General features: G+C 70.4%; 98 protein-coding genes and 1 pseudogene. 51 read left to right on the top strand and 48 right to left on the bottom strand.

Annotation, left to right across the window (positions count from 1 at the left end):
- Window positions 1-148: 148 nt before the first annotated feature.
- Window positions 149-1,024, top strand: a complete 876-nt coding sequence (locus ABCR94_RS01120; protein WP_347117052.1) for an alpha/beta fold hydrolase — start codon at window positions 149-151, stop codon at window positions 1,022-1,024.
- 115 nt (window positions 1,025-1,139) lie between these two features.
- Here ABCR94_RS01120 and ABCR94_RS01115 read toward each other — a convergent pair whose 3' ends face one another.
- Genes ABCR94_RS01115 through ABCR94_RS01105 form a run of 3 tightly spaced genes read right to left on the bottom strand, consistent with a single transcriptional unit; the run spans window position 1,140 to window position 4,335 of the window.
- Window positions 1,140-2,780: a transporter gene (locus tag ABCR94_RS01115; protein ID WP_347117051.1), complete on the bottom strand. Its 1,641-nt coding sequence runs from the start codon at window positions 2,778-2,780 to the stop codon at window positions 1,140-1,142.
- Window positions 2,777-3,598, bottom strand: coding sequence for an ABC transporter ATP-binding protein (locus ABCR94_RS01110; protein ID WP_347117050.1), 822 nt, complete (start codon window positions 3,596-3,598; stop codon window positions 2,777-2,779). The genes ABCR94_RS01115 and ABCR94_RS01110 overlap by 4 nt, the downstream gene beginning before the upstream one ends.
- A 41-nt stretch (window positions 3,599-3,639) precedes the next feature.
- Window positions 3,640-4,335, bottom strand: a complete 696-nt coding sequence (locus ABCR94_RS01105) for a bifunctional DNA primase/polymerase (RefSeq protein WP_347117049.1) — start codon at window positions 4,333-4,335, stop codon at window positions 3,640-3,642.
- Window positions 4,336-4,608: 273 nt separating this feature from the next.
- Here ABCR94_RS01105 and ABCR94_RS01100 point away from each other — a divergent pair, with 273 nt between their 5' ends.
- On the top strand, window positions 4,609-6,000 hold the full coding sequence (locus ABCR94_RS01100) for an NsdA family TPR-like regulatory protein (protein WP_347117048.1): 1,392 nt from the start codon (window positions 4,609-4,611) through the stop codon (window positions 5,998-6,000).
- A 230-nt stretch (window positions 6,001-6,230) separates the two neighbouring features.
- Window positions 6,231-8,048, top strand: coding sequence for a hypothetical protein (locus ABCR94_RS01095; protein ID WP_347117047.1), 1,818 nt, complete (start codon window positions 6,231-6,233; stop codon window positions 8,046-8,048).
- A 187-nt stretch (window positions 8,049-8,235) separates the two neighbouring features.
- On the opposite strand, the gene ABCR94_RS01090 is transcribed toward ABCR94_RS01095, so the two are convergent.
- Window positions 8,236-9,561, bottom strand: a complete 1,326-nt coding sequence (locus ABCR94_RS01090) for an ABC transporter substrate-binding protein (protein WP_347117046.1) — start codon at window positions 9,559-9,561, stop codon at window positions 8,236-8,238.
- Between the two features lie 171 nt (window positions 9,562-9,732).
- On the opposite strand from ABCR94_RS01090, the gene ABCR94_RS01085 reads away from it, so the two are divergent.
- Both ABCR94_RS01085 and purU read left to right on the top strand, forming a co-directional pair.
- A complete protein-coding gene (locus ABCR94_RS01085) occupies window positions 9,733-10,179 on the top strand; it encodes an SCO4402 family protein (RefSeq protein ID WP_347118410.1) in 447 nt (148 codons plus the stop codon).
- A 166-nt stretch (window positions 10,180-10,345) separates the two neighbouring features.
- Window positions 10,346-11,251: a formyltetrahydrofolate deformylase gene (gene purU, locus ABCR94_RS01080; protein ID WP_347117045.1), complete on the top strand. Its 906-nt coding sequence runs from the start codon at window positions 10,346-10,348 to the stop codon at window positions 11,249-11,251.
- 342 nt (window positions 11,252-11,593) lie between these two features.
- Here the strand turns inward: purU and ABCR94_RS01075 are convergent, their stop codons facing one another.
- Both ABCR94_RS01075 and ABCR94_RS01070 read right to left on the bottom strand, forming a co-directional pair.
- Complete coding sequence (locus tag ABCR94_RS01075; RefSeq protein WP_521975922.1) at window positions 11,594-12,934, bottom strand: zf-HC2 domain-containing protein; 1,341 nt, start codon at window positions 12,932-12,934, stop codon at window positions 11,594-11,596.
- Window positions 12,931-13,503, bottom strand: coding sequence for a sigma-70 family RNA polymerase sigma factor (locus tag ABCR94_RS01070; protein WP_347117044.1), 573 nt, complete (start codon window positions 13,501-13,503; stop codon window positions 12,931-12,933). Before ABCR94_RS01070 ends, ABCR94_RS01075 begins: the two co-directional genes overlap by 4 nt.
- Window positions 13,504-13,800: 297 nt before the next feature.
- Here ABCR94_RS01070 and ABCR94_RS01065 point away from each other — a divergent pair, with 297 nt between their 5' ends.
- Both ABCR94_RS01065 and ABCR94_RS01060 read left to right on the top strand, forming a co-directional pair.
- Window positions 13,801-14,175 carry an STAS domain-containing protein gene (locus ABCR94_RS01065; protein ID WP_347117043.1) on the top strand — a complete coding sequence of 125 codons (375 nt, stop codon included), beginning with the start codon at window positions 13,801-13,803 and terminating at the stop codon, window positions 14,173-14,175.
- A 92-nt stretch (window positions 14,176-14,267) separates the two neighbouring features.
- Entirely contained in the window at window positions 14,268-14,792 is a 525-nt protein-coding gene (locus tag ABCR94_RS01060; protein WP_347117042.1) for an EF-hand domain-containing protein, read from the top strand.
- Window positions 14,793-14,848: 56 nt separating this feature from the next.
- Here the strand turns inward: ABCR94_RS01060 and ABCR94_RS01055 are convergent, their stop codons facing one another.
- Window positions 14,849-16,405 (bottom strand): class I adenylate-forming enzyme family protein, encoded by a 1,557-nt coding sequence (locus ABCR94_RS01055; protein WP_347117041.1) that lies wholly within the window; start codon window positions 16,403-16,405, stop codon window positions 14,849-14,851.
- 145 nt (window positions 16,406-16,550) lie between these two features.
- Between ABCR94_RS01055 and ABCR94_RS01050 the strand changes: the two genes are divergently transcribed.
- The 4 genes from ABCR94_RS01050 to ABCR94_RS01035 all read left to right on the top strand — a co-directional run bounded on the left by ABCR94_RS01050 (window position 16,551) and on the right by ABCR94_RS01035 (window position 20,878).
- Window positions 16,551-17,768: an amidohydrolase family protein gene (locus ABCR94_RS01050; protein ID WP_347117040.1), complete on the top strand. Its 1,218-nt coding sequence runs from the start codon at window positions 16,551-16,553 to the stop codon at window positions 17,766-17,768.
- Window positions 17,768-18,922 carry an acyl-CoA dehydrogenase gene (locus tag ABCR94_RS01045; protein ID WP_347117039.1) on the top strand — a complete coding sequence of 385 codons (1,155 nt, stop codon included), beginning with the start codon at window positions 17,768-17,770 and terminating at the stop codon, window positions 18,920-18,922. Before ABCR94_RS01050 ends, ABCR94_RS01045 begins: the two co-directional genes overlap by 1 nt.
- Window positions 18,922-19,818 carry an acyl-CoA dehydrogenase family protein gene (locus ABCR94_RS01040; protein ID WP_347117038.1) on the top strand — a complete coding sequence of 299 codons (897 nt, stop codon included), beginning with the start codon at window positions 18,922-18,924 and terminating at the stop codon, window positions 19,816-19,818. The genes ABCR94_RS01045 and ABCR94_RS01040 overlap by 1 nt, the downstream gene beginning before the upstream one ends.
- 520 nt (window positions 19,819-20,338) lie before the next feature.
- Complete coding sequence (locus ABCR94_RS01035) at window positions 20,339-20,878, top strand: ATP-binding protein (RefSeq protein ID WP_347117037.1); 540 nt, start codon at window positions 20,339-20,341, stop codon at window positions 20,876-20,878.
- 267 nt (window positions 20,879-21,145) lie between these two features.
- Here ABCR94_RS01035 and ABCR94_RS01030 read toward each other — a convergent pair whose 3' ends face one another.
- Complete coding sequence (locus ABCR94_RS01030; protein WP_347117036.1) at window positions 21,146-22,075, bottom strand: cyclase family protein; 930 nt, start codon at window positions 22,073-22,075, stop codon at window positions 21,146-21,148.
- Between the two features lie 84 nt (window positions 22,076-22,159).
- Between ABCR94_RS01030 and ABCR94_RS01025 the strand changes: the two genes are divergently transcribed.
- The 3 genes from ABCR94_RS01025 (at window position 22,160) to ABCR94_RS01015 (ending at window position 25,824) form a co-directional block, all read left to right on the top strand.
- Window positions 22,160-23,074 carry an SDR family oxidoreductase gene (locus tag ABCR94_RS01025; protein WP_347117035.1) on the top strand — a complete coding sequence of 305 codons (915 nt, stop codon included), beginning with the start codon at window positions 22,160-22,162 and terminating at the stop codon, window positions 23,072-23,074.
- A 374-nt stretch (window positions 23,075-23,448) separates the two neighbouring features.
- Window positions 23,449-24,768, top strand: a complete 1,320-nt coding sequence (locus ABCR94_RS01020; RefSeq protein ID WP_347117034.1) for an acyl-CoA dehydrogenase family protein — start codon at window positions 23,449-23,451, stop codon at window positions 24,766-24,768.
- Window positions 24,769-24,774: 6 nt separating this feature from the next.
- Window positions 24,775-25,824 carry a Zn-dependent alcohol dehydrogenase gene (locus tag ABCR94_RS01015; RefSeq protein ID WP_347117033.1) on the top strand — a complete coding sequence of 350 codons (1,050 nt, stop codon included), beginning with the start codon at window positions 24,775-24,777 and terminating at the stop codon, window positions 25,822-25,824.
- 52 nt (window positions 25,825-25,876) lie between these two features.
- On the opposite strand, the gene ABCR94_RS01010 is transcribed toward ABCR94_RS01015, so the two are convergent.
- The gene (locus ABCR94_RS01010) at window positions 25,877-26,905 is read right to left on the bottom strand and encodes a GlxA family transcriptional regulator (RefSeq protein WP_521976422.1); all 1,029 of its coding nucleotides are present in this window, start codon (window positions 26,903-26,905) and stop codon (window positions 25,877-25,879) included.
- 16 nt (window positions 26,906-26,921) lie between these two features.
- Window positions 26,922-27,107 (bottom strand): hypothetical protein, encoded by a 186-nt coding sequence (locus ABCR94_RS01005; protein WP_347117031.1) that lies wholly within the window; start codon window positions 27,105-27,107, stop codon window positions 26,922-26,924.
- 59 nt (window positions 27,108-27,166) lie between these two features.
- On the opposite strand from ABCR94_RS01005, the gene ABCR94_RS01000 reads away from it, so the two are divergent.
- Window positions 27,167-28,630 (top strand): MFS transporter, encoded by a 1,464-nt coding sequence (locus tag ABCR94_RS01000; protein WP_521975916.1) that lies wholly within the window; start codon window positions 27,167-27,169, stop codon window positions 28,628-28,630.
- A gap of 22 nt (window positions 28,631-28,652) precedes the next feature.
- Here ABCR94_RS01000 and ABCR94_RS00995 read toward each other — a convergent pair whose 3' ends face one another.
- The 4 genes from ABCR94_RS00995 to ABCR94_RS00980 form a co-directional block, all read right to left on the bottom strand.
- Entirely contained in the window at window positions 28,653-29,291 is a 639-nt protein-coding gene (locus tag ABCR94_RS00995) for a flavin reductase family protein (RefSeq protein ID WP_347118408.1), read from the bottom strand.
- Between the two features lie 69 nt (window positions 29,292-29,360).
- Window positions 29,361-30,206: an enoyl-CoA hydratase/isomerase family protein gene (locus ABCR94_RS00990; RefSeq protein ID WP_347117030.1), complete on the bottom strand. Its 846-nt coding sequence runs from the start codon at window positions 30,204-30,206 to the stop codon at window positions 29,361-29,363.
- 265 nt (window positions 30,207-30,471) lie between these two features.
- On the bottom strand, window positions 30,472-32,712 hold the full coding sequence (locus ABCR94_RS00985) for an acetate--CoA ligase family protein (protein ID WP_347117029.1): 2,241 nt from the start codon (window positions 32,710-32,712) through the stop codon (window positions 30,472-30,474).
- A gap of 349 nt (window positions 32,713-33,061) precedes the next feature.
- On the bottom strand, window positions 33,062-34,240 hold the full coding sequence (locus tag ABCR94_RS00980) for a flavin-containing monooxygenase (protein WP_521976420.1): 1,179 nt from the start codon (window positions 34,238-34,240) through the stop codon (window positions 33,062-33,064).
- A 230-nt stretch (window positions 34,241-34,470) separates the two neighbouring features.
- On the opposite strand from ABCR94_RS00980, the gene ABCR94_RS00975 reads away from it, so the two are divergent.
- Entirely contained in the window at window positions 34,471-34,920 is a 450-nt protein-coding gene (locus ABCR94_RS00975) for a DoxX family membrane protein (protein WP_347117027.1), read from the top strand.
- Window positions 34,920-35,372 (top strand): Zn-ribbon domain-containing OB-fold protein, encoded by a 453-nt coding sequence (locus ABCR94_RS00970; RefSeq protein ID WP_347117026.1) that lies wholly within the window; start codon window positions 34,920-34,922, stop codon window positions 35,370-35,372. The genes ABCR94_RS00975 and ABCR94_RS00970 overlap by 1 nt, the downstream gene beginning before the upstream one ends.
- A 71-nt stretch (window positions 35,373-35,443) precedes the next feature.
- Here the strand turns inward: ABCR94_RS00970 and ABCR94_RS00965 are convergent, their stop codons facing one another.
- A complete protein-coding gene (locus ABCR94_RS00965; protein ID WP_347117025.1) occupies window positions 35,444-36,145 on the bottom strand; it encodes a pyridoxine/pyridoxamine 5'-phosphate oxidase in 702 nt (233 codons plus the stop codon).
- Window positions 36,146-36,257: 112 nt separating this feature from the next.
- Window positions 36,258-37,436 (bottom strand): thiolase C-terminal domain-containing protein, encoded by a 1,179-nt coding sequence (locus ABCR94_RS00960; protein WP_347117024.1) that lies wholly within the window; start codon window positions 37,434-37,436, stop codon window positions 36,258-36,260.
- 419 nt (window positions 37,437-37,855) lie between these two features.
- On the opposite strand from ABCR94_RS00960, the gene ABCR94_RS00955 reads away from it, so the two are divergent.
- Together ABCR94_RS00955 and ABCR94_RS00950 are read left to right on the top strand one after the other, a co-directional pair.
- Window positions 37,856-39,043: an acyl-CoA dehydrogenase family protein gene (locus ABCR94_RS00955; protein ID WP_347117023.1), complete on the top strand. Its 1,188-nt coding sequence runs from the start codon at window positions 37,856-37,858 to the stop codon at window positions 39,041-39,043.
- The gene (locus ABCR94_RS00950; RefSeq protein WP_347117022.1) at window positions 39,043-39,540 is read left to right on the top strand and encodes a nitroreductase family deazaflavin-dependent oxidoreductase; all 498 of its coding nucleotides are present in this window, start codon (window positions 39,043-39,045) and stop codon (window positions 39,538-39,540) included. Before ABCR94_RS00955 ends, ABCR94_RS00950 begins: the two co-directional genes overlap by 1 nt.
- 215 nt (window positions 39,541-39,755) lie before the next feature.
- Here the strand turns inward: ABCR94_RS00950 and ABCR94_RS00945 are convergent, their stop codons facing one another.
- Window positions 39,756-40,403: a TetR family transcriptional regulator gene (locus ABCR94_RS00945; protein WP_347117021.1), complete on the bottom strand. Its 648-nt coding sequence runs from the start codon at window positions 40,401-40,403 to the stop codon at window positions 39,756-39,758.
- A 413-nt stretch (window positions 40,404-40,816) separates the two neighbouring features.
- Here ABCR94_RS00945 and ABCR94_RS00940 point away from each other — a divergent pair, with 413 nt between their 5' ends.
- Complete coding sequence (locus ABCR94_RS00940; RefSeq protein WP_347117020.1) at window positions 40,817-41,713, top strand: VOC family protein; 897 nt, start codon at window positions 40,817-40,819, stop codon at window positions 41,711-41,713.
- Window positions 41,714-42,026: 313 nt separating this feature from the next.
- Entirely contained in the window at window positions 42,027-44,519 is a 2,493-nt protein-coding gene (afsK, locus tag ABCR94_RS00935) for a protein serine/threonine kinase AfsK (RefSeq protein ID WP_347117019.1), read from the top strand.
- A gap of 16 nt (window positions 44,520-44,535) precedes the next feature.
- Here the strand turns inward: afsK and ABCR94_RS00930 are convergent, their stop codons facing one another.
- Window positions 44,536-45,102: a hypothetical protein gene (locus ABCR94_RS00930; RefSeq protein WP_347117018.1), complete on the bottom strand. Its 567-nt coding sequence runs from the start codon at window positions 45,100-45,102 to the stop codon at window positions 44,536-44,538.
- Window positions 45,103-45,298: 196 nt separating this feature from the next.
- Here ABCR94_RS00930 and ABCR94_RS00925 point away from each other — a divergent pair, with 196 nt between their 5' ends.
- Window positions 45,299-45,856, top strand: coding sequence for a hypothetical protein (locus tag ABCR94_RS00925; protein WP_347117017.1), 558 nt, complete (start codon window positions 45,299-45,301; stop codon window positions 45,854-45,856).
- 576 nt (window positions 45,857-46,432) lie between these two features.
- On the opposite strand, the gene ABCR94_RS00920 is transcribed toward ABCR94_RS00925, so the two are convergent.
- The 3 genes from ABCR94_RS00920 to ABCR94_RS00915 form a co-directional block, all read right to left on the bottom strand.
- Window positions 46,433-46,795, bottom strand: a complete 363-nt coding sequence (locus ABCR94_RS00920) for a cupin domain-containing protein (protein ID WP_347117016.1) — start codon at window positions 46,793-46,795, stop codon at window positions 46,433-46,435.
- 190 nt (window positions 46,796-46,985) lie between these two features.
- Window positions 46,986-47,216, bottom strand: coding sequence for a DUF7848 domain-containing protein (locus tag ABCR94_RS39010; protein ID WP_521975909.1), 231 nt, complete (start codon window positions 47,214-47,216; stop codon window positions 46,986-46,988).
- A gap of 409 nt (window positions 47,217-47,625) precedes the next feature.
- A protein-coding gene (locus ABCR94_RS00915; RefSeq protein ID WP_347117015.1) for an IS3 family transposase occupies window positions 47,626-48,863 on the bottom strand; the annotation gives its coding sequence in 2 pieces (ribosomal slippage) (window positions 47,626-48,590 and window positions 48,590-48,863; 1,239 coding nt in all).
- A gap of 223 nt (window positions 48,864-49,086) precedes the next feature.
- Between ABCR94_RS00915 and ABCR94_RS00910 the strand changes: the two genes are divergently transcribed.
- Genes ABCR94_RS00910 through ABCR94_RS00900 form a run of 3 tightly spaced genes read left to right on the top strand, consistent with a single transcriptional unit; the run spans window position 49,087 to window position 50,704 of the window.
- Complete coding sequence (locus tag ABCR94_RS00910) at window positions 49,087-49,347, top strand: hypothetical protein (RefSeq protein WP_347117014.1); 261 nt, start codon at window positions 49,087-49,089, stop codon at window positions 49,345-49,347.
- On the top strand, window positions 49,313-49,837 hold the full coding sequence (locus tag ABCR94_RS00905; protein WP_521975907.1) for a DUF6879 family protein: 525 nt from the start codon (window positions 49,313-49,315) through the stop codon (window positions 49,835-49,837). The genes ABCR94_RS00910 and ABCR94_RS00905 overlap by 35 nt, the downstream gene beginning before the upstream one ends.
- 18 nt (window positions 49,838-49,855) lie before the next feature.
- Window positions 49,856-50,704: a helix-turn-helix domain-containing protein gene (locus ABCR94_RS00900; protein WP_347117013.1), complete on the top strand. Its 849-nt coding sequence runs from the start codon at window positions 49,856-49,858 to the stop codon at window positions 50,702-50,704.
- A gap of 66 nt (window positions 50,705-50,770) precedes the next feature.
- Here ABCR94_RS00900 and ABCR94_RS00895 read toward each other — a convergent pair whose 3' ends face one another.
- From ABCR94_RS00895 to ABCR94_RS00885, 3 genes are read right to left on the bottom strand one after another with little or no spacing between them, the layout of a single operon-like run.
- Window positions 50,771-51,541, bottom strand: a complete 771-nt coding sequence (locus tag ABCR94_RS00895) for an enoyl-CoA hydratase/isomerase family protein (RefSeq protein WP_347117012.1) — start codon at window positions 51,539-51,541, stop codon at window positions 50,771-50,773.
- On the bottom strand, window positions 51,538-51,993 hold the full coding sequence (locus ABCR94_RS00890) for a Zn-ribbon domain-containing OB-fold protein (protein ID WP_347117011.1): 456 nt from the start codon (window positions 51,991-51,993) through the stop codon (window positions 51,538-51,540). The genes ABCR94_RS00895 and ABCR94_RS00890 overlap by 4 nt, the downstream gene beginning before the upstream one ends.
- A gap of 6 nt (window positions 51,994-51,999) precedes the next feature.
- Entirely contained in the window at window positions 52,000-53,148 is a 1,149-nt protein-coding gene (locus tag ABCR94_RS00885) for a lipid-transfer protein (protein WP_347117010.1), read from the bottom strand.
- Between the two features lie 91 nt (window positions 53,149-53,239).
- On the opposite strand from ABCR94_RS00885, the gene ABCR94_RS00880 reads away from it, so the two are divergent.
- Window positions 53,240-54,856, top strand: coding sequence for a FadD3 family acyl-CoA ligase (locus ABCR94_RS00880; RefSeq protein ID WP_347117009.1), 1,617 nt, complete (start codon window positions 53,240-53,242; stop codon window positions 54,854-54,856).
- A 107-nt stretch (window positions 54,857-54,963) separates the two neighbouring features.
- Window positions 54,964-55,161, top strand: a complete 198-nt coding sequence (locus tag ABCR94_RS00875) for a hypothetical protein (protein ID WP_347117008.1) — start codon at window positions 54,964-54,966, stop codon at window positions 55,159-55,161.
- Window positions 55,162-55,243: 82 nt separating this feature from the next.
- Here the strand turns inward: ABCR94_RS00875 and ABCR94_RS00870 are convergent, their stop codons facing one another.
- Together ABCR94_RS00870 and afsR are read right to left on the bottom strand one after the other, a co-directional pair.
- Entirely contained in the window at window positions 55,244-55,414 is a 171-nt protein-coding gene (locus ABCR94_RS00870; RefSeq protein ID WP_347117007.1) for a co-regulatory small protein AfsS, read from the bottom strand.
- A 202-nt stretch (window positions 55,415-55,616) separates the two neighbouring features.
- Window positions 55,617-58,586, bottom strand: coding sequence for an SARP-family global regulator AfsR (gene afsR / locus ABCR94_RS00865; protein ID WP_347117006.1), 2,970 nt, complete (start codon window positions 58,584-58,586; stop codon window positions 55,617-55,619).
- 135 nt (window positions 58,587-58,721) lie between these two features.
- Between afsR and ABCR94_RS00860 the strand changes: the two genes are divergently transcribed.
- The 7 genes from ABCR94_RS00860 to ABCR94_RS00830 all read left to right on the top strand — a co-directional run bounded on the left by ABCR94_RS00860 (window position 58,722) and on the right by ABCR94_RS00830 (window position 68,388).
- Window positions 58,722-59,948, top strand: coding sequence for an amidohydrolase family protein (locus tag ABCR94_RS00860; protein WP_347117005.1), 1,227 nt, complete (start codon window positions 58,722-58,724; stop codon window positions 59,946-59,948).
- A gap of 173 nt (window positions 59,949-60,121) precedes the next feature.
- On the top strand, window positions 60,122-61,030 hold the full coding sequence (locus tag ABCR94_RS00855) for a TIGR03619 family F420-dependent LLM class oxidoreductase (protein WP_347118406.1): 909 nt from the start codon (window positions 60,122-60,124) through the stop codon (window positions 61,028-61,030).
- A gap of 32 nt (window positions 61,031-61,062) precedes the next feature.
- On the top strand, window positions 61,063-61,848 hold the full coding sequence (locus ABCR94_RS00850; RefSeq protein WP_347117004.1) for an SDR family NAD(P)-dependent oxidoreductase: 786 nt from the start codon (window positions 61,063-61,065) through the stop codon (window positions 61,846-61,848).
- A gap of 113 nt (window positions 61,849-61,961) precedes the next feature.
- Entirely contained in the window at window positions 61,962-63,089 is a 1,128-nt protein-coding gene (locus tag ABCR94_RS00845; RefSeq protein WP_347117003.1) for an LLM class flavin-dependent oxidoreductase, read from the top strand.
- 305 nt (window positions 63,090-63,394) lie between these two features.
- Window positions 63,395-65,134: an N-acyl-D-amino-acid deacylase family protein gene (locus ABCR94_RS00840; RefSeq protein ID WP_347117002.1), complete on the top strand. Its 1,740-nt coding sequence runs from the start codon at window positions 63,395-63,397 to the stop codon at window positions 65,132-65,134.
- Entirely contained in the window at window positions 65,131-66,588 is a 1,458-nt protein-coding gene (locus ABCR94_RS00835; protein WP_347117001.1) for an aldehyde dehydrogenase family protein, read from the top strand. Before ABCR94_RS00840 ends, ABCR94_RS00835 begins: the two co-directional genes overlap by 4 nt.
- Window positions 66,589-66,813: 225 nt before the next feature.
- Window positions 66,814-68,388: an APC family permease gene (locus ABCR94_RS00830; RefSeq protein WP_347117000.1), complete on the top strand. Its 1,575-nt coding sequence runs from the start codon at window positions 66,814-66,816 to the stop codon at window positions 68,386-68,388.
- A gap of 21 nt (window positions 68,389-68,409) precedes the next feature.
- Here the strand turns inward: ABCR94_RS00830 and ABCR94_RS00825 are convergent, their stop codons facing one another.
- Entirely contained in the window at window positions 68,410-68,823 is a 414-nt protein-coding gene (locus ABCR94_RS00825; protein WP_347116999.1) for an ATP-binding protein, read from the bottom strand.
- An 876-nt stretch (window positions 68,824-69,699) separates the two neighbouring features.
- Here ABCR94_RS00825 and ABCR94_RS00820 point away from each other — a divergent pair.
- A complete protein-coding gene (locus ABCR94_RS00820; RefSeq protein ID WP_347118405.1) occupies window positions 69,700-70,011 on the top strand; it encodes a MerR family transcriptional regulator in 312 nt (103 codons plus the stop codon).
- Window positions 70,012-70,047: 36 nt separating this feature from the next.
- Here ABCR94_RS00820 and ABCR94_RS00815 read toward each other — a convergent pair.
- The 3 genes and pseudogenes from ABCR94_RS00815 to ABCR94_RS00805 form a co-directional block, all read right to left on the bottom strand.
- A pseudogene (locus tag ABCR94_RS00815) lies at window positions 70,048-70,316 on the bottom strand (putative quinol monooxygenase).
- A gap of 66 nt (window positions 70,317-70,382) precedes the next feature.
- Complete coding sequence (locus ABCR94_RS00810) at window positions 70,383-71,900, bottom strand: CehA/McbA family metallohydrolase (RefSeq protein WP_347116998.1); 1,518 nt, start codon at window positions 71,898-71,900, stop codon at window positions 70,383-70,385.
- Between the two features lie 106 nt (window positions 71,901-72,006).
- On the bottom strand, window positions 72,007-72,327 hold the full coding sequence (locus ABCR94_RS00805; protein ID WP_347116997.1) for a hypothetical protein: 321 nt from the start codon (window positions 72,325-72,327) through the stop codon (window positions 72,007-72,009).
- Window positions 72,328-72,433: 106 nt separating this feature from the next.
- On the opposite strand from ABCR94_RS00805, the gene ABCR94_RS00800 reads away from it, so the two are divergent.
- The 5 genes from ABCR94_RS00800 to ABCR94_RS00780 all read left to right on the top strand — a co-directional run bounded on the left by ABCR94_RS00800 (window position 72,434) and on the right by ABCR94_RS00780 (window position 79,721).
- Window positions 72,434-73,279: an LLM class F420-dependent oxidoreductase gene (locus tag ABCR94_RS00800; RefSeq protein WP_347116996.1), complete on the top strand. Its 846-nt coding sequence runs from the start codon at window positions 72,434-72,436 to the stop codon at window positions 73,277-73,279.
- A gap of 98 nt (window positions 73,280-73,377) precedes the next feature.
- Window positions 73,378-75,981, top strand: a complete 2,604-nt coding sequence (locus ABCR94_RS00795; protein WP_347116995.1) for a bifunctional FO biosynthesis protein CofGH — start codon at window positions 73,378-73,380, stop codon at window positions 75,979-75,981.
- Between the two features lie 160 nt (window positions 75,982-76,141).
- Window positions 76,142-76,651: an NfeD C-terminal domain-containing protein gene (locus tag ABCR94_RS00790; RefSeq protein WP_347116994.1), complete on the top strand. Its 510-nt coding sequence runs from the start codon at window positions 76,142-76,144 to the stop codon at window positions 76,649-76,651.
- A gap of 89 nt (window positions 76,652-76,740) precedes the next feature.
- Entirely contained in the window at window positions 76,741-78,180 is a 1,440-nt protein-coding gene (locus ABCR94_RS00785; protein WP_347116993.1) for a flotillin family protein, read from the top strand.
- A 425-nt stretch (window positions 78,181-78,605) separates the two neighbouring features.
- On the top strand, window positions 78,606-79,721 hold the full coding sequence (locus ABCR94_RS00780; protein WP_347116992.1) for an ADP-ribosylglycohydrolase family protein: 1,116 nt from the start codon (window positions 78,606-78,608) through the stop codon (window positions 79,719-79,721).
- A 105-nt stretch (window positions 79,722-79,826) separates the two neighbouring features.
- Here ABCR94_RS00780 and ABCR94_RS00775 read toward each other — a convergent pair whose 3' ends face one another.
- Window positions 79,827-81,404 carry a sodium:solute symporter family protein gene (locus tag ABCR94_RS00775; protein WP_347116991.1) on the bottom strand — a complete coding sequence of 526 codons (1,578 nt, stop codon included), beginning with the start codon at window positions 81,402-81,404 and terminating at the stop codon, window positions 79,827-79,829.
- 365 nt (window positions 81,405-81,769) lie between these two features.
- A complete protein-coding gene (locus ABCR94_RS00770; protein WP_347116990.1) occupies window positions 81,770-82,552 on the bottom strand; it encodes an SDR family oxidoreductase in 783 nt (260 codons plus the stop codon).
- A gap of 98 nt (window positions 82,553-82,650) precedes the next feature.
- Here ABCR94_RS00770 and ABCR94_RS00765 point away from each other — a divergent pair, with 98 nt between their 5' ends.
- Entirely contained in the window at window positions 82,651-83,490 is an 840-nt protein-coding gene (locus tag ABCR94_RS00765; protein WP_347116989.1) for a hypothetical protein, read from the top strand.
- Window positions 83,491-83,639: 149 nt separating this feature from the next.
- On the opposite strand, the gene ABCR94_RS00760 is transcribed toward ABCR94_RS00765, so the two are convergent.
- The 3 genes from ABCR94_RS00760 to ABCR94_RS00750 form a co-directional block, all read right to left on the bottom strand.
- Window positions 83,640-83,849, bottom strand: coding sequence for a DUF397 domain-containing protein (locus tag ABCR94_RS00760; RefSeq protein WP_347116988.1), 210 nt, complete (start codon window positions 83,847-83,849; stop codon window positions 83,640-83,642).
- Window positions 83,850-84,097: 248 nt separating this feature from the next.
- Entirely contained in the window at window positions 84,098-84,955 is an 858-nt protein-coding gene (relB, locus tag ABCR94_RS00755) for a type II toxin-antitoxin system RelB family anti-toxin (protein WP_347116987.1), read from the bottom strand.
- Window positions 84,956-85,240: 285 nt separating this feature from the next.
- Window positions 85,241-85,975: a GOLPH3/VPS74 family protein gene (locus tag ABCR94_RS00750; protein WP_347116986.1), complete on the bottom strand. Its 735-nt coding sequence runs from the start codon at window positions 85,973-85,975 to the stop codon at window positions 85,241-85,243.
- 346 nt (window positions 85,976-86,321) lie between these two features.
- Here ABCR94_RS00750 and ABCR94_RS00745 point away from each other — a divergent pair, with 346 nt between their 5' ends.
- Together ABCR94_RS00745 and ABCR94_RS00740 are read left to right on the top strand one after the other, a co-directional pair.
- Complete coding sequence (locus ABCR94_RS00745) at window positions 86,322-88,799, top strand: D-alanyl-D-alanine carboxypeptidase (RefSeq protein WP_347116985.1); 2,478 nt, start codon at window positions 86,322-86,324, stop codon at window positions 88,797-88,799.
- A gap of 193 nt (window positions 88,800-88,992) precedes the next feature.
- Window positions 88,993-90,465 carry a glycosyltransferase family 39 protein gene (locus ABCR94_RS00740; RefSeq protein ID WP_347116984.1) on the top strand — a complete coding sequence of 491 codons (1,473 nt, stop codon included), beginning with the start codon at window positions 88,993-88,995 and terminating at the stop codon, window positions 90,463-90,465.
- 290 nt (window positions 90,466-90,755) lie between these two features.
- Here ABCR94_RS00740 and ABCR94_RS00735 read toward each other — a convergent pair whose 3' ends face one another.
- The 5 genes from ABCR94_RS00735 to ABCR94_RS00715 form a co-directional block, all read right to left on the bottom strand.
- Window positions 90,756-91,838: a C40 family peptidase gene (locus ABCR94_RS00735; protein ID WP_347116983.1), complete on the bottom strand. Its 1,083-nt coding sequence runs from the start codon at window positions 91,836-91,838 to the stop codon at window positions 90,756-90,758.
- 19 nt (window positions 91,839-91,857) lie between these two features.
- Window positions 91,858-92,340 carry a poly-gamma-glutamate biosynthesis protein PgsC/CapC gene (locus ABCR94_RS00730; RefSeq protein ID WP_347116982.1) on the bottom strand — a complete coding sequence of 161 codons (483 nt, stop codon included), beginning with the start codon at window positions 92,338-92,340 and terminating at the stop codon, window positions 91,858-91,860.
- Entirely contained in the window at window positions 92,337-94,052 is a 1,716-nt protein-coding gene (pgsB, locus tag ABCR94_RS00725) for a poly-gamma-glutamate synthase PgsB (protein WP_347116981.1), read from the bottom strand. The genes ABCR94_RS00730 and pgsB overlap by 4 nt, the downstream gene beginning before the upstream one ends.
- A gap of 6 nt (window positions 94,053-94,058) precedes the next feature.
- Window positions 94,059-96,302 carry a HAMP domain-containing protein gene (locus tag ABCR94_RS00720; protein WP_347116980.1) on the bottom strand — a complete coding sequence of 748 codons (2,244 nt, stop codon included), beginning with the start codon at window positions 96,300-96,302 and terminating at the stop codon, window positions 94,059-94,061.
- A 199-nt stretch (window positions 96,303-96,501) separates the two neighbouring features.
- A complete protein-coding gene (locus tag ABCR94_RS00715) occupies window positions 96,502-97,716 on the bottom strand; it encodes a CapA family protein (protein WP_521976418.1) in 1,215 nt (404 codons plus the stop codon).
- A 49-nt stretch (window positions 97,717-97,765) separates the two neighbouring features.
- Between ABCR94_RS00715 and ABCR94_RS00710 the strand changes: the two genes are divergently transcribed.
- Window positions 97,766-98,689: a hypothetical protein gene (locus tag ABCR94_RS00710; RefSeq protein ID WP_347116978.1), complete on the top strand. Its 924-nt coding sequence runs from the start codon at window positions 97,766-97,768 to the stop codon at window positions 98,687-98,689.
- Between the two features lie 61 nt (window positions 98,690-98,750).
- Here the strand turns inward: ABCR94_RS00710 and ABCR94_RS00705 are convergent, their stop codons facing one another.
- The 5 genes from ABCR94_RS00705 to ABCR94_RS00685 are packed head-to-tail and all read right to left on the bottom strand — an operon-like array spanning window position 98,751 to window position 106,567.
- Window positions 98,751-100,046: a hypothetical protein gene (locus ABCR94_RS00705; RefSeq protein WP_347116977.1), complete on the bottom strand. Its 1,296-nt coding sequence runs from the start codon at window positions 100,044-100,046 to the stop codon at window positions 98,751-98,753.
- The gene (locus ABCR94_RS00700) at window positions 100,043-101,104 is read right to left on the bottom strand and encodes a GlnX family signal transduction membrane protein (protein WP_347116976.1); all 1,062 of its coding nucleotides are present in this window, start codon (window positions 101,102-101,104) and stop codon (window positions 100,043-100,045) included. Before ABCR94_RS00700 ends, ABCR94_RS00705 begins: the two co-directional genes overlap by 4 nt.
- Window positions 101,101-102,531, bottom strand: coding sequence for a vWA domain-containing protein (locus tag ABCR94_RS00695; protein ID WP_347116975.1), 1,431 nt, complete (start codon window positions 102,529-102,531; stop codon window positions 101,101-101,103). The genes ABCR94_RS00700 and ABCR94_RS00695 overlap by 4 nt, the downstream gene beginning before the upstream one ends.
- Window positions 102,480-104,801 carry a tetratricopeptide repeat protein gene (locus tag ABCR94_RS00690; RefSeq protein WP_347116974.1) on the bottom strand — a complete coding sequence of 774 codons (2,322 nt, stop codon included), beginning with the start codon at window positions 104,799-104,801 and terminating at the stop codon, window positions 102,480-102,482. Before ABCR94_RS00690 ends, ABCR94_RS00695 begins: the two co-directional genes overlap by 52 nt.
- Window positions 104,798-106,567, bottom strand: a complete 1,770-nt coding sequence (locus ABCR94_RS00685) for a trypsin-like peptidase domain-containing protein (RefSeq protein ID WP_347116973.1) — start codon at window positions 106,565-106,567, stop codon at window positions 104,798-104,800. The genes ABCR94_RS00690 and ABCR94_RS00685 overlap by 4 nt, the downstream gene beginning before the upstream one ends.
- Window positions 106,568-106,630: 63 nt before the next feature.
- Here ABCR94_RS00685 and ABCR94_RS00680 point away from each other — a divergent pair, with 63 nt between their 5' ends.
- The 7 genes from ABCR94_RS00680 (at window position 106,631) to ABCR94_RS00655 (ending at window position 111,747) form a co-directional block, all read left to right on the top strand.
- Window positions 106,631-106,978 (top strand): trypco2 family protein, encoded by a 348-nt coding sequence (locus tag ABCR94_RS00680; protein ID WP_347116972.1) that lies wholly within the window; start codon window positions 106,631-106,633, stop codon window positions 106,976-106,978.
- 189 nt (window positions 106,979-107,167) lie between these two features.
- Window positions 107,168-108,076, top strand: coding sequence for an adhesin (locus tag ABCR94_RS00675; protein ID WP_347116971.1), 909 nt, complete (start codon window positions 107,168-107,170; stop codon window positions 108,074-108,076).
- Window positions 108,064-108,405, top strand: a complete 342-nt coding sequence (locus tag ABCR94_RS39005; protein WP_521975891.1) for a transposase — start codon at window positions 108,064-108,066, stop codon at window positions 108,403-108,405. The genes ABCR94_RS00675 and ABCR94_RS39005 overlap by 13 nt, the downstream gene beginning before the upstream one ends.
- 16 nt (window positions 108,406-108,421) lie before the next feature.
- Window positions 108,422-108,610: a zinc ribbon domain-containing protein gene (locus ABCR94_RS39000; protein ID WP_521975889.1), complete on the top strand. Its 189-nt coding sequence runs from the start codon at window positions 108,422-108,424 to the stop codon at window positions 108,608-108,610.
- A gap of 215 nt (window positions 108,611-108,825) precedes the next feature.
- Complete coding sequence (locus ABCR94_RS00665; protein WP_347116970.1) at window positions 108,826-109,641, top strand: GAF and ANTAR domain-containing protein; 816 nt, start codon at window positions 108,826-108,828, stop codon at window positions 109,639-109,641.
- A 121-nt stretch (window positions 109,642-109,762) separates the two neighbouring features.
- On the top strand, window positions 109,763-110,881 hold the full coding sequence (locus tag ABCR94_RS00660; protein ID WP_347116969.1) for an IS630 family transposase: 1,119 nt from the start codon (window positions 109,763-109,765) through the stop codon (window positions 110,879-110,881).
- 128 nt (window positions 110,882-111,009) lie between these two features.
- The gene (locus tag ABCR94_RS00655; RefSeq protein ID WP_347116968.1) at window positions 111,010-111,747 is read left to right on the top strand and encodes a GAF and ANTAR domain-containing protein; all 738 of its coding nucleotides are present in this window, start codon (window positions 111,010-111,012) and stop codon (window positions 111,745-111,747) included.
- A 212-nt stretch (window positions 111,748-111,959) separates the two neighbouring features.
- Here the strand turns inward: ABCR94_RS00655 and ABCR94_RS00650 are convergent, their stop codons facing one another.
- The 3 genes from ABCR94_RS00650 to ABCR94_RS00640 all read right to left on the bottom strand — a co-directional run bounded on the left by ABCR94_RS00650 (window position 111,960) and on the right by ABCR94_RS00640 (window position 113,794).
- Complete coding sequence (locus ABCR94_RS00650) at window positions 111,960-112,193, bottom strand: hypothetical protein (protein ID WP_347118404.1); 234 nt, start codon at window positions 112,191-112,193, stop codon at window positions 111,960-111,962.
- 7 nt (window positions 112,194-112,200) lie between these two features.
- Window positions 112,201-112,701, bottom strand: a complete 501-nt coding sequence (locus tag ABCR94_RS00645) for a TNT domain-containing protein (RefSeq protein WP_521975886.1) — start codon at window positions 112,699-112,701, stop codon at window positions 112,201-112,203.
- 397 nt (window positions 112,702-113,098) lie between these two features.
- Window positions 113,099-113,794: a hypothetical protein gene (locus tag ABCR94_RS00640; RefSeq protein ID WP_347116967.1), complete on the bottom strand. Its 696-nt coding sequence runs from the start codon at window positions 113,792-113,794 to the stop codon at window positions 113,099-113,101.
- Window positions 113,795-114,080: the final 286 nt, after the last annotated feature.

Genomic DNA, 114,080 nt, shown 5'->3' with positions numbered 1-114,080 from the left:
GGCAGCGAGCGTCAATCCTTGAGCGCTGTCACACGAACGAGGGGTGTTGCGCGCGAGAACCCTGTTCTCGAATACAAGTTCGATAGTCTGACGTGACTCGACCACTCATGGATGGACCACCCGGGGGATGAAGGGGGTGCCAGGACAAATGGTGCGACGTATCGACGTGACCGGAGCCGACGGCGTACGCCTTGCGGCCTGGGAGTTCGCCGACCCGCCCAAGGTGGGCGGGGAGGCCGACCGGACCACCGGGGTATTACTGCTGCATGGGCTGATGGGCCGCGCCTCGCACTGGGCGAGCACCGCGCGCTGGCTGTCCGAGCGGCACCGGGCCGTCGCGCTCGACCAGCGCGGCCACGGGCGCAGCGACAAGCCGACCGAAGGGCCGTACACCCGGGACGCGTATGTCGCGGACGCCGAGGCCGCGGTCGAGCAGCTGGACCTCGGTCCCGTCACGCTCATCGGGCACTCCATGGGTGCCCTTACCGCCTGGCAGCTCGCCGCCAAGCGCCCGGATCTCGTCCGGTCAGTGATCATCTGCGACATGCGGGCCTCCGCGCTCGGTGCGGCCTCGCAGCGCGAGTGGGACGACTGGTTCGGGTCCTGGCCGGTGCCCTTCGCGACCCTGGCCGACGTCCGCAAGTGGTTCGGCGAGGACGACCCCTGGGTGGAGCGGCCGAGCCCGGCGCGCGGTGAGTTCTTCGCCGAGGTGATGGCGGAGCGCGCGGACGGCTGGCGCCCGGTCTTCTCGCGCCGCCAGATGCTCACGGCCCGTGAGACCTGGGTCCACGACGCGCACTGGGAGGAGCTGGCGCTGGTCCAGTGCCCCGCGCTGGTGGTCCGCGGCCTCGACGGCGAGCTGGGCCGCGCGGAGGCCCAGGAGATGGTCCGGGTGCTGCCGCGCGGGCAGTACGCGGAGGTCTTGGACGCGGGCCATCTGGTCCACTACGACCAGCCGGAGGGCTGGCGCGCCGCGATAGAGCCGTTCCTGGAGGAGACGGCGGACGAGTCCGTCCCGTCCTGAGTCGGCGGGTGCGCTTGTCCTGTCCTGAGGCAGCGGATGAGCCCGTCCTGTCCCGAGGCGGTGGACGAGCCCGTCCTGCCCCGATCCGGCGGATGAGCTTGTGCCGCCGTCGCGGTCAGCCCTTGCTGACCGCCGCCAGGATCTCCGGCAGCCGCGCCGCCGTCTGCGGGGCCGCGACGCGGATCCCCGCCCAGGAGATCAGCGCGCCGTACGCCGCACCCAGCGGCAGTACGATCCACGACCAGCCCTGCGCGCCCGCCACATGCAGCCAGATCGTCAGCGTGAGCAGCGGCGCGCACAGCAGGGCCGCCGCGATCATGCCGCCGAGGATGGAGATCCAGGCCAGGCCCGCCTGCCCCGGGGCGACGTTCTTGTGGGCGCTCTCCTGCGGGATCGAGTACGGGAAGCGCGCCGAGGCCACCGCGCCCGTCGCCAGCATCGCGCCAAGGAGTCCGAACGACAGACCCAGCGCCTCCGGCAGCGCCGCCCAGTTGTCCACCAGGGCCGCGGTGACCACGGTGACCAGCGCGCTGTACGGCAGCGTGATCACCAGCAGCGCCAGCGCCCGCGCACGCAGCTCGGCGTACGCGTCGCGCGTCGTGGAGATCGTCATCGCGACCATCCAGAAGGCCGAGGTGTCCTGGCCGAACTGGTTGTACATCTGGATGCCGAGCATCCCCGCCGCGAAGCACGCGAAGTAGATCGTGCCGGAGCCCTGGATCGCGTTGAACACCGGCACGATCAGCCCGATCGCCAGCGAAGTCACCCACGCAGCCTTGGTCTTCGGGTCCCGCCACACGTACCGCAGGCTGCGCAGGATCACCGTGCCCGTGCGCCCCTCGGGCAGGAACCGCCCGCCGAGCCCGGCCGAGGACTCCTTGCGGGCCGGCTCCGAGGCCTGGAGCGTCGAGCCGTCCGGGGACGTCATCAGCTTCACCAGGCTGCGCTCCCAGGACCACAGCAGCGCCACCAGGGCCGCGGCGGAGAGCAGCAGCTGGGCCGCGCCCCTGACGTACGCCCCGTCGCTCACCGCGTCCACCGCGCCGATCGCCGACGCGGGCGGCAGCCAGCTCAGCACGTCCGCGACCGGGTCGAGCCGGTCGAGGCCGCCCGCGCTGCTGAGCCGCTGCGCGCCGAAGTTCACCACCTGGATGCCGACCGCGATCACCAGGCCGCTCAGCACGGCCAGGTCGCGGCCCTTGCGGCTGGTCAGCAGCCGGACATTGGCGCTGGCGACGGCCCGCGCCAGCGCCACGCACAGCAGCAGCGTCAGTGCCACGGCGAAGACCCCGACGACGGCCGCCGCGGCTCCGTGCGCCACCGCGATCACCGAACCGAGCGCCAGACAGAACGTGAACAGCGGCCCGATCCCCACGAGCGAAGCCGCCAGCAGCGCCCGCACCAGCGGCCGGGGCCGCAGCGGCAGCATCACCAGCCTGGTCGGGTCGAGCGTCTCGTCGCCGCTGGGGAAGAACAGCGGCATCACGGCCCAGCCGAGCCCCAGCACCGCGGCAAGCACCACCACGACCGTCGCCGCGTGGTCATTGCCGCGCAGCGCGATCAGCCCGACCAGCTGGAGCGCCGCGAAGAGCAACGCGACCACACCGGAGGTGATGTACGCGGCCTTGCGCTTGGCGGACTGCCGCAGCCCGTTGCGCAGCAGGGCGAGTTTGAGCCGTACGAAAACCGAAGTGATCCCCGGGACCCGGACGGCGGCATCGGTGGCAGCGGTCGCGGGGGGCGCGTCCGCGGTCATCGGGCGCCGCCGCCCAGCCAGTGCAGGTTCTGCCCGGCCGCGCGTTCGTTCGCGCCGACCAGTTCGAGGAAGGCGCTCTGGAGGGTGGGCGCATCGCCCCGTACCTCCGCCAGCGTGCCCTGAGCGCGGATGCGGCCCGCGGCCATCACTGCGACCCAGTCGCACAGCGACTCGACGAGCTCCATCACATGGCTGGAGAAGACGACCGTCGCGCCCGAGCCCGTATAGCGCTCAAGCACACCGCGGATCGTCTGCGCCGAGACCGGGTCGACGCCCTCGAACGGCTCGTCCAGGAAAAGGATTTCGGGGTTGTGGAGCAGCGCCGTCGCCAAACCGATCTTTTTGCGCATGCCGGTCGAGTAGTCGACCACCAGCTTGTGCTGCGCGCCCGCCAGATCCAGGACGTCGAGGAGCTGCGTGGCCCGTTTGTCGACCTCGTCGCCCGGCATCCCGCGCAACCGCCCGGTGTAGGCGAGCAGCTCGCGCCCCGACAGCCGCTCGAAGAGCCGCAGCCCTTCAGGCAGTACGCCGATCCGTGCCTTGACCGCGACCGGGTCCCGCCACACGTCGTGCCCGCCGACCAGGACGGTCCCCTGGTCGGGGCGGAGCAGGCCGGTCACCATCGACAGGGTGGTGGTCTTGCCCGCACCGTTCGGCCCGACCAGGCCGATGAACTGGCCGGCGGGCAGCTCCAGATCGATGCCCGCGACGGCGACCTGCTCGCCGAAGCGTTTCCACAGGCCCTCCACACGTACAGCGGCGGGCGGCGCACCATGCGCTCCGCCCGCCTCTTGTGTCCCCGCTGCCTGGTCCGGCATGTCGCACAGCCTCTCGGTGTCCCCGTCCTACGGGGGACACCCTACGGTCGGCGTGCGCGCTCCGCGGCTGCCTCGCGTCCGCAGGCGTAGGCCAGCGGACTGATCAGCTCCTCCGCGTCCGGCAGCCACCGGTTGGCAGGCGTGGGGCGGCGCGCCCACTGCACCGCGCCCATGCCGCCGAGCCGGGTCGGCGGCGCCGCGACGTAGTCGCCCTCGCCCCGCGCGACCAGGTCGATCGAGGTCGGCGCCCAGCCCAGTTTCCGTACCAGATCAGGCACCTTGGCGCCCGCTCCGGGCAGCACGAAGAACACCATCCGGCGGTCGGGGGTGCAGGTGACCGGGCCGAGTGTCAGCTCCATGCGCTCCATCCTGGCCAGCGCCAAGAACCCGGCGGACTCGGGTACGTCGAGGGCGTCGAAAGTGCGCCCGGTGGGCAGCAGGATCGACGCCTTGGGCTGTTTCGACCACAGCCGACGCGCCACCGTGACGCTGCCTGTCGCCTGCTCCGCCCAGTCGGGGCGGGCATGGTGCGCGCCCGGCAAGTCGCAGGCGGCACCGCACGAGCAGCGTTCCACCCCCTCGTGCGCCTCCAGCCAGGTGCCGGGGAACACGTCCCAGTGCCGTTCTTCCGCGTAACGCACGGCGCTGTCGAGCAGTTGATCGCCGCGCTGCTTGGGGATCTGGGCGGCGTCCGTGACTCCGATGGTCTCTTCCACGGACAGCTCAACTCCCGGCATCACCTCGGGTTACGGGCGGGCCCGTACCGGCAGAGGAGCATCGATCCTGCACGCGGGGCGCATGGAGGCATGGGCGGGGGCGCGCATGAGGCTGCGGGGCGGTGCGCGGGTAGCAAGAGAGGGGAGCCCGGGAATGCCGGTCAAATTACCGTCAATCCCACTGTCTTCCGGCATATTCCGCATTCTCTGTATATCTGCCGGGCATTGATCAGCAGTGATCGGTGGTCGACTCGCTGATCACTTCACTGATCACTGCGGCACCAGGGGGTAGTCATGGCAGCCAGGCCTCTCGTCGCCCGCCAGCCGAACGAACGGTTGCAGGCGCTCATTCAGGAAGCCGGGTGCTCCAACGCGGGACTGGCCCGGCGCGTCAATATGTGCGGCGCCGAACACGGGTTCGACCTGCGGTACGACAAGACATCGGTGGCCCGTTGGCTGCGCGGTCAGCAGCCGCGCGGCAGGGCGCCCGGCATCATCGCGGAAGCGATCGGGCGCAAACTCGGCCGCACGGTGACGATCGACGAGATCGGCATGGCCAACGGCAAGAATCTGGCCTCCGGGATCGGTCTCCAGTTCTCGCCGACGGTGCTGGGCGCGATCGAGCAGGTCTGCGAGCTGTGGCGCAGCGACGTGGGCCGCCGCGACTTCCTGTCGGGCTCCACGGTCGCCGCCTCGGCGCTGGTCGAGCCGAGCCGCGACTGGCTGATCACGGGCGCGGACACCCAGGTGGCCAGGACCGCCGGCGGCGGCCGGGTCGGCGCGTCCGACGTGGAGGCGGTACGGGCGACCACCAGCGCCCTCGTGGAGCTGGACCACCGCTTCGGCAGTGGGCACGTACGGCCGATCGTCGTGCACTACCTCAACAGCGTGGTGTCCGGGCTGCTGTCCGGCTCGTACCGCGAATCCGTCGGGCGGTCGCTGTTCGCGGCGGTGGCGCGGCTCACCGAGCTCGCCGGGTACATGGCCGTCGACACCGGCCAGCCGGGGCTCGCCCAGCGCTACTACATCCAGGCGCTGCGGCTCGCCCAGGCGGCGGGGGACCGCGGCTACGGCGGGTACGTACTGGCCGCGTCCATGAGCCACCTGGCGGCGCAGCTCGGCACTCCGCGGGAGATCGCGCAGCTGGCGCGGGCCGCGCAGGAGGGCGCGCGGGGGCGGGTCACCCCGCGGGCGGAGGCCATGTTCTGGGCGGCGGAGGCGCGCGGGCACGCACTGCTCGGCGACGCGCAGTCCTGCAACATGGTGGCGGGCAAGGCGCTCGGCGCGATGGAGCGGGCGCAGGACGAGGGCGACACGGGCGACGACCCGGTGTGGATCCAGCACTTCGACCACGCGTACCTGGCCGACGAGTTGGCGCACTGCCACCGCGACCTCGGCCAGGCGGAGGCGGCGGGACGGCGGGCCCAGGAGGCGCTGGACGGCCACCCGGACTCGCGGGCGCGGCGCCGGGCGATCGGCCTGGTCCTGCTGGCCACGGCGCAGGTCCAGCAGCGCGAGGTCGAGCAGGCCTGCCACACGGGCACGCGCGCGGTGGAGCTCCTCGGCACGCTGCGGTCGAACCGGGGCGCGGAGTACCTGGAGGACTTCCAGCTCCGGCTGGATCCGTTCCGCGACGAGCCCTCGGTGCGGGAATTCGGTGCCCGGATGGAGATTCAGGCCGCGTAGGGACGGCGCCCGACCTGATACGAGCGACACCCCGGGGCACCTGACGTGCGGGTGGGCCACAACAGCGCCCCGGGGGCGCTGGGTGTTACTGGCCACCCGCGTGGATGTGTGGGGAGAGTGGGTACGTGGCAGAGGCGTGTTGTCACCCGGTAGCGTGAACCGACGGTGCCGTAGGTCCACACGTCAAACCCCAGCATTTCCACACGCACGTTCACACGTAGGAGTTCCCGGTGACACAGAGCGGACAGGGTGACGAGTCGCGGCTTCCCGCTGCGCAGCCGCCCGCGCACGAAGGTGTCGTGCTGCCCGCCGATGGCAGCGGGCCCTGGATCCCCGGGGCCGCGGCCTCCGGCGAGCAGGCCACTCCGACGGGTGGACAGCCGTGGGGACAGCCCTGGGGCCCCCAGTCCGAGCCGGCGCAGCAGCAGCCCCCGCAGGGGCAGCTACCGCAGCAGCCGGGCCGGCAGGCGCCGCGCCCCATGGAGCCGCTCCAGCAGGTGCCGCAGGTGCCGCAGGGGCAGTACGGACAGCAGACGCAGCAGGCGCAGTACGGGCAGCAGGGGCAGCACGGGCAGCATGAGGCGCAGGGGCAACTGCCGCCGCAGCAGCAGATGCCGCAGCAGGGTCAGGGGCCGATGCCCGGCCAGCAGGTGCCGCAGCATGCGCAGCACCAGATGCAGCCGTATCCGGGGCAGTCGCCGCCGCCGCAGGCACAACAGCCCTATCAGCAGCCGCAGTCACAGCAGCAGCCGCAGTACCCCGGGCAGGCCTGGGGGCAGCAGTACCCGCCCGCGCACGAGCAGCAGCCCCCGGCGTACTCCCAGGACCAGGGGCAGGACCAGGGTCAGGGCCGGCCGCAGGCGTACGCGCAGCCCCTGCCGCCGGAGAACGCCGGAGCGGGCGGCGATGCCGACGCCACGCAGTACATAGCGGCGTACGTCCCTCCGGTCGCCCCCGTCGGGCCCGGCGCGCTGCCGCCCGAGAACCCCGCGGAATCCACCCAGTTCCTGGGGTACAGGCAGGACATGCCCGCGACCCCCGCGCCCATGGCGGGCGCCGACGCGGAGTCCACGCAGTTCCTGCCGCCCGTGCCCGCCGGGCAGAGCCCGCCCACCCCGCCGCCCGGCGCCCCGTTCGGCATCAGGCCCGGCGCGCCCGAGGACCGGCAGCCGCCCGCCGAGTTCGACAGCCTCTTTCGGGCCGATGCCGCGCCCGAAGCTCCGGACTCCACGCAGCAGATGCCGCGCTTCGAGGCGCAGCAGCAGGCCGGGCAGGGTCAGCCCGGACACCAAGCGCCGGGGCAGCCGCAGTTCGGGCAGCCGCCGCAGGGGAGGGCCGCGCGCCGCAACGCAGCCGCGCACGGCGCGCCGGCCGCCCAAGCCGCCCCGACCGCCTATTCGGAGCCCGCGGCGCCGCGTCGGCGTTCCTCACCCGCGCCGCTGATCGCCGCCGTCGTCGTCGGCTGCGCGATCGTCGGGCTCGGGGCGGGGTGGCTGATGAGCGGGGGCGACGAGGAGAAGTCCAAGGGTGATCAGCCCGTCGCCGCGGCGAGTACCCCGGGGGACGCCAACTCGCCGAAGGCCGCCGAGGATCCGGCCAGGCCGCAGGCCGAGTCGCTCGACGCGCTACTCGCCGACAGCAACAACAGCCGTGAGTCCGTGATCAGCGCGGTCGCCGCGATCAGGACCTGCGAGAACCTGCCCAAGGCGGCGAGCGATCTGCGCGCCGCGGCGAAGCAGCGCAATGGGCTGGTGACCCGGCTCCAGGGTCTGACCATCGACAAGCTGCCGGACCACGGGCAGTTGTCGTCCTCCCTCACCACCGCGTGGAAGGCGTCGGCCGCGGCCGACAACCACTACGCGGTCTGGGCCAACCAGGTCGGGGGCAAGAAGGGCTGCAAGAAGGGCCACGCCCGGTCGACCCCGCAGCAGGCAGCGGGCAATCGGGAGAGCGGCAACGCGTCCCAGGCGAAGAAGGAAGCGGTCGGGATGTGGAACACGATCGCTGAGAAGCACGGGTTGACGAAGCGGGACGCGACGCAGCTTTAGGGAGTGGCGGGGTGGGGGCGCCTGCGGCGGGCTGTTCCCCTACCCGCCCCTTCCCAGAACTGGGGGCAAGCCCCCAGCCCCCAGCCCCCCCCGGACGCCCTTCGGGCGTGAGGCCCTGCGGCGGAGCCGCAAAATGTCACAGCGGGAAGGGGCGGGTAGGGGAACAGCGCCGCAGGCAACCCACCCCTCACCCCGCAGAAGGCGCCCGTACCAGCGTTTCGCTCACGTCGACGAAGTCCTTCTTCAGCTGCACCAGCCGCCCCTGCCGCACCGCCTGGAACGTCACGTCCCGGTTGACGATCCGCGGGAAGTCCCGCGAGGACAGCATGTCTTCGAAGCGCCAGCTGAGGCGGGGCGTGAGCCCGCCGGTCAGTACGCCATCGTCCTGGTTCAGGGTCCGGAAGACATCGGCCGCCGAGATGTCCCCCTCGTCGCCGCCCCCGATCGCCTCCACCGTCGCCTTCAGCACGGTGTAAGCGATCCACGTGGTCTGCACGCCCGGCTCGGCCGGATCGATCCGGTTGTCCGCGAACGCGTGCTCGCGGATCACCTTGCGCATCGGGTCCCACCGCGGGTCGCTCGACACCGGGTACCAGCCCGTGACGTACGCCCCCTCGAAGGGGCCGTTCCGGCCGCCCGTGCGGTCGACGAGGGGCTGCGCGACGCTGCCGAGCACCGACGCGACGCCGACCTTCCCGCCGGTCTCGGACTCCACTCGCCGGAACGAGTCGAAGAACGTCTCCGTGCGGTCGCCCAGCACCGCAGTGACGCAGCCCTTCCCGGCCCCGGTGAGGGAGGCCGACCGTGCGCTCTTCAGTGATTGGCGCGCCGCCGCCGTGTAGTCGCTCGCGTCCTCCGCCGCCCTGACGTCCGTGGCCGGGCGTCCGCCGCCCTCCGCGAGGCCCGAGCCGAGCAGCACGGGCAGGTCGTCGCCCGCGATGGTGTCGGGCCGTACCAGGGCGACACGGGAGCAGGCGCGGGCGAGCTGTCGGCCGTTGCCGGCCAGCAGGGCCGCCTGGCCGCCGTTGACGGGGTACGAGAACGGGCTGACGAACTCCTCGTCGGACGCGCCGAAGCCGCCGATGTACGGGATCCCCGCGACCTCCAGCGGTGCCATGAAGGCCCGGCCGTGCTGGCTGTACGAGCCGACGACCGCGATCGCGTCCGCCCGTACCGCCTGCCGCGCGCAGGCCGCCGCGCCGACTGTGGTGTTGCGCTCATTGCAGGTGATGACCTTGAGTTCGTGACCCGCCAGGCCACCCTTCTCGTTGACCCAGCGGGCGTACGCCTTCGCCATCGCGGGCATGCCGGGCATATTGGTCGCCTTGGTGCCCTCGGGCGCCCACGTCATCACGGTCACGGGCGCCCTGGAACCCCCCGAAGCCCCAGGGAGTGCTCCGCAACCGGCGAGCAGTGAGGCCGCTCCGACCGCCGCTGCTGTACACGCGGCGAAGAGCGTCGCGGTCCTGGTCGGGCGTGGGCGGGGGGAGGAGGGGCCTTGCCGTCCAGTCATGTGCACGCACACTTCCGCCCCCTGGGTAACAGCGGAGTGGGTACCGGACAACGTTCAGTGACATTGAGGTGAATTGCGGGGGGATGCAAGCCCGCCGCGCAAGGGAACGTACGATCTGTAATCGTGCAAGGTTCCGTGAACTCTTCCCGTCGCGGCCGTCGCTCCCCCACCATGGGCGGCATGCCGCTCAATGACATGCCGTGGTGGCGCTGGCGCACGAATGTGCGTTCCGCGCTGCACATGCTCTCCGACCCCGCCTTCCAGCAGCAGTGCTGGCTGGCCGGTCTTGAGGGCTATGGGGACGTGACCGACGCCGTGTACCGGCTGGTCGAAGACACCTGGCTGGACAACTGGTCGGCCGAGAAATACATCGGCACGATCTTCCGGGACGCCCAAGAGGCGTCGCTGGTCGATCTCGCCGTCCTGCGGGTGCTGAAGATCATGCACCAGGTGGGGGCGGACGCGCCGGTGTCGGCGTATCTGGAGCATCACGCCTGGCCGGAGGCGGTGCGGGCGGCGCGTGAGGCGCACGTACGCCTGGCGGCGAACGACGGGGAGGACCCGGACGTCGAGCCGCGCTCCCTGGACGTCATACGCATCCTGACTCGCGCATCCTGACTCGTGCGGCCTGACCCGCGCATCCTGGTCCGCGCATCCCGGTCCGCGCGGCTTGACCCGGTCGGCATGACTCGGTCCGGCTGAGCCTGCGGGTCCCCTGTCGGGTGCCATCCGCATGGTGACCGGGGCGGACCGGTCCGTGCCTGGTGTGGAATCCTCTGGGGTCATGAGCGCCACGCAGCCCGTCCCCGTTTTTGCCCCCGTTTCCGACGTGTCCGACCGGCCCGACGAGTACGTCCTGACGCTGTCCTGCCCGGACAAACAGGGCATTGTGCACGCCGTGTCGAGCTATCTCTTCATCACCGGATGCAATATCGAGGACAGCCAGCAGTTCGGCGATCACGACACGGGGCTCTTCTTCATGCGGGTCCACTTCTCGGCGAAGCCGCCGGTGACCGTGGAGAAGCTGCGGGCCAGCTTCGCGGCGGTGGGCGACTCCTTCGGGATGGACTGGCAGATCCACCGGCCCGAGGAGCGGATGCGGATCGTCCTGATGGTCAGCAAGTTCGGGCACTGCCTGAACGACCTGCTGTTCCGCTCGCGCAGTGGCGCCCTGCCGGTGGAGATCGCCGCGGTCGTCTCGAACCACACGGACTTCGCGGAACTGGTCGGCTCGTACGACGTCCCCTTCCACCACATCGCGGTGACGCGGGAGAACAAGGCGGCGGCCGAGGCGCAGCTGCTTGAGCTGATCCGCGCCGAGCACGTCGAGCTGGTCGTCCTCGCCCGCTACATGCAGGTCCTCTCCGACGACCTGTGCAAGCAGTTGAACGGCCGGATCATCAATATCCACCACTCGTTCCTGCCGAGCTTCAAGGGCGCGAAGCCCTACCACCAGGCGCACGCGCGCGGTGTGAAGCTGATCGGCGCGACCGCGCACTATGTGACGGCGGACCTCGACGAGGGCCCGATCATCGAGCAGGAGGTCGAGCGGGTGGGCCACGGCGTGACGCCGGAGCAGCTGGTGGCGATCGGCCGCGATGTGGAGTGCCAGGCGCTGGCGCGCGCGGTGAAGTGGCACAGCGAACACCGGGTCCTGCTGAACGGCCGCCGCACGGTCATCTTCGCGTAGCCCGCGCCTCATGGAGGCTGCCGCGCAGGCTTCGGCATGCTGTGCCGGGCACCTTCCCCGTGCGTGCCTCGCGCTGCTGCGCAGGCTTCGGCGCGCTGTGCCGGACTCCGTCCGGCCGGGTGTGCGGGGTCCGGCTGGTGTGCGGCGGGGTTGTTTTAGAGGCGGCTGAGGGAGGCTGCTGTGAAGAGGACGTCCCTGATCGCGTCCCGGTCCCCGCGCTGGCCCGCCGCCGCGGCTCCCCTTTTCGTGCGTGCCTCGCGCTGCTGCGCAGGCTTCGGCGCGCTGTGCCGGACTCCGTCCGGCCGGGTGTGCGGGGGCCGGCCGGTGTGCGGCGGGGTTGTTTTAGAGGCGGCTGAGGGAGGCTGCTGTGAAGAGGACGTCCCTGATCGCGTCCCGGTCCCCGCGCTGGCCCGCCGCCGCGTCCTGGGGTGGGACGTGGCCCGAGGTCAGTTGGCAGAACTCGACGCCGTCGAGGGCGACATGGGCCACCTGGTGGTCCGGGGAGCCGACTGCCGCCGGGGAGTCCAGGGCGATGTACCAGTCGCCGCCACCCGCGCCCTCGATCTCCAGGTGCAGGGAGCGGCCGGGTGAGCCCGCCTTCACCAGACGGCTCGACGGGGACGCCAGGCCCGCCCTGCGGCGGGCCGCGAGGGCCGCGGGCAGCAGGCGCGCCGCCAGGTCGATCATGCGGTTCAGATGGGCCGCGGCCGGGGGCTCGTAGGGGTAGTCCACCGCTTCCGCGATGTCCCCTGCGTGCACCCAGCACTCGAAGGCCCGGTCGAGCAGCGCGTCGCGCAGCGGCAGGCCGAAGGCGCCGTACGACACCGAGAGCTCGGATACGCCACGGCCCGCGAAGGACGCCGTGCGGATCAGGTCGTGGCTCTGCTCGCGCCACGGCTCGCGGACGCTGCGGGTGGGCGGCCGGGCATAGCTGCGCCAGTACCGCTCGGTGCGCGCGGTCGGAGAGGCCATGCCGGTGGCGACCCGGGCCGGCGGGTCCGCCAGTGGGTCGGTGAGGCCGAGAGCCGTCGCGACCAGGCCGTCGACGGTCATCAGGTGCCCGATGACCCCGGCGACGGTCGTCTTGCGGCTCACCGCCGCCTCGCCCTCGAACCACCGCAGCCGCACCGGCGCGTGCCACTCCGCGTCGCCGATGTCCCTGAGCAGGGCGTCGAGCCGCGCGGTTTCCGCGTCGTACGGCGTGACCCAGCTCGGGACAGGGACGCGCGCGGGGCGGCGGCCCAGGCAGCCGTCGAGCACCCGGTTGCGCAGGAGCGGGTCCAGGTCCAGGCTGCGCTCGATCTGGAGCAGGCCGACCGCGTCGCGCAGCCGCAGTGCCTCGTCCGCGCAGGGGGCGCACTCAGTCAGATGCTCCTCGACGGCCCTGGTCTCCTCCGGGGAGCACGCGGCCAACGCCCACGCGCCCAGCAGCGACTTGAGCACCTTGTGGGACGGCGGCGGCACGGGAGGCGGCGGTACGGGAGGCCTCGGTGGAGGTTGCGGTGCAGGCGGCGGCAGCGCGACGGCCGGGGGCGGCGGTCCCGGCGAGCCGTGGTCGTCCGCGGCCGCTCGCGGTCCCGGTATGCGCGGAGCCTGCCTGCCGAGCCACCCCTCGGGCCTGTCGGGGCCGTACCCGTCGTACTCCTGGCCGTCCTCGTCGCCGGGCCCGCGCGACCCGGTCACCGCGCCTGCCCGTAGTCGGACGCCCCTGGCGGGCGCGGGTTGGCGGTGGACAGAAGCTGGAGGCCCAGCCGTAGCCGGCGGCGTGCTTCGTCCTCGGTGACGCCCAGGTCGGCGGCCGTCTGCCGGTAGTCCCTGCGCTGGAAGTACGCGAGCTCCAGTGCGGCCCGCAGCGGCGCGGGCATCGACGTCACGATGTAGTCCGCGCGGGCTGCCGCCGAGGCTCTGCTGACCTGCTGCTCCAGCTCCTCGGTGGTGCTGTCGCTTCCCCCGGCTATGGCCGCCGCCCCGATCCGCCGCAGTCGGTCCACGGCCTCCCGGTGTGTGATCTTGGCCACCCAGGCCCGCATCGAGCCCTGCTTGGGGTCGTACCTGTCCGGGTGCTCCCAGACATGGCAGAAGACTTCACGCGTGACCTGGTCGGCCGCGTCGTCGTCGTTGAGCACCCGATGGGCCAGGCTGTGCACGAGCGAGGCGAACCGGTCGTAAAGCTCTCCGAGCGCCGCCGCCTCGCCGTGTGTCAGCCGCTGCTGCATCCTGCGGTCCCAGCGAGGTGGTGCGTCCTTCGCCATGTTGCCCCCAGCCCTCTGCCCCTGTGCGTGTACCCGTGGCGGCCCCTGTGCCCCGCGTCACTCCCTTCGAATGTAGTGCGGGCCACCGACAACGCACGCTCCTTTGGCGCAAGTGCGCCTCTGTCGGACCCAGGATGATAATGATCCAGTCCTTCTGAGGTAGTTGTGTTTCGGGGGAGAGACGTTGGGCAGCCGCGAGGTGGAAGGGCTACTTCCGCATCAGCACCCCGTGCCGGCAGAAGAGACCCGAAGCAGCAGCCGGCAGCCAGCAGCCAGTAGAACGAAAGGTCCAGTCGCGTGACGCTGAAGGTGATCGAGGCCGACGAGAACTCCTGGGCCGTGCTCCATGTCTCCGGGGAGCTGGACCTGGTGACGTCACCAGCGGTCCGCCAGCATGTCCACGATGCCGTCGCCCAGGGCCGCCACCGCGTGGTTCTCGATCTTTCCGAGGTCTTCTTCTGCGACTCCAGCGGCGTCGGCGTGCTCATCGCCGCCCGCCGGCTGATGCATTCCTGCGGCGGGTATCTGCGGCTGATCCTGCCCGCCCACGGCACGGAGGACGGCTCGCACGTCAACCGGGTGCTGGCCGCCCTGGGCGTACGCCGCCTGTTCGAGGTCTATCCGGATGTCGAGACGGCCGCCGACGACGAGGCGCAGGCGCTCTCCGCCTGAGCCGTCGCCCTCCGAGCCGCTCCGCTCCGTTCCGAGGAGGTTCGATGCGAGAACCGGTCACGGCCCACCCGCCCACGTCGTACGCTCCGCATATGGACAGCGCAGAGTACGAGCGCAAGACGGCCGCCCGTTTCGCCACCTTCGACCAGGACGGCAACGGCTACATCGACCGCGAGGACTTCAGTGCCGCGGCGGCGGCCCTGCTCGCAGAGTTCGGCACGAAGGCCCGTTCCGACAAGGGACAGGCGCTCTACATGGGGGCGGAGGCCTTCTGGCAGGGCATGGCCGGCATCGCCGACGTGGACGGCGACCAACGGGTCACCCGCGAGGAGTTCGTCACGGGCGCGGTGAAGCGTCTGCGGGACAACCCGAAGCGGTTCGCCGAGATCGCCCGCCCCTTCCTGCACGCCGTGATCGCCCTCGCCGCCGAGGGCAAGAGCGCCGGCGTCGCCCCGCAGGCCGCCGAACGCGTCCTGCGCGTGCTGGGTGTCGAGAGCGGGATCGCGGGCCGGGTCGCGGGCGCTCTGGAGACGGACGACGACGGGCTGATCAGTGAGGACCAGATCCTCGCCGGCTTCGCGGCCTACTACACGACGGCGGTCCCGGACACCCCGTAGTCCCGGGGACGCCTCAATCCCGGGGGCGGTGACGCCCCGGCGGCTGTTACGGGCCGTTACGGGCTGTCCGGCGCGTACCGCTCGCGCAGCTTGTACTTGAGGACCTTGCGCAGCGCCTCGTTGCGCGGCAGCGCGTCCACGATCTCAAGACGTTCGGGCAGCTTGTGCACGGACAGTCCCGCCGCCCGCAGTTGGGCGGTGATCCCCTCCAGGGTCAAAGGGCGGGCGCCCGGGGGCTGTTCGATCACGGCGCACACCAACTCGCCGCGCGCCGGGTCCGGCAGCCCGACGACCGCCGCGTCCCCGACGTCGGGGTGCTGGTGGAGGAGGTCCTCGATCTCCTTGGCCGAGATGTTCTCGCCCTTGCGGATGATGACGTCCTTGAGCCGCCCGGTGAGCACCAGATGGCCGCCGGCGGTGAGGTGCCCGAGGTCGCCGGTGATCAGGAAGCCGTCGGTGTCGAAGGCCTCGGCGTTCTGGGCCGGTTCCAGATAGCCGCGGCAGACCGCCTCGCCGCGCAGTCGCACCTCGCCGTCGTCCCCGGTCGGCAGTGGCTTGCCGTCGTCGGCGGTGATCCGTATCTCCATGCCGGGTGGCGGCCTGCCCTCGGTGGTGGCCAGGTTCTCCGCGGTGTCGTCGGGCGCCCCCATGGTGATCATCGGGACCTCGGTCATGCCGTAGCCGTGGGTCAGTTGGCAGCCGAGTTCGCGTACGACCGCGTGGTAGATCTCCGGCGGCTTGGGCGCTCCGCCGCCCGCCAGCAGTCGCAGGGTGGGGATGAGTTTCTCGGCGGGCCGCTCGCGCTGGGCGCTGAGGAACATGGAGTAGAACGCCGTTGATCCGCCCGCGACCGTGACGCCGTGCCTGCGGTACTCGTCCAGTGCGGCGGGCAGTGCGAAGTGCTCGAAGAGCACGGCGGGGAAGCCGTAAAGCAGCAGCATCACCAGGTAGTCGGGGCCGCCGATGTGCGCGTAGGGGAAGGCGATCGAGCCGATGTCGTCGGGTTCCAGGTGGAGCGCGTGCGCCAGGCAGGAGCCGCCCGCGAGCAGTGAACGGTCTGTGTGCTGGACGCCCTTGGGGTCCGATGTGGTGCCTGAGGTCCAGTAGATCCAGCGGACCGCGGTGCCGTCGGCGGGCGGCGGGGGCAGCACCGAGGGGTCGCCGTCCGGCAGGCTCTCGTACGCCTCGAAGACCAGGACCGGGTTCGGGAGTTGCAGTGCGATCCGGTGGGCCATCGCCGCGTGGTCGAAGCCGCGCCACCTGCCGGGTACGGCGAAGAACTCCGCCTTCGACGCGCGCAGCGCGAAGCCGACCTCGCGGTCGCGGTAGAACGGGATGACCGGCGACTGTACGGCGCCGAGCCTGGCCAGGGCCACCGAGAGCAGCACCGTCTCGATCCGGGTCGGCAGTTGCCAGGCGACGACGCTGCCGGGGCGCACCCCGAGCCCGTACAGCCCCGCCGCGACCCGTTCGGCGCGCTCGCGCAGTGCGCCGAAGGTGAGTGTGCGCTCGCCCTGGAGCAGCGCGGGCCGCTCCCCGGTGAGCGCGGCGCGTCGGGTGACGAGTTCCCACAGGGTGCGCGAGGCGCCCAGCTGATGTGGCGTATCGGTCATGGTCCCAAGCCCCCTGGTAACCGAGCACAACTGACGGACAGTCAGATCATGCCGAGAGCGTAGGGCTCAGCGCCTTGTCGGTCCAGGGGTGCAGGGCTAGCCTGGTTTCTGACGGGTCATCAGAAATGCCGAAGGGGACACGCCCATGGAACTGCCTCGGATCATCAGCGTCGACGACCATGTGATCGAACCGGCGCACCTCTTCGACCGCTGGCTGCCCGCGAAGTACCGCGACCGCGGGCCCCAGCCGCTGACCGCGGGAATCGGTGAACTCGCCTACATCGCGGGCAAGTACCAGATCACCATGGACCCGGACGGGCCGCCGACCGACTGGTGGATCTACGAGGACCTCAAGTTCCCGTACAAGCGCAACATCGCCGCCGTCGGCTTCGACCGCGACGACATGACCCTGGAGGGCATTACCCGCGCCGAGATGCGGCGCGGCTGCTGGGACCCCAAGGCCAGGCTCGCGGACATGGACATCAACCATGTCGAGGCCTCGCTCTGCTTCCCCACCTTCCCGCGCTTCTGCGGGCAGACCTTCGCCGAGGCGCGCGACAAGGAGGTCGCTCTGGCCTGTGTGCGTGCGTACAACGACTGGATGGTCGAGGAGTGGTGCGGCGACAGCGGTGGCCGGCTGATCCCGCTGTGCATCATTCCGCTGTGGGACATCGACCTCGCCGTCGCGGAGATCAAGCACAACGCGGCGCGTGGTGTGAAGGCCGTGACCTTCAGCGAGATCCCCACCCACCTCGGCCTGCCGTCCATCCACTCTGGCTACTGGGACCCCTTCTTCGCGATCTGCGAGGAGACCGGCACCGTCGTCAACATGCACATCGGCTCGTCGTCGCAGATGCCCGCAGCCTCGCCCGACGCCCCGCCCGCCGTGCAGGCCGCGCTCAGCTTTAACAACGCGATGGCCTCGATGATGGACTTCCTCTTCAGCGGTGTGCTGGTGAAGTTCCCCCGCCTCAAACTCGCCTACAGCGAGGGCCAGATGGGCTGGATCCCGTACGCCCTGGAGCGCGCCGACGACGTGTGGGAGGAGCACCGGGCGTGGGGCGGGGTCAAGGACATCGTTCCCGAGCCCCCGTCGACGTACTACTACCGGCAGATGTTCTGCTGCTTCTTCCGCGACAAGCACGGCGTCGCCTCGCTGGACGTCGTCGGCCGGGACAACGCGACCTTCGAGACCGACTATCCGCACGTCGACTCGACCTTCCCGCACACCAAGGAGGTCGCACTCGACCACATGATGGGCCTCGACGACGAGACCGTGTACAAGCTGATGCGCGGCAACGCGATCCGCATGCTCGACCTGGACGTCAGGCAGTTCGGCACGTTCGACAAGCCGGGTCGCTGATGGATCTCACCTACACCCGGGAGGAGCGGGACTTCGGGGACCGGCTGCGGGACTGGCTGGGCAAGACCCTGCCCGAGCTCGGTCCGCGCCCCGATCCCATGGACTGGCCGGGCAGACGCGCGTACGACACGGCGTGGCAGCGCAGGCTGTACGACGCCGGGTACGCGGGACTGCACTGGCCCGCCGACGCGGGCGGGCACGGTGCGACCCCCACCCAGCATCTGATCTTCCTGGAGGAGACCGAGCGGGCCGGGGCGCCCTACGTCGGCGCGAACTTCGTGGGGCTGCTGCACGCGGGCCCCACCGTCGCCGCCGAAGGGACCGCGGCGCAGCAGGCGCGCTGGCTGCCGCCGATCCTGCGCGGCGACGAGGTGTGGTGCCAGGGGTTCAGCGAGCCGGGCGCGGGCTCCGACCTGGCCTCGCTGCGGACCCGCGCGGTGTGCGACGGCGACCACTATGTGGTCAACGGGTCCAAGATCTGGACCTCGCACGCGGAGGTCGCCGACTGGTGCGAGCTCCTGGTGCGTACGGAGCCGAAGGCGCCCAAGCACCGGGGAATCTCCTGGCTCGCCATGCCGATGGACGCGCCGGGCGTCACCGTACGGCCGCTGCGCACCCTCGCCGGGTCGACGGAGTTCGCCGAGATGTTCCTCGACGACGTACGGATCCCGGTGGGCAACCGGGTCGGCGAGGAGAACGACGGCTGGCGCGTCACCATGGTCACGCTGTCCTTCGAACGCGGCACGGCCTTCGTCGGCGAGGTCGTCGCCTGCCGCCGCACTTTGGGCGAACTCGCCGCCGCGGCAAGGGCGAACGGCCGCTGGGACGACCTGGCGCTGCGCCGCGAACTCGGGCGGCTGAACGCCGAGTTCACCGCGCTGTGGCGGCTCACCCAGTGGAACGTGACCGAGGCCGAACGCACCGGCGGCGTCCCCGGCGCCGGCGGCTCGGTCTTCAAACTCCGCTACTCGCACGCCCGCCAGGAGCTGTACGACGCGGCGGCCGAAGTGCTGGGGCCCGACTCCCTCGACCTGTCGCACGACTGGACCCTGGACCGGCTCTCGTCCCTCTCGTACACGATCGCGGCCGGTACGTCCCAGATCCAGCAGAACATCGTCGCCGAGCGCATCCTCGGCCTCCCGAAGGGGCGTTGATGGATTTCCGGCCGACGGACGACCAGCGGGCATTGCAGGCGGGGATGCGGGAGCTGCTTGCGGGCCGCTTCGGGCGCGAGCGGCTGCGGGCCGCCGTCGACGAAGCGGGCGAGGCCCCGGCGGACGGTGGTTCCCCCTCGGTCGACCGGGCGCTGTGGCGCGAGCTGGGCGACGCCGGGTTCTTCGCGCTGCGGCTGCCCGAGAAGGACGGCGGGGTGGGGCTCGGGCTGCCTGAGGCGGTCCTCCTCTTCGAGGAGGCGGGGCGGGCGCTGCTGCCCGGCCCGCTCGTCACGACCCACCTGGCCGCCGGTGACGTGCCGGGCGCGGCCACCGGCGAGACGGTGGTGACCCGGGTCGACCACGGTCTGGTGGAGTGGCTGTCCGCCGCCGACCAGGTGCTTGGCGACGCCTCGGGGGCCGTGCCGGTGCGGTCGGTGGACCCGCTCACGCCCCTGCACCGGGTGCCGGTGGACTCCGGCGCGCGGGACCTCTGGCCGGAGGCGGCGTTGCTCACCGCGGCCGAGCAGGCGGGCAGCGCCTCGCGCACCACGGAGCTGGCTGTTGCGTATGCGCGCGAACGCGAGCAGTTCGGGCAGCCCATCGGCGCTTTCCAGGCGGTCAAGCATCTGTGCGCGCAGATGCTGGTACGAGCGGAGGTGTGCCGTATCGCCGTATACGCGGCAGCTGTGACGGGTGACCCGGTGGAGATCGCCGGCGCCAAGCTGCTGGCCGACGAGGCGGCGGTCCGTAACGCCCGGGACTGCCTTCAGGTGCACGGCGGAATGGGCTTCACCTGGGAGGCGGACGTCCATCTCCACCTCAAGCGGGCCTGGGTGCGGGCCCAACGGGGGCCGACGGCCGGGGAGGCGGCGGAGGTGCTGGCCGCCGCGTTGTGACCAGGTGTGGCTGTGTGTGTCCGCGTGTGCCCTTGTGTGGCTGTGTGTGACTGGATGTGACCGGGTGGGTTTGCGCGTGCAGGCTTTGGGGTCGGGATTTCGTCCGTACGTTCCGTACAGAGGCGCTCTGTAACGAACTTTGAGCGATTACCGAGCGTCGATACCGGGTTGTGTCCTATGCGTGACTCGTCACGGGGTGGAGTCGGCGCTGCGCTCCGGTACGCTCCGTGGGATGCGAGCGGTGGTGATTCACAGCTGTCCCGGTGTTGCCAGTACGGCGACTCCGGATGCCGGTGTGTGCGCCGTTCGCGCCGTGCGGTGGCGCCGTGTGCGCCCCTGTTCGACTCCCCGCAGCGCGCGTCGCACAGTATGCAGCACGCGTACTCCTTCGCGATGGAATATGCCCGAAGCGCTTGTTGCGGTGACTGTACGTCAACCATGCTGTCCCATAAGGGAATCACGTACCGTGACCCTGTGGAGACGCGAGGCGATGTGTCCGCCGGTTCGGATGGTGTGAGCGGTGCAGGTGCTTCAGGTGCAGTTGGAGGTTGGGCCCGATCCCGCGGAGGTGGGGCGGGCCCGGAGGTGGGCGCGCTCGCGGCTTGTCGGGTCCGGGATAAGGGCCGATGAGCCGCTTGCCGAGACGCTGATCCTGCTCATCTCGGAACTCGTCACCAACGCCGTGGTGCACACGGGCTGTCCTGCCGTGCTGCGCATGCTCTTCGGCACTGCTGAGGACGGCATGGTGCGGGTCGAGGTCGCGGACTCCAGTGCGCGGCCACCGCAGCAGCGGCACGCCGAGGGCGACGACTGCAACGGGCGCGGTCTTGAGCTCGTCGACGGGCTCGCCGACCGCTGGGGCTGGCAGTCCGAGGGCGCCGGCAAACGGATCTGGTGCGAGGTCGACCGGTGCGAGGCGACTGCCGCCGAGGAGGCGGACGCGGGCAACCGGGGGGCGCCCGAGGGCGCTTCGGCGGCGTGCGAAGCGGGAGCGCGCGAAGTGGGGGTGTACGAAGCGGGGGTGTACGAGCCGTCGTGCGCCGTCACTAATCGGGTCTGACACGCAAAACGCCGTCCTGGTGTTGACGGGCCGTGGTGGCCTGATCACCCTTGGGTGGGGCGATTCGTCGTGAGGGGACGCCGAGGGGCTGAGGCACCTCGGCGAGCGCGGGTCGCGGTTCGGCGCGCTGGCACGGGGCCCGTGCGCCGGAACCGGGTGGCGGCCGCCGTGCCGTGTTCGGGGCGTGCAGGAGCGGCCGCCACCCAGAAATCTCGCGCTGCTCCATGTTGCCCCCGGAGTGTGTCTGCTTCCCGGAGTGCCCCCGCTTCAGAAGATCGCCACCGGGGCGACGGGGGTGCCCGTGCCGCCGACGAACGGCTCCGGCATTGCGGCGAGCAGGAAGGCGTACCGCTTCTCTTCCGCACAGGCTGTGGACAACTCTTCGAGATTCCAGTTCTGGCCCTGGAGCATGCCCATCTCGACCAGGTCGAGCGCGTGCACCGGCAGCCACAGGTCCTCGACCTCCGGCGGGAAGATCTCGAAGGTCAGGGTGTCGTTCGCGACCGCCGCGACGTCCCGGGCGTGGAACCACTCGGGCGTACGCAGGGACAGGCCGGGGGACGGGTACGCGTAGCCGTGCTTGTCGCCCGCGAGGTAGGTCTGGATCTGCCCGGTCCGTACGAGCACGATGTCGCCGCCCCGGACCCGGGTGCCCGCCAGTTCCTCCGCGGCTTCGAGGTCCTCGGGCGTCACTGCGTGGTCGCCCGCCAGCCGGTCGACGCCCTTCGCGCGGGCCACATCGAGCAGCACCCCGCGCGAGACGATGTGGCGGGCCTTGTCTATGCCGCTGAACTGGGCGCGGCCGTGCGCGGTGATGGTGTCGGCAGGGCGGCCGTTGTAGATCTTTCCCGAGTGTGAGACATGGGTGAGGGCGTCCCAGTGGGTGGCGGCCTGGAGGCCCATCGTCACGGCGTCGTCGCTGGTGGCGACCGTTCCCGGGCCGAAGAGCTCCTGGTTGATCTGGATCATGGAGTGGAGTGGGTTGACCCGGCCGGGGATCATGCCCGCCTGTACGCCGTCCTGCTGGAGCGGGAGCGCGAGGGGGATGCGGCGGCCGGTGCGGACGGCGGTGGCCGCGGCGGTGCGTACGACCTCGTCGGTGATGAGGTTGAGGGTGCCGATCTCGTCGTTCGTGCCCCAACGCCCCCAATTGTTCACGCGCTTGGCGATGTCGTGGAACTCGGCCGGCAATGACATGGGGCTCCCTCGGGTCTTGTGTTCGGACTGCTGCGTACCCATAAAATCTAACGGTCCGTCAGAAACCGCGGGAAGGGGCCGGACATGGGGAACTTCTTGGCAGGCAAGGTCATTGCCGTCACAGGTGCCGGGCGAGGCATCGGACGGGCGGTGGCCCTGGCCTGTGCGGCCGAGGGCGCGCGGGTGGTCGTCAACGACTACGGCGTGTCCATGGAGGGTGCGAAGCCGACCAGCGAGGTCGCCGAGGCGGTGGTGAAGGAGATCGTGGCGGCCGGCGGCGAAGCGGTCGCGGTCGCGGACGACATCTCGACGATGGCGGGCGGGCAGCGGATCGTCGATGTCGCGCTGGCGCAGTTCGGCCGGGTGGACGGGGTGGTGTGCGTCGCCGGGATCCTGCGCGAGCGGATGCTGTTCAACATGACCGAGGAGGAGTGGGACCCGGTCATCGCCACCCACCTCAAGGGCACGTTCACCGTCTTCCGGGCGGCGTCCGCGGTCATGCGGCGACAGGGCACGGGGACGCTGATCGGCTTCACCAGCGGCAACCACCAGGGCAGCGTGGCGCAGGCCAACTACAGCGCGGCCAAGGGCGGAATCATCTCGCTGGTGCGGAGCGCCGCGCTCGGCCTCCACAAGTACGGCGTGACGGCCAACGCGGTGGCGCCGGTGGCGCGGACGCGGATGTCGGCGAACGTACCGATGGAGCTGAAGGAGATCGGCGAGCCCGAGGATGTGGCGGCGCTCGTCGTCTATCTGCTGAGCGAGCGCGCCCGGGAGGAGCGGATCACCGGGCAGGTCTACACGATCGCCGGCCCGAAGATCGCGGTCTGGGCCCAGCCGAGGGAGCTGCGGGCGGGATACGCGGAGGGCGGCGCGTGGACGCCGGAGCGGATCGCGGACTTCCTGCCGGGGACGGTGGGGGTGGACCCGATGCCGATGCTGGCGCGGGTGGAGGAGATGGCGGTGGCTGCGGCGGCTAAGGGGCGGCCCAATGCGTGAGGGGGGGCGGGGGGTTGGGTGCGGGCTTGGGGTGCGGGCCGGGTGGGTGCGGGTGCGGTGCGGGGTCCGGGTTGCCTGCGGCGCTGTTCCCCTACCCGCCCCTTCCCGCTGTGTCATTGTGCGGCTGCCGCCGCGTGGTGGGGCTCCGCCCCAGCCCCCGGTCCTAAAACGCCGGACGGGCTGAAGATGCGCAGCATCCGGGAAACTTTCAGCCCGTCCGGCGATTGAGGACACGCCCGAAGGGCGTCCCGGGGTCCGGGGCTTGCCCCGGTTTCGGGAAGGGGCGGGAACAGCCCGCCGCAGGCGCCCACCCGCACCCGCACCGCACCCGCACCCCCGCTCTCCCCCAATCGCAGCGACCCAGGAGGTGCATCGTGGACTTCGAGTTCGGCGCTCAGGACGAGGCATTCCGCGCGGAGGCCCGCGCCTGGCTCCATTCGCACCTCGTCGGGGACTTCGCCGCCGCCACCGGCCAGGGCGGCCCCGGCAGCGAGCACGAAGGCGGCGCGGTGCGACGCCGGTGGGAGCGCGAACTCGGCAGCGGCGGCTGGATCGGACTCGGCTGGGACGGGGCGTCCGGCGACGCCGAGCCCGTATCCGACGACAGGGCGTCCGGCGACGCGGGGCCGAAGCCCGACGGCCGCCTCCCCCCGGTTGCAGGCGGCAGCCCCCGCGCCGCGTACGGGAATCGGCATGCCACCCTCACCCAACAGGTCGTCTGGGCCGAGGAGTACGCCCGCGTCCAGGCCCCCGCCCGCGTCGGCCACATCGGTGAGAACCTCCTCGCCCCGACCCTCATCGCCTACGGCACCGACGCCCAACGGGCCCGTTTCCTGCCCCCCGTCGCCCGTGGCGACGAGCTCTGGTGTCAGGGGTACAGCGAGCCCGGCGCCGGGTCCGATCTGGCCGCGGTGCGTACCGTCGCCGTGCGGGAAGGGGGCGTGGGGCCGTACCGCGTCAGTGGGCAGAAGGTGTGGACCTCCCTTGCCCAGGAGGCCGATTGGTGCTTCGTGCTGGCGCGCACCGAAGCGGGGTCGGCGCGGCACCGCGGGCTGTCGTTCCTGCTGGTGCCGATGGACCAGCCGGGGCGTATCGACGTACGGCCCATTCAGCAGTTGTCGGGGACGAGCGAGTTCAACGAGGTCTTCTTCGACGGGGCCGAGGCCGCGGCCGAGCATGTCGTCGGGGGCGAGGGCAACGGATGGCGAGTCGCCATGGGGCTGCTCGCTCTGGAGCGCGGAGTGTCGACCCTGGTCCAACAAATTGGTTTTGAGGAGGAGTTGGGGAGAGTCATCTCGGTGGCCCGGAACGCGGGCGCCCTCGGGGAGCCTGTCCTGCGCGACCGCCTCGTACGGCAGTGGGCCGAGCTGCGCACCATGCGGTGGAACGCTCTGCGGACCCTGGGCCGTACCGACGACCCCGGCGCTCCCAGCGTCGCCAAGCTGCTGTGGGGCGGCTGGCACCAGCGGCTCGGCGAGCTGGCGATGCAGGTGCGGGGCGCGTCCGCCGCTATCGGGCCGAAGCCCTGGGACGAGGAGCGACCGTACGAACTCGACTCCCTGCAGCGGCTGTTTTTCTTCAGCCGCGCCGACACCATCTACGGCGGCTCGGACGAAATCCAGCGCAACATCATCGCCGAGCGTGTGCTCGGTCTCCCGAAAGACCCGAAAGACCCGAAAGACCCGAAGGAGTGAGTCGCTGTGAGAGGTGTCATTTTCGACGGCAAGCAGGCCCGGGTGGTCGACGACCTGGAGATCCGGGACCCCGGACCGGGCGAGGTCCTGGTGGACGTGGCCGCGGCCGGACTCTGCCACAGTGATCTGTCGGTCATCGACGGGACCATTCCGTTTCCGCTGCCCGCGGTCCTGGGGCACGAGGGCGCGGGCGTCGTCGCGGCCGTCGGCCCCGGCGTCACCCATGTGGTGCCCGGCGACCATGTGGCGCTGTCCACCCTCGCCAACTGCGGTACGTGCGACCAGTGCGACCGGGGGCGGCCGACCATGTGCCGCAAGGCGATCGGCATGCCGGGACAGCCCTTCTCACGCGCCGGTGAACCGCTCTACCAGTTCGCCTCCAACTCCTCCTTCGCGGAACGGACGGTCGTTAAGGCCGTGCAGGCCGTGAAGATCCCGTCCGACATCCCGCTGACCTCGGCCGCCCTGATCGGCTGCGGCGTACTGACGGGCATCGGGGCGGTGCTCAACCGCGCCAAGGTTGACCGCGGCGAGAGCGTCGTCGTCATCGGCACGGGCGGCATCGGGCTCAATGTCGTCCAGGGCGCGCGGATCGCGGGCGCGCTCACGATCATCGCCGTCGACGCGAACCCGGCCAAGGAGGATTTGGCCCGGCAGTTCGGTGCGACGCACTTCGTCGAGTCCACGGCGGCGGTGCGCGGGATCCTGCCCACCGGCGCCGACCACGCCTTCGAGTGCGTGGGGAATACGAGCCTCATCCGGCAGGCCGTCGACCTCCTCGACCGGCGCGGCCAGGCGATCCTCCTCGGCGTGCCCGCCGCGAGTGCCGAGGCGTCGTTCCTGGTCTCGTCGATGTATCTGGACAAGTCGATCCTGGGCTGCAGGTACGGGTCGTCACGGCCGCAGCGCGACATCGTGCTGTACGCCGAGCTGTACCGCCAAGGTCGGCTGCTGCTAGACGAGTTGGTGACGGAGACCTATCCGCTCGAGGACTTCGCCAAGGCCGCGGACGATGCGCTGCACGGGCGGGTGGCGCGGGGGGTGCTGACGTTCTGACGTTCTGACGTGAAGACCGACGGGCCGCGAGCCGTGGGGGTCGGCCTTGGGGTCAGGCCGGCGCGCCCGCACCCGCGCCCGTCCGGAACGTACGCCGGTAGACGGTCGGTGGCACGCCCAGTGCCGACTGCATGTGCTGGCGCATCGACTGGGCCGTGCCGAAGCCCGCCTGGCGCGCCACCTGGTCGACGGACAGGTCCGAGGACTCCAGCAGATACCGGGCCCGCTCCACGCGCTGCTGCGTCAGCCACTGGCCCGGACTGATGCCGACCTCCTCGCGGAAGCGGCGCGTGAAGGTCCGTACGGACATGGACTCCTGCTCGGCCATGTCCCGCAGCTGGATCGGGTTGTGCAGACGGCCGATGGCCCAGGCGCGAGCAGCGGTCGTGGTCGCCAACTGGGGCTCTGGCACGGGGCGTTGGATGTACTGGGCCTGTCCGCCGTCCCGGTGCGGTGGTACGACCGTACGGCGCGCCACGTCATTGGCGACGGCCGCGCCGTGGTCGCGCCGCACGATGTGCAGGCACAGGTCGAGCCCGGCGGCGACCCCCGCCGACGTCAGTACGTCGCCGTCGTCGATGAAGAGGACCTCGGCGTCGACCTTGATCAGCGGGAAGAGGCCCTGGAAGTGCTCGGCGGACGACCAGTGCGTGGTGGCGGGGCGGCCGTCGAGGTATCCGGCGGCGGCCAGGACGTATCCGCCGGTGCAGATGGCCACCAGGCGGGTGCCCGGCCTGATGTGCATGAAGGCGGCGGCGAGTTCGTCGGTGAGCCGGCCCTCGGTGTAGATGCTGCCCAATTCGTACGAGGCGGGGATGATGATCGTGTCGGCGGTGGCCAGCAGTTCGGCGCCGTGTTCCACCTGGATGGCGAAGTCCGCGTCGGTGCGGACGGGACCCGCTTCGATGCCGCAGGTCACGACCTCGTACAGCGGCCGTCCCGCGCTGTCCTTGGCGCGGCCGAAGATCCGGTGGGGGATGCCCAGCTCGAAGGGGAGGATCCCGGCGAGGGCGAGCACGACGATGCGGTGCGGCGCGGTGTACTCATCGTTCCCCTTGGTCACGGTCTGCTCCTCAACCATCGGTTCAGTCATCGGTTCAGTCATCGGTTCTGGCGGGGCCGGTCGCCGAACGGGTGGGGGTGCGCGAGGTCGTGTTCGCGGGGGTCGTGATGAATGTGCTGGTGTGCGGGGCGCTGCTCTCGGTGCGGGCGATACGGGGGCTGAGGCGGATCGGGTGAGGGGCGGGCTGGGTGCCGGGATCAGTGTCGGGCCTGCGTCCCATGGCCCGATCGTATCGAATGCTGACCTTCGGGCCACTCGTTCGGCGTGATCGCAGGTCGGATGCTTGGCCACGTGACGCAGACAACCGACGATTCAGCAGCCAGTACGACGCCGGACAGTGTTCCTGCGCCTGCGGCTTCGAGTGGGAATGGGCCGAGTGACGGGGCCGACCGGACGGGCGTGACGGGCGAGACGGGTCGGACCGGACCTGGCCCGACCGGTCCGCTCGGTCCGAGCGTTCGCCCGCGCCCGCGACTCCGACTCCGACTCCGACCGCGCAAGATCCACCGCGCCTGGCTCGTCGCCGCGGTCACCTTTGTGACGATCATCGGCGGGGCCGCCTTCAATTCCCTGCCCGGTCTGCTGATCAACCCGCTCCACCAGGAGTTCGGCTGGTCACGCGGCGAGATCGGCGTCGCCGTTTCCATCGACATGGCGCTGTACGGCCTCACCGCCCCGTTCGCCGCGGCCCTCATGGACCGCTTCGGTATCCGCCGGGTCGTGGTCGTGGCGCTGAGCATGGTCGCCGCGGGCGCACTGCTCAGCGTCTGGATGACGGCCAGCTGGCAGCTGATGCTCTACTGGGGCCTGCTCGTCGGCCTCGGCACAGGATCGATGGCGATGGCCTTCTCGGCGACGGTCACCAACCGTTGGTTCGTGGCGCACCGCGGCCTGGTCACCGGCGTCCTCACCGCGGCCGGCGCCTCCGGCCAGCTGGTGTTCCTCCCGCTCTGCGCCTGGATCGTGGAGAACCACGGCTGGCGCCCCGCCTCCATCACCGTCGCCCTCGCCGCACTGGCCGTTGTACCGTTCGTCTGGCTGCTGATGCGCGACCACCCTGCGGACGTCGGACTCGCGCCCTACGGCGGGGAGTTCGTCCCCAAGCCCGCGCCGCAGCGCGGTGCGGCGCGGCGCGCGGTGAAGGTGCTCTTCAAGGCCGCAAAGACGGGCCCGTTCTGGCTGCTGGCCGGCACCTTCGCCATCTGCGGCGCCTCGACGAACGGTCTGATCCGCACCCACTTCGTGCCCGCCGCCCACGATCACGGCATGCAGATCACGGCGGCGGCGGGACTGCTCGCGATGATCGGTGTCTTCGACATCATCGGCACGATCGCGTCCGGCTGGTTCACGGACCGCTTCGATTCGCGCCGCCTGCTCGCGGTCTACTACGCCCTGCGTGGCATCTCGTTGCTCTTCCTGCCGATGCTGCTTGGCCCGTCCGTGCAACCGCCGATGATCTTCTTCATAGTCTTCTACGGCTTGGACTGGGTCGCCACGGTCCCGCCGACCATCGCCCTGTGCCGCGAGCAGTTCGGCGAGGACAGCGCGATCGTCTTCGGCTGGGTCCTCGCGTCGCACCAGGTGGGGGCGGCGATCGTCGCCTTCGCGGGCGGTGTGGCGCGGGACGTCTTCGGCGAGTACGACATGGTCTGGTACGCCTCGGGCGCGCTGTGCGCGGTGGCGGCGCTGATGGCGCTGGTGATCCGGCGCAAGCCGGCGACGCGGGCCGCGGTCCCGGCATAGACGGTGCTGACGGTCCAGCCACTCAGGCGTCGAAGCGCCCGAACTTCCCTCGATGGAAGAGGAGTGGCTCGCTGTTGATGCCGTGGCTATTGCCGTCGCTGTTGCCGTTGCCGTCGGTCGCGTCGCCCAGCGCGTTGACACGGCCGACCACGATCAGATGATCACCGCCGGTGTGCACGGTCTGGATCGTGCAGTCGATCCAGGCCGGTACGCCGTCGAGGAGCGGCGACCCGGTCGCGGGAGCCTCGTCGTACGCTACACCGGCGAACTTGTCCGCCCCGCTCTTCGCGAAACCGAGGCACAGCGGGCCCTGGTCGGCGCCCAGGATGTTGACGCAGAAGACCCCGGCGCGGGCGATGCGCGGCCAAGTCGTGGACGTACGGGCGACCATGAAGGCCACCAGGGGCGGGTCGAGCGAGAGCGAGGCGAAGGACTGGCAGGCGAAACCAGCCGGGCCGGCCTCATCGTCCATGGCGGGCGCGGTGACCACGGTGACGCCACTCGCGAAGTTGGCGAGCACGCGCCGGAATTGGGCCGGATCGACCGGCAGTCGCTCGTCCTCGCCGACGGCCCGCAGATCGGGGCGCGGCAGCGCGTGGAAGGGCTCGGTGGCGGTGGCTGCCCCGACGGACCTGAGGTATCGGACGGCGGTGGCCGCCATCCCTGCGTGTCCCATCACATCAGCCATTGAAGCTGACGGTCCGTCAGAAGTGAAGGGGTGGCGAGGTGTTCAGAGCCCCCGGTATTTGGGCGTGCGCCGCTCGACGAAGCTCGCCACACCCTCGTTCGCGTCCGCCGTCGTCATATTGATCTCCTGCGCGGCGGCCTCGGCGGCGAAGGCGCCGGCGCGGTCGGAGTCGAGGGAGGCGTTGACCAGTTGCTTGGTGAGAGCCAGGGCCCGGGTGGGGCCACTGGCGAGCCGCTCGGCCCAGGCGCGGGCCGTGGCCGCGAGCTCCTCGGCGGGGACGACCCGGTTGACCAGCCCCATCCGGTGCGCCTCCGGGGCCGGGAGCGAGTCGCCGAAGAGCATCAGCTCCTTCGCGCGCTGCGGGCCGACCAGCCGGGGGAGGAGGTACGCCCCGCCGCCGTCGGGGACGAGTCCACGGCGTACGAAGACTTCGATGAACTTGGCCGATTCGGCGGCAAGTACAAGATCACAGGCGAGCGCGAGATGCGCGCCGAGCCCGGCGGCGGTGCCGTTGACGGCGGCGATCACCGGTTTCTCGCAGTCCAGGACGGCGCCGATGAGCCGCTGCGCGCCGAGCCGGATCGTACGGGCGACATCCCCGGCGACGCGCTCGGCGGACCTGGAGGACCCGGAGGACCCGCCCCGCAGGTCCGCCCCGGCGCAGAATCCCTTGCCGGTGGCGGTGATGACGACGGCGCGGACGGCGGGGTCGGCGGAGGCGTCGGCGAGCAGCGAGATGACGCGCTCGCGCTGGTCCCAGGTGACGGCGTTCATGGCTTCGGGCCGGTTGAGGGTGATCCATGAGACGCCGTTGTCAGTGGCGTGCAGTACCAATGAGTCAGGTGATTCTTCTGCTTCTTCGACGACTTCACGGGGGGAGTCGGTCATGATCATGCTCCTGTTCAGAAAATTTCAGCGTGTCCGATGCTTCCAGGGCGTCCGGTGGTTGCGGCTCATCGACTGCTTCCGGCACATCCAGCCCGTCCGGCGTTTGAGGACAAAGGGGGCCCGGGGGCTTGCCCCCGGTTTCGGGAAGGGGCGGGTAGGGGACAGCGCCGCAGGCAACCCGCACCGCACCCACCTCCGCACCCGCCCCGGCACCCACCTCCGCACCCGCCCCGGCACCCGCACCAAACCGACGACCGCCGTCACCTCACCGGCACACCGCCAGCGCGTCCAACGCCACCGCCCCCTGCCCCCGCGGCAGCACCATCAGCGGGTTGATGTCGAGCTCGGACAGGTCGTCGCCCAGCTCCAGCGCCATCCGCTGGACCCGCAGCACGACCTCGACCAGCGCGTCCACATCCGCCGGGGGCGCGCCCCTGATGCCGTCGAGGAGCGCGTGGCCGCGCAGTTCGCCGAGCATGGCCCGCGCCTGGTCCTCGCCGAACGGCGGCACTCGCACACTCGCGTCGCCGAGGACCTCGACCAGGACACCGCCGAGCCCCACGGTCACCGTCGGGCCGAACAGCGCGTCCTGGGTCACGCCGACGACCATTTCGACGCCGCGCTCGATCATCTGGCAGACCAGTACGCCGTCCAGCTCGACCCCCTCGTACCGGGCGATGTCCGTCAGCTCGCGATAAGCGTCGCGGATCTGGCTGGCGGAGGTCAGCGCGACCTTCACCAGGCCCAGTTCGGTCTTGTGGGCGAGCTGGGGCCCGGACGCCTTCATGACGACCGGGTAGCCGACGAGCCCCGCAGCCCGCACGGCCGCCGCCGCGCTGGTCACCAATTGCTCGCGCGGTACGCGGATTCCGTACGCCCGCAGCAGCTGCTTCGCCGCGTGCTCGCTCAGCTGCCGGCCCGGCCGCATCAAGGCCTGCGCCTTGCGGAAGGAAGGCGAGTGGGTGCGCGGTGCCTCGTCGAACGGGGAGCGGTAGGCGGCGGTGAAGCGGTGATGCCCGAGGTAGGCGCGTACGGCTGTGATGCAGTTGCCGAAGGTGCGGAAGGTGGCGACCCGGGAGGAGCCGAGGAGTGTCGTGCGGTAGGCGTCCTCGGTGCCGACGGGGGAGCCCCAGACGACGCACACCAGTTTGTCCGTGGCCTCCGCCGCGTCCACCAGATCCTGCGCCAGCTTGTCGCTCATCGGTGGGAACGGCCCGGTGATCGGGCAGATCAGCACGCCCACCGCCGGGTCCGCCAGGATCGCCTCGATGATCTTCGGCCCGCGCCAGTCGCCGACCGGGTGGCCGCCGTTGTCGATGGGGTTGGCGACGCTGAGATAGTCGGGTATCCACGTGTGCAGCTCGGCCTGTTTGGCGGCCGAGAGCTCCGGCAGGGGCAGTCCCGCCGCCGTGGCCAGGTCCGAGAAGTGCGCGCCCGTGCCGCCCGAGATCGAATAGACGACGACCCCGTCGGCCACCGGCTTCCTGGCGCGTGCCAATAGGGCCGCGGTGTCCTGGAGTTCGTCGAGCCCGTCCACCCGGATCACCCCGAACTGCCGCATCGCCGCGTCCACGACCTGGTCCGCGCCGGTCAGCTTGCCGGTGTGCGAGGCGGCCATCCGGGCGCCCGTCTCCGTGCGGCCCACCTTGACCGCGACGATCGGCACACCCGCCCGCGCGGCCCGGTCGGCGGCGAGCAGGAAGGAGCGGCCGTCCTTCAGGCCCTCGACGTAGCAGGCGATGGCCCCGACCTCGGGCTGCTGGGCGAAGTACGAGATGAAGTCGGCGGTTTCCAGGTCGGCCTCGTTGCCGGTCGGCGCCCAGTGGGAGAGCCGGATGCCCAGCTCCTGGAGGGCGTAGACGGGGCGGCCCTGATGGCCGGACTGGGTGATAAGGGCGATGGCGGGCCCGTCGAGGTCCTCGCGGAACGCCTCGAAGGCGTTGAGGTTGGTGTTGGGCCCGAGCAGTCGCAGCCCGGACCGTTCCACCGCGGCCGTCAGCCGCGCCTGTGCGGCGGCGCCCTCCTCGCCGGCCTCCGCGAAGCCGGACGCGAAGGCCACCGCGAACTTGACCTTGGCCTCGGCCAGTTCCTCGATGACCGGGAGGGGGTCACCGACGAGGAGTACGGCCAGATCGACTTGTTCGGGCAGGTCCCCGACGGAAGGGAGGCAGCGCAGCCCGAACACGGACGTACGGGTGGGGTGGACCGGATACAGCCGGGCGCCGACCCGCTCGGCCCAGGCGATGAGCTGCCGGGTGATGCCGGTGTTGGGCCTGCCTTCGGTGTCGGACGCGCCGATGACGGTCACCGATTCGGGCCGGAAGAAGCGGTCGAGGTCGGGGACGGGGGCGTGCAGCGGACGGCCGCTGACATCCAGGTCGCCCGCCGCAGCACCGGTTCCTGCGGAGGTGCTGCCGTGGACGGCATCGGGTCGGGGCTGCTCTCCGCAGGCCACAACGCGGGCGCGGAGATCTGTGGTGAGGGTGCCGTGGGTAGATCCAAGCATGGTTTCAGCCCGCTCCTGCTCGTCGGCCAACAGAACTGACGCATAGTCAGGTTACTGAACTGACGGCTCGTCAGGAATAGTTGGGCAGGCAAAGCCTGACGGGAGAGCTGCCAGCAGTTCCCGGGAAGGGCCCCTGGGAGGCCCTGCGGGCATTCGCTGTCCGCGCCGGAGTGCGGTGGTCCCATGGGTCGTAGGAGGCGGCCGCACGCGGCGCATCCGCGTCCTGGCGCGCTCCGGTCCCGCACGCTCTCACGCGCCCGGCCGCCGGACCAGAGGGCCCGACGGCATCCGGCCACCGGCCGCCGGGGCTTCGTTCTCGGCGGAGGCTCGACGGAGGCTCTGCGGCGGGTCAGCGGTGCTTCGTTGCCGCCGCCACCGCTCGGGCGATCTTCCGTGCGTCCAGCGCCATCTCGCGGAGCATCCCGCTGATCGGGTTCGTATACCCGACGAAGTAGAGCCCCGGCGCCTTCGCGGGCGTGCGGGCGCCGTGGGTGACCGGGCGCCCGCGGTCGTCGAGGACGTCCAGATGGCCGACCAGGTCCTCCAGGGCGCGGCGGTAGCCCGTCGCCGCGATCACCGTGTCCGGGCTGATTCGGGAGCCGTCCGCCAGGACCACCTTGCCGTCGTCGAAGGACTCGACGGCGGCGACCGGTTCGACCTTCCCGCGTCGTACGGCGTTGATCAGGCCCACGTCCTGGACCGGGATCGCCCCCTCGCGGACCCGGGAGTACAGGCCGCCTGTCGGGCGCGGCAGGCCGTGCGAGGACAGGTCGGGGACGGAGACGCGGCCCAGTACGTCGCCCGCCCGGTCCACCAGGCCCACCGGCAGCCGCCGGACCAGGATGCCGGTGCGCTGGGCGGGCCAGCCCGCGGTCGAGCGGCGCAGGATGTACGGAGACGTACGCACCGCGAGCCGCACCCGCGAGGCCCCGCCCTCGACCAGGTCCACGGCGATCTCCGCGCCGGTGTTGCCGGCTCCGACGACCAGGACGTCCTGGCCCGCGTAGGGCGCGGCGTTGCGGTAGCCGCCGGCGTGCAGCAGTTCGCCGCCGTAGGTGCCCCGGCCGGGCCAGTCGGGGACGTGCGGGGTGTGGTTGTAGCCGGTGGCGACCACCACGGCCGAGCCGGTCAGCTCCCGGCCGCCGGTGGCGTGCAGCACCCAGCCGGCGCCGTCGGGCGCGGCGGTGACGCGCGAGACCTCGACGCCCGTGACGATCTCCAACTGGTGGAATTCGACGTACTTGTCCAGATAGCGGACGACGTTGTCGCGGGAGACCCAGCGCCCGAAGGGGCGCGGTATCGGCAGCCCCGGCAGGGCGGACAGCCGTCGCGTGGTGTGCAGGCGCAGCTGGTCGTAGTGGCCGCGCCAGGAGGCGCCCACGGTGTCGGACTTTTCCAGTACGACGGCTCGTACGCCCTGCTGACGCAGAGCCGCAGCGGCGGCAAGTCCGCCCGGCCCGCCGCCGATGACGTAAACGGGTCGGTCGTTCGTGGTGTCGGCCATGAGTTGTGAGCGTAATGGCGGCATGTCTTGATAGGTCTCGCTCAAGACCGAAATCGGTTGCGAATCGATCACGGTCCGTCGCGAAGCCACACCCCACTGTCCCGACCGGCCGCCCTCCGACTGACCTCCGACCGCCGCAAATCACCCCCAACTACCCCCGACCGTCCTGCCTCTTGCGCACAGCGGCCCGATCAGTTGAACTGACGTACCGTCAGATTCGTGCAGGGCAGAGCAGGGCAGAGGGGTGGACCGGAATGCAGACCATCTGGCTCGGCGGCGCCGAGTGGCTCGCGGTGCTGCGCATAGGCCTGGGCCTGTGGTGGCTGGAGAGCTGGCGCCACAAGGACAAGAAGGGCTGGTTCGAGCGCGGCACGGGCATCGCCTGGGCGGCGGATGTCGCAGGCAAGCACAAATGGCCCGCGGTGAACACCGGCTTCCGGACGGTGGTCGCGCCGCGCCCCAAGACCATGGCGTACGTCGTCGTCTACGCCGAACTCGCCATCGGCCTTGGCCTGGTCGTCGGCTTCCTGACCCCGATCGCTCTCGTCGGCGCCCTGCTCCTCAATCTGCTCTACCTCATCCTCATGATCCACGACTGGGCCGAGCAGGGGCAGAACGCCATGATGGCGCTGGCCACCCTCGTCGCCCTCTTCGCCATGTCCTGGCAGAGCTGGTCCCTCGACAGCGCGATCGGACTTTTCTGATGGCCGAGGCAGTCGCAGCCGCGACCGCGGCGGCCCCCGACATCGACGCCTTCACCCGCCCCTACTGGGAGGCGGCGGCGCAGGGAGACCTGCTGCTGCGCCGCTGCCTGGCGTGCGCGAAGGCGCATCACTACCCGCGCGAGTTCTGCCCGTACTGCTGGAGCGAGGATGTCGGCTGGGAGCGGGCGAGCGGTCGCGCCACGCTCTACACCTGGTCCGTCGTGCACCGCAACGACCTGCCGCCCTTCGGTGAGCGCGTCCCGTACGTCGCCGCGGTGGTCGATCTCGCGGAGGGGCCGCGGATGATGACCGAGGTCGTCGACTGTGCGGAGGCGGATCTGCGGATCGGCATGGAGCTGGAGGTCGCGTTCCGGGAGGGGGAGGCGGCGGGGTACGCCTTCCCCGTCTTCCGGGCCTCCTCGGCCGTCCGGGCCGACCTGGGCGTGCAGTAGCGCCGCCGACGGGCCCACTGCCGGGCGCGCGAGCGCGACGGGGTCGGACGGGAGGGCCGGCGACACCGCCGTCACGGCCAGAGCAGTTCCCGGATCCAGCCGCCGCCGTCGTCGCCCCGGCGGTAGCGCAGGCGTACATGGCGGCGGTGTTCGTCCCCCTGGAAGAACTCCACCTCGGTGGGCTCGACGACGTACAGCGTCCAGGACGGTACGTCGGCCTCGGGGTCGGCCTGCGCTTGCTCCCACGCCGCCTGCGAGGCCCGTAGCAAGTGCCCGTACTGCGGCAGGACTTCACTCTGGTGACCGACGAGTGCGGAGGCGAGCGCGCCCGTCGACCGTGCGTGCAGATCGGCCCGGCTCTCGTCGGGCGTGCCGACGGTCACCGGCCCCCTGACCCGTACCTGGCGTCCCTGCGTCGCCCAGTAGAAGCCGAGCGCGGCCTGCGGCGCGGCGGCCAGCTGGCGGCCCTTGGCGCTGTTGGTGTGCGAAGCGAAGTGCCAGCCGCGCTCGTCGGCGTCGTGCAGCATCAACGTACGTACGTCGGGCAGCCCGGCCTCGTCCACGGTCGCCAGGGTCATCGTGTGCGGCTCGCTCTGACCGGCCTCGACCGCCTCGGCGAACCACCGGTGGAAGAGTGCGAGTGGCTCGCGGGGCGCGGCGGACGTGTCGAACGCGGGCAGCTTTGTGTCCCATACGCGCTGGGAGCGGAGCAGCTCGTGGAAGTCGTCGGCTTCCGGCTGTTGCGGATGCTGTTGCGGATGCGGATTGCTCATCCCGTCATCTCACACCATGGGCGTTACGGGATGAATATGGAGCCGGGGTGAACGGCGGGTCTCGGCCGCGGGGGAAAGCGGTAGGCCCCCGCCACGGCTGGGGCGGCCGGTGTCAGCCGCGCCCCAGCACCACCGTCCCCGACGAGCAGAACCAGCCGCCGGTCCCCGAGGCCACCGCCAGTTCGGGCAGCCGCCCGCCCGCCTTGCGCACCTGCCCGTCGCCCGCCTCGCCGCGGAGCTGTCGCACGGCCTCGACCAGCAGGAACAGGCCGCGCATCCCCGGATGGCAGGCGGACAGGCCGCCGCCGTCGGTATTGACCGGCAGTGCGCCGTCCCGCAGCAGGCGGCCCTTCTCGACAAACGCGCCGCCTTCGCCCTTCGCGCAGAAGCCGAGGTCCTCCAGCGTGACCAGCGTCATATAGGTGAAGGCATCGTAGATCTCGGCGAGGTCCATGTCGGCGGGTCCCACCCCGGCCCGCTCGAAGGCCAGGCGCCCGGAGACCGCGGCCGGGGAGACGGTGAAGTCCTCCCACTGGGACATGGCGGTGTGCGAGACGGACGTCCCGGATCCCAGTACCCACACCGGGGCCTTCGCCATGTCCGGTACGTAGTCCTCCGCGACCAGCAGTACCGCGCAGCCGCCGTCGCTGCGGATGCAGCAGTGCAGCTTGGTGAAGGGGTCGGCGATCATCGGGCCCGCGAGTACGTCGTCCACCGTCACCGGCGCGCGGAACATCGCGTCCGGGTTGGTCGCCGCGTTCGCCCTTGCCTGGACGGCGACTTCGGCGAGCTGCTCCAGGGTCGTGCCGTACTCGTGCATGTGACGCCGGGCGGCCATCGCGTACTTGGCGATCAGCGTGTGCCCGTACGGCACTTCGAACTGGAGCGGGCCGCGCGCTCCGAAGGAGAGGTTCGACGTCCTGCGGCCCGCCTTGATGTCGGCGCGGGCGGTCGATCCGTACACCAGGAGTACGGCGTTGGCGTGCCCGGCGGCGATGGCGTCCGCGGCGTGCGCGGCCATGACTTCCCAGGTGGAGCCACCGACGCCGGTGGAGTCGACCCAAGTGGGGCGCAGCCCGAGGTACTCGGCGACCTCAACGGGGGCGAGGGTGCCGAGGCCGGCTGACGCGAAGCCGTCGATGACGGACCGGTCGAGGCCGGAATCGGCGAGCGCGCGGCGGGCGGCCTGGGCGTGCAGGGCGTAGGGAGTGGCCTCGTCGACGCGCCCGCAGTCCGAGAGGGCTATGCCGGCGACGGCGACCTTGCGGGGGGAACGGGGGGAGGGGGGCATATTTCTGACGGTACATCAGATGCGGGGCGCGGAGGGGGGGGCGGAGGCGTGTGCGGGTGGATGGGTGGGTGGGTGGGTGGGTGCGGGTGCGTGGGCCGGGTGCGGGTTGCCTGCAGCGCTGTTCCCCTACCCGCCCCTTCCCGAAACCGGGGCAGGCCCCGGGCCCCTGGACGCCCTGCGGGCGTGTCCTCAAGCGCCGGACGGGCTGAGGATGCGCAGCATCCGGAACTTTTCAGCCCGTCCGGGGGTCGGGGCTGCCCCGCCACGCGGCGGCAGCCGCAAGATGTCACAGCGGGAAGGGGCGGGGAGGGAACAGCCCGCCACAGGCGCCCACCACCCCACACCCACCCACCCGCACCCCTGTCCATCTCCCCCGCCCACCTCTAACATGACGACCCGTCAGAGATGGAGGGGAGCCCATGGACGCCGCCTTCACCGCGGAACAGGACGAGATCCGCCGCACCCTGCGCGAACTGCTGGCCAAGCGATGCGGGCCCGACGAGGTGAAAGCCGCCGTCAGGACCGCCGTCGGGTACGACAGGGAACTCTGGAAGCAGCTCGCCGAACAGCTCGGGCTGCCCGGTCTCGCCCTGCCCGCCGCATACGGGGGAGTCGGCTGCGGCTCGGCCGAACTCGCCCTCGCCTGCGAGGAGACGGGCCGCACTCTGCTGCCCTCCCCGCTGTTCGCCACCGCCGCACTCGCCGCACCCCTGATCACCGCCCTGGGCACGGACGCCCAGCGCACCGCCCTGCTGCCGGCCATCGCCGGGGGCACCCTGACCGCCACCCTCGCCGTACCCGGCGGCAGCCTCAGCGCCGCACTCGCCCTGACCGGCGACAATGCGGGCGGCGAGTGGGCCGGGGGCGGCCGGGCCGGCGGGGTGCAGGCGCGACGTACCGACGACGGCTGGCGGCTCTACGGGGAGGCCGGGCAGGTCCTCGACGGGCACAGCGCGGGCCTGCTCCTGGTCGCGGCGCACACCGGCGGCTTCGCCCGCAGCCGCGTCCTGCTGTTCCTCGTCACCGCGGACGCCCCGGGGCTCTCGTGCGCCCGAGAGGTGGCGCTGGACGAGACCCGGCCGCAGGCCCGTATCGAACTGCGCGAGGTCGCGGCCCAGTTGCTCGGCGCGGAGGAGAGCGTCGAAGCGGCCGACGTGCCGGGTGCCCTCGCCGCCGTGGGGCGTACCGCCGCCGCGGTTCTCGCCGCCGAGGCGGTCGGCGCGGCCTCGCAGTCGCTGGAGCGGACCGTCGACTATGTGGGCGCCCGCGAGCAGTTCGGGCGGCCGATCGGCTCGTTCCAGGCGGTCAAGCACCGGCTGGCCGATCTGTACGTACAGGTCCAGGCGGCCCGTTCGGCGGCGTACTACGCGGCCTGGGACCCCTCGGCCGGTGCCCTGGCCCTCGCCCAGGCACTCGAAGCGCTCCGCACGACCGCGGGCGAGGCCGTCCAATTGCACGGCGGGATCGGTTTCACCTGGGAACACGATGCGCATCTCTACTTCAAGCGGGCCGCGTCGGACGAGCTGCTCTTCGGCCCGGTCCATCGGCTGCGGGCCCGCGCCGCCGAGGTCGCGGACCTCTTCGAACCGAAGGAGCTGGCCGTCTGATGCCGCCCGGAACCCGGCTGATCCAGAAGGTGTCGTCGACCCGCACCTTCGCCAGGATCGCGCCCCACTGCATCCCGGCCATGGACCGCGCGGTCCACCGGCTGACCCGCGGCAAGGTGCTGCTGAGCGCCCAGATGCTGCCGGGCGTCATCCTCGCCGCCAAGGGGGCCAAGAGCGGCCTGCTGCGCACCACACCTCTGGCGTGCATGCCGGAGGAGGGCGGCGGCTGGATCCTGATCGGCAGCAACTTCGGCCGGCCCGGACACCCCGCCTGGACGGCCAATCTGCTGGCCCATCCGGACGTGCTGATCAACTGGCGGGGCCGCGACATCCCCGTCAGGGCGCGACTGCTTGAGGGCGCCGAGCGGGACGCGGTGTGGCAGGCGGCGGTGAAGTTCTGGCCGCCGTACACGACGTATCAGACCAGGGTGGAGCGGCAGATCCGGCTGTTCCGGCTGGTGGAGCGAGAGGCGAAGGCGGAGGCGGAGGCGGTCTAGCCGGACGTGCGAGGCCGGACGTATTCATGCCTGCGGCGGACCACCCGGGTGAGGGGGGTCCGCCGCTGACGTGACAGGACCGGGGCCGGCGGCGACGCCGCCGGTGCACCTCGTTCGCTACTCGATACCCACTATTCGGTTGGTTGGTTGGTTGGTTGGTTGGTTGGTTGGTTGGTTGGTTGGTTCGGTCGGCTCGGCTGCTTCGGCCGCTCCGGCTACTTCGTCGGCTTCTTGCCGGTGATGCCGAGGTGGACCAACAGCGCCAGGTTCGGCTTGAGTTCGGACTGCTTCACACCCCAGGTCGTGAAGCCCTTCTGGTGCGAGGCGACCGCGGCCAGCATCGCGACCAGCGATCCGGCGATCGCCGCCGGGCTGACGTCCTTGTCGACCTTGCCCTTGGACTGGAGATCCTTCATCGAGTCCGTAAGGGAGTTGGTCACGGAGTTCAGGATCTTCATACGGATCTTGTAGAACCGTTTGTCGCCCTCGGCCGCGCCCAGGTCGACCACGCGCAGAATCGCGTCGTTCCTGCGCCAGAACTCGAGGAAACCGTCAACGAGTTCTTCCGCGGTGGCCCAGCCCGCTTTACCCACCCAGGAGCGGGCGGAGACGAGCTCGGTCAACCCGGCTCCCTCCTTGGCCATTTCCTCCGCGATTTCGAGGACAGCGCCCTCGACGTCGGGAAAGTACTGGTAGAACGTCGCGGGTGAAGTCCCCGCCTTACGGGCCACGTCGATGACTTTGACGTCCCGGTAGGGCGACGAGCTGAGCATTTCGCTGAGGCAGTCGAGCAGCTTCTGCCGCGTCGCCTGGCCGCGTCGTCCGGCTACGCGGCCGTCGACGGTGCGTACTTGTCCTGTCATGCCGTCAGCTTACCGAGGGGTGATCGGAGCGCGATTCGGCCGACTGCAAATGGGGAAGAGGGCGTGCGCCGGGCGGGGACCGGGCGTCACCCGGACGTACCGTCGGCCGGCCCCGGACGTCTCGGCGGCCTGATCCCGAACCTCCCGGTGGCGTGATCCCGGCCCTCCGGGCGGCCCGGGCCGCCCGGACAGCCCGGATACCCCCGGCGGACCGATTCGGAGGCCCCACGGGGGTCCTTCCCCAGGGTCCGCGGACCGTGTCCCGGCCGCTCCCGCCACGAATAGTCTTATCAACAGCCTGTGGATAACTTCGGTGGACAACCCATGGGGGGCAAGGGAAATGCGCCGATATTGGGCCAATTGTTCGAGTGTTTTCGGCTGCACAAGGTGGGTGCGCTGGCTACTTTGATCCCATGGCCGTATTCGCGGAAGGCACGCCGTGCTGGGTGGATGTGGCGCTCGACGACCTCGAAGCGGGCAAGCGCTTCTACGGTTCCCTCTTCGGGTGGACGTTCGCGGATGCGGGCACTGCGACACAGAGCGCGTTCGTGAACGCGCTCAGTGACGGCCTGAAGGTCGCCGCTCTGGCGCCCAAGCGCGACGGCCGCATGCCCACCGCCTGGGGTGTCTACTTCGCCACCGACGACATCGTCGCACTCGCCGCGAAGGTCCGGGCGGCGGGCGGCCAACTGCTGACCGACCCGGTGGCCGTCGAGCCACTCGGCGTGATGGCGGTGGCCGCCGACCCCGGTGGTGGTGTCTTCGGGCTCTGGCAGGCGGGCACGCACAGCGGCTTCGAGAAGAGGGACGAGCCGGGCTCCTTCTGCTGGACCGAGGTCTACACGCACGACAAGGAACTGATCGACCCGTTCTACGAGACGGTCTTCGGCTTCGAGGGGCGCAGTCGGTCCGAGGAACACGCCCGGTCCGAGGAACTCGCCCAGGACGAGGAGCTCGCCCGTTCCGAGGGGGACGCCCAGTCCGAGGAGCGTGCCCAAGGCGACGCGGGTGTCGATTTCCGCACCTGGTCCCTGGCCGGCACCGAGCCGGGGCCCGAGACCGCGATCGGCGGTCGCAGCGTCATGAGCGACGCCTTCCCCGTCGAGATGCCCGACCACTTCCTGGTCTATTTTGTCGTCGAGTCCTGCGACGGAGCCGTGGAGGCGACCAAGCGCCTCGGCGGGCGCGTCCAGCTGCCGCCGGTCGACACCCCGTTCGGGCGGATCGCGGTGCTTGTCGACAATCAGGGCGCCACTTTCGCCGTTCTGGCCGAGCCCGAGAAGACCCTGGACGGGTCCGAGAAGACTTGAGAACAGGTCCGAGGGGACTTGAGAACGGATCCCAGGAGGCTTGAGAACGGATCCGGCAGGCCCGATCATGTCCGACCGGCGGTGTCCGCGTCGGCCCGAGCCACGCCCATAACGCGCTTATCCGGGCAAAATTCGTATAACGCACCCGTGTGGTGTGTCCGAATCAGGGTGAGACACCTCGGTCCGGCCCTGGGTTCGCCTCCACCGCCTCCGACAGGAAGAATCAGGGTGCGCGCCGCTGGGTGGTGCCCAGTGGTGAGACGCTGCATGGGGCTGTGTTTGCGGCCTTGTACGGGGAGGTGGCAGGCAAGTGATGGAGCAGCTGACGCAGCACGACCCGCGACGGATCGGCCCGTTCGAGGTGCTGAGCCGGCTCGGGGCCGGCGGCATGGGGCTGGTCTATCTCGCGCGCTCGGCGTCGGGCCGGCGAGTGGCGATCAAGACGGTACGGACCGAGCTCGCCGAGGACCAACTGTTCCGCGTCCGCTTCACGCGTGAGGTGGAGGCGGCACGGGCCGTCAGCGGGTTCTACACGGCGGCCGTCGTGGACGCCGATCCGCGGGCGGCGGTGCCATGGCTGGCCACGGCGTACGTGCCCGCTCCCTCGCTTGAGGAAATAGTGAATGAGTGCGGGCCGATGCCCGCCCAGGCGGTGCGCTGGCTGGCCGCCGGTATCGCCGAGGCCCTGCAGTCGATCCACGGCGCGGGCCTGGTCCACCGCGACCTCAAGCCGTCGAACGTCCTGGTGGTCGAGGACGGCCCCCGGGTCATCGACTTCGGTATCGCGTCCGGGGTTTCCAACACCCGGCTGACCATGACCAACGTGGCCGTGGGCACCCCCGCGTACATGTCGCCCGAGCAAGCGCGGGACTCGCGCAGCGTGACGGGCGCCAGTGATGTCTTCTCGCTCGGGTCGACGCTGGTCTTCGCGGCGACCGGGCATGCGCCCTTCCACGGTGGCAACCCCGTCGAGACCGTGTTCATGCTGCTGCGGGAAGGCCCCGACCTGGCGGGTCTGCCTGATGAACTGCTACCGCTGATCAAGTCGTGCATGGGGAGGGAGGCGCCGCTGCGGCCCAGCCCGGCCGACCTCCAGTCGCAGCTCGCGCCGCACCTCTTCGCCTCCGGCCAGGACGACAGCGGTACGGCGTCGGCCTGGCTGCCGCCGCGCGCCACCGCGATGATCGAGCTGCGCCGTGGGGGCGGGCGCACGGCCGTGCCGAGCGCGCCCCCGGTGCGCGCCCAGGCGCCGACACCGCCACGCCCGCAGGGCCCGCCGCCGTCGGCGACCGCGCCGTCGTACGCGCAGGCGCAGGGCGGGGGCCAGGGCCAGCAGGGTCAGGGTGTCCAGCTGCGGTCCGCGCACGCCGCCCAGGGTGCGCCGGCCGCGCAGGGGGCCCGCGGCGCGGGCGCCCACGCGGCGCAGGCTCCGCAGCACGCCGTACGGCTGCCCGGGGTGACGGTGCCGATCGGGCCAGGACCGCGGGTCGCCGACGCGCACGCGGGGGCCGCGCCGGCCCAGGCGGGTCAGGCCACCGGCTGGATCAGGCCGCCCGCCGGGGTGACCGCAGCCGCGGTGAACGGGGCGGACGCGCCGACCGGTGTCATGCAGCCCCCGTCCGTACCGGCGCCCGCACCTGCGGCCGACGACGTGGGGCCGTCCGGGGCGTGGCGGCCCTGGCGGTTCCGGATGTCCAACGATGTGTGGGGCACCCCGGCCGTCGCGGACGGCCTCGTCTACGTCACCTCCTTCGAGGTGCACGCCCTCGACGTGGCCAGCGGCAGGCGGCGGTTCAAGACGCGTGACGTCGCCTGGGCGATGGCGGTCGCGGGCGGTCGTATACACGCCTCCGACGGCCCCACGCTGTACGCCCTCGACGCGACGGACGGCGCCGAGCGGTGGCGCCTCCAGACCGACGCCTGGGTGTACTCGCTCAAGGCGGACCGCGGCACGGTGGTCACCGGCACCCGCGGCGGCGGGGTCCAGGCGTGGGAGGCCGCGAACGGCCAGAAGCTGTGGGAACTCAGCGGCGCGCAGACCGACTTCGAGACCCCGGAGGCGGGGCCCGCGCTGCACGACGACGCGGTGTACGTGTGGCAGGACGCCCGGCTGCGCTCCCTCGACGCCCGCACGGGCACCGAGCGCTGGTCGTACCCGATCGGCGACGCGGCCTCCTGCGGCGGGGTGCCGGTGCGGGTGACGCCCGCGCCCGACGGCTATGTCTATGTCGCCGCCGGTACGCGCGTCCTCGCCGTCGACACCGTCAGCGGCCGGGTGCGCTGGCACTTCGAGGCCCCGGCGGTCTTCCTCAGCGCGCCCGCCTTCGCGCCGGGCCCGGCCGTCACCGGCGGCGGTGTCTACCTCGCCGACTACCTCGGCACGGTGTACGCCCTCGACGCGTCCACCGGCAAGGACCGCTGGCGGATCGCGACCGAGTCCCGCCAGTCGATCGAGCCGGTCCTGGTCGCCGCGGGCAACGTCCATGTGGGCAGCGGCAGCGCGCTCTACACCCTGGACGCGGTCACCGGCACGCCCAAGTGGCGCTTCGCGGCGGGCGGCGAGGTCGTCGGCGCGCCGGTGGTCTCCGACGGCCGGGTCCACTTCGGCTCCGCGGACCACTGCCTCTACACACTGGACGCGAGCGGCGGCCAGTTGCGCTGGAAGCTGGCGACGGGCGGCGAGATCACCGGTTCGTTGGTGGCGCAGGACGGCGTGATCTACGCATGCAGCAAGGACCGTTGTGTGTACGCGCTGGACGCGGTGAAGGGTACGGCGACGGGCCGTTCCGGGGGTGCGCAGGCCTGACGGGGACGGGCAGTCGCTATGCCTTGGGGTTCGGCGGGTTCGGCGGGTTCGGCTGCTGCGGCCCGTCCAGCGTCGGATGCCGGGGGCGGGGCTCCTCCTCCACCGGATACGCGGGGCCCGTCGGTTCTGCGGGGCCGGGCGCGTGGCTGTCGTACCGGTGGCGGCCGGGTCGGTGGCGGCCGTGCAGGGCGCCGGCGGCCAGCAGCAGGAGTACGCCGCCGCCGAGGGCGTACGCGACGCCGAGCTTCAGGCCCGTACCGTCGGAGTTCACCGCGAGGCTGCCCTCGGCCATGCCCACGCGGACCATCCACAGGATGGTGAAGCCGAGGACGACGATCCCCGCGAACGCGACCAGCAGCCGGGACCGCAGCAGCAGGCCGATCAGGGTCACCACGGCCGCGAAGACGAACGGCAGAATGATCGAGCCGACCAGCTCCGCCGAGGTGCCGGTGATCCCGCTGAACAGGTCCTGGATGCGGTAGTCACGGCCGTGCCGCCCGTCGTGCCAGGCGTGGAAAGGGCTCAGTACGGCCGCCGTCGCTCCCACGAGAGCGAGGATCCATCCGAGGACGTTACGGAGCATCACCGGCCTCCTTCGGACTTCGGACGGCTCTCGAAACTCTCGATCACGACGCTACGCCCACCGTGCAGGAGCTGCCAGTCGCGGACCGGCGGTGGCTGCGGCAAAGCACGTTTGCCAGTGTGTCCGGCGGCGATCTAATGTGACGTGCGCCCGTCAATCGGGCGCCAAACATTACGATTTCAACGGGGGTTGAAGCGTGAAGCTTCGTCATGTCCGCGCGGTCGCCATCTGCGGTATCGCTGTTGTCGCACTCACCGGAGCCCGTGGTTCCCACGGTGGCAGTTGCGACAACAGCAGCAGCAGCAGTGGCAGTAGCGGTGGTTCGAGCAGCAGTAGCAGCAGCAGTAGCAGCAGCGGCGGGTCGAGCTACGACGACGACGACTCGACGTCGGGCGGCTCCTCCACCACCGGCGACACCACCTCGTCGGGCACCACGGGTTCGGTCTCCGGCAGCAGTGGCAACAAGGGCGCCAACGACGTCCGGATCGACTCCTGCACATACGACTCGGCGCGGGGCATCGTGGCTGCGGTCAGCGCGAAGAACAGCAGCGCGTCGGAGACGTACTCGTACTCCTTCACCGTCTCCTTCACGGACCCGACCGGCACGACTCTCGGCGAGCGCAGCCCCAGCATTCCGATGGTGCTCGCGGGTCAGACGGACACGCTGGATGTCGCTACGCCGTACGTGCCTCAGGAGGGTGCGACGTCGGGTGGCAAGTGCACGCTGAAGAATGTGAAGCGGACGGTTTCCTGACGTTCCTGACGTCAGGGCTTGTTCCTGAAGCCAGGGTTTCGCGCATTCCCGCATTTCCGCAGGTCGCCACCGGGTCCCGGTAAACCGCGTCCCGGTCGGCCGCGCCCTTACCTAAAGAACTGGGCGAAAGAAACGACCTACCCACTCCTCCAACTCCCAACGTCACACGATCGGGTGAGGGAGCGTCCGGAATGCGGAGGGGTGCGGTACGGTCGGCGCGACAACCCAACAAAAAACGTCGACCCCCGGCGGGATTGCACTCCACACCGAGGGTCTGACCACCAAGGAAGAGACACCTTCCCGATGACTGCTCCCCAGTCTAGTGCCGCCCTGTGCGCGCTCCCCGAGGACGCTCCGCGTGCCGGAGTTCTTCACGTACGTCACCGCCACACCGACCGGTTCACGGTCGTCGGCAATCACCTCGCCCAGCACAGATCGCTCTCGGCGTCCGCGATCGGCCTGGCCGTGTACATCCAGTCGCTGCCGGACGGCGCATCCATCACGGCGAAGGCGCTGATCTCAGGACGGCCGTGCGTAGGCGGAGGGCCCAAGGCCCCGAGCGGCGCCGGGTTTCGCCTACCGCTTGGCGTACTCGCCGAACCCCGACCAGTCGATGACGACACACGCTTCGTCGCCGACGATCCAGGCATCGTGACCCGGCGGACAGATCATGAAGTCGCCCGGACCGAACTCGTCGGATTCGCCGTCATCCATGACGATCTTCATGCGGCCCGAGACCACGTAGCCCGTGTGCGCGGCTTGGCAGCTTTCGGTCTTGGCGATCGGCTTGACGTGCTTGGACCACTGCCAGCCCGGTTCGAAGGTCGCCCGTCCTACGGGGCCCTCTTCGGAGTTGACGAGTTCAAGTTTCCCCTTGTTCTCTTCGAAGGGGCGGGTTTCGTCGGGTGAGCTGAGGCTCTTGCGGACGAGGCCGGACATGGATTCCTCCAGGGGCGGAGTAGCGGTCACCTAGGAGCGCCTCGAGAATTTTGACGCTGAGGCGATACGGGCTAATTGTACCAATACCACGGCCTGTCGCGAGTCGGACCTGCGACTCACCCGGTCGGCCAGGAGGTGGTTGGCCGCTGGTGCGTCGCGGTCGCTGTAGCACCGGGAGTGGGTGGGGAGGTCAGGTACGGGGGGTTGCCCTGAGGGGGACCCGCATGGTCTCGCTGTACCCGGTGTGGCCGGTCCGGCCGGCGTGCCTCAGGGCCCATGAGTCCGGGCCGAGTTGGCCTTCGTCGGCGCCCGACATTTCCGGGCACGTGGTGCATTGGATTGCGCGGGTCGTCGGTGGTACGTCCTCGGACGTGTTCGCGCCGAGCGACCAGTCCGCTTTCCGGATCACTGAGCGGGGCATCGTTTCTCACCCGCCTTTCGCGGCCAGGACACGTCGGAGTACTCGTGGTGGTGGTCGCCGTCGTGCCCCGGCTCGCGGGTGCAGCACCGTACGGGGGTATCTGGCTTCGGCTCCCAGCAGATGCGGAGCCCCGTGGGCCGGAGGATCGTGGCCGCTGCGTTGTTCATGAGCGGCTCCTCGTCAATGTGGCGCGCTCGGCGGCGGGGACCAGGCCGCGCTGCTCGCGGCACGGCGCGCACGCGGACTGTGGATGGGGTGCGCCTGACGGCCGCTCGATTGACTGGATCACCTTGGCTGTACCGGAGGGCCCTTGATGCCAGTGGCACCAGGCGCCGGACAGTTCCGTGTCGGTCGCCGTCGAGGGGCGGGGTGCGAGGTCCATTGAACCGTTCCGGATTCGGTAGAGACTCTAGATTGTGGCTGTGACCTGCAGATTTGTCTGATGTTGGTAGTGGACGGCTTCGTATTCGGCTGGCGGGACGTGGCCTATCTCACCGTGGAGTCGGCGGTGGTTGTACCAGTCGACCCATTCGGCGGTGGCCAACTCGACGTCGCTGAGGGCCTTCCAGGGCCGCTGGGGCTTGATGAGTTCGGTTTTGTACAGCCCGATGGTCGATTCCATCAGCGCGTTGTCGAGGGCGTCGCCGACGGTGCCGATGGAGGCCGCGATCTGTTCGGACGCCAGGTGAGCGGCGAGACGGAAGCTGGTGTACTGCGAACCGGCGTCAGAGTGATGGATCAACTCCCGTGCAATGACTGGGGTGTTCGCGCGGTCGCGCTGCCACAGGCCCATTTCGAGTGCGGACAGCACGAGCGGTGTCTGCTTGTTCGTCGCGGCGGACCAGCCGATGATCCGGCGGGAGAAGGTGTCGACGACGAAGGCGACGTAGACGGTGCCGGACCAGGTGGCCACGTAGGTGAAGTCTGCGACCCAGACCCGGTTCGGGGCGCTGGCCACAAACTGCCGGCCCAGCCGGTCCGGGGCCCGCTCTGCTTCCTTGTCCGCCTTGGTGGTGACGATCTTCTTCCCGCGCACCGCTCCCGTGATGCCTTCGGCCTTCATCAGGCGCTCGACGGTGCACCGGGCCACCTGATGACCTTGCCGTTTCAGTTCGGCCCAGATCTTGCGGGCTCCGTAGACGCTGTAGTTGTCCCGGAAGATCTCCACGATCAGGAGTGCCAGTTCCGCGTCCCGCATGGCACGGGCCGACGGTGGGCGCTTCTTGTGGGCGTAGTAGGTGGACGGGTGGATGCTGCAGTCGTGCTCGGTGAGCGTCCTGCAGATCGGCTCGACTCCGCCGAAGCGGTCCCGGTGCTCGTCGATGAACGCTACGAGCGTGTGTGTGGCCGGTCGAGCTCGGCCGCGAAGAAACTTGCCGCAGCCTTGAGGATCTCGTTCGCCCGCTTCAGCTCGGCGACCTCCCTCTTCAGGGCCTTGAGCTGGGCGGATTCCTCGGTTGTGGTCCCGGTCCGGGCACCGGCGTCGACTTCTGCCTGCCGCACCCAGTTCCGCAAGGACTCCGGCCCGATGTCGAGCTTCGCTCCGATCGAGCGGATCGCCGCGGACTCGGTCTTGTACTGATCACGAGTCTCCAGGACCAGACGCACGGCCCGCTCCTTGAGCTCCTTCGGATATTGCTTCGCCATAACGCACTCGATCCTTCCAAAAGATCGAGCCTCGATCAAACCCGGAACGGTTCACCATAGCCAGGGACGGTAGGGCCCGCCCTGACGCACCCGCCACAAACCTGCACCGACTTGCATGCCAATCCATCCGACTGGTTGTTGCACCTACGCCTGCTTGACGGAGCGCTCCGGAGGGCGGACGGTGGTGCAAGTCTGAGCAAGTACCGAGGCGTTGGAGGTCGGCATGACGGTACGGTTCGTCGGCATTGATCCAGACACAGACGAGGACCATTGCCCGACGGTGTGGGTGGACACCCAGACACAAGAGCTGCTTTTCCAAGGGTGGAAGCCCGACACAGCCACCGTGACGGTGTGCGAGTCGACCAGCCCCGGGCGTGGGTCTGTTCCGGAGAGCGAGGCCATCGTCAGGATTCCGGCCCAGATGGTGCCGATGATCAGGGAGGCATGCGATGCAGTTGAGCGCGGGAATACCGAGCTTCGCTGAGCTGCTGGCCGACTGCACCGACTCCGCGGTGCACCTCGAACTCCGGGACAGCTACGCGGACAACGAACGGTTCGCAGCGTGGCGCAGCGGGGAGCGCATCGGCTGGGACAACCGGGAGTCCTGGTGGCGACCGTTCCACCAGACCGTGGCGGACGCCGTCGCCCGCGGTGTCGTTGTCCGCCGGGCGCGCGTCGTGTCCGAGCCGGTCAGCGAGTACATCCGTTGGGAGTACTACGCCACGGCGGCAAACATCGCGGCGGACGAGCAGGTCCGATGGCTGCCACGCCGACAAGCGACGGGCCTGGCACTACCCGGCAACGACCATTGGCTCCTCGACGGGCGGCTGCTGCGTATCCATCACTTCGACGGAGACGGCAACGTCATCGAGGACGAGCTGACCAGCGACACCGAGACCGTGAAGCTCTGCGCAACCGCTTTCGAATCCGTCTGGGAGCGCGCTGTCCCGCACGACCAGTACGAGATCCACTGACACGCCCGCATCCGGCCGATGCCCCAGTCCCCGTCGTCCAGCGTGCAAGCCGCGCGCGTAGCCCTTGCCGAGCGGCTGCGGGAGCTGCGTCTGGATGCAGGGATCACAAAGCGGGAACTCGCGGCTCGGTGCGGCTGGCACGAGGCGAAGTCCTCACGTATCGAGCACGCCAAGACACCTCCGTCCGACGCGGATATCCGCGCGTGGTGTCAGGCCTGCGGCGCACAGCGGCAGGCCCCTGACCTGATCGTGGCGAACCGACAGGCCGACTCCATGTACGTCCAGTGGAGGCGCCTGCAACGCACGGGCCTGCGGCGACTCCAAGAGGTCAACGCGCCCCTCCATGAGCGCACCCGACGGTTTCGGGTCTACTGCTCGAACGTGATGCCCGGCTACCTCCAGACACCTGGCTACGCGGCGGCCCTACTGTCGTCCATCGCAGCGTTTCGTGGGGCCCCCGACGACGTCACCGAGGCCGTGGCCGCGCGCATGCACCGTTCCCGCGTGGTGCGCGAAGGGGATCGCCAGTTCGCGATCCTCATCGAGGAGGCCGTGCTGTGCTACCGGCTCGGCGACGCCGGGGTGATGGCCGGGCAACTCGGCCATCTGCTGTCCGCCATGGAACTGCCGGCCGTCGCGCTCGGGGTGATCCCTTCTGTGGCATCGCGCGCCATGTGGCCGATCGAGACGTTCACCATTTTCGACGGGCAGCGGGTCCACATCGAGCCGCTCTCGGCATCCATCAAAATCACTGCACCGGATGAGATCGCTCTCTACGAGCAGGCGTTCGGTGAGCTGTACAAGCTGGCCGTGTTCGGAGCGGATGCGCGGTCGCTGATCGTGAAGGCCATCGGCTCCCTTGGGTGACGCCGAAAGCCGGGGCTGCGGTGAGACCCGGGGCGGGCCGGCGCAGTGACCGCCGCGTCTTCGTCCCTACCGCACCCGAAACCCCTTCCGACGGGTCGTGAACAGCTCCGCCTGCTCCTCCGGCGGCAGATTCCCCAGCGCGATCAGCTGCGGCGCCTGCGCCAGTGCCGCGCTTCGGGCGCCCTCCTTCGCCGCCCAGACCGCGCGTACCGTGCCCTGCACCGCCCCGGTCGGGTACGAGGCGATCACCTCGGCCGAGCGCACCGCCGCCGCCAATTCCTCGCCGGGTGGGGTCAGTTCGGAGACCAGGCCGATCTCGTACGCCCGTCGCGCGGAGAGCCGTTCCGCCGTGCCCAGCAGGGACATCCGGGCGACCTCCCCGAACGGCATCCGCTGCGCCATGTAGATCGCCTCGTAGGCGCTGACCATCCCGTACGTCGTATGCGGATCGAAGAAGGTCGCGTCAACGGCGGCGACCACGAACTCCGCCTCGCCCAGCAGATAGAACGCCCCGCCGCACGCCATCCCCCGCACCGCCGCGATCACCGGCTTCCACAGGTCGTTCGCCTTCGGCCCGATGGAGATCAGCGGATCGTCGATCGAGTAGGGGGAAGGAGGCTGCGGCACCTCCACCCCCCGGTCGATTCCCGTGCAGAACGCCCGCGTACCCGCACCCGTCACGACGACCGCCCGAACGCTCTCGTCGAAGCGGAACTCCCGCCACGCCGCCGACAGTTCGGCCGCCGTCGCCAGGTCGATCGCGTTGTGTTTCGCCTCGCGGTCCAGCGTGACGACCGCGACCCCGCTCTCCTTGTCCCGCTCGATACGGATGCTCACGGGCGCTCCAGCAGCCAGCGCGGCACCGTCACGCCGTCACCGGGATCCGTGAAGGCCACCTGCACCCGCGCCCCGATGCGCAGCCGCGCCGGGTCGACCGAGTCGAGTGCGGCGCCGGGTTCGGTGACCACGTTTCCGACGAGCCGGATGCGCGGGGCGTCCGTCAGCTCGACGATCACCGCGTTGTACGGGGCCTGCGCCGCGTACGCGGGCAGGAGCGGGGGGTGCGGCAGGACGTACGACCAGATGCGGCCCTTGCCGCTCATCCGGCGCCACTCACTGTCGAACGACTGGCAGTGCGGGCAGCAGGGGCGCGGCGGGAAGCGCAGCTCGTCGCACGCGGCACAGGCCTGGACGCGGAGTTCGCCCCGGGCGGCGTACTCCCAGAAGGGCGCTCCGTCCTCGTCGGCGACCGGGGTAAGCAGGGCGGAAGTCAGCCGGCTGTCGCTCATCTCGTCTCAACTCCTCAGCAGAATCGCGGAGGTGGGCACACCCTCGCCCGCGGTGACCAGACAGGTGGCGGCGCCGGGAACCTGCGCGGTGCTGGTGCCGCGCAGTTGCTTGACGCCCTCGGTGATGAGGTTGAAGCCGTGGACGTACGCCTCGGACAGGCCCCCGCCACCGGTGTTGATCGGCAGCCGGCCGCCGCTCTCCAGGGCGCCGCCCTCGGTGAACGCGGCGCCCTCGCCCCGCCCGCAGAAGCCGTAGCCCTCCAGGGAGAGGGGGATGAGAGGGGTGAAGGCGTCGTAGATCTGGGCGACGTCGATGTCGTCGGGGCCGAAGTCGGCCTGTTTCCACAGCTGTCGGGCGGCGGTCCAGGAGGGGCCGGTCAGTGGGTCGTCGTTCCAGTAGTTGACCATCCCGTGGTGCTGGGCGGGCAGGCCCTGCGCGACGGAGTGCACGTACACCGGCTTCTGCCGGCAGTCGCGGGCCCGCTCGGCGGAGACGATGACGCAGGCCAGCGCGCCGTCGGTCTCCAGGCAGTTGTCGAAGAGGCACAGCGGGTCGCTGATCCAGCGGGCCGTCATATACATCTCGCGGGTCAGCGGGCGGTCGTACATCATCGCGGCGGGGTTCTGGTTGGCGCGGTTCCGGCAGGCCAGGGCGACATTGAAGAGGTGGTCGCGGGTGGCGCCGTACTCGTGCATATATCTGCGCGCCAGCATCCCTATCTCGTCCGCGGGCCGCAGCAGGCCGAAGGGGCGCGTCCACTGGGCAGGGGTGGGCAGTTGGGCGGTGGTGTTCTTCCAGGGGCGCGGGCCCGATCCGCGCTTGCGTGAGCGCCAGGCCACGCCCACGCTCGCCTGCCCGGTGGTGACGGCCGCGGCGAGGTGGGCGACGGTGGCGCAGGAACCGCCGCCGCCGTAACCGGCCTTGGAGAAGAAGGTGATGTCGCCGGCGCCGATGGACTTGGCGACCTCGACCTCGTCGGTCTCCTCCATCGTGTACGAGGCCATGCCGTCCACTTCGCAGGGGTCGATCCCGGCGTCGGCGAGCGCGGCGAGGATGGCCTGGCAGGCCAGGGTCTTCTCGGACTGGGGGAGGTGTTTGGCGAAGGGCGTCTGCCCCGTGCCGACTATCGCTGTCGCATCCTTGAGCGTCGCCATGTGCCCCTCCGCGATGGTCACGGCTACTGACAGCGCGTCAGGCTACCGCTAATCTGACAGATAGTCAGCTACTGCTGTGGGAGGGCTTGTTATGGGCGCGAACAGGGCGAACAGCGCGAACGGCGCGGACGTCGAGTGGGACAGCATCCCGGAGCTGGTGCGCGGCGCCGCCGAGCGGTACGGCGAGCGTGAGGCCGTGGTCGACGGCCGCACCCGTGTCTCGTACGCCGAACTGGGCGAGCGGGTCGAACGGGCCGCCGCGGCCTGCATGGCCCGCGGTGTCGAGCCCGGTGACCGGGTCGCGGTCTGGGCCCCCAACACCCTCGACTGGATCGTCTGCGCGCTCGGCGCGGTGACGGCGGGGGCGGTCCTGGTCCCGCTCAACACCCGTTTCAAGGGCGCGGAGGCGGCGTACGTCCTGGGGAGCAGCCGCGCCAAGCTCCTCTTCGTCACGGGCACTTTTCTCGGTACGTCGTACGTCGCCTCCCTGCGCAGGGCGACGACGGAGGGCTCCGGCACCGGCCCGCTCCCGTCCCTCCCGCACCTTCGGGAGGTGGTGGTCCTCGCGGACGACGCCCCGGAGAACTTCCTTACCTGGAAGGACTTTTTGGCCTCCGGCGAGGCGGTGTCGGCCGCCGAGGTCCGCACCCGCGCCGACGCGATCGACGCGGCATCCCCGTCCGACATCATCTTCACCTCGGGCACCACGGGCCGCCCCAAGGGTGCGGTGATCACGCATGAGCAGACGCTGCGCGGCTACGACATCTGGTGCGACCTGGCGGGCCTGCGCGAGGGCGACCGCTACTTGATCGTCAACCCGTTCTTCCACACCTTCGGCTACAAGGCGGGCATCATCGCCTGCCTGATGCGCGGCGCGACGATGATCCCGCAGCCGGTCTTCAACGTCGACACAGTGCTGGCGAACATCGCCGCCGAACGCATCTCGGTCCTGCCGGGACCGCCCACCCTCCACCAGTCGCTCCTCGACCACCCGGCCCGCGACGACCACGATCTGTCGGCCCTGCGCCTGGTGGTGACGGGCGCCGCGGTCGTCCCGCTCCAGCTCGTCGAACGCCTCCGCTCCGAGCTGCACATCGCGACGGTCCTCACGGCGTACGGCCTCTCCGAGGCGTCCGGCATCGTGACGATGTGCCGCCGCGGCGACCCGCCGGAGACCATCGCGGCCACCTCGGGCCGGGCCATCCCGGGCACGGAGGTCACGGTCGTGGGGGAGCCGGGCGCACCCGGCGAGGTCCTGGTGCGGGGCTTCAATGTCATGCGGGGCTACTTCGAGGACCCGGTCGGCACGGCGGACGCGTTCACCCCGGACGGGTGGCTGCGTACCGGCGATATCGGCGTACTGGACGCGGCGGGCAATCTGCGGATCACCGACCGGATCAAGGACATGTTCATCGTCGGCGGCTTCAACGCGTACCCGGCGGAGATCGAGCAACTCCTGGGCCTGCACCCGGACATCGCCGATGTTGCGGTGGTCGGCATCCCGGACCCGCGGCTCGGCGAGACGGGCAAGGCGTACGCGGTCCGCCGCCCGGGATCGACGCTCACGGCGCACGACCTGATCGCCTGGTCGCGCCGCGAGATGGCGAACTACAAGGTGCCCAGGGAGGTCGAGTTCGTGACGGAGCTGCCGCGCAACGCGAGCGGCAAGGTCCTGAAGACGGAGCTGCGGGACCAGGGGCGCGTATGACCTGTTACGCCGGACCGTGACTTACGCCGGTATGAGCCTCGTCGGGTTCGTACTCCCACCGCCACTCACTCATGCGTGAGCCGTTCTGGCAGCGCTACCTTGCCGGGATGGCGAAGACGCAGATGTGTATCCGGGTGGACGACGAGATCGCTGAGGCGGCCAGGTGTGCCGCTGTGACCCGAGGGATTTCGGTCAGCGAGTACGTGGCGGGGCTGATCCGTGTCGACGGTGTGCGGCTGCGCAAGATCGAGCAGTGGTTCGTCGAGCGGGAAGCCGCAGTCCGCGACTGCTCGGTGGGCATGTGATGCCCCCCGGACATGCGGCGACCGCGGTGGCATCCCCTCCGCGCCACCGCGGTCGTTCCCCGCCCCCGTTCGGTCCGAAGCCTCAGGCTCCTTCGGACCCCGCGTGGTTGTCCTGGGTCGTGATCTTGCCCGCACCCTCGGAACCGGCGTGGTTGTCCTGGGGAGTGATCTTGGGCTTGGGCTTGCCCGTGCCCGGCGTCCCGGCGTGATTGTCCTGGGTGGTGATCTCTTCGTCCTTCTTGGCGTTGCTCATGCTCGTCTCCCGTTGTGTGCGGTTCTCAAGTCGGTCGACGCCCGTTCGATGACTCCCCCGGGGGTCCTCGAACGGGCGTCGGGGGTCGTTCACCATAGCGGTGAGGCCCTCTGCGAACCGTCGGCCCCCCGGCACGACAGTTCGTTGAACTGAAGGATGCCGGGTGCCGATAAACAATCGATGAACGACCCGGTGGATGGTCTCAGGCAGCCGTCATCGGCGTCAGAAGCGCCTGTACTTCGTCGGCCTCCGCGGCGCCGGTCACCTCGTAGATGCTCAGCGCCTCGCGCCAGCAGGCCCGCGCCCGGTCCACCTGGCCGAGCCGGTCGAGGGCCCGCCCCAGGGTGGTCAGGACGTTGCCGCGCATCCAGTCGCCGCCGATGCAGTGCAGGGCGAGCGCCTGCTCCGCGTGCTGCGCCGCCTGCGCGGGGCGCTGTGCGGTGAGGTGGGCCTGGGCGATGCGGAAATGTGTGGTGCCCTCCCACAGGCGCTGGCGGTTGTCCCGGAAGACGAGCAGTGACTCGCCGAGTTCGTCGAGTGCCTCGTCGGGCCGGCCCGCCGCGGTCAGGGCGATGCCCAGGGCGAAGCGGCCGTTGGCGAGACGCAGGGTCAGGCCGAGTTCGTCGTAGATCGCGATGCCCTGCTCGGCGAGTTCGACCGCGCTGGACGTCCGGTTCATCGAGACGTGGATACGGGACAGATTGCACAGGGCGCTGGCCTCGCCGGGGCGGCTCCCGCAGGCGCGGAAGTTGTCGATGGCGTCGCGCAGATAGCGCTCGCCGTCCGCGTGCCGGTTCTGGTAGAGCGCGATGATGCCGCGGTCGTTGGACGCCCACGCGACCGGTACCGGGTCCCCGGCCGTGCGGGCCCTGAGGGTCGCGAGCCTGGCTTCCTCGTCCGCCGCGTCGAAGCGGCCCGACACCAGGAGGGCATTGGTGAGCGTCGTACGGGCGCGGCCCTCGGCGCGGGCGTCGCCGGCGGCGTGCGCGGCGTCACGCGCGGCCACCGCTGTCGTCTCGTACTGATAGGAGTTGGCCCCCGATTCGGCGAGGTCCTTGGCGGCCCAGAGCAGGTCGACGGCGCGCCTGAGGGTGTGGCCCGTGGCGGACTGCCGGACGCAGGCCAGCAGGCAGTTGGCCTCGATGTACAGCCAGTCGACGGCCGCGTGGCCGTCGGCGAAGTGCAGGCCCGGGCAGTGGGCGGGCTCCAGATGGTCCACCAGCCGGTCCCCGGGCCGCTCCAGCGCGTACACCGTCGCCGCCGTCGCCAGATAGAAGTCGAGCAGCCGCGACATCGCCGCGTCCCGCCCGCCCGGCGCCGGCTCGTCGCGTTCCGCGCAGGAACGCGCGTAGAGCCGTACGAGGTCGTGGTAGCGGTAGCGGCCGGGGGCCGCCGACTCAAGCAGGGACGTGTCGACCAGGGATTCGAGGAGGTCCTCCGTCTCCTGGCGGGACCGGTCGATCACGGCCGCCGCCGCCGCGAGCGAGATGTCCGGGCCGTCCGCGAGGCCGAGCAGGCGGAACGCGCGGGCCTGCTGCGGTTCCAGCTGGCCGTAGCCCAGCTCGAAGGTGGCCTTGACGGCCAGGTCCCCGGCCTGGAGCTCGTCGAGGCGGCGGCGCTCGTCCGCGAGCTTCGCCGCCAGGACCGAGACCGTCCAGGTGCGGCGGGCCGCCAGCCGGGAGGCCGCGATGCGGATGGCCAGCGGGAGGAAGCCGCAGGCGCCCACGACGTCGAGGGCGGCCTCGCGCTCGGACGCCACCCGCTCCGCGCCGACGATCTTCGTGAAGAGCTGGAGGGCTTCCTCGGGGGACATCACATCGAGGTCGATGAGGTACGCCCCGGCCAGGTCGACCATCCGGGTCCGGCTCGTCACCAGCGCCGCCGACCCCGTCGTGCCGGGCAGCAGCGGACGGATCTGGGCGGCGTCGCGGGCGTTGTCGAGCAGGACCAGGATGCGGCGGCCGTCCAGCGTCGAGCGGTAGAGGGCGGCGCGCTCGTCGAGGGTGTCGGGGATGGCCGGGTCGGGCGTGCCCAGCGCGCGCAGGAACGAGCCGAGTACCGTCTCGGGCTCGGCCGCGCGCATCCCGGCGCCCTGGAGGTCGACGTACAGCTGGCCGTCGGGGAAGTGCGGGCGGGCCGCGTGGGCGACGTGCACCGCGAGGGTCGTCTTGCCCACACCGCCGATGCCGGCCAGCGCGGAGACGGCCATGACGCTGGACTCCGCGCCGGCGAGCCGGTCGCCGAGCTCGGTGACGAACGCCGCGCGGCCGGTGAAGTCGGGCACGGTGGCGGGGAGTTGGGCGGGCCGCACCACGGCCGGGGCCGCGGAAGGCGGCGCCTCGACGGGGCGGGCCAGGTCGGCGTCGGCCGCCAGGATGCGCTGCTGGAGCGCGGCCAGCTCGGGGCGGGGGTCCACGCCCAGCTCGTCGGCGAGCAGGCGGCGCGTGTCGGCGTACGCCGCGAGGGCCTCGGCCTGCCTGCCGCTGCGGTACAGGGCGAGCATCAGCAGCTCGCGCAGGCGCTCGCGCAGCGGGTGCGCGGCGGTCAGCGCGGTCAGCTCCGAGATCGCCTCCGCGTGGTGGCCGACCTCCAGGTCCAGGTCGAGGCGGGTCTCGACGAGCTGCAGCCGCCACTCGTCGAGCCGGGTGCGCTGCGTCTCGGCGTACGGCCCCGGGACCGAGGCCAGCGGTTCGCCGTCCCACAGCGCGAGCGCCTCGTTGATCAGGTCGCGGGCGGCGAGGCGGTCGCCGGCGTTACGGGCCTTCTCGGCCCCGGCGGCCAGCTCCTGCGCGATCGCCAGGTCCAGGGTCTCGGCGTCCGCCCGTATCGCGTACCCGCCGGACTCGCTGACCAGGACGCCGGGATCCAGCGCCTTGCGCAGGCGCGAGGCGTACGTCCGTACCGCGGCCAGCGCCTGCGACGGCGGGTCCTCGCCCCACAGCGCGTCGATCAGCTCGGCGGCCGTCGCGGTCCGCCCCTCGCGCAGCAGCAGGGCCGCGAGCAGCGCGCGCTGCTGCGGCGATCCGGTGTTGAGCAGCTCATCACCCCGCCAGGCGCGGACCGGGCCAAGGACGCCGAAGCGCAGTGCCGAGCTCGCCTCCCAGCCGCCCGCGCCGGTCCTTCGGCCGGGGTCGGGACTTCGCTTCCCCGGTGTCCGAGGTATGTCGTCCATCGCACTCCCCCTGCCGTTACCGCCCGTTCGCAAGGGTCAGTTTGCCTTGTCCGTGGCGGTTGCGTCAGCACCGGAACCGAGCTGTCCGCCGCCAGAGAGCTGACGGATCGTCAGATCAACGCTACCGTGGTTCACATGGAGACCTTCCCGAAGATAATCTCGGTGGACGACCACACGGTTGAGCCCCCCAACGTCTGGCGGGACCGGCTCCCGTCCAAGTACAAGGACATCGCCCCGCGGGTGGTTCGCGCCCCATTGAAGGAAATGACCTTCCTGGGGGGAAAGTTCGCCCCCGTGATGGGGGCGAAGGGTGACGAAGGGCCGATAGGTGACTGGTGGGTGTACGAGGACCTGCACCGGCCGCTCACCCGCCTCGACACCGCCGTCGGCTACGACCGGGACGAGATCAAGCTCGAAGTCATCACGTTCGAGCAGATGCGGCCGGGATCCTTCTCGGTCCCCGAGCGCCTCGCCGACATGGACGTGAACCACGTCCAGTCCGCCCTGTGCTTCCCGACCTTCCCGCGCTTCTGCGGCCAGACCTTCACCGAGGCCAAGGACCGTGAACTGGGCCTGCTCGGGGTGCGGGCGTACAACGACTGGATGGTCGACGAGTGGTGCGGCCCGAACGCGCACGGCCGGCTGATCCCGCTCACCCTGGTCCCGCTGTGGGACGCGGAGCTCGCGGCGGCCGAGGTGCGCAGGAACGCGGCGCGCGGCGTACGGGCCGTCGCGTTCTCCGAGATCCCCCCGCACCTGGGGCTCCCGTCCATCCACACCGACGAGTGGGACCCGTTCCTGCGGGCGTGCGACGAGACCGGCACGGTGATCGCCATGCACATCGGGTCCTCGTCGAAGATGCCGTCGACTTCGGCGGACGCGCCGCCCGCGGTGGGCTCCACGATCACCTTCGCCAACTGCTGCTTCTCGATGGTCGACTGGCTGATGAGCGGCAAGTTCGAGCGCTTCCCCAACCTGCGGATCATGTACGCGGAGGGCCAGATCGGCTGGATCCCGTACATCCTGGAGCGCGCGGACGTGGTGTGGGAGGAGAACCGGGGCTGGGGCGGAGTGGCGGACAAGGTGCTGCGACCGCCGTCCGAGCTGTTCGCGGGCCATGTGTACGGCTGCTTCTTCGACGACGCGTTCGGCCTGAAGAACCTCGACTCGATCGGCGTCGCCAACGTCCTGTACGAGACGGACTACCCGCACTCGGACTCCACCTGGCCCAAGTCCAAGGAGGTCGGCGAGCAGCAGATGGGACACCTGGACGCGGACGTGGTGGAGCGGATCGTGCGGGGCAACGCCATCGACCTGCTCGGGCTCACCGCCGACGGACTCTGGGCGGGCCCCGGCGCGTAGCAGTCAGAGCTGTCGGACCGCACCCTCCTGCCCCTTGTCTGATGGACCGTCAGGTATGACGATGGGCCCGTCCATCACGGTCGAGCCTGCACGGTCGGCCCATCGGTCGAGGGGAAGGAGGCGGCCCGGTGCGGATACTTCCCATACTTCCCACAGGACGTCTGTCGTACGGGATGCAGCTCCCGATCCAGTCGCAGAGCACCATGTACGCCGAGGCCTGGGAGGCGCAGGCCGGGCCCGATGACCTCGCCGAGATCGCCCGCACCGCCGACCGCAACGGCTTCGCCTACATCGCGAGTTGCGAGCACGTCGCGATCCCGCGCCGCCTCGCCGACGCGATGAGCACGGTCTGGTACGACCCGGTCGCGACCCTGTCCTACCTCGCCGCGGTCACCGAGCGGGTCCTGCTGCTCAGCCATGTCGCCGTGGTCGGGCTGCGCCACCCGCTCGCCTCCGCCAAGCAGTACGCGACGCTCGACCATCTGTCCGGCGGTCGGCTGGTCCTCGGGGTCGGGGCCGGGCACGTTCAGGAGGAATTCGCGGTGCTCGGGGCCGACTTCCCCGGCCGCGGCGGCGTACTGGACGAGACGATCGACGCGCTCAGGGTGGCGCTGGGGCCCGACGAGTACCCGGAGTTCGCCGGGGAGCGGTTCTCCTTCAGCGGGCTCGGGCAGAAGCCCAGGCCCACTCAGGAGCGCATCCCGGTGTGGGTCGGCGGCTCCTCGCCCGCCGCCGTGCGCCGGGCCGCCGTCCGGGGTGACGGCTGGCTCCCGCAGGGCGACTCGCGGGCCAAGCTGCCCGAGCAGATCGCCAAGCTCAAGCGGCTGCGCGCCGAGGCCGGGGTGGAGGACCCGATCACTGTCGGCGCGATCACCGAGCCGCTGTACGTCGGCGAGGCGTCCTGGTCCGTCGGGCGCCGCACGGTCAGCGGGAAGCCTGACGCCGTGGCCGATTCGCTGCGCGCGTACGGCGCGATGGGTGTGGACCAGATCCAGGTGCGGTTCCGCAGCCGCGACCGCGCCGAACTGACCGACCAGATGGCGGCGTTCGGTGCCGAAGTGGCTCCGCACCTCAACAGCTAGAGCTCTAGAGCTCTAGCGCTAAGGAGTACGGCATGGGGAAGCTGGAAGGGCGCGTCGTTGTCATCTCGGGCGCCGCACGCGGGCAGGGCGAGCAGGAGGCCCGGCTGTTCGCCGCCGAGGGCGCGAGGGTGCTGCTGGGTGATGTGCTCGACGACCAGGGCGAGGCGCTCGCCAAGGAACTCGGCTCCGACACCGCGAAATACGTACACTTGGATGTGAGCCAGGAGGCGGACTGGGCGGCGGCCGTCGAGGCCGGGAAGGACGCCTTCGGGCACATCGACGGGCTGATCAACAACGCGGGGATCCTGCGCTTCAACGAGCTGCTCTCCACACCGCTGGAGGAGTTCATGCAGATCGTCCAGGTGAACCAGGTCGGCACGTTCCTCGGCATCAAGACCGTCGCGCCCGAGATAGCGGCGGCCGGCGGCGGCACGATCGTCAACACCGCCTCCTACACGGCCCTCACGGGCATGGCCTACGTCGGCGCGTACGCCGCGACCAAGCACGCCATCCTCGGGCTGACCCGGGTGGCGGCGGTGGAGCTGGCGAGCAAGAAGATCCGGGTCAACGCGGTGTGCCCCGGGGCGGTGGACACCGCGATGAGCAATCCGGCCCTGCTCGACCCCACGGCCGACCCTGCCGAATCGGCCGCCGGGTTGGACCAGCTGTACAAGAAGCTGGTGCCGCTGGGGCGGGTCGGGCAGCCGCAGGAGGTGGCGGCGCTGGCGCTGTTCCTGACCGCCGACGACTCCTCGTACATCACGGGTCAGCCGTTCGTCATCGACGGCGGCTGGCTGGCCGGCGTGAGTCTCTTCTGACGAAGCGTCAGCTATTGACGGTCCATGCGGGCAGTGGAACAGTCGACCCATCGCAATCTGACGATGCGTCAGACAGGCTGGATCTCAGTATCACTAAGGGATGGTGAATCTCCTTGGAATTCGGGCTCTTTGTGCAGGGGTACGTGCCCGCCGCACGTGCCAAGGTCGACCCCGAGGCGGAGCACAAGGCTCTGATCGAGGAGACCGAGTACGTCATCGAGGCGGACAAGTCCGGCTTCAAGTACGCCTGGGCGTCCGAGCACCACTTCCTGGAGGAGTACTCACACCTCTCGGCGAACGATGTGTTCCTCGGCTACCTCGCGCACGCCACCGACCGGATCCACCTGGGCTCCGGCATCTTCAACCCGCTCGCCCCCGTCAACCACCCCGTGAAGGTGGCCGAGAAGGTCGCCATGCTCGACCACCTCTCCGAGGGGCGCTTCGAGTTCGGCTCGGGACGCGGCGCGGGCAGCCACGAAATCCTTGGCTTCATGCCGGGCATGACCGACATGAACGGCACCAAGGAAATCTGGGAAGAGACGATCGCCGAGTTCCCCAAGATGTGGCTCCAGGACGAGTACGTCGGCTTCCAGGGCAAGCACTGGTCGCTGCCGCCGCGCAAGATCCTGCCCAAGCCGTACGGGAAGTCGCACCCGGGCATGTGGTACGCCGCCGGGTCCCCCTCCTCGTACGCGATGGCCGGCAAGAAGGGCCTGGGGGTCCTCGGCTTCAGCGTGCAGAAGGTCTCCGACATGGAGTGGGTCGTCGAGTCGTACAAGAACGCGGTCAAGGACGCGGAGCCGATCGGTGACTTCGTCAACGACAACGTGATGGTGACGTCCACGGCGATCTGCGCGGAGACGCACAAGAAGGCGGTCGAGATCGCGGTCGGCGGTGGCCTCAACTACCTCCAGTCGCTGCTCTTCCGCTACCACGACACGTTCCCGCGGCCCGAGGGCATTCCGCAGTGGCCCGAACTGCTGCCGGCGTACAGCGAGGAGATCATCGAGCTGCTCATCGCCGAGGAGCTGATGATCTGCGGCGACCCCGACGAGGTGCACCGGCAGTGCAAGCGGTGGGAGCAGGCGGGCGCGGATCAGCTGTCGTTCGGGCTGCCGATCGGGGTGTCGCCGGAGGACACGAAGACCACGATCCGGCTGATCGGGGAGCATGTGATCCCGAAGATCGACACGGATCCGGTGCACCGCACGACGAGGTTCCGGCAGGCGGCGGGCAGCTGAACGGGTGGGTGGGTGGCGCCGCTGCGCGGGGCTTTGTTCCCCACCCCGCCCCTTCCCGTAACTGGGGCTCCGCCCCAGACCCCGGTTCTCAAACGCCGGACGGGCTGAAGTGGGCAGGGTTTCCAGCCCGTCCGGCGTTTGAGGACACGCCCGAAGGGCGTCCAGGGGTCTGGGGCCTGCCCCGGTTTCGGGAAGGGGCGGGTAGGGGACAGCGCCGCAGGCAACCCGCACCCGCACCGCACCCGCACCGCCCCGCACTCCCCACCACCTCCCCGGCGTACTCACCCCAGAAGGGATCCACACCCATGCTCGACCACCTCATACGCTCGGCGACCGTCGTCGACGGCACCGGTGGCCCCCGGTACGTCGCAGACCTCGGCATCCGAGACGGCCGCATCGCCGTCATCGCCCCAGAAGGCACCCTCACCGAACCTGCCCGTACCAGTGAGGACGCCACCGGCCTGATCCTCGCCCCCGGCTTCGTGGACCCGCACACCCACTACGACGCCCAGCTCTTCTGGGACCCGTACGCCACCCCGTCCCTCAACCACGGCGTCACCACCGTCGCCGGCGGCAACTGCGGGTTCACCCTGGCGCCGCTCAACCCCGACCGTCCCGAGGACGCCGACTACACGCGCCGCATGATGAGCAAGGTCGAGGGCATGTCACTCGTCGCGCTCGAAGAGGGCGCGCCCTGGAACTGGCACACCTTCGGCGAATATCTCGACGCCCTCGAAGGCCGCATCGCCGTCAACGCCGGCTTCATGGTCGGCCACTGCGCCCTGCGCCGCCACGTCATGGGCGCCGACGCGGTCGGCGGGCAGCCCACCGAGCAGCAAATGGCCGACATGCTGCGGCTGTTCCACGACGCGATGACCGCCGGGGCCTGGGGGCTGTCCACCACGCAGTCTTCCACCCACTCCGACGGCGACGGGCACCCGGTCCCGTCCCGGCACGCCAAGCCCGAGGAACTCCTCGCCCTGTCCCGCGCGGTCGCCGAGCACGAGGGCACCCAGCTCGAAGCGATCGTCGCGGGCTGCCTCGACCAGTTCGACGACGATGAGATCGACCTCTTCGTGGAGATGAGCGCCGCGGCCGGCCGCCCCCTCAACTGGAACGTCCTGACCATCGACGCCTCCGTACCGGAGCGCGTGCCGCGCCAGCTCATTCCGAGCGAGCGGGCCCGTAAGGCCGGCGGGCGCATCGTCGCTCTCACCATGCCCATCCTCACCCCGATGAACATGTCCCTCGGCACCTTCTGCGCCCTCAACCTGATCCCCGGCTGGGGCGACATCCTCAACCTGCCGGTGCCCGAGCGGATCGAGAAGCTGCGGGACGCCGACACCCGCGCCGAGATGCTGCGCCGTGCCAACAGCAAGGAAGCCGGTGTCTTCCGGCGGCTCGCCAACTTCGGGCGGTACGTCATCGGGGACACGTACTCCAAGGAGAACGAGGGCCTCAGCGGCCGGGTCGTCAACGACATCGCCGTCGAACGCGGCCAGGACGCCTTCCACTGCCTCATCGAGATCTGCGCCAACGACGAGCTGCGCACGGTCCTTTGGCCGATGCCCACCGACAACGACCCCGCGTCCTGGGAGCTGCGCCGCGAGACCTGGGAGCACGAGGACGTACTGCTGGGCGGTTCCGACGCGGGCGCGCACCTGGACCGGATGTGCGGGGCGCCGTACACCACTCGCTTCCTCGGCGACTGTCTGCGCGGGCGCAAGCTGGTCGCGCTGGAGCAGGCCGTGAAGATGCTGACCGACGACCCGGCGCAGCTCTTCGGGCTGCGTGAGCGCGGCCGGATCGTGGAGGGCTTCCACGCCGACCTTGTCCTCTTCGACCCGGAGCGGATCGAGGCGGGCCCGGCCACCCTGGTGCACGACCTGCCGGGCGACAGCCCACGGCTGGACGCCAAGGCCATCGGCGTCGTGTCGGTTCGCGTCAACGGCGTGGAGACGATCCGCGACGATCAGGTGACGGGCGCGGTGCCGGGCACGGTCCTGCGCTCGGGCCGCGACACCCGGACGGTGAGCACCAAGTGAGCTCGGAACAGGGGTTGTTCATCGGCGGCGAGTGGATCGAGCCGGGCGGTGGTCACTACGAGGTGATCGACCCGGCCACCGAGGAGACCGTGGGCCTGGCCCCCGAGGCGAGCCGCGAGCAGGTGTACGCGGCTGCGGCCTGCGCCAGGGACGCTTTCGCGGGCTGGTCGCGTACGACGCCCGAGGAGCGGGCCGCGATCCTTGACCGGGCCGCCGATGTGATGCAGCGCGAGTTCGAGCCGTACGCGCGCCTGGCCCAGCGGGAGAGCGGCGCACCGACCGGCATCGCACGCGGCATGCAGGTCGGCGTGGGCATCGCCCGCTTCCGGCGGTACGCGCGCGGAGCCCTTGAGCCCGTCGAGACGCCGCTGGCGCCGCAGATCAACGAGGCGGGCCCGATGGGCCGGGCCGGCGTGCTGGGGGCGGTGGCGGTGCGCCGCCCGGTGGGCGTGGTCACCTGCATCACCTCGTACAACAACCCCTGGGCCAACCCGGCGGGCAAGGTCGCGCCCGCGCTGGCCATGGGCAACACGGTCGTGGTCAAGCCCGCCCCGCAGGACCCGCTGTCGGTCTACCGGATGGCGGAGGCGCTGGCGGAGGCCGGGGTGCCGGCGGGCGTGCTGAACGTCGTGACGGGGTCCGCACCCGGCGTCGGCGAGGCCGCCGTCGACTCACCGGACGTCGACATGGTCAGCTTCACCGGCTCCACGGCGGTCGGCCGGCGCATCGCCGAGGTCTGCGGGCGCGGCATGAAGCGGCAGCTGATGGAGTTGGGCGGCAAGGGCGCGGCGGTCGTCTTCGACGACGCCGACCTGGACTCGGCGGTCATGGGCATCGGCACGACGTTCTCCTTCTACAGCGGCCAGATCTGCACCGCCCCCACCCGGGTGATCGCGCAGCGCGGGATCTACGACCGGCTGGTCGAGAAGCTCGCGGAGTACGTCGGCCACCTCACGGTCGGCGACCCGAAGGAGCGGGGCACGGTGGTCGGCCCGGTGATTTCGGCGGCCCACCGCGACCGCGTCGAGTCGTACGTCGAACTGGGGAAGAAGGAGGGCGCCAGGCTGGTCACGGGCGGCGAGCGCCCCGCCTTCGACCGGGGCTTCTACGTCGCCCCCACCCTGTTCGCGGACTGTACGAACGACATGCGCGTCGTCCGCGAGGAGATCTTCGGCCCCGTCGTGGTCGTTGTCCCCTTCGACGAGGAGGAGGAGGGCATCGCCCTGGCCGACGACAGCGACTACGGGCTGCTCGACTACGTCTGGTCGGGCGATGTGGCCAGAGCCTTCCGGGTGGCGGGGCGGTTGCGCGCGGGCGGGGTCGGGATCAACACCATCGGACGCAACATGGAGGCGCCGTTCGGCGGCTTCAAGAAGAGTGGAGTGGGGCGCGACGTGGGCTCGTACGCCCTGCACGCGTACAGCGAAATCCAGTCGCTCGTCTGGCCGGGCTAGCACGCTGAAGCGACCCGACGGGAAACTTTAGAAACGGGCATAACGGACAGCGTTGCGGTTTCCGCACTTCGGAAGTTTCATCCATGGCCTGGCAATGTCTGCATGCACTCCACCTTGGACCTTTGATTATCACCCAGTAGCTGGTTAGCTACCGCTCAATACAAGGATCTTCAAGTGGAGCGCTGACCTCCGGATGTGGAAAACGCACCCGTTAACGTCGCGTTCATGACTCAGCTGGAAGCCCGGCCCCTGGCCGGAGACAAGGTAAGGGGCGTCGACGTCCCGGGCGACACCGGCGGCGTACGCGACAAGGGCCTCGGCGGCGACAGCGTCGGCCTGGTGGGCAGCGCGGTCATCGGTATCTCCACCGTGGCCCCCGTCTACTGCCTGACCTCGACCCTCGGCTCCACGGCCGGCGAGGTCGGCGTCCAGATGCCCGCGGTCTTCCTGGCCGGCTTCCTGCCGATGCTGCTGGTCGCCTTCGCCTATCGCGAGCTCAACCGCGCCATGCCGGACTGCGGCACCTCCTTCACCTGGACGGTGAAGGCGTTCGGCCCGCGGCTGGGCTGGATGTGCGGGTGGGGCCTGGTCATCGCGACGATCATCGTCCTGTCCAACCTCGCGGGGGTGGCCACCTCGTACTTCTGGCTGCTCGCGGGTGAGGTCAGCGGCAACGCCTCGATCGCGGCCCTGGACGACAGCAAGGCCGTCCACATCGTCACCTGCCTCGCCCTGATCGCCGCCGCCACGGCGATCAGCTACCGCGGCATGACGGCGACGAAGGGCGTGCAGTACGCGCTGGTGGGCCTCCAGCTGGTGGTCCTGGCCGTCTTCGTGACGATGGCCTTCCAGAAGGTCGGCAGCGGCGACTTCGCCGCGACCTCGCTGGACTTCTCCTGGTCCTGGCTTAACCCGTTCGCAGTCCAGTCCTTCTCCGCCTTCACCGCCGGACTCTCCCTGGCGATCTTCATCTACTGGGGCTGGGACGCCTGCCTGACGGCCAACGAGGAGACCACGGGCAGCGCCAGGACCCCCGGCCGCGCCGCCCTCGTCACCATGGCCGTGCTCGTCGGCACCTACCTGGCCACCGCCATCGCCGCCCAGATGGTCGTCGGCTCCGGCGACACCGGCCTCGGCCTCGCCAACCCGGATACCTCCGACAACGTCTTCGCCGCGCTCGCCGGTCCGGTGATGGGCCCGGGGCTCGGCATCCTGCTCTTCGTCGCGGTCCTCGCCTCGGCCGTGGCCAGCCTCCAGACGACGTTCATCCCGGTGGCCCGCACGGTCCTGGCGATGTCGGCGTACGAGGCCCTGCCCAGCTCCTTCGCGCGGGTGCACCCGCGCTTCAAGACCCCGGGCCTCGCCACGGTCGTCGCAGGCGTCGCGACGGGCGTCTTCTACACGGTGATGACCCTGGTCAGCGAGCACGTCCTGGTCGACACGATCTACGCGCTCGGCCTCATGATCTGCTTCTACTACGCGCTGACGGCGTTCGCCTGCGCCTGGTACTTCCGCCACGAACTGCTGCGCTCGGCCCGCGACTTCGTCTTCAAGGGCCTGTGCCCGGTCCTCGGCGGAGCGCTCCTCACCGCGGTCTTCGGCAAGACGCTCTACGACATGTGGGACCCGGCCTACGGCAGCGGCTCCGCGGTCTTCGGCGTCGGCTCGGTCTTCGTCATCGCGGTGGGCCTGCTGCTGCTCGGCGTTCTGATCATGCTGGCGATGCAGCGCCACAGCCCGGCGTTCTTCCGCGGCGAGGTCCTGACGAAGGACACCCCGGCGCTGGTCGTCGCGGACTGAGCTGTCCGCCCAGGGGCCCGGCTAGCGTGCGAAGAGAGCGTGGACCGTCTTGCCCGGGGCCGGTCCAGAGGTGATCCACACCGTGCACGCGATCCGGCGGACCATGTGCCAGCCGAAGCCTCCGCTGCCGCCGTTCAGGTCCGGGGCGCGCTCGCGGGGGCGGGTGGGGCTGGGGTCGCTGACCGCGACGGTCACCGCGTGGGGGTTCGCGAACATTTCGAGGCTGTACCGGCCGCCGCCGTGCCGCAGGGCATTGGTGACCAGCTCGGACACCACGAGGACAAGATCGTCCGCCATGCCGGAGCCCGGCGCCAGGTCGAGGCCGTCCGCGAAGGCGTGGGCCGTGTCGCGGGCCCGGCTGATGTCGGACGCGTGGGATCCGTCGGACTTCGCCCGATGCGGGGCAAACGCTTTGGTGATCTTCGTGTCGTTCATGCGTCTACACCCCACCTGTATCGGTTGTATCGGTTGTAACGGTTTGCGGAACCGGGAGCCTGCCCCCGCAGGCGGGGTTCAGACACTCGGCGGCGCATTTCCGGTGCACTTTCAGCTGCGCACGGGTGGCAGATTCCGCGGTCCGAAAAAGTCAGACCTCCGGTGTTTGAGCGTGAAGGAAATCTGTCCTGGCTGTAGTAGACATCGCCGATTCTTGGGGCTAGGGTTTTGCTCGTAGCCAAGGCAGCAAGTGAGGCGCGGCAGGGCAGAGCAGGTATGGGCTGCCGCGCATGCAGGTTCAAGCGAGTTGTGGCACGGCAGCGGAGCGTCAGGGCTGGAGTAAGCAGGGGTCCTCACGCTGGTTGCCGGGCCGGACGGCCCACAGGGGCGGATTGTGGCACGGCAGTGGAGTGGCAGGGCCGGACGCATGCAGGGGTCCTGGCGCTGGTTGCCGGGCCGGCGGCTCACAGGGGCCGCGAGCAGTCCCGCAGTTCCAGCAGTACGACAGGTTGTTGATCACGAGCAGAAGCAAGGAGGCAGACGCCATCAGGATCGCCCGAGCGATGAGCAGTCCGCTCGGGTACCGCAGGCCCCGGATTGGAAGGTGGTCCCCGGTCACGCATTCTCGATCCCCGCATCCCCGCCCACCTGGGCGAAGACGCGGAAACAAAGGACCGGCGCAGCATTAGCCGGTAGATGGTGTTGATTCCTCGGGACCCTGGTGCCATGCGGCACCAGGGTCCCTCGACGCGTTCAGTCAGGCAGTTGGACGACCAGGGCGACCAGGTTGACTAGGTTGATGAGGTGGCAGTGACCGTAGAAAAACACTCCAGTCCGCAAGCACGTTTCGACGACGACGACTACCCCGCCTACACCATGGGCCGGGCCGCCGAGATGCTCGGCACCACCCCCGCCTTCCTGCGCGCCATCGGCGAAGCCCGGCTCATCACCCCGTTGCGCTCCGAAGGCGGCCACCGCCGTTACTCCCGCTATCAGCTGCGCATCGCCGCGCGCGCCCGCGAGCTCGTCGACGGGGGCACCCCGGTCGAGGCGGCCTGCCGCATCGTCATCCTGGAAGACCAGCTCGAAGACGCCCAGCGCATGAACGAGCAGCTGCGCGATTCCTCGGGCACGTCACCGTCGCAGGCCCCGCCGTATGCCCCGTCCCAGCCCAAGGCAGATGCTTGAGCCGGTCCTTGTCCCTTGTTCCTTACGCCTTGTTCCTTATGCAGGTGTGCGAGGGGTGAGCTCGGTCATGGCCGACCAACCGTCCTGACCGGGGATCTCGACATTGATGATCTCCGGCGTACGGGCGACGGCGTCGGCCATCGACTCGATGCCCGCCTTGAAATGGTCCGACTTCACGTGGCGTTCGCCCGCTTCGGCGTCGGCGAACGCCTCGATCAGCACGAACTGGTTCGGGTCGTCGACGAGCGTGAGCCAGTCGTCGGCGCGGTCGGGCGGACGGTGAACTTGACGGCGATGAAAATCATGGCTCCACCGTAACCGGACGTCACGCCCCCTCACCCGGACGTCACAGCCCGGCCCGACGCGCCCGGCTACCCCAGGAACACCGGATTGGTCATCGCCGCCAGTGCACCCGGCAGCCCCGGGACCGTCGCCGGGTGCCGGACCTCGGCCCGTACATAGGTCGCGTACGAAGGTGTCGTGCGCCACTCCACCGTGCCCGTCCCGGACGCCGGGAGCGTCGTGGTGTGGAGCGTGCCCTGGTCGGTGACGAAGTGCGTGGTGCAGCCGGGTGCGCCGGTGACCTCAAGGCGGATCGTGACCGGGGTGTCCGAGTCGGCCTGCAGGCGCTCGCCGATGCCCGCGTGCCCGCCGCGCCCACTCGCCGCCGAGAACGCCACGGACACCGACGAGGACTCCGCGATGTAGCTGTGACCGGCCCGGATGCCGTCCAGGATCGACTCGCGCGTCAGATCGTCGGCGAGTACGACGGTCTGCGGGAGGCCGACGGCCTGCGGCACGCGGTGCGCATCGCTGTTGCCCATCGCCGGGGTCCAGGCGCGGCCCGAACGGGCCGAAGCCACCAGGGCGTTGTCCCAGGACGCCAGCGAGATCTCGTCCTCCGGGGTGTAAGGCCCGTTCCATACCTCCACCGCGTCCGCCTCGCCGAAGCCGAACTTCCAGTGGCAGCCGATGCAGGTGGCGTGCGGGTGGGCCGGGACGACGAGGCCGCCCGCGCGGCGGATCTCGCGGGCGTAGTGGCCGAAACGGTTGTCGCGGGCCCGGTAGCGCCAGTCGATGAAGGTGCCCGGCTCCACGGAGACCGCCAGCACATGGCCGTTGCGGGTGGTGACCTCCTCGCCGGTCAGGATCAGCAGGTCGCCGCCCCACAGGCCGGCCCAGGCGCGGTGCGCCGAATGCGTGTTGTGCTCACTGGAGTTGATGAAGTCGAGCCCCGCGCCGCGGGCCGCCGCGGCGATCTCGGCGGGTGTGCGCGCCCCGTCCGAGTACACGGAGTGCAGATGGCAGTCACCCCGGTACCAGGCCCGGCCCCGCCCCTTGGCCCGCTCCGGCGGGTAGACCGCCTCGGGGGTCCGGCCGGGTGCGCCGTACCGCAGGGTGATGGTGACGACGTACGGCAGACCCTCGGGTGCGACCGTGTACGGGCCCAGCGCGATGTTCCAGGTACCGGCCCGCACATGCCCGCGGATGTAGCCGGGGCTCGCGTCGTCGGCGCGGATGAAGAACGCCGTGCGGGCGCCGCCCGACCAGCCACGGAAACCCCGGCCGCCCAGGCCGGTGCCGCGCTCGTCGAAGATGCCGATGTCCAACGCGTTGCCCTGCGTGCCGGGCGGCACGGGCGTTCTCTCGTACGCGTACGACACGGCTATCTCCCGTACCCCGCGCGGGACTTCGACCGGCAGATACACGAAGTCCGGGGCGCCGGGCGGCAGCGTGCCGCGTACGGTCCTGGTCTCCTCGCCGCTGCTCGGCGGCGCGGCGTTCGCGAAGCTCACAGTTCCCAACGTAAGGGCAGCAGCCGCGCCCGTCACGAACAGTCCACGCCTGCCCATCGATCTGCCCGCGCTTGGTCCGGAGGTTTCAGCCATGCCGACGGCTCCCAGGGGTCGAGTGGGACAGTGGTGCGCACTGAGACCCTGGTATTGAGCCGTGAACTCCCGTACAAGGGAAGGAGGTTTATGGGTGTCGGTCCTGTTAGCTCTTGCCGCGCCGGGACTTGGCCACCAGGACCACGACGAGCAGCACCAGGACCACGAGCACCAGCGCGATGATCAGCCCCGAAGAGCCGCTCTTCTTCCTTTTCTTCTTCTTGCGGTCCTTGGCGAGCGTCGAATCCCCCGCAGTGGCCGTCTTGTTCTCGTGCGCGGTCTGTACGGCGGACCCCGCGCCCTGTGCGGCGGCGGCGGACACAGCCACGGACGCGCTCGCGACGCGCGGTGAAGCGACTGCTGTCGCGGCTGCTGCCGGTGCCCCCAGCAGGGCTCCGACAAGCAGAAGAGTGGTGGCGATACGCATGGTTCGGCCTCCCCCGGGATGGCCGAAACGCTCGGCCCAGGGCACCGTACGACATACGTTTGCCGCCGACCAGCCGCAGCGCTGGACAAAAAGGAGGGGTCTGCATATGCGGATCGCCACGACGATCTTCCTCACCGACGAGACGATCACCCCGGTACGGCTCGCACATGAGCTGGAGCAGCGCGGATTCGACGGGTTGTACCTGCCCGAGCACACCCACATCCCGGTCTCCCGCGACACCCCGTACCCGGCGGGCGGCGAACTGCCCCGCGAGTACGGCCGCACGCTCGACCCCTTCGTCGCACTCGGCCAGGCCTCGGCCGTCACCGAACACCTCAACCTCGGCACCGGCGTCACCCTCGTCGCCCAGCGCGACCCCATCAACCTCGCCAAGCAGGTGGCGACCCTCGACCACCTCTCCGGCGGGCGCTTCACCCTCGGTATCGGCTTCGGCTGGAACGTCGAGGAGGCCGCGGACCACGGTGTGCAATGGCGTACGAGGCGTGACCTCGGCCGGGACCGGATGGCGCTGATGCGCGCCCTGTGGTCGGCGGAACCGACGGCGTACGAAGGCGAGTTCGGGTCGGTGCGCGCCAGCCACGCGCACCCCAAGCCGGCCCAGAAGCCGCGCGGCCCGGTGGTCGGCCCCCGTACCCTGGTCGGCGGCGCGGCCGGGCCGAAGCTGTTCGCGCACATCGCGGAGTACGCGGACGGCTGGCTGCCGATCGGCGGACGCGGCCTCACCGAGTCGGTGCCGGTGCTGCGCACGGCCTGGGAGGCGGCGGGCCGCGACCCCGAGGGCCTGCGGATCGTCCCGTACGCAGTCCTGCCGAGCGCGGGCAAGCTGGCGCACTACGCGGAGCTGGGCGTCAATGAGGTCGTACTGCAACTGCCTCCGGCCGGTGAGACGGAGGTACTGCGGACCCTGGACGCGTACGCCGAATACCTCTGATCGCGGCCCGTCCCCCGGGCCGGGCTCGTTCACCGGGGTGGGGGAGATCATCCGGGCAGCGGCCCGCTCTTGTCAGTCTTCGCTCGTATGCTCGGACCATGACCACGAGTGCCCCGCAGGAGCCCGGACGACCGACCGCCAATTCCATGCGGCGTGCCCTCAAACGCGCGCGGGACGGGGTGGCCCTCGATATCGCCGAGGCCGCCGTTCTTCTGCAGGCGCGGGGCGACGACCTCAAGGACCTGTCCGCTTCGGCCGCGCGGGTGCGCGACGCGGGGCTCGCGGCGGCGGGGCGGCCGGGGGTCATCACGTACTCGCGCAGCGTCTTCATCCCCCTGACCAAGCTGTGCCGCGACAAGTGCCACTACTGCACCTTCGCCACCGTCCCCGGCAAGCTGCGCCGGGCCGGTCACGGGATGTTCATGTCTCCCGACGAGGTCCTCGACATCGCGCGGCGCGGCGCCGAACTGGGCTGCAAGGAAGCGCTCATCACGCTCGGGGACAAGCCCGAGGACCGCTGGCCCGAGGCGCGGGAGTGGCTGGAGGCCGAGGGATACGACGACACCATCGCGTACGTACGGGCGATGGCGATCCGCATCCTGGAGGAGACCGGGCTGCTGCCGCACCTCAACCCCGGGGTGATGTCCTGGACCGACTTCCAGCGGCTCAAGCCCGTCGCGCCGTCGATGGGCATGATGCTGGAGACCACCGCCGAGCGGCTGTGGAGCGAGCCGGGCGGGCCGCACTACGGGTCGCCGGACAAGGAGCCGGCCGTCAGGCTGCGGGTCCTTGAGGATGCCGGGCGCAGCTCGGTGCCGTTCACCAGCGGGCTGCTGATCGGGATCGGGGAGAACCACGAGGAGCGCGCCGACTCGCTGTTCGCGCTGCGCCGGGTCGCCCGCTCCTACCACGGCATCCAGGAGCTCATCATCCAGAACTTCCGCGCCAAGCCGGACACGGCGATGCGCGGGATGCCGGACGCGGAGCTGGACGACCTGGTCGCCACGGTCGCCGTCGCCCGGCTGATCATGGGCCCGTCGGGCTGCCTCCAGGCCCCGCCGAACCTGGTGGACGCGGAGTACGCGCGGCTCATCGGGGCGGGCATCGACGACTGGGGCGGCGTCTCGCCGCTGACGCCGGACCACGTCAACCCCGAGCGGCCCTGGCCGCAGATCGAGGAGCTGGCCGAGCGCTCCGCCGCCGAGGGCTTCGAGCTGAAGGAACGCCTCGCGGTATACCCGGAGTTCATCCAGCGCGGCGAGCCGTGGCTCGACCCCCGGCTGCTGCCGCACGTCCGGGCGCTCGCCGACCCGGAGACCGGGCTCGCGCTGCCGGACGCGAAGCCGGTCGGGCTGCCCTGGCAGGAGCCCGACGAGGGATTCACCGCGTCAGGACGGACCGATCTGCACCGCACCATCGACACCGAGGGCCGCACCGGCGACCGGCGCGACGACTTCGACGAGGTGTACGGCGACTGGGAGGCGCTGCGCGAGGCCGCCGTGCCCGGCATGGTGCCCTCCCGCATCGACGGCGACGTACGCCAAGCGCTGTCGCAGGCCGCCGCGGACCCCACCAAGCTCACCGACGAAGAGGCGCTGGCCCTGCTGCACGCCGACGGCCCCGCGCTCGACGCCCTGTGCCGGATCGCGGACGAGCTGCGGCGGGACGTGGTGGGCGACGACGTGACGTACATCGTCACGCGCAACATCAACTTCACCAACGTCTGCTACACCGGCTGCCGTTTCTGCGCCTTCGCGCAGCGCCGCACCGACGCCGACGCCTACACGCTCTCGCTCGGCCAGGTCGCCGACCGGGCCGAGCAGGCGTGGGACGTCGGCGCCGTCGAGGTATGCATGCAGGGCGGTATCCACCCGGACCTGCCCGGCACGGCGTACTTCGACATCGCGCGGGCGGTCAAGGAGCGGGTGCCCGGCATGCATGTGCACGCCTTCTCGCCGATGGAGGTCGTCAACGGCGCGACACGCACCGGCATGTCCATCCGCGAGTGGCTGTCGGCCGCCAAGGAAGCGGGCCTCGACTCGATCCCCGGCACGGCCGCCGAGATCCTCGACGACGAGGTCCGCTGGATCCTCACCAAGGGCAAGCTGCCCACGGCCACCTGGATCGAGGTCGTGCAGACCGCGCACGAGCTGGGCATCCGCTCCAGCTCCACCATGATGTACGGGCATGTGGACCAGCCCAGGCACTGGCTCGGCCACTTCCGCACGCTCGCGCGGATGCAGCAGGAGAACGAGGCCAAGAACGTGGCGGGGTTCACGGAGTTCGTGACGCTGCCCTTCATCCACACCAACGCGCCCGTCTATCTTGCCGGGATCGCCCGGCCGGGCCCGACGGCCCGCGACAACCGGGCCGTCACCGCGATGGCCCGCCTGCTGCTGCACCCGCACATCACCAACATCCAGACCAGCTGGGTGAAGCTGGGCGCGGAGGGCGCGGCGGAGATGCTGCGCTCCGGGGCCAACGACCTCGGCGGCACGCTGATGGAGGAGACCATCTCCCGGATGGCGGGCTCCAGTTACGGCTCGTACCGCTCGGTCCAGGACCTGATCGCGATCGCGGACCTGGCGGGGCGGCCCTCCAGGGCGCGGACCACGCTGTACGGCGACGTACCTGAGGAGCGGCAGCGGTCCGCCGCCGCGTCCGACGGCCATCTTCCTGAGCTGCTGCCCGTGCTGGAGTGAAGTGGTGGCGGAGCCCGGACGGGTGTCCGGAGTGAAGCGGCATGGAGAGCGCGTAACGATTGCCGGAAACCGGCAATGTTTTCCGTCCGGCCTGCGTGAGACGATCCCTCTGGTTCAAGGATCGCTCCGGAGATCGGCGAACACGGGGGAGTGTGAGCGGATGACGGTTTTTCTCGGTCTCGGCATCGCGGGGATCGCGCTGCTTGCCTTCGCGCTGATCTTCGACGGCATCTTCGAGGGGCTCTTCGGCGGAGTGCTCGACGGCTTCTTCAACGGACTGCTGTCGCTCCCGGTGGTCGCCGGTTTCGTTTCGATGTTCGGCTTCGGCAGCGCGATCGTGCTGGGCAGTACGGGCTGGGGAGTCGGCGTGGCCGCCGGGGTCGGGGCTGCGGCGGGTATCGCCGCGGCCTGGCTCGCCTGGCGGTTCAGCCGGGCCCTGATGCGTGACCAGACCGACGCGACTCCGCGCGGCGACGACCTGATCGGGACCTCCGGGTCCGTCGTGACGGCCATTCCCGCCGACGGCTACGGCGAGGTACTGCTGCGGCTCGGCGGCCACCTGGTGAAGCTGTCGGCGAAGAGCGCGGAGCCGGTGGCGCGGGGCGCGGAGATCTGGGTGGAGGCGTCGCTGTCGAGCACCTCGGTGGCGGTCCGCCCGGTCGAGCGCTGACCCCACCTTTCTTACTCAATTCGGCTGACCAAAAAGACCAAAGACCAATTCGAACTGCCGTCCCCCGGGAAGGCAGGGGGGACGTGTTCATGAGCCCAGTCATCATTGCTATTGCGGGAGTTGTTGTACTCCTGGTCCTGCTGGCCCTCGCCGTCGTGACGCGGTACAAGGTCGCGGGCCCCAGCCAGGCCTTCATCATCACCGGCCGGCGCGGCAAGAAGTCCGTCGACCCGGTCACCGGCAAGACCTCGACCGACCAGAGCGGCCAGAAGGTCGTCGTCGGCGGCGGCGTCTTCGTCGTGCCGTTCGTCCAGCAGAAGTTCACCCTCGACCTCTCCAGCCGGCACATCCCGATCGCCGTCCGAGGCGCCGTCACCCTGCGCGGTGTGAAGGCCAACCTCGAAGGCGTCGCGATCGTCAAGGTCGGCGGCAGCGAGGACTCGATCCGGGCGGCGGCCCAGCGTTTCCTCCAGCAGCAGGGCAGCATCGTCAGCTTCACCCAGGAGGTCCTGTCGGGCGCGCTGCGCGCCATCGTCGGCCGGATGTCGGTCGAGGACATCATCCGGGACCGGGCCGCGTTCGCCGGGCAGGTCGCGGAGGAGGCCGAGGCCAGCCTTTCCGGGCAGGGCCTGGTGCTCGACGCGTTCCAGATCCACGACATCACCACCGAGGGCTCCTACCTGGAGGACCTGGGCCGGCCCGAGGCCGCCCGCGCCAAGCAGGAGGCCGACATCGCCGAGGCGATCGCCAAGCGCGCCTCGGAGCAGGCCCGGCTGAAGGCGGCCGAGGAGATCGCCATCGCGGAGCGGACGTACTACCTCAAGCAGGCCGAGATCCGCGTCGAGACCGAGGCCGCCGCCGCCCAGGCCAACGCGGCGGGCCCGCTCGCCGAGGCCGCGCGCCAGCAGGAGGTCCTCGCCGAGCAGGAGAAGGTCGCCGAGCGCCAGGCGGCGCTGACCGACCGCGAGCTGGACTCGAAGGTCCGTAAGCCGGCCGACGCGGCCCGCTACCAGGCGGAGCAGGAGGCCGAGGCCCGGCGCGTGTCGCAGGTCAAGGCGGCCGAGGCGGACGCCGAGCGGTCCCGGCTGACCGGTGAGGGCGAGAAGCTGCACCGCTCCGCGCTCGCCGAGGCCGTGCGCATCGAGGGCGACGCCAACGCGGCGGCCATCGCGGCGAAGGGCTCGGCGGAGGCCGAGGCGATGCAGAAGAAGGCCGACGCGTTCGCCCGGTACGGCGACGCGGCCGTCCTCCAGATGCTCGTCGAGGTGCTGCCGCAGGTCGTCGCCAAGGCGGCCGAGCCGCTGAGCGCCATCGACAAGCTGACGGTGATCTCCACGGACGGCGCGAGCCAGCTCACCCGTACGGTCACCGACAATGTCGCGCAGGGCATCGAACTGCTCAACTCCACCACGGGAGTCGACCTCGGCGAGATGCTCAAGGGCATCACGCAGCGCGGCACGCTCCCCAAGGCGGCGGCGCCCACCACGGATTCGGCGTCCGGCAACAAGAAGATCCCGATCAACGACTGAGCAGTGGCGGTGGGCGGGCCCCGGGGAGCACTCCCCGGGGCCCGTTCCTGCTCTCCGACTTCCTCGGGGCCGCCCCGACCCACGCCGAGACCGGTGAACTCGCCGCCCTGGCCTGCGCGCTGGGCGACTGGGCGCGGGCGGGCGAACTGCTGGACGCCTTCCTGGCCGCATACCCGCCCTGGGACGAGCCGGCCGACACCGAGGCCGACCTCGCCGAGCTCCTCCTCTGTCCCGGCGCCGACACCGCCCGCCCGGGGCCGCTGCGCCGCCGTGTCGCCGAGGCCAGGGAGGCCCGTACACCCGTCACATGGTGCGCAAAGCGGACTCGGGGTGCGACTGTTCACATACCGTTCCCGCCCCCTGAACAGCGCGTTCCGGGTCGATTACAGTGCTGCGCCAGACGTCGTACGCGAAGGGCAGAAGCGGTGAGCGCAGCAGTCACAGCCGTGTGGGGCCGCACGGAGCAGCAGGACTTCCGCAGCAGGGTCCGCGGCTGTCTGCTCGGCGGCGCCGTCGGTGACGCGCTCGGTGCGGGCGTGGCCGCACTCTCCCTCGACGAGATCCGGGCCGTCCATGGCGCGGACGCCCTCACCGGTCTTGTCTCCGCGTACGGCAGACGCGGCGCGGTCACCGCGGGCACTCAGCTGACCCTCTTCACGGTGGACGGGCTCATACGGGCGCAGGTGCGCCGCGACACCGGCGCCTGGCATCCGCCCACCGACGTGCACCGCGCATACCGGCGCTGGGCGGCCACACAGCGCGACTGGGGCCCCGACGAGCGGCGCAAGGACAACGGGTGGCTCGCCCGCGAGGAGTGGCTGTACGTCCGCCGTGATCCCTCCCACGAGTGCCTCACCGGCCTCGCGGACGACGTCATGGGCACGCTGGAGAAGCCCAAGAACCCCACCGCCCGCGATTCGGGCGCCCTGACCCGCTCGGCGCCCTTCGGGCTCCTCGTCGGCTGGGAGCCGAAGCTGGTCTTCCAGCTCGCCGTCGAATGCGCGGCGCAGACCCACGGCCATCCCACGGCGTACCTCTCGGCCGGTTCGCTGGCCGTCATCGTGCACGGCCTGGCGCGCGGTGAATCCCTCGACGCGTCCGTGCAGCGCGCGCTGGCGCAGCTCGCCGCGCGCCCCGGCCACCAGCCCGTCACCGATGCCCTCAAGGACGCGCTGGGCGCCGTACGCCAGGGCATGCCGGCGCCTGCCCGCGTCGAGTCGCTGGGGGAGGGCCGGACCGCCGAGGACGTCCTGGCGGTCGCCGTGTACTGCGCGCTCGTCGGCGAGGACATCCGCCACGGCCTGCGCCTGGCCGTCAACCACGGCGGTGCCTCCGCGGAGACCGGCGCGCTGTGCGGCAGCCTGCTCGGGGCGCTGCACGGGGAGACCGCGCTGCCGCCGGCCTGGCTCGCGGAGATAGAGGGGCGCGGTACGGCACTGGAGCTCGCCGACGACTTCGCGATGGAGATGACGCAGGGCCCGGCACTGCACGGCCCGGCGGTCACCAATCCGGGCTGGCTGACGCGCTACCCGCGGGGCTGATCCGTCGCTGCCCCGGCTGATCCGTCGCGGTCCGGCTGAACGGGAAGGGCCCGCCGGGGGAGGCGGGCCCTTCGGTCGTGTCCGTACGGGACACAAGCGTGAAGGTCAGTCCTTCGCTCCCTCGCGTCCCAGCACCTTCGCGTCACCCGCCCCCGCCGGTGCGGGCACCGTGGCGGCGGCGCCGGCCGAGTCCGGGCCGTCGTCGTCGCCATCGGTGTTGATCATGAGGAGCACCGCATCGCGCTCCGGGGTGTCCTCGGGCCTGATGAAGCCAATCAGGATGTACAGCGTCAGTGAGACCGCGAGCGGCACCGAGACCTGGTACTGGATGGCGACATCCTCCATCCCGTAGTTGAGCACCCAGAAGGCGAACAGGCCGGCCGCCCAGGAGACGAGAGCCGCCGTCGGACCGGACTTCCGGAACAGGGGCAGCAGACCCAGCATGAACGGGATCGCGATCGGCCCCATCAACCCGGCCACCCACTTGATGACCACGGTGATGATGTCGTCGAAAGCGGGCGAATTGACCTGGGTGGCGATCGCCATCGACAGTGCCAGGAAGGCCACCGTGGTGAGCCGCGCGGCCAGCAGACCGGCCTTGTCCCCCCAGCTGCGCGCCGTCTTGGAGAAGGCGGGCGCGATGTCACGGGTGACGACAGCGGCGATGGCGTTGGCGTCGGACGAGCACATGGCCATGGTGTGCGAGAAGAACCCGACGATGACCAGCCCCAGCAGGCCGTGCGGCAGCAGCTGCTCGGTCATCAGGGCATACGAGTCGGAGGCGTCCGGCTTCTGCGCGTCGACCAGCAGCGGGGCGACCCACATCGGGAAGAAGAGCACCGCGGGCCACACCAGCCACAGGGCAGCCGAGAGGCGGGCCGAGCGGGTGGCCTCACGGGCGTTCTTCGTGGCCATGTAGCGCTGGGCCTGGTTCCACATGCCGCCCGAGTACTCGAACGTCTTGATGAACAGATACGCCAGCAGGAACATCATGGTGAAGTCGCCGGTCAGCGGGTCGTTGTGGTTCTCCGGGAGCTTGTCCCAGACGGTCCACAGCGAGCTGAAGCCGCCCAGTTCGCCCATCACGGCGATGAGCATCGCGACACCGGCGAAGAGCTGGATGATGAACTGGCCCAGCTCGGTGAGGGCATCCGCCCACAGCCCGCCGACCGTGCAGTAGACGCCGGTGATGACACCGGTGATCAGGATGCCCTGGTTGAGCGACATACCGGTGAAGACGGACAACAGGGTGGCGATGGCGGCCCACTTGGCGCCGACGTCGACGATCTTCAGCAGGACGCCGGACCAGGCGAGGGCCTGCTGCGTCTGGATGTTGTAGCGGTTCTTCAGGTACTCCAGCGGCGATGAGACGTGCAGCCGCGAGCGGAGCCGGTTGAGCCGGGGTGCGAAGAGGTTCCCGCCGATCATGATGCCGATGGCGATCGGCAGGGACCAGGTCACGTAGGACGTGATCCCGTACTTGTACGCGATGCCCGCGTAGCCGGTGAACATCACCGCGCTGTATCCGGACATGTGGTGCGAGATGCCGGAAAGCCACCATGGCATCTTGCCGCCGGCGGTGAAGAAGTCGTTGACGTTCTCCACACGCTTGTGTGACCAGACGCCGATCGCGACCATTACGCCGAAGTAGCCGATGAGCACGGCCCAGTCGAGACTGTTCATGCCCCCTCCAGGGGTCCGCCTTGGGTGCGTTCAACTCAATGAACCGGAACGCTCTTCGTCAGTACGTCCAGGTGGCGGAGACCCCGTGCGGGAGCGGGGACTTCCGGGATTGAACCGCTTGTTCAGGTCCTCGGTCAAGGGCTCCAGCGGTCATAAGTGTGAACGTAGGTCATAAAGACGAACGTCTTTACTCTTTCTTGACCCGCCTGGACATTGTCGTGAACGTGACGACGGCCACACGATGGGCGGGCACTTCGTCAGACGCCAAGCACGCAGAAAGGCCGCACGGGATGCGGGTCCCGTGCGGCCGAGAAGAGGAGAGAGAGCTGCCTTAACTACTTCAAGCTTGCTGCTGGGATGTCCTGCTAACGCATGAGCTCACCGGCGTTGACCAGCAGCGACTGGCCGGTGATCGACCGGGCGCGGTCGCAGGCCAGGAAGATCGCGGCCTGCGCCACATCCCCGTCCGTGGCCAGCTCGGGCAGCGCCATGCGTTCGGTCAGCCGCCCGAGCACCTCAGGCTCCGGCACACCCTCGGTGTGCGCCGCGAACTGGACGTACGCCTGCACCGGTGGGCCCCACATCCAGCCGGGCAGCACCGTGTTCACCCGGATCCGGTGCGGCCCGAGCTCGCGGGCCATCGAGTACATGGCCGAGGTGAGCGCGCCCTTCGACGCCGCGTACGCCGCCTGGTCCACCTGGGACGGTGCGGCGATCGCGGACTGCGTCCCGATGATGACGACCGAGCCGCCGTGCGCCTTGAGGCCGGGCAGGCAGGCGCGCGTCATGCGCAGCGTGCCGAGCAGATTGACGTCGATGACCTGCTGCCAGGTCGCGAAGTCCGCGTCCTGGAGGCCGCCGAAATAGCCGTCCCAGGCGGCGACATGGACCACCGCGTCGATCCCGCCGAACTTCTCGTGGGCGAGCGCGGCCAGCGCCTCGCACTGCGCCTCGTCGGTGATGTCCGTCGAGAGCCAGGCGGTGTGCCCGCCGTTCGGGTCGATCTCGGCGGCGGACTTGACGAGGTTCTCCTCGGTGCGGGCGCCGAGCACGGCGTTGCCCCCGTCCCGCACGACGGCGGCGGCGACCTGATGGCCGAGCCCGGCACCGACCCCCGACACGATGACGGTCTTCCCCTGAAGCAACATGCTCGCCTCCGGCCTCTGGCAGTTTGTCTGACGGACCGTCAGAGTAGGTGCGTCCGAAGCCGGAAGGAAGGGAAAGGGGAGCCGCGATGAGTGACGCGATGAGTGAGCAGACACGCAGTGAGGTGTACGCCGAACTGGCCTCGGTCGGTCCGTACGGCGTACACCCTGGCCATGCACTGATCACCATGGTCGAGCCGCACCCGGGCCACGAGCGCGCGTACAATCGATGGTACGAGGACGACCACTTCATCGCGGGCGCGATGGCCATGCCCTGGATGTACGCGGGACGGCGCTGGGTCGCCACCCGCGACCTGCAACTCCTGCGCCGACCGGCCGAGTCGGCGGTGGCCGACCCGGTGACCGCCGGGTGCTACCTCTCCACGTACTGGATCACCGAGGGCCGCTACGACGAGCACATGAAGTGGACCGTCGGCATCAACAAGCGGCTGAACAAGGACGGGCGGGTCCACCAGGACCGTACGCACGTCTTCACGGCCTTCCAGGACCACGAGGCCACGGTCTACCGCGACGGAGCCGATGGCCCCCGGGACTTCCACGCCCTCGACCACCCGTACCGGGGCCTGGTCCTTGAGGTCATTGACGCGGAGAGCCCCGAACAACGTGCCGAGCTGCTCGACTGGCTGCGCTCGAAGCACCTGCCCGAGCGGCTGGCGGGCTCATCGGCCGCGCTGGTGACGGTCTTCCGGCCGACGCCACTGCCGGGGGACCGGATGACGTACGTGAAGCAGGTCGAGGGGGTCGACACCCGGCTGACCCTGCTCTGGTTCCTGGAGGCGGACCCGCGCGAGGCGTGGGACGAGCAATTCGGCGGCCTCGGTGATGAGGTGGCCGCTTCCGGGCTGGGGCGGGTGGAGTTGGTGGCGCCGTTCATTCCGACCCTGGTGGGGACGGACCGGTACGTCGACGAGTTGCGCTGATTCACGCGCTGCCCTGATCCGCGGGGCCGGTGGGGCTGCTCGGGGCTGATGGGAGGGCCGGGGCCGGTGGCCGCATGGCGGAGCCCCCTCGGCCAGGACGGCGGACCGGTCGAGAGGGCTCTCATGAGTCATGCCGGGTGCGGGCGGGCTCAGCCGAGGTCGAAGACGCCCTGACCGACCCCGCCGACGAACGCTGTCCAGGCACCGGGAACGAAGGTGATCGAGGGGCCCTCGACGACTTTCGAGTCCCGCACCGCGATGGCGTGTGCGACCGGGGACTTGACCTCTACGCATGCGCCGTTGCCGCCGGAGTACGAGGACTTCGTCCAGATTTCCGTAGCGCCCTTAAGGATTGCCATGTTCGCTCCGATTTTTACCGGTGGGGGTATCACGCCAACGTTCTTGATGGCGTGATCGACGCTACTCGCCAACTTGCTTGCGTGAAGCGGTCATTCACCCGACCGGATGGCATATTCAGTTAGGGTCTTCCGCTATGGGGGAGCGACGGTGTACGGTGCCGACGCTTCGCCCGGAAACGGGGATTCAGCCCGCTTCCGAGGTCGTGCGAAGGTGTCCGGAGCCGCTCGGAGCCGTCCGAGGTGCGGTCTCAGCGCGCGTAATCCTTGGCGATGTCCGAGATGAATTGTCGCGACTGCTCCACATTCAGCGCCTGGGCGCGCAGATGCTCGTACATCACGCTGTATTTCTGGACGTCGTTCGCCTTCTCCAGATACAGGTCGCTGGTGACGCCCTCGATATAGACCACGCTGGAGTCCGACGCGTCCGGGAATTCCAGGATCGCGTAGTGACCGCTGATTCCGGGGTGCGCGCCCAGGTCGAACGGCAGGATCTGGACGGTCACATGGGGCAGCTGCGACTGCTCCACCAGGTTCTCCAGCTGGTCGCGCATCAGCTGTCTGTCACCGACCACCCGCCGCAGCGCCGCCTCATCGATGACGACCCACAGCCGCAGCGGTGGCTCGGCCGCCTGGAGGCGCTCCTGGCGGCGCAGTCTGACGTTGACGCGCTTCTCCACATCGCCGGCGCTCGTCTCGGGCAGCGCGCCGGTGATGAGTGCCTCGGCGTACTGAGGTGTCTGGAGCAGTCCGGGGACGATCTGGGGGTCGAACACGCGCAGTGAGGCCGCGTCCGTCTCCAGGCCGATGTAGACGCTGTACGGGATGTCGCCGAAGGCGTGCCACCAGCCTTGTTGGCGGGAGTCCTTGGCCATTTGCATCAGGGAGTCGACGATCCGGTGGTCCTCGACCTCGTAGACGCCGCACAGATCGCGTACGTCACGCTGGCTGATCGAGCGGCGGCCGTTCTCCAGACGGCTGATCTTCGACTGGGAGACCAGCAGGCGCTCGGCCACTTCCTCGGCCGTCATGCCCTTGAGTTCGCGTAGCCGGCGCAACTCCTGGCCCAATCGGCGTCGCCTGACAGTGGGGTTGACGTTGGCCGCCACGGGAACTGCACCTCCGGCTGAGTGCGCTTGTGCGTATGTGCTGTTTGCACGCTCTAATGCTCAGCAGACTGCCACCATTGTTCCCGGCCGCGCTGGAAAATGGCCACACGCGGTGCCGACGCGAACGCGCGGGGTGGCGGCCAGGCCCTCGTCCAGACGGCCGGTCCACTACCCCGCGCGTTTGGTGCGGCTCCCGAACCGGGTCATGGGGACGTCGGTGCGGCGGTGGTTCATGTGGGTGTTGAGCGGTGGGTGTTGGGGACTGGGTGTTGGGTTTCGCTGCGCTCAGTGCGCTGCGACGTGCGCCATGCCACCGCGGCGTGACTGTGCTTGCGGTTGCATCGGTACGGCCGGTTGTGGTCGGCCACCCGTTGCCGGAGCACGGCGCGGCTGTGCCGCCACACCGTTCTGGACGTCCATCACGGCGTGCGCCACGAGACCGCCCATCGGGTCGTGCCTGATCAGGTCCCGGAGACGGGAGCGCGATGAACGCCCCTCGTTGCCGGGGTACAGGTGCTTGCCGAGTCCGACCGCGTGGGCCAGCGCGGCAAGCGCCGCGGTCCGCGGATCCGGCGGTACGCCGGTGCGGATCGCACTGTCCAGCCGGGACCTGATTTCCCGGCTGATCGCCGACTGCGTCGCCTGGTAGCGAGTCGTCGGCAGCACTCCGCACATCTGTCCCGCCACGGCATGCACCATGCCGCACCGCTCAAGATGCGAGAGGTAAGTCTGGCGAAGCCCCAGTCGGGGTCCGCCGATCCAGTGGACAGCCCGAACCGGACTGCCACGCCTGCGCAGCAGCTCCAGTGCGGAGTCCAAGGTCGGATCTCCTGTCGGCCGTGCCATCACCACGGCGATACGATCCCCATCTGGGGCTATCCGTCCTGCCAGGGCCAGCTCTACTAGCTGGGCCCCGGCGAGGCCGAGGTCGAGCGACTGCGGCTGCGCCGTGGTACCCGTGGTCGGGTCCAGAGCGAGCAACAAAAGCTCTTCCGGAAGTGATCTGCGGCTCTTGCCCATCCATGCCTCCCCGCGTGGATGATTGACAGGGTGACCCCTCTCACATTCATCTGTCGAGGGCGCGTGGGTGCTTCGTGATGGAACCGGCAGGTATGTCGTTCTCGTCTAGCGAGGCGGACGGGGGTTCAGACAGGACACTGGTACATGGTTCGGACAGTGTCCGTATGCGCGGGCGCGTAATGAGGAGGCATCGGTGGCGGGCGAGTCCCCCGACAAGTCGGAGCAGCGGAAGTCGTCGGGGGAGACGGCTGAAAGCGAGCGCGACCCGAGGCTTGCAGTTTTCCGGGAACCGGCCCCTCGGCCGAAGCCGGACGACCGCGTTGATCAGCCGACGGCGATTTTCAAGATGCCCGCGAATCCGGAGGAGCCCGAGAGCTCCCCGGGCGGCGACGCACGGCTGCGAGCGGCGGTGGCGGCGTGGGTCGCCACCGCGGACGAGCCCGATGATCCGGATAGTTCGGATAGGTCCGACGATCCGGATAGGGCGGAAGAGCGAGCGGGTGACGCGGACGCGGGTGCGGGTGCTGGGGCCGAGGGGGGCCGAGGGGATGCCGGTGGCGATGAGCCGCAGGCCGCCGACGCGGCCGACGAGCCCGACGACGAGCCGGCCGATGCCGACCCGGCCCCGGTCGCGGACGTCGACCCGGACCCGGACGTCGACCCGGACGTGAACTCGAACGTCGACTCCGGCTCCAGCTCCGACGCGGGCTCAGGCTCGGGCGCCGAACGGTCCGGTGACGTCGTTGCCGAGGGCTCCGAGAGCTCCGAGAGTGACGCCGCCGGGGCCACCAGCGTCCCCGAGGGCGACTCCGGGAGTGGTCGGGCGGCTACCGATGCCGACGAGCCGAAGGCCGCCGTGACGGCCGAGGAGCCCGTCGAGCCTGATGGGCCCGATGGCTCCGGTGAGTCGGCCGGTGCCGACTTGGACCGGGTCGCGGACGCGGAGGGCGACCGGGCTGTGGTCGGCGCCGGTGCGCCGTCCGGCACGGATGTCGACGCGACTCCGGACCCCGAAGCCGAAGCCGACGAGGCGCCGGAGGCCGGTGCAGGCTCCGGTGCCGCGCCTGGACGCGGGGACGAGCCGAAGGCCGGATCGGATTCCGAAGCCGGATCCCGTTCTGATCCCCGCTCCGATCCCCGATCCCGATCCGATTCCGGTTCCGCCTCCGGGCCCTCCTCACCCGCCGTGGACCAGCACACCGCCGTGTTCCGGGCCGTGCGGCCGGGCAGGTCCGTGGATCGGCCGACCACCGCGCTGAAGGCCGTCAGGCCCTCCGCGCCGGTGGAGCCGCCGGAGTCCGCCGCCGAGCGCACCAGCACCTTCGTGCCGCTGAAGCCCGACGACGTACGGCAGGCTCCGGCGAGGAAGCCCGAGCAGAAGCCGGAGGGGGCTCCCGCGGCCCCGCCCGCGCCCCCCGTACGCGCCCCGTCCGTACGCGCCCCGTCCGTACGCGCCCCGTCCGTGCCCGCCCCGTCCGCGCCCGCCGCGGTCCAGGCGATCCCGGAGGCCGAGCGGACCCGGCAGCAGCCGATGCCGCCCAGGCCGCCGCTCGACATGCTCGCCGAGCTCACGAACAAGCCCGCGCCGCCGGAGACTCCGGCGCGGACCGCCGTGCGGCGGGTCAAGATCTGGACGCCGCTGCTGCTTCTTGTGGTGGTCCTCTTTGCGGTCGCACAGTTCCTGCGACCGCTCCCCGCACCCGCGCTCGCGCTGACCGCGGACCCGTCGTACACCTTCAAGGGCGGCGCGCTCGACATGCCGTGGCCCTCGACGGGCCAGTCGGCCGTCGAGGTGCAGGGCGTCGGGAGCATCGGTACGGACGGGGCACAGAAATCCGCCCCGATCGCCAGTGTCGCCAAGGTCATGACGGCGTACGTGATCCTCAAGGAGCACCCGCTCAAGGGCGAGGAAGTCGGCCCGAAGATCACGGTGGACGCGCTCGCCGAGGAGCAGTCGAAGTCCCCGGACGAGTCGACCGCGTCGATCAAGGAAGGTCAGGAGTTCACCGAGAAGCAGATGCTTCAGTTGCTGATGATCCCTTCCGGGAACAACGCGGCGCGGCTGCTGGCCCGTTGGGATGCCGATTCGGAGGACGCGTTCGTCAAGAAGATGAACGACGCCGCCAAGGACCTCGGCATGAAGAACTCGACGTACACCGATCCGAGTGGCTTCGAGAAGACGACGGTGAGCACCGCGACCGACCAGCTGAAGCTGGCCAAGGCGGTCATGCAGTACGACGTGTTCCGGGGCATCGTCGATCTGCCCGAGGTCGAGATCCCCGGCATCGACGGCAAGATCTACAACAACAACAACATCCTGCTGAACCCGGGCGTGAGCGGCATCAAGACCGGCTCCACGACTCCCGCGGGAGGCAACCTCGTATGGGCCGCCGACACGATCATCGACGGCAAGAAGCGCCGGATCGTCGGCGCGGTCATGAGCCAGCAGACCGAAGGCACGCTCGACGCCAAGCTCCAATTGGCGCTCACCAACAGCCTGAAGCTGATCCAGGCCGCCCAGCGGGACGTCACATCGGCCACGGTCGTGAAGAAGGGTGAGGTCGTCGGGTACATCGACGACGGGCTCGGCGGGCGGACACCGGTCGTCGCGACCAGGGACCTGAAGGCGGTCGGCTGGCCAGGACTGAAGGTGGAATTGGCCATCTCCGACGGCGGGAAGACGCCACCGCACGCCGCGAAGGCGGGCACGGAGGTCGGACAGCTGACCGTCGGCACCGGACCCGGCCAGGTCAAGGCGCCGGTCGCGCTCCAGAAGGACCTCGTGGAGCCGGCCTTCGGCGACAAGCTGACCCGGATCGGCTGACCGCTGTGGCGGGAGCGGACCCTCGGGGCGCAACCCCGGGGGTCCGCTCTCGTACGCTCGACCATTACTGTGGAGCGCTCCCGCCGCACTCCACGACGTGTGCGTCCACGATGTGTGCGTCCATGACGTGTGTGGAAGACGCGCGCAGCCGGCAGACAGCTGTCCCTCACAGGAGTTCGTCATAGGTACCACGGTGAACGTCTCCGAGGCCGTTGTCGCCGGACGTCGTGTGTGGACGTCCCGTACCGTCGCGGCGCTGGCGCCGCTGACGCTGACACTCGCTCTGGGGCTCTGGGGCATCAGCAGGCAGGGCAGCGTCTGGCGGGACGAGGTCGTCACGTACGACATGGCGCACCGGACGCTCCCCGAGCTGTGGCACACCCTGCAGAACTTCGACGCCGTGCACGGTCTGTACTACCTGTTCATGCACGGCCTGTTCGCCGTGTTCGGCGGGGACACGACCACCCTGCGGCTGCCGTCCGTCCTGGCGACGGCCGCCACCGCCGCGGGGATCGGGCTGCTCGGGCACCGGTTCGCGGGGCCGCGGGCCGGTCTGTTCGCCGGGCTGGTCTTCCCCATGATCCCGGCGGTGCAGCAGTACGCGCAGGAGGGCCGCTCGTACGCGCTGGTGTGCGCGATGGTCACCTGGGCCACCTACCTCCTGGTGAATGCCGCGTCGGGCCCCACCCGGCGGCGGTGGATCGCCTACACGCTGGTGGCGCTGACGGCGTGCCTGCTGCACGAGTTCGCCGTACTGATGCTGACGGCGCACGGCGCGACGATGCTGCTCTCGGACGTGCCGCGCGAGGTGAAGCGGTCCTGGAGCGTGGCCGCCGCCTGCGTCGTCGCCGGACTTGCCCCGCTCGCCGTCTTCAGCATGGGGCAGACGGAGCAGGTCCGTTGGATCATGTGGCCCGACCCGGTGCAGCTGGTGAGCTTCGTGATTCTCGCTGCCGTCGGCCTGCGCTGCGCGCGCGCCCCGGTGCGCGTCGGCGGCCCGATCCGGCTGCGGACGATCGCGGTGCCGCTGCTGATTCTGCCGACGGTCTCCCTGCTCCTGGCGTCCCAGCTCAAGCCGATGTACGTCGACCGGTACGTCCTGTATTACGTCATCGGGTTCGCGCTGCTCGTCGGGGCTGCGCTGGACCGGGCGTTCCGCCGCCCGCCCGAGGGGCAGGCCCGGCTGCTGCGCCGCCGGATCAGGCTGCGTGCGCTGACGGTGGTGGCTTTCCTCGTGGCGGTGCTGCCGGTGGGGATGCATCTGCGGAGCCCGGAGAGCCGCGCGGACGACGCGATGGCGGTGACGCTGGCGGTGCGGGAGGCGGCGAAGCCCGGTGACGGGCTGCTCTTCACGCCGGCCCGGCGGCGGGTGTGGACGCTGGCCGAGCCGGAGCAGTTCCGGGCCTTCCCCGATCTGGCGCTGGCGAAGGTGGTGGACTCGTCGGACTCGCTGTACGGCGAGGAAGTCTCCGCGCCCCGGATCCGGGCCCGGATGCTGGCCACCGAGCGCATCGTTGTGCTCGGTGATCCGGACGGGGATCCGGTGGACGAGACCGCGCAGGAGGTCGTCAAACGGACGACGCTGCGGGAGCACTTCGAGCAGTGCAGCAGCCGGGAGGTCACCGGGGCGCGGGTCATGATTTACGCGCGGCCCGGGCGGTGTTGAGGGGGCGCGGGTGCCGTGGGGTGGGGGCGGGTGCGGGTTGCCTGCGGCGCTGTACCCCTACCCGCCCCTTCCCGCTGTGTCATTGTGCGGCTGCCGCCGCGTGGTGGGGCTCCGCCCCAGCCCCCGGTCCTCAATCGCCGGACGGGCTGAAGATGCGCAGCATCCGGGAAACTTTCAGCCCGTCCGGCGATTGAGGACACGCCCGAAGGGCGTCCCGGGGGTCTGGGGGCCTGCCCCCAGTTCGGGAAGGGGCAAGGTAGGCGACAAGCCCCGCAGGCCCCCCCGTCCGCCTACAGCCGCTTGGCGCTGCGCATGGTGCTCGCGTAGTAGCCGTTGCCGTCCAGTCGCGAGGTGCCGCCCTTGTCGCCGATGGTCGGCCCGTTGACCTCTTCGCGGCTCGACACGAAGATCTTGTGCCCGTCGGTGTCGTGGCCCATGTACATGCCGACGTGGTCGAGCCGGTCCTTGGTGCGCGCGTCCAGCTTGAAGAAGACCAGGTCGCCCGGTTGCAGCACGTCTATGGACTTCGGCCGGTCCTTGGGCCCGAGACCGGCCAATTTGAGGACGTCGGTGCCCAGGTCGGAGCGGGCCATGCCGTTGGCGGTGCGCGGCAGGCCGTCGCCGAGCTTGTCGGTGGCCATCAGCGGGAAGCGGGCCCGGTAGCCCAGCACGGTACGGATGAAGCCGGAGCAGTCCATGGAGCGGGCGCGGATCGCCTCGGGCTGCACCGTGGTGCCGTCGCGGAAGGTGTAGGAGATGCCCAGGTAGTCGTAGAAGTCCGACTCCTCCAGGCGGTAGTCGTTGCCCGGACTGCCGGTCGGGTTGATCGGGCCGAAACTGGCGTCACCGGCGTACGAGGTGCCCTCGTCGTCCTTCTTCACGGGCGCCTGGTCGACGTACTGGAAGGCGATCGCGAACAGGTCGTCCTCCTTGCTGCCGGAGAACTCCTTGAACCAGTCCTTGAACCACTTCTCCCGCTCGGCGCCCTTGATCCACGGCTCCGGCATCAGCCGCACCCAATTCTCGGTCACCACGCGGGACTTGGTGCCGGTGGGCTCCGTGAAGGTGCGGCTGGGACCGGTGAGAGTGGCGGTGCGCGCCCCGTCGGTGAATGTGGCCTGTACGCCGCCGTCCTCGCCGCGCAGCACGGTGCGGGCCGGGCTCTTCAGCCGCTCCCAGGTGACATCGCCGGAACCCGGGTCGGTGCCCCCGGACCTCAGTGCGGGCTTGTCGGTGACGGCCTGCACGGCGGGCGCCTTGGCCTGCTCCTCCTTGCGGAGTTCGACGGTGAGGTACGCGCTGGCGGCGAGCAGGGCGATCACGGTCGTGGCGTGCAGTACCGGACGGGGACCGCGTTTGGGCTTCGCGCTCATGAGGAAACTCCGGGGTCGGTCAGGCGGACGGCAGGGCGCCGAGCAGGATTCCGGCGGTGAGCAGGACGTAGGCCATCAGCGTCACGGAGCCGGTGGCGAGGATCGTCGCGCCCTTGGGCTGGCGGACGAGCTGATACGCGATCAGGCCCGGCACGATGAAGCCGAGCGTCTGGTTCGTGTACATCAGCGGGAACTCCAGCTGGAGCACGATCATCAAGGTGGCCTGGAGCAGCACCCCGATGAGGACCACGGTGGAGAACAGCCGCTTTCCGTAGAGGATCACCAGCCGCTGAACGAGCAGTGTGGTGACGTACGTCAGGACGGTGACACCCACCACCATGGCGGCGCGCTGGAGATCCTCGACGAGGGTCAGGGCCAGCCAGCCGGGGGTGATCATCCCGCCTGGGGAGAGATTGGTCGTCAGATAGCAGACCAGCGAGAACATCAGGCCCACGGCGATGCCGATCGCGGCGATCTCGGGCGTGAGGACGGACGGGATCAACGGGGTTCTCCTGGGTTCTGCTGCTGAGCCGGGGCGGGCGGCCTGACCGGCTCGAACATGCCGCGCGGGGGAGGGGGCCCGGCGGGGCCGGGCGGGGTGTCGTTTTCGGTGGGCTGCTGCGGGATCTGCGGCCAGGGCGCGAGGCGTTGCTCCTGCGGGCCGGATTGTTGGTCCGGGTGCAGGGCGGACTGCGGGCCGGACGGGGTGGCGGGCGGCGGGACGGCGCGCAGGGGCTGCTGGGGCTGGTAGCGCGTCTCGTACGTCTCCGAGTACGGCTGGTACGGGTCGATGCGCGGCGTGAGCTGCTGCAGGGCGAGCGTCTCGTCGTGCCGGACGGGGGCCCTCTGCGCGGGGACGGGCGCTGGCGTGCGCGTGGCGGCGCGTGGGCTGCCGTCCGCGCCGCCTGTGGTGAGGCCTGCGGTGAGGCCTGCGGTGATGCCTGTGGTGGTCTCTGCGGAGGCGGGCGCCGGGACGTGCCCCGTTCCCTGCGGCCCGCCGACCGGCGTCTCGTCCGGGGCTCCTTCCGGCGTCTCGTCCGCCGGCAGCTCGGTGAGCTGCTCAAGCAGCAGTTCGCCCTGCCCGTGGATATTGCCGATCGCGACGAGCGACGAGTCGGGGCCGAGCTCCGCGAGCATCCGGCCCATGAACTCCGCCGGGTCGCGGCGGTCACCGCCGAGGTCGACCGCGCAGTGCCGCCAGTCGACCGGGATCGCGTCGATGGCGCTCTTCGCCGGGTGCCCGATCACAAACACCTTGTCCGGCTGGAGGCCCGGGATGATCGCGCCCATCTGGCCGTTGCGCTCGACCCGGTCGGGGCGGCAGTTGATGACGACGTTCAGCGGGCGCTTGATGGCGCCCACGTCGAGCAGCTGGTTGATGTTCATCAGCGTCGACTCCGGGTCGTTCGCCGCGAAGACGTTCGCGAAGCGCAGCCGCTTGCCGTCCTCGGTGCGGTACCGCTCCACGGAGAGGACACCCGGGTCCGGCGGGGCGTCGTACATGCCCCGCAGTGCCGTCTCCCGCTCCACGCCGAGGAGTTCGGCGACGGTCAGCGCGATGGCGACGTTCTCCTTGAAGGTGAACCAGCTGAAGCCGCGCAACTCCTCGTCGGAGACGATCTCCGGGTCGGCGTACATCAGCTTGCAGTCGCGGGCGTCCGCCTCCTCCTGAAGGATGTGGAAGCGGTCCTTCTCGGCGGTGATGCAGATGCCGCCCTCCGGCATGGAGCGCGACAGCGAGCGCGCCACGTCGTCGAGGGTCGGCCCCATCTCGGCCAGGTGGTCCTCACGCACATTGCACAGCACACCGATCGTGGAGCGGATCAGCTTGCTCTGGTTGATCTCCTGGAGCGCCGGCATGACGGCCATGCACTCGATGACCAGGGCGTCCGGGTCATACGCGGCGGCGCGCCGGACGATGCCGATCTGCTCCACCACATTGGCGATGCCGAACTTGCGGTAGACGGGCTCCTCGGTGGCGTCCGGGTGGATGAACCTGGCCGCGGTACCGGTGGTCTTGGCGACCGTGGTGAGACCGCCGCCGCGCAGCGCGCCCGCGCACAGCCGGGTGATGGAGCTCTTGCCGCGGATGCCGTTGACCAGTACCCGGGACGGTATGCGGTCCAGGTTGGTGAAGTGCCGCCGCTGCTCGACGATGCCTGCGACCAGCAGAATGGCGCAGCACACCAACAGCACGGTGTAGAGGAAAAGCACGGCCGATCAGTTCCTTCCGGCCAGAGCCGCGCCGTCGCGCTTGCGCTGCCCCTGCAGTTGCTGCCTGATGAGTTCCAGGCTGCGGATGACGGCGCCGACCTCGTCGTGGTGGCGTGGATAGAGGATGGTGCGGCGGTCACCGGAGGCCAGCGCCTCGGCCTGGTCGGCGAGGGCCCGGAGCGGTCGTACGACCACGATGTACAGCCAGCCCAGACAGGCGGCGGCCGCGGTGAGGCCGAGCATCCCGGCGAGCACGGTGCGGTTCTGGAGGCTGTACTCGGGGATGTCGAGGCCCGACGCGGGCTGCCAGCTGACCACGGTCCAGCCGAGGGACTTCGCGGCGCCGCCGCCGACGAAGGGGGCCGCCGCGGCGATCTGCTGCCCGTTCGCGCCGCGGTAGAGGACTCCGCTGGGCCGCGGGCTCATGCCGACCTTCTGGTTGGCGCCCTGGACGAGGGTGTCGATCCGCCGGTCGGGCAGTTTGGTGAAGGCCTGGTAGCCGTTGTTGCTGCCGATGATCCGGCGCTCGGCGTCGACGACGCGTACCTCGCCCAGACCGGGCCGCGAGAGCAGCGAGTTCAGGAAGTCGATACGGAACTCACCGACGACGGCCGCCCCGTCGCGGCCCGGGATTTCGGCGTACCCGGTGATGACGGGTTCCTTGGACGAGTGGTCGAGGAGGGTGATCGGCTTGGTGCGCGGGCCCTTGCCTGCCGGGTTCCTGGGCTCCTTGCCGGCGCGGGCGAGCACTTTGCCGTCGGGGGAAAGGACGTACAGCGATGCGTAGCGCAGGTGCTCGGTGCGGGTGTGCTCAAGCACGGTGGTCATGTCGGCCGGTGTGGTGCGGTCTCCGATGAGGGAGGCCACGGACAGCAGGTCGGCGTGGCCCTCGTTGAGTGCGCGACGTACCCGGTCGGTGAGGGTGTCGGTGCGCTCACGCTGGTCGTTCACGAGCTGTTGCGGTACGACGGCGGTGGATTCGGCGCGGTTGAGGAGCAGCAGCATCGGTCCTGACCAGGCCAGCAGCAGCGCGGCGCAGACGACGAGCAGGCCGCGGGCGCCGATACGGCGCAGCCCACGGGCCCGCCGGGGCTGCTCGGCGGCGTCGCCGGTGGGCGTGCTCCCAGCGGTGAGTTGGCGGCGCAACTGCTCCAGGGCGTGACCGATCCGGGCGGTCTCTCCGGTCGCCGGGACGGTCACGGGCCGGGTCAGATCGCCGCGGGTGAGCCGCCGGCTCTCCAGGAAGAGCCGGAGCAGGGGGCGCTGCACCGTGCCGAGGAGCAGGGCCACGGCCAGGATGCCGACGACGAGCAGGACGCCCGCGGTGAGCAGCCCGACGAGCGGCCGGGTGATCTGCCGGGGGTCCTCGGTGACATTGACCTGCGATACGACCGTCAGGCCGAGGCCGGAGGCTGCGGTGCTCTCGCCGGCTTCGGGGGCGGCGAGCGTGGCATAGCCGGCCACCGAGCGCTCGCCGTCGATGGCGTCCCCGGTCAGGCTGCCGCTGACGCCGAGGAAGCCGCCCGATCCGGGTTCCTTGGTCTTCAGGGGATGCTGCTCGGCCTTCTTGGCGGAGAGCCGGGCGAATGTACGGAGCTGCTTCTTGTGCTGCTTCGCCTCCTCCAGGACCGTCTCGGAGAGGATCTGTTCCGGCGCGAGGATGCCGTCGCTGCTGAGGACCTCGCCGGCCGAGTCGACGACGGCGATGACGCGGAACTTGCCGAGGCTGACGCCGGGGAACTTCAGGCTGTTGGAGGCGATCAGCAGTTGCTGGGGCCGGTCCTTCCAGGACAGCAGGGAGAACGTGAGCAGTCGTGTCTCGCCGTTCTCCAGCCGCACCATCCGTGGGACGAGCCCGTCCTCGTCGGAGAGCTTGCCGAGGTCCACGGCGGTCAGGGGCACGTTCTCGCCCCGGGTGGCCTTCAGCTTGCCCGACTTGATTTCGACGATCGCAGTGCCGCGCCACTTCTGGTACACGCTGCCGAGCTTGTCCAGGACCGCGTCGGCGGAGACGGGATCACCCGCGTTGAAGAGGGTGGCGGTGTGGTTGAGGTCGGTGATGCTCTCGTCCAGGGAGGCCCGCAGGGCGACGGCCCCGTCCTCGGCGAAGTGCTGCTGGGAGGTCATCACCGCCTCGGGGAGGGCGTCTTCGCCCGTCCTGCCGAGCGCGAGGGCGGTGATGCCCGCCAGGGAAACGAGCAGTGCGGACAGCACCGCGATGGGCGGGCGTATGCCACCCAGTAGCGACATGTCGGCTCTTCGTCGAGCCTTGTGTCGCCGCTTCGCGCGCGAAGCGGCCATGAGAGTCCCTCTTCCTGGACATTTCTGATCGGAACGGTCGCGTGAGGCGCGGTACGCGCGCATGTCCGACCGAAAGATGACGACCCGTGATCGCCGTGAAGGGTTGTACGGAAGGGGCGAGATGCGATGTGAATTGCGTCTCGCACGGTCAGCCGGGCGGCTCCTGTAGTGCTTTCAGTCCGTCGGAGCCGCCATTGCGATTCAGTAGGGTTCCCTCGGTCCGCTCGAAGGCCAGCCGGTAGCGGGAGCGCTGCTGCGGGCTGAGTCCCTTGCCGTCACGCAGTGCGGCGGCCACGTCCACCAGCCGGTGGTCACGCACCCCGCCGTCGTCGGCTGCCGCGTCGTCGGCTGCCTCGGGATCCTCGGGGTCGGCCGGGATGTCGATGAAGGTCGGTACGTACCGGGCCTCGACGTCCCAGTCCCCGCCGCGCTCGGTGAACTCGAACCAGCCGATCACCCCCTCCTCGGACAGCCCGCTCGGCACCTCGTGCCGGGCGAGCTGGTTGCCGAGGCCGTACGCGATCCAGGTGCCGTCGACCTTCTCCATCGGCTGCACCACATGGGCGTGGTGGCCGATCACCAGGTTGATGCCGGTCCGCTCGGCGATCTTCCGGGCCAGGCTGAGCTGGAGGGCGTTGGGTGCGGGCTGGTGCTCACGTCCCCAGTGGATGCTGAGGATCACCACATCGGCGCCGGCCTTGCGTGCGGCGTCCTCCGCGGCGGCGATCTTCTTGAACGAGGTCTGGTTGGCCAGCCAGGGCTTGTCCTCGGGCACCTCGCGCCCGTTGAAGCCGCCGGCGAACGAGAGGTGGGCCACCTTGACGCCCTTGATGTCCATGATGAGCGGCTTCTCGGCCTCCGCCTTGCTGCGGGCGGAGCCGGTGTGCTGGAGACCCGCCTTGTCGAGCGTGTCCAGCGTGTTTTTCACCCCGCCCGGCCCGTGGTCCAGCGAGTGGTTCGACGCGGTCGAGCAGGTGTCGTAGCCGATGCGCTTGACCGTGTCGGCTATCTGCGGCGGAACCAGGAAGTCCGGGTAGCTCTGGAAGGGGCCTTCCGGCTTGCCCAGGACGGGCTCCATATGGCAGATCGCCAGGTCCGCCTTGCTGATGACGGGCTTGACCCCGGCCATGATGCGGCCGAAGTCCATCGCCTTGCCGTCGGCCGCTCCGGCGTCCTTCTTGGCCTGGTCCGTCAGCTCCGGGTGGACCAGGATGTCGCCCGCCGCGGCGACGGTGAACGACGGACCGTCCGCCCCGGCGGCGGCGTCCGTGTCCATGAGGCCGCAACCCGCCGCCAGCGGTGCCAGAAGGGCCAGAGCGACGGTGCGGGACAGGGCGGGCAGACGTGAAGATTTTGTCACGATGATATTTTCACCGTTTATGACGTCGATTCCGACCACGAAGATGACATTTTTGACAACTTTGCTGGTCGCGGCGGTGATTTTTGCGGGAGTTGCTCTCACCACAGCCGTACAACGGGACGATTCCCCCGAAGCTCGCAAAAGCCCCACTCCCTCCCGTACGCATACCGAAATCGACCTGGCGCGTCGTATCACCGGCTTCGCCACCGACACGGTTGCCGAAGCCGGATACAAACCACCGCGCCGGGTGGAGCGGCGCACGGTCGCCGAGGGCGTCGGCCTGCTGGTCGAGGGGCGGCGCAAGGAAGCGGACCGCAAGCTCGCCGAGGTCGATTTCGGCATACGTACGCTCACGGACAGCGCCACCGGGCGCAGGTTCGCCGAGGTCGCCGATCTGGCCGGGGAGGACGCCCGCGGCTGGGGGCGCGTGTACGTCGGCCTCGACGGCCCGGTCCGCTGGTCCGTGCAGGTGCCGCACCCCGTCGCCGACGCCGACAGTGAGCAGCTCGGCGCGGGCGTGCTGACCGCCGCCCCCGGAGGCGTCATGGTCCTGGCGGGTGCGCACCGCACAGCGGGCGAAGGCGACGCAGCGGATGTGGCCCACCGGCGCGACACGGTCTTCCACGCGGTCTGCGCCGAGCTGACCGGGCGCAGCCTTCCAGGCATCCAGCTGCATGGCTTCGCCGACAGCACCGAGCCGGACTTCGACGTGATCCTCTCCATGGGCGCCGGCACCGAGGGCCGCCAGGACGCCCGCCGCCTGGCCCGTGAGCTGGGCGACCGGGACTTCGACGTCTGCCGGGCCTGGGCACACAAGTGTGTGCTGGAGGGCCGGACGAATCAGCAGGGGCGACTGGCCTCGGACGAGGAAGTGCCCTTCCTGCACGCCGAGTTCAGCCGGTCGGTCCGGTCCGACGAGGCCGGCATCGGACGGGTGGTGGCGGCGGTACGGACCGTGGTGGCGGGATGGGCCTGAGGGCAATCGCCCCGCACGGCGCTTGAGGACACGCCCGCACCCCGCAGGACCGGCCCCCTACCTACGGCGTCGCGCACACCGAAGGGACCTGCGGGGTCGCGCTCTTGTGCTGGCGTCCCCGCTCGTCTTCCAGCAGTTTCAGCAGGCTTTCCAGCGGCGAATCCCGGTCTTCCGGGGCGCTCAGGTACCCCAAGTAGTCCAGTACCGCCCGGTGGAACGCCCCCACCAGATTCGGCGGCATCGCGTCCGACGCGTCCACGCACAGCTGTGTCGCGCTCCGCAGGGTCCGGTCGACCGACCGGTTGCCCCACTCCTCGCTGTACTTTCCGACGGAGACGGGGAAGAACGGCCGGTTGCGTTTGTCGCCGTTGCCGTTGTCGTCGCCGTCGCCGTCGGCGTCGCTCGCCCAGGCCGTTCGGGCCTCCTTGTCGGTGAGGAAGGTGAGCAGCTTCCGCGCCTCCGCGCTGTCGCGGAACATGGCTGCCATGTCCCCGGCCACCTCGTACGCGCGTCTGTCGTTGGCGAGTTCCCGGACGGCGTCGGTGGTGGTGACGAAGCGGACCTCGGGGCCGTACAGGCCGCGGATGAAGCTGCCCTGGTGCTCGCGCGTGCAGCCAGCGGCGGGCGGCGGCTTCAGCAGGCCCTTGTCGTCGGTGGCCTTGAAGTTGTTGGCCAGCGCGTCCTTCGCCTGGTCGTGACTGCCCGCGGTGACGATCCGGCCCCACGTCTTCCAGGCGCTGCGTACGTGGTCGTCCTGCCAGGACAGCGCGCCGGTCGCCCAGTTCTCGTACACACGGGGGCCCGCCTGTTGGAGCAGGATGTCCTCGATCCAGTCGCTGCCGGGCCAGCCCGAGGTCGCGCCCGAGCCCATGCCCAGGCACCAGTCGCCCTTGGTGGCGGGGCGGTCCGGGTAGTGCCATACGACGCTCTTGAGGTCGATCTTGACCGGGGTCCAGTAGGTGTTCGTACGGCCGTCGACGCTGAGCTCGGGGGACCAGGGCGCGGGGGAGCGTTCCCGTACGGCCTTGGGGAGGGGGACCAGTTCGCCGTCGTGCGCGTACTTGGTGAGCTCGCCGAGGCTCGGCAGGATGGCGATGTCGGGCGGCGAATCGTCCTGCACCTGGGCGAGGAGGGTCTCGCGGACCGAGGTGGTGCCCTCGTAGATGAAGCCGATTCTGTGCTTGTCGCGGAACAGTTTGAGCACCGCCTTGAAGCTCTTCCCCTCGTCACCGGTCCACGGTCCGAGCACAATGACCGCGGGTGCGTCCTCCTTCGAACAGGCGGCGGACGACAGGGCGAGACCGGCCAGCAGGGAAACGGCGAGGGCGAGGCGTACGTACTGCGCTGGGGATTTCATCGGCGACCACCTCCGGGCTTGCGCGGATACGTGTACTGGGCGAGGTGCGACTGGAGCGTCAACAGGACAACCCCCGCCATCAGCACGCCCGCGAGCGGAACGAACAAGGTGACCCGCGCCCAGCCCACGGCGTCGTACCTGGACAGCCTCTTGGCCATGTGGCTCTGTGCTTGGTCGATCGTCGCCATAGGTCGCGCGGGCTCCAGCCCGGCGGCGATGTCGCGGACGGCGGCCTGGTATTTGTGCGCCTGCAAGGTGCCGAAGCCGAGCACCGGAAGCGCGGCCAGCAGCAGCGTCACCGCTGCCAGCGGGATGCTCAGCCGCAGCCGGAAGCGCCGCCGCAGGAAGAACTGGATGCCCACCAGCCGTACGCCGAGCAGCAGGCAGCTCACCACGGCGATCGGCCAGGTGAGCCACGGCGCGATTCCCCACTCCTGCTGACGCTTGAGCGCCTCGCTCTGAGTGAGCTTGAGCTTGGCGATCCGGTCCAGCACGCCGGACGGGTCGGACATCATCTCATCTGCGTAACTGAGGATCGCGAGGCTCAGAACCGGCTCTCTGTACCGCGTCTGCGCCCCGTCGATCCACTTGGCGTAGCCGTCGACGAGCCCGGACACGATGCGCAGCTTCTGCCGGTCCTCGCGTCCCAGGGCGTTGGTCCGGCCCGCCCGGTCCAGGCTCTGACGGGCCTCGTTGAGCAGGCTCGCGTAGTCGTCGCTGTAGCTCAGGATGTCTGGCTCCCTCGGGTTCTCGGTCAGGCCGGCGATGTGCTTGCCGGCCGTCGTGTGCGCCATCGCCAGAAGGGTGTGCGCCCTGGCGAGTTCGACGACGGCGGGTCCTGTGCGGTCGCTGATCGCCAGGGTGTCGCGGTGCACTTCGTGGTACGCGCTGAACAGCGCGGTGACGGCCAGCGTGGTCAGGGTGAGCAGCCACAGCAGCTGACGGCGCAGGTACCCGGCCGTGCTGACGCTGCCGATGCCGGTGGCCGAGTGCCAGCACCGGCGGACCGACCGGCGGAGCGGCTGCCGGACCGGGCGGCGGACCGATTGCTGAATCAACTGGGCTCCTGCCGGGGCTTGTCCGGGGGCAGGAGCGTGCTGTGGGCGCGCAGCACCATGGCCGAGTTGATGTCCAGGGGCCTGATGTCGGGGCGGATCTCCACCTCGCCGCGCTCCGCGTCGATGATCCGTACGACATCGGCGAGGCGTTGCAGCATGGGCTGGTTGCCCATGGCGTGCGCGCGCCGCACAGCCTCGCCCCACGCGGCGCGCGCGCCCGCCGGGTCACCGGCTCGATGCGCGGCGCGGCCCTCTTCGAGGCCTCGGACGAGGGCGTCGTGGTGGGCGTAGTGCAGGACCTTGGGGTCGTACTGGCTGTAGAGGTCGTGGCGGCGTGTCCAGCGGACCAAAATGGGCTGTGCGCCCGGCAGTTGGAGACCGTCCCCGGGGTCCGGGTCGCGCACCACCTTCACGTCGGCCAGCCACAGTGCCCGGTCGACGGGCTCGTCGGGCGTACGGGAAGCGGCGACGCACACCAGGTACTCGCGGGTCTCGTGGCGCCACGGCGGCGTACGGAACTCCAGGCACCGCTCGCCCGCCGCCACGCCGCCCGCGAGGAGGTCACGACGCGTGGGATGGACCTGCTGGACGGTCAGCGGGGCGCTGCCCGCGCGGTGGGTGATGCGCAGCCGCAGGCCGGTGATGTGACGGGCCGCCGACTCGGCGGTGACGGACAGGAATTCGCCGGGGAGTGCGTCGAGGTCGCGTACCGCGTCGGCCTTGCCGTCGAGGCTCTCGGATACCAGCTGTAGCTCGTCGGGGTCCCAGTCCTCGCCGATGCCACGGGTGTCGCAGGTGAACAGGCCGGCGCAGGCGCTTAGTTCGGCTTCGAGCGTCTGGTGTCTCTCGTGCTCGTTGCGGCCGTCGCTGAGCATCAGGGCGTGCCGGACGGCGGCCCCGGGCCCGTTGCCGAACAGCTCGCGGGCGAGAGCGAGCCAGCTGCCGATGGCCGTGCCGCCGCCGGGCACCAGACGGGCGACCGCGTCGCCGGCCTCCTGCCGGGTGGTGGCGTCGGCGCGGGCGAGCGCGGCGGGCCCGGCGGACTCCGGCGGATACAGCAGCTCGGCGGTGTGGCGCCCGGCGACGATCGCGAAGTACGTGCCGTCGGGCAGCGCGCCCACGGCCTCGGCGACGGCGTCCTGCGCGGCCCAGAGCTTGTCGCGCGGATAGCCCATGGATGCCGAGCAGTCGAGGAGGAAGACCTCGGCCCTGGGGGGCGGCGCGGGCGGCGGGGTCGGCAAAGCAGCGCTCGCTCGAACGCCCCCTTCCGTACCCGCGTCCCGGTCCGCCGCCGGTCCCACGGTCACCGTCACCACCGCGCACACGCGGGTGCCGCCCTCGGCGCCGCGGTCCGCCGACACGTCGGGCTGCTGGCTCACTTCGAGGGAGACAGCGCCCGGCGGATCTTCTGTGTCGTCCTGAGCCATGTGTGCTCCTTGTGCGTCCACCGCAAGGGGCGGATCTCATTGGCCAGATCGAGGAGTGCGCCGTGCGTCCTCGCGTCGTCGGCCTGCTCGGAGAGGGACCGGTACGACTCCTCCAGACGTCTGCGCAGTCGGTCCTCGGTGAGCTGCTCGTCCTGTATCCGCTCCCTCAGCTCGGCGAGCCGCCGCTCCTGCCCCCGGCCGTCGTCGTCGCCGGCGCGCGGTGCGCAGAGCCAGTCGAGGACGACCTCCCGGATGTGGGTCTGCAGGCGCAGCACGGCGTGCCGGTCGGTCAGCCCCTCCTCCTCGTGCAGCCGCAGGACCTGCCCGAGGGCGGCGGTGATGGACTCCAGCGGCGGCGGGGTGTTCTCCGGGCCGCGCAGGCCCGCCGTGATGCGTACGATCGCGGTCCGCGCGGCGGTGCGGTGCCGTGAGTCCTTCGGTACGTGGTTGAGGATGGCCAGCGCCCTGTCCCGTTCGTCGCGGGCGAGGTGTATGCGGGCGAGCCCGAACGCGGCGCTGCCCATCGAGTGGTTGCGCAGCCACACCGCCTCGTAGAAGCGCATTGCCCGGTCCGTGTCGCCCAGTTGCTCGTGGCAGTAGCCGAGGGCGAGCTTGGGCCCGAACTCGCCGGGGAGCGCGCTGTAGACCGCGTCGAACTCCGTGCGGCCATCGGCGATTTGGCCGGAGGCGAGGTGCAGCAGCCCGCTGTGCCAGTTGAGCCGCCAGTCGTGACGGGCCATGGGGCCGATCAGGGCGCGGGCCCGGTCGAGCTCGGTGCGGGCCGCCTCGCGGTGGGCGGAGGCACCTTCCGCAGGAGCCTGAGCCTGTTGCGGGTCCCGATCGGGGCGCCGGGCGAGGCCGAGGTGCAATCGGCAGCGCAGCAGGTGCAGTTCGGCGGACGGCGTCCAGTCGGCGAGCAGTTGCAGCAGGCCCGGCGCGTCGTTCGCGGTCCGCGCCAGGGAGTGCGCGTGCGGGTCGTCCGGATCGGCCTTGGGTACGGGCAGGCCCACGGCGACCTCGTCGGGCGACGGCGGCGCCGCCGTGAGCGACAGGCGGTGCGTGCCGTACGTCCAGGACTCCAGGGCCGGGGCCTCACCGAGTGTGCCGTCCAGCGCGGCCGATACGGGCTCGAACAGCCGGGACGGCTCGTAGGTCTCCTTGCCGAGCCGAAGCGAACGCAACTCCCGGATCACCCCGCGCAGTTGCACCGACATCTCGTCGGCCGTCGCGAACCTCGCCCGGGGGTCGTCCGCCGTGGCCCGCCGCAGCACCCGCTCCAGGGACTCGGCGCCGAGGCCGGGCGCGGGATGGCGGGCGGCGTCGGTCAGCTCCCGCAGGGTCATGCCGACGCTGTAGAGGTCGGACTGGGGGTGGGCGCGACCGTCCGGGGGGACCTCAGGTCCCTTGTAGAAGTCGGTGTACGGGCCGGGCGCGCCGAACTCCCGTACCCCACCGACATCGATGATCTTGATGCCGTCCCCGCAGTGGATGACATTGTCCGGCTTCATGTCGCCGTAGACCTTGCGCTCGTGCTCGTGGAGATAACCGAGCGCGTCCAGGATCCGGATCCCGTAACTCATCACGAACTCATGCACCCGGGCCCCGGAGAACGGCGCCTCGTCGCGTGCGATGCGCTCCGCGATGCGGTGCAGCGCCATCCCGCCGGCGAACTCCATCACGATGTAGTCGGTGCCCGACGGGCGGTGGGTGGCGTAGTTGATGACGCGGATGATGTCCTTGTGGTTCAGGTCGGTGAGGTGCCGCCGCTCGCGCAGCGCGACCTCGCGGGCCAGTTGGCTGTGCGGATTGCGCAGGCCCTTGAGCGCCACAGGACGGTTGTAGAGCTGGGCGTCCTCGGCGAGATAGACCCAGCCCAGGCCGCCGTGCGCGATGGGCCCGATCACCTGGTACTGGTCGGCCAGTACGTCGTCGGCGGACAGCTGGGGCCGCAGCGCGTACGGCGTACCGCAGCTGCAGTGCCCCTCGGTGGCCACGACGCCGATCAGCTCCGTGCAGTCGGGGTTGCCGCAGCTCATGACGTGCGACGAGGGCTGCTCGTCGACCGGCTCGACGAGCAGAGCCGGGTCGGGGACCTCGACGAGGGGCAGGTCCATCAGCCCTTCTTCGGCGCCGGACACGACGAACTGCTCGGCCCCCGGCTCCCTTTCGACGACGCCTCCCGCCTCCTCGTCGACGGGCAGGCCGGTGCGGTCGCAGAATCCGGTCTCGGTGACCCGGCCGGTGCAGCCGACGTGCGGACAGGGCCTCACCGCCGCGCCCCCTCGGGCCCGCCGGGCAGCTCCTCAAGTGCCGTGCGGGCGGCCCGTACGAACCGGTCGACCGCCCCCTCGGCCTCCGCCGGCTCGCAGGGGCCGCCGGTCAGCAGTCGCTGAGCCTCCCGCTGTTCCTGCGCCACCGCCTCGGTGATGCGGTGGGCGGCGAGCCGGGCCCCGTACGCGTCGAGCAGGCCACGCAGTTCCTGGTGGCGGGCGAGCTGCCGGGCGAGCGTGCGGTGGCCGGTCTCCGCCTCAAGCAGGGCGGCCTCCACGGTCCTTTCGACGTAACTCAGCTTGACGAGGAAGCTCGTGGCGCCACGCTCGGGATCGGCCGCGAGGCGGACCGCCTTGAGCTCCAGGTCCGGTGCGTAGCGCGAGACGGACGGCAGGGGGCACACGCAGGACATCGCGCGCCTGCGCAGATCCCGCGCGAGCTCCTCGGTGCGGGCGAGCCTGCCGATGCGCAGTCCTATCCGCTCCAGGCGGCGCTCGGGGTGGTCCGGATCGAGGAGGAGTTCGCGGGTGCGGTCCAGGGCGGGGGAGTCGTGCCGGCGGAAGACCAGCAGCAGCCGTCCACCGCGCCGGGCCAGCGTGTGCAGCAACTCGACGGTTTCCACCGGCCGCAGGGCCTCGTCCAACCCCTCGATCACGGTGGTCAGCGGCAGGGCGTCGGCCGCTATGCGCTCCGGCATCGGCTGCGGCCCCGGCCCGTCCAGGCCCATCCCCTCCGCGATCTCGTCGGCGACCTGCGCCGGGGTCTTGCCCCGGGCGTCGACGGCCAGATCGAGGCTGCCTGCGCGTGGCACACTGCCTTGCCCATTGTGCCCGTCGGGCCCGTTGGGCCCGTTGCTCCCGTCGTGGACGGGCCCGGCGACCGAGGTGCGGGGGGAGCGCTCGCGGTCGGCGAGGGTGAGCGTGGTGCGCAGGGCGAGCGCCGCGTCCTTGTCGGCCTCCCGTACGAACGCGATCTCCACGTCGGCCATCGTGTCCTCGCCCGCCAGCCAGCGGGTCAGCCAGCGCGCGAAGCCACGGTCGGGGCCCGGGGTGGCGGGGTCGGCGGTGAGGGTCTGCGGGACGACCTGGCGGCCGGTCGCGTACCGGTCGCGCACCAGCTGGAGATGTTTGATGACTGTGGCGGTCGGGATCATGTAACCGTGCCGGTAGTGCGCGCCGTCCCGCTCGGAGTCGAGCTTGCTGACGACGATGCCGATGACGCGCCCGGTGCGGTTGTCGACGACTCCGGCGCCGCTGAAACGCCGCATCAGGGTGTCCGCCTCGACGACCGGGTCGATCTGCACCCACTCGTCCCCCGGCCCGCCGTTGCCCTTGATGAGCGCCTCCGACCACTTGCCGCCGGTGATGCGGGAGGGGTAACCGGCGAAGTGCACCCGGCGGTTCCAGATGGTCGGCAGCCGGTGGAGGGTGGTGGCGCGCGCGGCGGCGGGCGGTGGTCCGGCCAGCCGCAGCAGGGCGAGATCGCCGCTGTGATCGTCGGCGCGCGGGACCCAGTGGCGCGGCTCGACGAGGGCCCGCAGCCCGGTCCCGGCGGCGCCGCCGGAGCCGGGGAACTCCACGGTCACGGACGGCAGATGCTCGTCGGTCCCGGGGATCCGGATGACATGCGCGCAGGTCAGCACCAGCCCGTCCCCGAGCAGCACACCGGCACCGAGCACCTGCTTGGCGCGGTCGGCGCTGCGTAATCGAACACGCCAAGTCTCTTGATCAGTACGGAAGTTGTTCTCCGTATTCGACTCCCCCATGCTGTACCAGCATAGTCGCAGTGGGTGACAATGGGGCGTCGGATTCAGTGGGGGGATGTGGGCATGGTGAACACGAACGGCACTGCGGACATGGCGAACGGCACGGTCGCCGGCGCGGGTCTGGCGGATGTGATCAGCCAGGTACGGGCCGAGCTTGAGGAGGCCCAGCGCCGCGGCAGCGCGAGCGGAATGCGCTTCCGGGTGCAGAAGGTGCAGCTGGAATTCGCCGTCCAGGTGCGCCGCGAGGGCAGCGGAAAGGGCGGCCTGCGCATCGGCGTGGTCACCGCGGAGCTCGGAGCCACGGTCTCCAAGGACACCACCCACCGCATCCAGGTCGAGCTGGAACCCCGCGGGCCGGGCGGCGAGGGCCCGCTGGACATGGGCGGGCCGGGGAGGGACGAGGAGGGCTGAGTCCTGCCCCCGGGGCAAGGTCAATCGTGGGTGTTCCCTGCCTCGAAGTGGTCACCTCGTGCATAGTTGGTCCACTTGGCTTACTGTCCGACTGTTCAGGATGTTGATCGGGTCGCTCGGGTTGATCGGGTCGCTCGGGTTGATCGGGTTGCTCGGGTTGATCGGGAAGTACGGCGCGAGAAGGTCCTCATGGTGTGCGAACGGTGCGGCGGCGGCCGCAGGGGTGTGCTGCCGGGCATGGTCTGCCCGGAGTGCGGGGCGGGTGCGGACGGGGGGCGGCCCGCGGACGGGTGCTGGGTCGCCCGCGAAACGGTCCTCGGGCGGTTATCGACCCTCACCCGCGCGCGAAAGGTGTGGGTGGCCACGGGAGTCGGGGTCGCGCTGGCCGTCCTGGTCGTGTTGGCGACCCTGCTGACCGACTCCGACGGCGGCGGTACGGACGGGCCCGTGGGCAACGCGGACGACGCCCCCGGCGGTGCCCCGACCCGGATCGGCCCGACCGGGCAGGAGCCCACGGAGTCCACCCCGGCCCCCACCTCCCGGGCCCCGAAGGCCCCGGCCAAGCCACCGCCGCCCGCGCGCAGCCCGTCGTTCACGGCGTGGGCGGGTCCCGGCTGTTCCCCCGGGCGCTACCGCGAGTTCGGGCGCTTCGAGAACGGCATCGCGGCCTGGTACACCGTCAAGTCCGGTGGTTTCAAGGGTGGTTCGTGCGACGGGCGATTCAGCGCCGTGCCCATGTCCGGGGCCACGGACAAGGACCGCGGCAGCAGCGCTGTCTGGTCCTGGGAGGTCGGCAAGGGATTCGAGAAGTGCGGGCTCGCGGTGTTCGTCCCCAAGAGCGCCCGAGACAACGATGTCGCGGGAAATCCCACCTTCTACCGTGTCCTCGCCGACCCCAACGAGGAGAAGTCCTCGTACGCAGCGTTCGCCGTGCGCCAGACGGTACATCGCGGCACCCTGGTACAGGTCGGGAGCTATGCGGTCAAGGGTGAGCGGATCGCGGTTCAGCTGATCGACCGCGGCCGGGACTGGGGGGATGCGTCGCTGGTGGGGGCCCATCATGCGGCGGCCCAGATGAAGTTGACGTGCCGGGGCTGAGGGCGGCGGCAGAGGCGCGGACCGGTCTGCCGGTGTCCGTGCTTGTCGTGCTGCACATCCCGGCCGGCTCGAAGCCGCACAGCAGGCCCTTGCCCGGTTCCCGCGAGTGCGCCGCGGCAAGCGGCACCGCCAACCACCGGCGGGCGGTGGAGAAGGTCTCCGGCCTGCACGGCAAGGTCCGCCGCCAGCGTCTCGACCACGCGCACAAGGCCGCCCTCGCGCCAGTCCGCGAACACGACGTCATCGCGCACGAAGACCTCAAGATCCGCAACATGAGCAAGGCCCCCGCACTCAGGCCCGCCCCTGACGATCCTCACCGCCAAGGCTGAAAGCGCCGGACGGGAAGTGATCGCCGTGGCCCCCTGCTACACCTCCAGGCAATGCCCCGAATGCGGGCACACCGCCAAGGAGAACCGGCCCACACGGGAGAAATTCCACTGCGTTGCCTGCGGCCACCGGTCGCACGCCGACGTGGTGGGTGCGCTCAATGTTCTACGGGCCGGGCTGGTCCGTCGTAACGCCAACCAGGCATAGCGAGAAGCCCCCTCGCTTACGAGAGGGAGGAGTCACGTCCACAATCTCGCCACAATACCGCCACTTACCGGTCCTGGAGCCGGCAAGTGGCCCAAGGGCCTTCAGGGGGACCGGCCGCAGTGCCCGGTCGGGGCTTTACCGGCCTGTGAAGGTCCGATGGGCGATACTGGAGATCATCAATGCCGCCTGCCGACGGCAGGGCGGAGGTGAGTGGAATGCCCGAGTACCGCGACGCCGGAGACGGCGAGGAGTCGACCGCCGGTCACACCCGGTCGGGTGGCCAGGACGAGCGGACGTGGGTCACCGAGATCCTGGCCGAGGCCACATCGTCGGTCACGGACGCGGATGCCACGCTGGGCGAGGCCGGGCGGAGCATTCGGGAGGCACAGGCTCAGCTGTGCCGGGCCTGCGTCAATCTGCTGTCCGTCACCGGTGCGTCGATCTCCATCGCCGGCAGTATGGGTGTACGAGCCACCTGGTGCGCCAGTGATCCCACGGCGGCCCGGCTGGCCGAGGCCCAGTACACGCTGGGTGGCGGGCCGTGCCAGAGCGCACTGGACGCGGTGGCGCCGGTGTTCGCCCCGGATCTGACCCGGGGGTCCGATGTGCGCCGCTGGCCCTTCTTCGCCCAGCAGGCGATCGAACTCGGGGTCAAGGCGGCCTTCTCGCTGCCGCTCGGCAGCAGTGTGCTCGCGATCGGGACGCTCGATCTCTACCGCACGACACCTGGTCGGCTTTCCGATCGAGATCTGCGGATCGCCCTGTTGGCCTGCGACGCCATCACATTTACCGTGCTCAAGCTGCACAGCGGCAGCGACGCTGCTAATGACGGAGGAGTAGCGTCATGGTTGGACGCCGCGGAAGCAGACCACGATGAAGTCCATCTCGCCGTCGGTATGGTCATGATCCAGTTGAACGTCGACCCCCAGCAAGCTCTGGACCGGCTGAGGGCACGTGCCTTCGCCCAGAGCCGCACAGTGACCGAGGTGGCCCGAGATGTCGTCGCGCGGACGGCCCGTTTCCATGACTAGTGCGTTGGCCACGAACGTTCGCCGGGTCTGGCGACACGCTGATCGATGTTTAGGGTGCTGGGGTCGGTCGGCTTCACTCTGGATGCAACGTAGTTGTTGTTGAGGATGAGTGAGGTCGCAGATGGCAGAGCCGGTCAGGGCGCGACGGTTGACTGATCAAGAGGGGCAGAGGCTGCAGCAGATCGTTCGGCGGGGCCGCCACGAGTCCGTGCGGGTGCGTCGGGCACTGATCATCATGGCGTCGGCGTCGGGGACCACCGTGACGGCGATCGCGCAGTTGGTCGCCGCGCACGAGGACACAGTCCGGGACGTGATCCACGCGTTCAACGAGGAGGGCCTGGCCGCGCTGGACCCTCGGTGGGCGGGAGGCCGTCCCCGCCTGATCAGCGATGACGAACGCGAGTTCATCATCGCGACGGCCCGGACCCGCCCGGTCACGCTGGGACGTCCCTTCACGCACTGGAGCCTTCGCAAGCTCACCGACTACCTGGCCCGCAACCGGGTGAGGACGGTGAAGATCGGCCGGGAACGGCTGCGGCAGATCTTGCGCGAGAACGGGATCTCCTTCCAGCGGACCCGCACCTGGAAGGAGTCCAAGGATCCCGACAAGGACACCAAACTCGACCGCATCGAGCACGTGACCAGTCGTTTCCCGGACCGGTGTTTCGCCTTCGACCAGTTCGGCCCGCTGTCGATCCGCCCCTGCCACGGCTCCGGCTGGGCCCAGGAGAAGAAACCGGACCGGCTGCCGGCCACCTATCACCGCACCCACGGCATCCGGTACTTCCACGGCTGCTATTCCCTGGGCGACGACCAGCTGTGGGGAGTGACCCGCCGCCGCAAGGGCGGTGACCACAGCCTCTCGGCGCTGAAGTCGATCCGGGCCGCTCGCCCCGACGGCGCCCCTGTCTACGTGATCATGGACAACCTGTCGGCGAACAAGACCCCGACCATCCGGACCTGGGCGAAGAAGAACAAGGTCGAGTTGTGCCTGACGCCGACGAGCGCGTCGTGGGCCAACCCGATCGAGGCGCAGTTCGGGCCCCTGCGCAACTTCGTCATGGCCAACTCGAACCACCCCAACCACACCGTCCTCGCCCGCAAGCTCCAGGACTACCTGCGGTGGCGCAACGCCAACGCGCGGCACCCCGACGTCCTGGCCGCCCAGCGCCGCGAACGCGCCAAGGTCCGCAGCGAACGCCAGCAACGCTGGGGCCACCCACGCCCCAAGGCCGCATGACCAGACCCGGCACACGTTCGTGGCCAACGCACTAGCCGCATGCTCAGCCGCACGGCGCGTCGGGTGACCTGCTCCAGTTCCAGGACGGATATCGATACGGCACATTCGACCAGGGACGGTGTACGGGCATGAGCCGCGAACAGCAACTCGCAGAGGCGTTCGTCGGCCTTGCCGACACCCTCTCCCACGACTTCGACCCGATCGTCCTGCTCGACAGCCTCACCCGGCACTGCGTGGACCTCCTCGGGGTCGACGCGGCCGGAGTCATGGTGGCGAAGGCCAACGGCGAGCTGCGCACGATGGCCGTCTCCGACGAGCGCGCGGCCATGCTGGAGCTCTTCCAGCTGCAGATGGGGGAAGGCCCCTGCCTCGACGCGTACCGCACGGGCCGGCCGGTCGCCGTGGAGGACCTCGCGGAGTCCGCCGACCGCTGGCCCCGGCTGGCTCCGATCGCCGTGGCCGCCGGATTTCGCTCCGTGTACGCCCTGCCGCTGCGCGTCAACCAACACATCATCGGTGCGCTCAATCTCCTGGGCATGACCCCGGAGTGCCTGTCCCCCGCGGGGCAGGACCTCGCCCAGGCGCTGGCCGACGTCGCCGCGGTGGGCCTCGTCCACTGGCGGTCGGACCCGGCGAGGCCCGGCGAGATCCTCACCCAGGTGCAGGCGGCGCTGGCGGCCAAGGCATCCGTCGACATCGCCAGGGGCATGCTGGCGGAGGCGGGCGACCTCGACCCGTCGCAGGCCTCCCGCCTGTTGACCATGTACAGCAAGCAGCACGGGCGGCGGCTCACCGAGACCGCGCAGGCGCTCGTACGGCGCACCATCGGCCCCGCGACGGTGCTGAGCGCGCTGCCGCAGACCTGAGGCAGCGGCGTTCGGTCAGGCGCGCCGCCCCGGTGGTGAGGGCGGCGCCGGTCGCCCCGGTGGCGGGTCGCAGACCTTCACCTGCGCGGGGCACAGCAGCCGGTGGCCAACCTGGTAGCTCGGCCAGAGTCACGCGCATGGCCGTACCCGCGCGTCCGGTTTCCGGGTCCCTGCGCGTGCCGTCCTCGGGGTGGCCGTACTCCGCCTGCCCGTCAGGTCAGCAGCCGCAGCAGGTGTGCGCAGGCCGCGTCCTCGCTCGGATGCCACTCGATGACGTGGTAGGTCCCCCGCTCGTACACGCCCGTCTCCCACGCCCCGCCCGAAGTCCTGCGCACAAAGAGGAAGTCGGGGGGTGCGGGAGTCGGTTCGTGCACGTCCTCGATCCGGTAGTACCCGTCGGCCACCCCGGCCCGGCGCAGTGCGGCCCACAGGCCGTGGCGGTCCAGCACGGGGTTACGTCGTCGACTTCGCCGGGATCGGCCGCGCCACCACCGGAGCGAGGTAACCCCGGTCGAGCAACCACTTCACATTGAGCGCCTGCCCCTGCCCCGGGTCGAGGAACACCGGGTCCAGCTTGATCTGCTGCCCACGGCCCGGCTGCTCGAACCAGGGCGCGATGCTGCCCTGCCAGACGGTGAACGACTTGGCGACGCGGTACACGCGGTAGTCGCAAGGATGGGCGGCGTCACGGGTGTTGAGATTCTGCGGAGGCAGCGCCCGCTTCGCGTACGCGTCACCGGCGGGCGCCAGATAGGAACCGTACTCCGATCCGAAACGGTCCAAATTCTGCCCGCGCACGAGCCGTTGGGGATGCTTGTCCACTTCCCCGTTGACGTCACCGAAGCCGTCGTTGGGCGGGTACTTCCAGCCGCCCGAATCGGCCGGCCCCTCCCAGTACTTCTTCAGGAAGTCCGGCGAGGACAGCTTCCCGGTCCGGTGATACCGATTCAGCAACGGCCCCACGGGCTTCTGCCACTTCTTAGGCAACCGCTCGGGCCCCAGCCGCGCGTCCCCCTGGAACTTCCCGGCGCAGATCTCGGCCTTGCCCGCCGCCGGGACGACGCGCGCCGCAGCCCCCGCTCATCACCCGCCGGGGCGGGCGCGGCGGCGGCCTGGGCGCCAGGACCTGCCACGATCACGGCAACGGCGCCAAGTGCGGCAAGAACACTGCGAATTCGGCTCACCCGGTGTCTCCTCACGAGTCAACGATGTACTGACTGACGTCCTGACGTCCTGACGTCCTGACGTACTGACTTCGCGGAAGGTATCCGGCTGGTGGCAGAAAGTGAATGGCGCCTTTTGCGTCGAAGGCTCGCCGCGGCGCTCAACCGGCCGAGCAGCGCTCGTATACCTATGTCCCGTTGCGCGGGCCGAAGGCCGGTGGCCCCTGGTCGCCCCCGGGCAGTTCGCTGTCGCCGCTCTTCCACGCGGGGTCATAGGCGCAGGGCACGGTGGCGCCACCGGTGAAGTACTCCCGGTCTCGGTACCAGGTGAAGGACATTCTCTCGTCCCCGTCGTCCCGTTGGACGAACAGGTCCCAGTCCCTGCCCTTCGCGCCCTCACGGTAGGACGTGATTTCCCAGTCGTGGTCCTTCAGGTACTGGTGCAGCCGACGGAGGCCGGATTTGGCCTGACTCGCGGGGACGTGGTCCAGCGCCCAGCTGTGTCTCATCGCGTAGGCGCCGTCGATGGTCTCGTCCTCCAGCCCCAGTGGGCCCCCGTCGTAGCAGGACGAAGAGCTGAACGTGTTCTCCGTACTGACGCCGATGTCCTCGACGCCCGGTACCACGGTGCGCGTGAACCCCACGATGTCGTATGCCTCCTGGGAACGCTGGAAGGCGCGGTTCCCCATTTCCTTGGGCGCGACCCGGGGGAAGTCCGTCGACCCCATGGAGTTCCATGCGGCCCCTGCGAGCGGGACGACCAGAACGAGTGCGAAGAGTGCGACGAGCGCGGCGCAGCCGCATCCGAGGGACTTGAGAACGGAAGAGGGGGACCCGGACTCGGCCGGGGCGGTGGTGGTGGACGGTGCGGTCTCGTCGGGCATACGAGGACCGTATGTCGGCAGTGGAGCACGGCGGATGGGCCCGGCTACCCGGCAAGGAGTGAGTACTCGTACTCACTTGATCTTCGCTCGCTGCCCGAAGGACGACGACCACTGAAACGGGCCCAGGTTCTGTCCCGTGGATCATGTGCGGAGCCAGACGACGAGGGCGGCTGCTGTCGGTCGGGGCCGTTGTCGAGTGCGGGTTGTGTCATCGATTCCCTCTGAGAAGTCGGGAGTTGCTGGTCGCGAGACGACGCCGTGGCCCCCGGCAGGATTCGAACCTGCG

The sequence above is a fragment of the Streptomyces changchenzhani genome (assembly GCF_039766235.1).
Lineage (GTDB): Bacteria > Actinomycetota > Actinomycetes > Streptomycetales > Streptomycetaceae > Streptomyces.
This window is presented reverse-complemented; position numbering and strand designations above follow the sequence as displayed.

Coding starts and splice junctions, on each gene's coding strand:
- ABCR94_RS01120 (WP_347117052.1), top strand. CDS start 149: ATGGTGCGACGTATCGACGTGACCGGAGCCGACGGCGTACGCCTTGCG.
- ABCR94_RS01115 (WP_347117051.1), bottom strand. CDS start 2,780: ATGACCGCGGACGCGCCCCCCGCGACCGCTGCCACCGATGCCGCCGTC.
- ABCR94_RS01110 (WP_347117050.1), bottom strand. CDS start 3,598: ATGCCGGACCAGGCAGCGGGGACACAAGAGGCGGGCGGAGCGCATGGT.
- ABCR94_RS01105 (WP_347117049.1), bottom strand. CDS start 4,335: ATGCCGGGAGTTGAGCTGTCCGTGGAAGAGACCATCGGAGTCACGGAC.
- ABCR94_RS01100 (WP_347117048.1), top strand. CDS start 4,609: ATGGCAGCCAGGCCTCTCGTCGCCCGCCAGCCGAACGAACGGTTGCAG.
- ABCR94_RS01090 (WP_347117046.1), bottom strand. CDS start 9,561: ATGACTGGACGGCAAGGCCCCTCCTCCCCCCGCCCACGCCCGACCAGG.
- ABCR94_RS01085 (WP_347118410.1), top strand. CDS start 9,733: ATGGGCGGCATGCCGCTCAATGACATGCCGTGGTGGCGCTGGCGCACG.
- purU (WP_347117045.1), top strand. CDS start 10,346: ATGAGCGCCACGCAGCCCGTCCCCGTTTTTGCCCCCGTTTCCGACGTG.
- ABCR94_RS01070 (WP_347117044.1), bottom strand. CDS start 13,503: ATGGCGAAGGACGCACCACCTCGCTGGGACCGCAGGATGCAGCAGCGG.
- ABCR94_RS01060 (WP_347117042.1), top strand. CDS start 14,268: ATGGACAGCGCAGAGTACGAGCGCAAGACGGCCGCCCGTTTCGCCACC.
- ABCR94_RS01055 (WP_347117041.1), bottom strand. CDS start 16,405: ATGACCGATACGCCACATCAGCTGGGCGCCTCGCGCACCCTGTGGGAA.
- ABCR94_RS01050 (WP_347117040.1), top strand. CDS start 16,551: ATGGAACTGCCTCGGATCATCAGCGTCGACGACCATGTGATCGAACCG.
- ABCR94_RS01045 (WP_347117039.1), top strand. CDS start 17,768: ATGGATCTCACCTACACCCGGGAGGAGCGGGACTTCGGGGACCGGCTG.
- ABCR94_RS01040 (WP_347117038.1), top strand. CDS start 18,922: ATGGATTTCCGGCCGACGGACGACCAGCGGGCATTGCAGGCGGGGATG.
- ABCR94_RS01030 (WP_347117036.1), bottom strand. CDS start 22,075: ATGTCATTGCCGGCCGAGTTCCACGACATCGCCAAGCGCGTGAACAAT.
- ABCR94_RS01025 (WP_347117035.1), top strand. CDS start 22,160: ATGGGGAACTTCTTGGCAGGCAAGGTCATTGCCGTCACAGGTGCCGGG.
- ABCR94_RS01010 (WP_521976422.1), bottom strand. CDS start 26,905: ATGGTTGAGGAGCAGACCGTGACCAAGGGGAACGATGAGTACACCGCG.
- ABCR94_RS01005 (WP_347117031.1), bottom strand. CDS start 27,107: ATGGGACGCAGGCCCGACACTGATCCCGGCACCCAGCCCGCCCCTCAC.
- ABCR94_RS01000 (WP_521975916.1), top strand. CDS start 27,167: ATGCTTGGCCACGTGACGCAGACAACCGACGATTCAGCAGCCAGTACG.
- ABCR94_RS00995 (WP_347118408.1), bottom strand. CDS start 29,291: ATGGCGGCCACCGCCGTCCGATACCTCAGGTCCGTCGGGGCAGCCACC.
- ABCR94_RS00990 (WP_347117030.1), bottom strand. CDS start 30,206: ATGACCGACTCCCCCCGTGAAGTCGTCGAAGAAGCAGAAGAATCACCT.
- ABCR94_RS00985 (WP_347117029.1), bottom strand. CDS start 32,712: ATGCTTGGATCTACCCACGGCACCCTCACCACAGATCTCCGCGCCCGC.
- ABCR94_RS00980 (WP_521976420.1), bottom strand. CDS start 34,240: ATGCCGCCATTACGCTCACAACTCATGGCCGACACCACGAACGACCGA.
- ABCR94_RS00975 (WP_347117027.1), top strand. CDS start 34,471: ATGCAGACCATCTGGCTCGGCGGCGCCGAGTGGCTCGCGGTGCTGCGC.
- ABCR94_RS00970 (WP_347117026.1), top strand. CDS start 34,920: ATGGCCGAGGCAGTCGCAGCCGCGACCGCGGCGGCCCCCGACATCGAC.
- ABCR94_RS00965 (WP_347117025.1), bottom strand. CDS start 36,145: ATGAGCAATCCGCATCCGCAACAGCATCCGCAACAGCCGGAAGCCGAC.
- ABCR94_RS00960 (WP_347117024.1), bottom strand. CDS start 37,436: ATGCCCCCCTCCCCCCGTTCCCCCCGCAAGGTCGCCGTCGCCGGCATA.
- ABCR94_RS00955 (WP_347117023.1), top strand. CDS start 37,856: ATGGACGCCGCCTTCACCGCGGAACAGGACGAGATCCGCCGCACCCTG.
- ABCR94_RS00950 (WP_347117022.1), top strand. CDS start 39,043: ATGCCGCCCGGAACCCGGCTGATCCAGAAGGTGTCGTCGACCCGCACC.
- ABCR94_RS00945 (WP_347117021.1), bottom strand. CDS start 40,403: ATGACAGGACAAGTACGCACCGTCGACGGCCGCGTAGCCGGACGACGC.
- ABCR94_RS00940 (WP_347117020.1), top strand. CDS start 40,817: ATGGCCGTATTCGCGGAAGGCACGCCGTGCTGGGTGGATGTGGCGCTC.
- afsK (WP_347117019.1), top strand. CDS start 42,027: ATGGAGCAGCTGACGCAGCACGACCCGCGACGGATCGGCCCGTTCGAG.
- ABCR94_RS00930 (WP_347117018.1), bottom strand. CDS start 45,102: ATGCTCCGTAACGTCCTCGGATGGATCCTCGCTCTCGTGGGAGCGACG.
- ABCR94_RS00920 (WP_347117016.1), bottom strand. CDS start 46,795: ATGTCCGGCCTCGTCCGCAAGAGCCTCAGCTCACCCGACGAAACCCGC.
- ABCR94_RS39010 (WP_521975909.1), bottom strand. CDS start 47,216: ATGCCCCGCTCAGTGATCCGGAAAGCGGACTGGTCGCTCGGCGCGAAC.
- ABCR94_RS00910 (WP_347117014.1), top strand. CDS start 49,087: ATGACGGTACGGTTCGTCGGCATTGATCCAGACACAGACGAGGACCAT.
- ABCR94_RS00905 (WP_521975907.1), top strand. CDS start 49,313: ATGCAGTTGAGCGCGGGAATACCGAGCTTCGCTGAGCTGCTGGCCGAC.
- ABCR94_RS00900 (WP_347117013.1), top strand. CDS start 49,856: ATGCCCCAGTCCCCGTCGTCCAGCGTGCAAGCCGCGCGCGTAGCCCTT.
- ABCR94_RS00890 (WP_347117011.1), bottom strand. CDS start 51,993: ATGAGCGACAGCCGGCTGACTTCCGCCCTGCTTACCCCGGTCGCCGAC.
- ABCR94_RS00885 (WP_347117010.1), bottom strand. CDS start 53,148: ATGGCGACGCTCAAGGATGCGACAGCGATAGTCGGCACGGGGCAGACG.
- ABCR94_RS00880 (WP_347117009.1), top strand. CDS start 53,240: ATGGGCGCGAACAGGGCGAACAGCGCGAACGGCGCGGACGTCGAGTGG.
- ABCR94_RS00875 (WP_347117008.1), top strand. CDS start 54,964: ATGGCGAAGACGCAGATGTGTATCCGGGTGGACGACGAGATCGCTGAG.
- ABCR94_RS00870 (WP_347117007.1), bottom strand. CDS start 55,414: ATGAGCAACGCCAAGAAGGACGAAGAGATCACCACCCAGGACAATCAC.
- afsR (WP_347117006.1), bottom strand. CDS start 58,586: ATGGACGACATACCTCGGACACCGGGGAAGCGAAGTCCCGACCCCGGC.
- ABCR94_RS00860 (WP_347117005.1), top strand. CDS start 58,722: ATGGAGACCTTCCCGAAGATAATCTCGGTGGACGACCACACGGTTGAG.
- ABCR94_RS00855 (WP_347118406.1), top strand. CDS start 60,122: ATGCAGCTCCCGATCCAGTCGCAGAGCACCATGTACGCCGAGGCCTGG.
- ABCR94_RS00850 (WP_347117004.1), top strand. CDS start 61,063: ATGGGGAAGCTGGAAGGGCGCGTCGTTGTCATCTCGGGCGCCGCACGC.
- ABCR94_RS00840 (WP_347117002.1), top strand. CDS start 63,395: ATGCTCGACCACCTCATACGCTCGGCGACCGTCGTCGACGGCACCGGT.
- ABCR94_RS00830 (WP_347117000.1), top strand. CDS start 66,814: ATGACTCAGCTGGAAGCCCGGCCCCTGGCCGGAGACAAGGTAAGGGGC.
- ABCR94_RS00825 (WP_347116999.1), bottom strand. CDS start 68,823: ATGAACGACACGAAGATCACCAAAGCGTTTGCCCCGCATCGGGCGAAG.
- ABCR94_RS00820 (WP_347118405.1), top strand. CDS start 69,700: ATGGGCCGGGCCGCCGAGATGCTCGGCACCACCCCCGCCTTCCTGCGC.
- ABCR94_RS00810 (WP_347116998.1), bottom strand. CDS start 71,900: ATGGCTGAAACCTCCGGACCAAGCGCGGGCAGATCGATGGGCAGGCGT.
- ABCR94_RS00805 (WP_347116997.1), bottom strand. CDS start 72,327: ATGCGTATCGCCACCACTCTTCTGCTTGTCGGAGCCCTGCTGGGGGCA.
- ABCR94_RS00800 (WP_347116996.1), top strand. CDS start 72,434: ATGCGGATCGCCACGACGATCTTCCTCACCGACGAGACGATCACCCCG.
- ABCR94_RS00795 (WP_347116995.1), top strand. CDS start 73,378: ATGACCACGAGTGCCCCGCAGGAGCCCGGACGACCGACCGCCAATTCC.
- ABCR94_RS00790 (WP_347116994.1), top strand. CDS start 76,142: ATGACGGTTTTTCTCGGTCTCGGCATCGCGGGGATCGCGCTGCTTGCC.
- ABCR94_RS00785 (WP_347116993.1), top strand. CDS start 76,741: ATGAGCCCAGTCATCATTGCTATTGCGGGAGTTGTTGTACTCCTGGTC.
- ABCR94_RS00775 (WP_347116991.1), bottom strand. CDS start 81,404: ATGAACAGTCTCGACTGGGCCGTGCTCATCGGCTACTTCGGCGTAATG.
- ABCR94_RS00770 (WP_347116990.1), bottom strand. CDS start 82,552: ATGTTGCTTCAGGGGAAGACCGTCATCGTGTCGGGGGTCGGTGCCGGG.
- ABCR94_RS00765 (WP_347116989.1), top strand. CDS start 82,651: ATGAGTGAGCAGACACGCAGTGAGGTGTACGCCGAACTGGCCTCGGTC.
- ABCR94_RS00760 (WP_347116988.1), bottom strand. CDS start 83,849: ATGGCAATCCTTAAGGGCGCTACGGAAATCTGGACGAAGTCCTCGTAC.
- ABCR94_RS00750 (WP_347116986.1), bottom strand. CDS start 85,975: ATGGGCAAGAGCCGCAGATCACTTCCGGAAGAGCTTTTGTTGCTCGCT.
- ABCR94_RS00745 (WP_347116985.1), top strand. CDS start 86,322: ATGCCCGCGAATCCGGAGGAGCCCGAGAGCTCCCCGGGCGGCGACGCA.
- ABCR94_RS00735 (WP_347116983.1), bottom strand. CDS start 91,838: ATGAGCGCGAAGCCCAAACGCGGTCCCCGTCCGGTACTGCACGCCACG.
- ABCR94_RS00720 (WP_347116980.1), bottom strand. CDS start 96,302: ATGTCGCTACTGGGTGGCATACGCCCGCCCATCGCGGTGCTGTCCGCA.
- ABCR94_RS00705 (WP_347116977.1), bottom strand. CDS start 100,046: ATGAAATCCCCAGCGCAGTACGTACGCCTCGCCCTCGCCGTTTCCCTG.
- ABCR94_RS00695 (WP_347116975.1), bottom strand. CDS start 102,531: ATGGCTCAGGACGACACAGAAGATCCGCCGGGCGCTGTCTCCCTCGAA.
- ABCR94_RS00685 (WP_347116973.1), bottom strand. CDS start 106,567: ATGGGGGAGTCGAATACGGAGAACAACTTCCGTACTGATCAAGAGACT.
- ABCR94_RS00680 (WP_347116972.1), top strand. CDS start 106,631: ATGGTGAACACGAACGGCACTGCGGACATGGCGAACGGCACGGTCGCC.
- ABCR94_RS00675 (WP_347116971.1), top strand. CDS start 107,168: ATGGTGTGCGAACGGTGCGGCGGCGGCCGCAGGGGTGTGCTGCCGGGC.
- ABCR94_RS00665 (WP_347116970.1), top strand. CDS start 108,826: ATGCCCGAGTACCGCGACGCCGGAGACGGCGAGGAGTCGACCGCCGGT.
- ABCR94_RS00660 (WP_347116969.1), top strand. CDS start 109,763: ATGGCAGAGCCGGTCAGGGCGCGACGGTTGACTGATCAAGAGGGGCAG.
- ABCR94_RS00655 (WP_347116968.1), top strand. CDS start 111,010: ATGAGCCGCGAACAGCAACTCGCAGAGGCGTTCGTCGGCCTTGCCGAC.
- ABCR94_RS00640 (WP_347116967.1), bottom strand. CDS start 113,794: ATGCCCGACGAGACCGCACCGTCCACCACCACCGCCCCGGCCGAGTCC.